Annotated in this window: 95 protein-coding genes and 1 tRNA gene (2 of these 96 only partly in view); 51 read left to right on the forward strand and 45 right to left on the reverse strand. The window is 68.1% G+C overall.

Features of this window, described 5'->3' with window-relative positions; translation table 11 throughout:
- From RF701_RS13185 to RF701_RS13205, 5 genes are all read left to right on the forward strand, one after another.
- Window positions 1-621: the end of a tryptophan halogenase family protein gene (locus tag RF701_RS13185; RefSeq protein ID WP_288936380.1), read on the forward strand. 852 nt of this gene lie to the left of the window's left edge; 621 of the gene's 1,473 nt are visible here — the last part of the coding sequence; its start codon lies off the left edge, out of view; it ends in the stop codon at window positions 619-621.
- The gene (locus RF701_RS13190; protein WP_308815217.1) at window positions 618-2,126 is read left to right on the forward strand and encodes an MFS transporter; all 1,509 of its coding nucleotides are present in this window, start codon (window positions 618-620) and stop codon (window positions 2,124-2,126) included. The genes RF701_RS13185 and RF701_RS13190 overlap by 4 nt, the downstream gene beginning before the upstream one ends.
- 109 nt (window positions 2,127-2,235) lie before the next feature.
- Window positions 2,236-3,669, forward strand: a complete 1,434-nt coding sequence (locus tag RF701_RS13195) for a DUF4173 domain-containing protein (RefSeq protein ID WP_308815218.1) — start codon at window positions 2,236-2,238, stop codon at window positions 3,667-3,669.
- Window positions 3,670-3,701: 32 nt separating this feature from the next.
- Window positions 3,702-4,424, forward strand: coding sequence for a response regulator transcription factor (locus tag RF701_RS13200; protein WP_308815219.1), 723 nt, complete (start codon window positions 3,702-3,704; stop codon window positions 4,422-4,424).
- Complete coding sequence (locus tag RF701_RS13205; protein ID WP_308815220.1) at window positions 4,421-6,010, forward strand: HAMP domain-containing sensor histidine kinase; 1,590 nt, start codon at window positions 4,421-4,423, stop codon at window positions 6,008-6,010. Before RF701_RS13200 ends, RF701_RS13205 begins: the two co-directional genes overlap by 4 nt.
- A 36-nt stretch (window positions 6,011-6,046) precedes the next feature.
- On the opposite strand, the gene RF701_RS13210 is transcribed toward RF701_RS13205, so the two are convergent.
- From RF701_RS13210 to RF701_RS13220, 3 genes are all read right to left on the reverse strand, one after another.
- Window positions 6,047-6,643 carry a DUF308 domain-containing protein gene (locus tag RF701_RS13210; RefSeq protein ID WP_210357122.1) on the reverse strand — a complete coding sequence of 199 codons (597 nt, stop codon included), beginning with the start codon at window positions 6,641-6,643 and terminating at the stop codon, window positions 6,047-6,049.
- A gap of 100 nt (window positions 6,644-6,743) precedes the next feature.
- Window positions 6,744-7,313, reverse strand: coding sequence for a TetR/AcrR family transcriptional regulator (locus RF701_RS13215; RefSeq protein WP_210357121.1), 570 nt, complete (start codon window positions 7,311-7,313; stop codon window positions 6,744-6,746).
- A gap of 213 nt (window positions 7,314-7,526) precedes the next feature.
- Window positions 7,527-8,771, reverse strand: coding sequence for an MFS transporter (locus RF701_RS13220; protein WP_308815221.1), 1,245 nt, complete (start codon window positions 8,769-8,771; stop codon window positions 7,527-7,529).
- 328 nt (window positions 8,772-9,099) lie between these two features.
- Here RF701_RS13220 and RF701_RS13225 point away from each other — a divergent pair, with 328 nt between their 5' ends.
- Window positions 9,100-11,649, forward strand: coding sequence for a TonB-dependent receptor (locus tag RF701_RS13225; RefSeq protein ID WP_308815674.1), 2,550 nt, complete (start codon window positions 9,100-9,102; stop codon window positions 11,647-11,649).
- A 233-nt stretch (window positions 11,650-11,882) separates the two neighbouring features.
- On the opposite strand, the gene RF701_RS13230 is transcribed toward RF701_RS13225, so the two are convergent.
- The 4 genes from RF701_RS13230 to RF701_RS13245 form a co-directional block, all read right to left on the reverse strand.
- A complete protein-coding gene (locus tag RF701_RS13230; protein WP_308815222.1) occupies window positions 11,883-13,238 on the reverse strand; it encodes a HAMP domain-containing sensor histidine kinase in 1,356 nt (451 codons plus the stop codon).
- Window positions 13,239-13,266: 28 nt separating this feature from the next.
- Window positions 13,267-13,941 carry a response regulator transcription factor gene (locus RF701_RS13235; RefSeq protein ID WP_210357119.1) on the reverse strand — a complete coding sequence of 225 codons (675 nt, stop codon included), beginning with the start codon at window positions 13,939-13,941 and terminating at the stop codon, window positions 13,267-13,269.
- Between the two features lie 110 nt (window positions 13,942-14,051).
- Window positions 14,052-16,787, reverse strand: coding sequence for a DUF5695 domain-containing protein (locus tag RF701_RS13240; RefSeq protein ID WP_308815223.1), 2,736 nt, complete (start codon window positions 16,785-16,787; stop codon window positions 14,052-14,054).
- 101 nt (window positions 16,788-16,888) lie between these two features.
- Window positions 16,889-19,861: a TonB-dependent receptor domain-containing protein gene (locus RF701_RS13245; protein WP_308815224.1), complete on the reverse strand. Its 2,973-nt coding sequence runs from the start codon at window positions 19,859-19,861 to the stop codon at window positions 16,889-16,891.
- A 144-nt stretch (window positions 19,862-20,005) separates the two neighbouring features.
- Between RF701_RS13245 and RF701_RS13250 the strand changes: the two genes are divergently transcribed.
- The 7 genes from RF701_RS13250 to RF701_RS13280 all read left to right on the forward strand — a co-directional run bounded on the left by RF701_RS13250 (window position 20,006) and on the right by RF701_RS13280 (window position 29,235).
- Window positions 20,006-22,381 (forward strand): beta-L-arabinofuranosidase domain-containing protein, encoded by a 2,376-nt coding sequence (locus RF701_RS13250; protein WP_374758626.1) that lies wholly within the window; start codon window positions 20,006-20,008, stop codon window positions 22,379-22,381.
- Window positions 22,378-23,406: an Ldh family oxidoreductase gene (locus RF701_RS13255; protein ID WP_308815226.1), complete on the forward strand. Its 1,029-nt coding sequence runs from the start codon at window positions 22,378-22,380 to the stop codon at window positions 23,404-23,406. The genes RF701_RS13250 and RF701_RS13255 overlap by 4 nt, the downstream gene beginning before the upstream one ends.
- Window positions 23,403-25,136: a DUF885 family protein gene (locus tag RF701_RS13260; protein WP_308815227.1), complete on the forward strand. Its 1,734-nt coding sequence runs from the start codon at window positions 23,403-23,405 to the stop codon at window positions 25,134-25,136. The genes RF701_RS13255 and RF701_RS13260 overlap by 4 nt, the downstream gene beginning before the upstream one ends.
- A 146-nt stretch (window positions 25,137-25,282) precedes the next feature.
- Entirely contained in the window at window positions 25,283-26,206 is a 924-nt protein-coding gene (locus RF701_RS13265; RefSeq protein ID WP_210357114.1) for a dihydrodipicolinate synthase family protein, read from the forward strand.
- Window positions 26,206-27,204, forward strand: a complete 999-nt coding sequence (locus tag RF701_RS13270; RefSeq protein ID WP_308815228.1) for a 4-hydroxyproline epimerase — start codon at window positions 26,206-26,208, stop codon at window positions 27,202-27,204. Before RF701_RS13265 ends, RF701_RS13270 begins: the two co-directional genes overlap by 1 nt.
- 172 nt (window positions 27,205-27,376) lie before the next feature.
- A complete protein-coding gene (locus tag RF701_RS13275; RefSeq protein ID WP_308815229.1) occupies window positions 27,377-28,777 on the forward strand; it encodes an amino acid permease in 1,401 nt (466 codons plus the stop codon).
- Window positions 28,778-28,815: 38 nt separating this feature from the next.
- Window positions 28,816-29,235, forward strand: a complete 420-nt coding sequence (locus tag RF701_RS13280; protein WP_308815230.1) for a hypothetical protein — start codon at window positions 28,816-28,818, stop codon at window positions 29,233-29,235.
- 76 nt (window positions 29,236-29,311) lie between these two features.
- On the opposite strand, the gene RF701_RS13285 is transcribed toward RF701_RS13280, so the two are convergent.
- A complete protein-coding gene (locus RF701_RS13285; protein WP_308815231.1) occupies window positions 29,312-29,905 on the reverse strand; it encodes a L,D-transpeptidase family protein in 594 nt (197 codons plus the stop codon).
- Between the two features lie 205 nt (window positions 29,906-30,110).
- Between RF701_RS13285 and RF701_RS13290 the strand changes: the two genes are divergently transcribed.
- A complete protein-coding gene (locus RF701_RS13290) occupies window positions 30,111-30,824 on the forward strand; it encodes a murein L,D-transpeptidase catalytic domain family protein (RefSeq protein WP_210357110.1) in 714 nt (237 codons plus the stop codon).
- Between the two features lie 7 nt (window positions 30,825-30,831).
- Here the strand turns inward: RF701_RS13290 and RF701_RS13295 are convergent, their stop codons facing one another.
- The 3 genes from RF701_RS13295 to RF701_RS13305 form a co-directional block, all read right to left on the reverse strand.
- Window positions 30,832-31,881, reverse strand: coding sequence for a glycosyltransferase family 2 protein (locus tag RF701_RS13295; RefSeq protein ID WP_308815232.1), 1,050 nt, complete (start codon window positions 31,879-31,881; stop codon window positions 30,832-30,834).
- Window positions 31,878-34,367, reverse strand: a complete 2,490-nt coding sequence (locus tag RF701_RS13300) for a DegT/DnrJ/EryC1/StrS family aminotransferase (RefSeq protein WP_308815233.1) — start codon at window positions 34,365-34,367, stop codon at window positions 31,878-31,880. Before RF701_RS13300 ends, RF701_RS13295 begins: the two co-directional genes overlap by 4 nt.
- Before the next feature lie 677 nt (window positions 34,368-35,044).
- Window positions 35,045-35,443, reverse strand: coding sequence for a VOC family protein (locus RF701_RS13305; protein WP_210357107.1), 399 nt, complete (start codon window positions 35,441-35,443; stop codon window positions 35,045-35,047).
- Window positions 35,444-35,730: 287 nt separating this feature from the next.
- On the opposite strand from RF701_RS13305, the gene RF701_RS13310 reads away from it, so the two are divergent.
- The gene (locus RF701_RS13310) at window positions 35,731-36,141 is read left to right on the forward strand and encodes a hypothetical protein (protein WP_308815234.1); all 411 of its coding nucleotides are present in this window, start codon (window positions 35,731-35,733) and stop codon (window positions 36,139-36,141) included.
- Between the two features lie 62 nt (window positions 36,142-36,203).
- Here RF701_RS13310 and RF701_RS13315 read toward each other — a convergent pair whose 3' ends face one another.
- Entirely contained in the window at window positions 36,204-36,569 is a 366-nt protein-coding gene (locus RF701_RS13315; protein WP_308815235.1) for a hypothetical protein, read from the reverse strand.
- 217 nt (window positions 36,570-36,786) lie between these two features.
- Window positions 36,787-37,182, reverse strand: coding sequence for a hypothetical protein (locus tag RF701_RS13320; RefSeq protein WP_308815236.1), 396 nt, complete (start codon window positions 37,180-37,182; stop codon window positions 36,787-36,789).
- A 1,121-nt stretch (window positions 37,183-38,303) separates the two neighbouring features.
- Between RF701_RS13320 and RF701_RS13325 the strand changes: the two genes are divergently transcribed.
- The 4 genes from RF701_RS13325 (at window position 38,304) to RF701_RS13340 (ending at window position 42,952) form a co-directional block, all read left to right on the forward strand.
- Window positions 38,304-38,774, forward strand: coding sequence for a MarR family winged helix-turn-helix transcriptional regulator (locus tag RF701_RS13325; RefSeq protein ID WP_210357104.1), 471 nt, complete (start codon window positions 38,304-38,306; stop codon window positions 38,772-38,774).
- On the forward strand, window positions 38,771-40,189 hold the full coding sequence (locus RF701_RS13330) for an efflux transporter outer membrane subunit (RefSeq protein WP_210357103.1): 1,419 nt from the start codon (window positions 38,771-38,773) through the stop codon (window positions 40,187-40,189). Before RF701_RS13325 ends, RF701_RS13330 begins: the two co-directional genes overlap by 4 nt.
- Window positions 40,190-40,254: 65 nt before the next feature.
- On the forward strand, window positions 40,255-41,397 hold the full coding sequence (locus RF701_RS13335) for an efflux RND transporter periplasmic adaptor subunit (RefSeq protein WP_308815675.1): 1,143 nt from the start codon (window positions 40,255-40,257) through the stop codon (window positions 41,395-41,397).
- A gap of 13 nt (window positions 41,398-41,410) precedes the next feature.
- Window positions 41,411-42,952, forward strand: a complete 1,542-nt coding sequence (locus RF701_RS13340) for a DHA2 family efflux MFS transporter permease subunit (protein ID WP_203308695.1) — start codon at window positions 41,411-41,413, stop codon at window positions 42,950-42,952.
- Between the two features lie 175 nt (window positions 42,953-43,127).
- Here the strand turns inward: RF701_RS13340 and RF701_RS13345 are convergent, their stop codons facing one another.
- On the reverse strand, window positions 43,128-43,361 hold the full coding sequence (locus RF701_RS13345) for a hypothetical protein (protein WP_210357101.1): 234 nt from the start codon (window positions 43,359-43,361) through the stop codon (window positions 43,128-43,130).
- A gap of 135 nt (window positions 43,362-43,496) precedes the next feature.
- On the opposite strand from RF701_RS13345, the gene RF701_RS13350 reads away from it, so the two are divergent.
- From RF701_RS13350 to RF701_RS13405, 12 genes are all read left to right on the forward strand, one after another.
- A complete protein-coding gene (locus tag RF701_RS13350) occupies window positions 43,497-44,207 on the forward strand; it encodes a response regulator (protein ID WP_203308693.1) in 711 nt (236 codons plus the stop codon).
- Window positions 44,204-45,514, forward strand: a complete 1,311-nt coding sequence (locus RF701_RS13355; protein WP_308815237.1) for an ATP-binding protein — start codon at window positions 44,204-44,206, stop codon at window positions 45,512-45,514. The genes RF701_RS13350 and RF701_RS13355 overlap by 4 nt, the downstream gene beginning before the upstream one ends.
- A 199-nt stretch (window positions 45,515-45,713) precedes the next feature.
- The gene (locus RF701_RS13360; RefSeq protein ID WP_203308691.1) at window positions 45,714-46,415 is read left to right on the forward strand and encodes a carbonic anhydrase; all 702 of its coding nucleotides are present in this window, start codon (window positions 45,714-45,716) and stop codon (window positions 46,413-46,415) included.
- On the forward strand, window positions 46,415-47,923 hold the full coding sequence (locus RF701_RS13365; protein ID WP_210357099.1) for a SulP family inorganic anion transporter: 1,509 nt from the start codon (window positions 46,415-46,417) through the stop codon (window positions 47,921-47,923). Before RF701_RS13360 ends, RF701_RS13365 begins: the two co-directional genes overlap by 1 nt.
- A 289-nt stretch (window positions 47,924-48,212) precedes the next feature.
- Window positions 48,213-49,073, forward strand: coding sequence for a TorF family putative porin (locus tag RF701_RS13370; protein WP_210357098.1), 861 nt, complete (start codon window positions 48,213-48,215; stop codon window positions 49,071-49,073).
- A gap of 76 nt (window positions 49,074-49,149) precedes the next feature.
- On the forward strand, window positions 49,150-50,268 hold the full coding sequence (locus RF701_RS13375) for a glycosidase (RefSeq protein WP_374758627.1): 1,119 nt from the start codon (window positions 49,150-49,152) through the stop codon (window positions 50,266-50,268).
- Window positions 50,269-50,388: 120 nt separating this feature from the next.
- Window positions 50,389-51,957 (forward strand): alpha-amylase family glycosyl hydrolase, encoded by a 1,569-nt coding sequence (locus tag RF701_RS13380; protein WP_308815238.1) that lies wholly within the window; start codon window positions 50,389-50,391, stop codon window positions 51,955-51,957.
- A 167-nt stretch (window positions 51,958-52,124) separates the two neighbouring features.
- On the forward strand, window positions 52,125-53,135 hold the full coding sequence (locus tag RF701_RS13385; RefSeq protein ID WP_308815239.1) for a glycosyltransferase family 4 protein: 1,011 nt from the start codon (window positions 52,125-52,127) through the stop codon (window positions 53,133-53,135).
- 180 nt (window positions 53,136-53,315) lie between these two features.
- A complete protein-coding gene (locus RF701_RS13390) occupies window positions 53,316-54,974 on the forward strand; it encodes an MFS transporter (protein ID WP_203308686.1) in 1,659 nt (552 codons plus the stop codon).
- Window positions 54,971-56,137, forward strand: coding sequence for an HlyD family secretion protein (locus RF701_RS13395; RefSeq protein ID WP_308815240.1), 1,167 nt, complete (start codon window positions 54,971-54,973; stop codon window positions 56,135-56,137). Before RF701_RS13390 ends, RF701_RS13395 begins: the two co-directional genes overlap by 4 nt.
- Window positions 56,137-57,633 carry an efflux transporter outer membrane subunit gene (locus RF701_RS13400; protein WP_308815241.1) on the forward strand — a complete coding sequence of 499 codons (1,497 nt, stop codon included), beginning with the start codon at window positions 56,137-56,139 and terminating at the stop codon, window positions 57,631-57,633. Before RF701_RS13395 ends, RF701_RS13400 begins: the two co-directional genes overlap by 1 nt.
- 58 nt (window positions 57,634-57,691) lie before the next feature.
- Complete coding sequence (locus tag RF701_RS13405; protein ID WP_308815242.1) at window positions 57,692-59,800, forward strand: ATP-binding protein; 2,109 nt, start codon at window positions 57,692-57,694, stop codon at window positions 59,798-59,800.
- 97 nt (window positions 59,801-59,897) lie between these two features.
- Here the strand turns inward: RF701_RS13405 and RF701_RS13410 are convergent, their stop codons facing one another.
- Genes RF701_RS13410 through RF701_RS13425 form a run of 4 tightly spaced genes read right to left on the reverse strand, consistent with a single transcriptional unit; the run spans window position 59,898 to window position 64,462 of the window.
- Window positions 59,898-60,725 carry a CoA ester lyase gene (locus RF701_RS13410; RefSeq protein WP_308815243.1) on the reverse strand — a complete coding sequence of 276 codons (828 nt, stop codon included), beginning with the start codon at window positions 60,723-60,725 and terminating at the stop codon, window positions 59,898-59,900.
- A 13-nt stretch (window positions 60,726-60,738) separates the two neighbouring features.
- A complete protein-coding gene (gene mprF / locus RF701_RS13415; protein ID WP_308815244.1) occupies window positions 60,739-63,300 on the reverse strand; it encodes a bifunctional lysylphosphatidylglycerol flippase/synthetase MprF in 2,562 nt (853 codons plus the stop codon).
- The gene (locus RF701_RS13420) at window positions 63,300-63,698 is read right to left on the reverse strand and encodes a DUF2147 domain-containing protein (protein WP_210357090.1); all 399 of its coding nucleotides are present in this window, start codon (window positions 63,696-63,698) and stop codon (window positions 63,300-63,302) included. Before RF701_RS13420 ends, mprF begins: the two co-directional genes overlap by 1 nt.
- 2 nt (window positions 63,699-63,700) lie before the next feature.
- Window positions 63,701-64,462: an AcvB/VirJ family lysyl-phosphatidylglycerol hydrolase gene (locus RF701_RS13425; RefSeq protein ID WP_210357089.1), complete on the reverse strand. Its 762-nt coding sequence runs from the start codon at window positions 64,460-64,462 to the stop codon at window positions 63,701-63,703.
- Window positions 64,463-64,748: 286 nt separating this feature from the next.
- On the opposite strand from RF701_RS13425, the gene RF701_RS13430 reads away from it, so the two are divergent.
- Window positions 64,749-67,829: a TonB-dependent receptor domain-containing protein gene (locus RF701_RS13430; protein ID WP_308815245.1), complete on the forward strand. Its 3,081-nt coding sequence runs from the start codon at window positions 64,749-64,751 to the stop codon at window positions 67,827-67,829.
- A 54-nt stretch (window positions 67,830-67,883) separates the two neighbouring features.
- On the opposite strand, the gene RF701_RS13435 is transcribed toward RF701_RS13430, so the two are convergent.
- The 4 genes from RF701_RS13435 to RF701_RS13450 form a co-directional block, all read right to left on the reverse strand.
- Window positions 67,884-71,255 carry a DNA methyltransferase gene (locus RF701_RS13435; protein ID WP_308815246.1) on the reverse strand — a complete coding sequence of 1,124 codons (3,372 nt, stop codon included), beginning with the start codon at window positions 71,253-71,255 and terminating at the stop codon, window positions 67,884-67,886.
- Window positions 71,256-71,743: 488 nt separating this feature from the next.
- Window positions 71,744-72,280, reverse strand: a complete 537-nt coding sequence (locus RF701_RS13440) for a hypothetical protein (RefSeq protein WP_308815247.1) — start codon at window positions 72,278-72,280, stop codon at window positions 71,744-71,746.
- Between the two features lie 70 nt (window positions 72,281-72,350).
- A complete protein-coding gene (locus RF701_RS13445) occupies window positions 72,351-73,328 on the reverse strand; it encodes a hypothetical protein (protein WP_308815248.1) in 978 nt (325 codons plus the stop codon).
- Window positions 73,329-73,561: 233 nt separating this feature from the next.
- Window positions 73,562-74,053: a hypothetical protein gene (locus tag RF701_RS13450; protein WP_246847981.1), complete on the reverse strand. Its 492-nt coding sequence runs from the start codon at window positions 74,051-74,053 to the stop codon at window positions 73,562-73,564.
- A gap of 91 nt (window positions 74,054-74,144) precedes the next feature.
- On the opposite strand from RF701_RS13450, the gene uvrA reads away from it, so the two are divergent.
- The 5 genes from uvrA to RF701_RS13475 all read left to right on the forward strand — a co-directional run bounded on the left by uvrA (window position 74,145) and on the right by RF701_RS13475 (window position 79,549).
- Window positions 74,145-77,048 carry an excinuclease ABC subunit UvrA gene (gene uvrA, locus RF701_RS13455; RefSeq protein WP_308815249.1) on the forward strand — a complete coding sequence of 968 codons (2,904 nt, stop codon included), beginning with the start codon at window positions 74,145-74,147 and terminating at the stop codon, window positions 77,046-77,048.
- Window positions 77,049-77,146: 98 nt separating this feature from the next.
- Window positions 77,147-77,887 (forward strand): SDR family oxidoreductase, encoded by a 741-nt coding sequence (locus RF701_RS13460; protein ID WP_308815250.1) that lies wholly within the window; start codon window positions 77,147-77,149, stop codon window positions 77,885-77,887.
- Between the two features lie 196 nt (window positions 77,888-78,083).
- A complete protein-coding gene (locus RF701_RS13465) occupies window positions 78,084-78,566 on the forward strand; it encodes a hypothetical protein (protein ID WP_210357082.1) in 483 nt (160 codons plus the stop codon).
- Between the two features lie 38 nt (window positions 78,567-78,604).
- Window positions 78,605-79,084 (forward strand): DUF3597 domain-containing protein, encoded by a 480-nt coding sequence (locus RF701_RS13470; RefSeq protein WP_308815251.1) that lies wholly within the window; start codon window positions 78,605-78,607, stop codon window positions 79,082-79,084.
- 75 nt (window positions 79,085-79,159) lie between these two features.
- On the forward strand, window positions 79,160-79,549 hold the full coding sequence (locus RF701_RS13475; RefSeq protein WP_308815252.1) for a hypothetical protein: 390 nt from the start codon (window positions 79,160-79,162) through the stop codon (window positions 79,547-79,549).
- 233 nt (window positions 79,550-79,782) lie between these two features.
- Here the strand turns inward: RF701_RS13475 and RF701_RS13480 are convergent, their stop codons facing one another.
- A complete protein-coding gene (locus RF701_RS13480; RefSeq protein ID WP_210357079.1) occupies window positions 79,783-79,944 on the reverse strand; it encodes a hypothetical protein in 162 nt (53 codons plus the stop codon).
- A 114-nt stretch (window positions 79,945-80,058) separates the two neighbouring features.
- Here RF701_RS13480 and RF701_RS13485 point away from each other — a divergent pair, with 114 nt between their 5' ends.
- On the forward strand, window positions 80,059-81,996 hold the full coding sequence (locus RF701_RS13485) for a S9 family peptidase (RefSeq protein WP_308815253.1): 1,938 nt from the start codon (window positions 80,059-80,061) through the stop codon (window positions 81,994-81,996).
- A 57-nt stretch (window positions 81,997-82,053) separates the two neighbouring features.
- On the opposite strand, the gene RF701_RS13490 is transcribed toward RF701_RS13485, so the two are convergent.
- From RF701_RS13490 to RF701_RS13535, 10 genes are all read right to left on the reverse strand, one after another.
- Window positions 82,054-83,118 (reverse strand): cell wall hydrolase, encoded by a 1,065-nt coding sequence (locus tag RF701_RS13490; protein WP_374758628.1) that lies wholly within the window; start codon window positions 83,116-83,118, stop codon window positions 82,054-82,056.
- 143 nt (window positions 83,119-83,261) lie between these two features.
- A complete protein-coding gene (locus RF701_RS13495) occupies window positions 83,262-86,093 on the reverse strand; it encodes a pitrilysin family protein (RefSeq protein WP_308815254.1) in 2,832 nt (943 codons plus the stop codon).
- A 774-nt stretch (window positions 86,094-86,867) separates the two neighbouring features.
- On the reverse strand, window positions 86,868-87,083 hold the full coding sequence (locus tag RF701_RS13500; protein WP_203308663.1) for a hypothetical protein: 216 nt from the start codon (window positions 87,081-87,083) through the stop codon (window positions 86,868-86,870).
- Window position 87,084: 1 nt separating this feature from the next.
- A complete protein-coding gene (gene tgt / locus RF701_RS13505) occupies window positions 87,085-88,221 on the reverse strand; it encodes a tRNA guanosine(34) transglycosylase Tgt (RefSeq protein ID WP_308815255.1) in 1,137 nt (378 codons plus the stop codon).
- Window positions 88,222-88,407: 186 nt separating this feature from the next.
- Window positions 88,408-88,881: an EF-hand domain-containing protein gene (locus RF701_RS13510; protein WP_308815256.1), complete on the reverse strand. Its 474-nt coding sequence runs from the start codon at window positions 88,879-88,881 to the stop codon at window positions 88,408-88,410.
- A 5-nt stretch (window positions 88,882-88,886) separates the two neighbouring features.
- Window positions 88,887-89,918 carry a tRNA preQ1(34) S-adenosylmethionine ribosyltransferase-isomerase QueA gene (gene queA, locus RF701_RS13515; RefSeq protein ID WP_308815257.1) on the reverse strand — a complete coding sequence of 344 codons (1,032 nt, stop codon included), beginning with the start codon at window positions 89,916-89,918 and terminating at the stop codon, window positions 88,887-88,889.
- Window positions 89,915-90,616, reverse strand: coding sequence for a peptidylprolyl isomerase (locus RF701_RS13520; protein WP_210357072.1), 702 nt, complete (start codon window positions 90,614-90,616; stop codon window positions 89,915-89,917). Before RF701_RS13520 ends, queA begins: the two co-directional genes overlap by 4 nt.
- A 101-nt stretch (window positions 90,617-90,717) precedes the next feature.
- Window positions 90,718-91,224 carry a pantetheine-phosphate adenylyltransferase gene (coaD, locus tag RF701_RS13525; protein ID WP_203308659.1) on the reverse strand — a complete coding sequence of 169 codons (507 nt, stop codon included), beginning with the start codon at window positions 91,222-91,224 and terminating at the stop codon, window positions 90,718-90,720.
- 11 nt (window positions 91,225-91,235) lie between these two features.
- A complete protein-coding gene (locus RF701_RS13530) occupies window positions 91,236-92,141 on the reverse strand; it encodes a farnesyl diphosphate synthase (protein WP_308815258.1) in 906 nt (301 codons plus the stop codon).
- Window positions 92,142-92,145: 4 nt separating this feature from the next.
- Complete coding sequence (locus RF701_RS13535) at window positions 92,146-92,385, reverse strand: exodeoxyribonuclease VII small subunit (RefSeq protein ID WP_203308657.1); 240 nt, start codon at window positions 92,383-92,385, stop codon at window positions 92,146-92,148.
- A gap of 60 nt (window positions 92,386-92,445) precedes the next feature.
- Between RF701_RS13535 and RF701_RS13540 the strand changes: the two genes are divergently transcribed.
- Entirely contained in the window at window positions 92,446-93,804 is a 1,359-nt protein-coding gene (locus tag RF701_RS13540; RefSeq protein WP_308815259.1) for an NAD-dependent succinate-semialdehyde dehydrogenase, read from the forward strand.
- 4 nt (window positions 93,805-93,808) lie between these two features.
- Here the strand turns inward: RF701_RS13540 and RF701_RS13545 are convergent, their stop codons facing one another.
- From RF701_RS13545 to RF701_RS13570, 6 genes are all read right to left on the reverse strand, one after another.
- On the reverse strand, window positions 93,809-93,973 hold the full coding sequence (locus tag RF701_RS13545; protein WP_246847980.1) for a hypothetical protein: 165 nt from the start codon (window positions 93,971-93,973) through the stop codon (window positions 93,809-93,811).
- Between the two features lie 157 nt (window positions 93,974-94,130).
- Entirely contained in the window at window positions 94,131-95,801 is a 1,671-nt protein-coding gene (locus RF701_RS13550) for a diguanylate cyclase (protein ID WP_308815260.1), read from the reverse strand.
- Between the two features lie 167 nt (window positions 95,802-95,968).
- Window positions 95,969-96,226 carry a hypothetical protein gene (locus RF701_RS13555; protein WP_210357067.1) on the reverse strand — a complete coding sequence of 86 codons (258 nt, stop codon included), beginning with the start codon at window positions 96,224-96,226 and terminating at the stop codon, window positions 95,969-95,971.
- The gene (locus RF701_RS13560; RefSeq protein ID WP_210357066.1) at window positions 96,217-96,447 is read right to left on the reverse strand and encodes a hypothetical protein; all 231 of its coding nucleotides are present in this window, start codon (window positions 96,445-96,447) and stop codon (window positions 96,217-96,219) included. Before RF701_RS13560 ends, RF701_RS13555 begins: the two co-directional genes overlap by 10 nt.
- Before the next feature lie 74 nt (window positions 96,448-96,521).
- Window positions 96,522-98,837 (reverse strand): ATP-dependent Clp protease ATP-binding subunit ClpA, encoded by a 2,316-nt coding sequence (gene clpA / locus RF701_RS13565; protein ID WP_210357065.1) that lies wholly within the window; start codon window positions 98,835-98,837, stop codon window positions 96,522-96,524.
- A 135-nt stretch (window positions 98,838-98,972) separates the two neighbouring features.
- A complete protein-coding gene (locus RF701_RS13570; RefSeq protein ID WP_203308650.1) occupies window positions 98,973-99,167 on the reverse strand; it encodes a DUF1192 domain-containing protein in 195 nt (64 codons plus the stop codon).
- 77 nt (window positions 99,168-99,244) lie between these two features.
- Between RF701_RS13570 and RF701_RS13575 the strand changes: the two genes are divergently transcribed.
- Together RF701_RS13575 and RF701_RS13580 are read left to right on the forward strand one after the other, a co-directional pair.
- Window positions 99,245-100,246 carry an NAD(P)H-quinone oxidoreductase gene (locus RF701_RS13575; RefSeq protein ID WP_308815261.1) on the forward strand — a complete coding sequence of 334 codons (1,002 nt, stop codon included), beginning with the start codon at window positions 99,245-99,247 and terminating at the stop codon, window positions 100,244-100,246.
- 77 nt (window positions 100,247-100,323) lie between these two features.
- Window positions 100,324-101,007, forward strand: coding sequence for a hypothetical protein (locus RF701_RS13580; protein ID WP_308815262.1), 684 nt, complete (start codon window positions 100,324-100,326; stop codon window positions 101,005-101,007).
- 124 nt (window positions 101,008-101,131) lie between these two features.
- Here RF701_RS13580 and RF701_RS13585 read toward each other — a convergent pair whose 3' ends face one another.
- Entirely contained in the window at window positions 101,132-101,383 is a 252-nt protein-coding gene (locus tag RF701_RS13585; RefSeq protein WP_308815263.1) for a hypothetical protein, read from the reverse strand.
- 192 nt (window positions 101,384-101,575) lie between these two features.
- Here RF701_RS13585 and RF701_RS13590 point away from each other — a divergent pair, with 192 nt between their 5' ends.
- The 3 genes from RF701_RS13590 to RF701_RS13600 all read left to right on the forward strand — a co-directional run bounded on the left by RF701_RS13590 (window position 101,576) and on the right by RF701_RS13600 (window position 103,879).
- Window positions 101,576-102,247: a DUF1013 domain-containing protein gene (locus tag RF701_RS13590; protein WP_203308646.1), complete on the forward strand. Its 672-nt coding sequence runs from the start codon at window positions 101,576-101,578 to the stop codon at window positions 102,245-102,247.
- A gap of 134 nt (window positions 102,248-102,381) precedes the next feature.
- Window positions 102,382-103,239, forward strand: coding sequence for a dienelactone hydrolase family protein (locus tag RF701_RS13595; protein ID WP_308815264.1), 858 nt, complete (start codon window positions 102,382-102,384; stop codon window positions 103,237-103,239).
- Window positions 103,240-103,258: 19 nt separating this feature from the next.
- A complete protein-coding gene (locus RF701_RS13600) occupies window positions 103,259-103,879 on the forward strand; it encodes a glutathione S-transferase family protein (protein ID WP_308815265.1) in 621 nt (206 codons plus the stop codon).
- 253 nt (window positions 103,880-104,132) lie between these two features.
- Here the strand turns inward: RF701_RS13600 and RF701_RS13605 are convergent.
- Both RF701_RS13605 and cpdR read right to left on the reverse strand, forming a co-directional pair.
- Window positions 104,133-104,207, reverse strand: a tRNA-Val gene (locus RF701_RS13605).
- Between the two features lie 45 nt (window positions 104,208-104,252).
- Window positions 104,253-104,630 carry a cell cycle two-component system response regulator CpdR gene (cpdR, locus tag RF701_RS13610; protein ID WP_203308643.1) on the reverse strand — a complete coding sequence of 126 codons (378 nt, stop codon included), beginning with the start codon at window positions 104,628-104,630 and terminating at the stop codon, window positions 104,253-104,255.
- 97 nt (window positions 104,631-104,727) lie between these two features.
- Here cpdR and RF701_RS13615 point away from each other — a divergent pair, with 97 nt between their 5' ends.
- Window positions 104,728-105,567 carry an N-formylglutamate amidohydrolase gene (locus tag RF701_RS13615; protein WP_308815266.1) on the forward strand — a complete coding sequence of 280 codons (840 nt, stop codon included), beginning with the start codon at window positions 104,728-104,730 and terminating at the stop codon, window positions 105,565-105,567.
- Between the two features lie 178 nt (window positions 105,568-105,745).
- Here RF701_RS13615 and RF701_RS13620 read toward each other — a convergent pair whose 3' ends face one another.
- The 3 genes from RF701_RS13620 to RF701_RS13630 form a co-directional block, all read right to left on the reverse strand.
- Complete coding sequence (locus RF701_RS13620) at window positions 105,746-106,294, reverse strand: cytochrome b (protein WP_203308641.1); 549 nt, start codon at window positions 106,292-106,294, stop codon at window positions 105,746-105,748.
- A 135-nt stretch (window positions 106,295-106,429) separates the two neighbouring features.
- On the reverse strand, window positions 106,430-107,191 hold the full coding sequence (locus tag RF701_RS13625) for a SapC family protein (protein ID WP_210357058.1): 762 nt from the start codon (window positions 107,189-107,191) through the stop codon (window positions 106,430-106,432).
- A 62-nt stretch (window positions 107,192-107,253) separates the two neighbouring features.
- A complete protein-coding gene (locus tag RF701_RS13630) occupies window positions 107,254-108,687 on the reverse strand; it encodes an FAD-binding oxidoreductase (protein ID WP_308815267.1) in 1,434 nt (477 codons plus the stop codon).
- 79 nt (window positions 108,688-108,766) lie between these two features.
- Between RF701_RS13630 and RF701_RS13635 the strand changes: the two genes are divergently transcribed.
- From RF701_RS13635 to RF701_RS13660, 6 genes are all read left to right on the forward strand, one after another.
- Window positions 108,767-109,219 carry a hypothetical protein gene (locus RF701_RS13635; protein ID WP_308815268.1) on the forward strand — a complete coding sequence of 151 codons (453 nt, stop codon included), beginning with the start codon at window positions 108,767-108,769 and terminating at the stop codon, window positions 109,217-109,219.
- 99 nt (window positions 109,220-109,318) lie between these two features.
- Window positions 109,319-110,764: a DEAD/DEAH box helicase gene (locus RF701_RS13640; RefSeq protein ID WP_308815678.1), complete on the forward strand. Its 1,446-nt coding sequence runs from the start codon at window positions 109,319-109,321 to the stop codon at window positions 110,762-110,764.
- A gap of 13 nt (window positions 110,765-110,777) precedes the next feature.
- Window positions 110,778-110,984: a DUF1289 domain-containing protein gene (locus RF701_RS13645; protein WP_308815269.1), complete on the forward strand. Its 207-nt coding sequence runs from the start codon at window positions 110,778-110,780 to the stop codon at window positions 110,982-110,984.
- 63 nt (window positions 110,985-111,047) lie between these two features.
- Window positions 111,048-111,470 (forward strand): hypothetical protein, encoded by a 423-nt coding sequence (locus RF701_RS13650; RefSeq protein WP_308815270.1) that lies wholly within the window; start codon window positions 111,048-111,050, stop codon window positions 111,468-111,470.
- Window positions 111,471-111,725: 255 nt separating this feature from the next.
- On the forward strand, window positions 111,726-114,053 hold the full coding sequence (locus tag RF701_RS13655) for a TonB-dependent receptor (protein ID WP_308815271.1): 2,328 nt from the start codon (window positions 111,726-111,728) through the stop codon (window positions 114,051-114,053).
- 2 nt (window positions 114,054-114,055) lie between these two features.
- Window positions 114,056-115,343 carry the 5' portion of a PepSY domain-containing protein gene (locus RF701_RS13660; RefSeq protein WP_308815272.1) on the forward strand. It continues 47 nt past the right edge of the window, so only the first 1,288 of its 1,335 coding nucleotides appear in the window; its start codon is at window positions 114,056-114,058; its stop codon lies beyond the right edge, outside the window.

The raw sequence follows: 115,343 nt of genomic DNA on the forward strand, positions 1-115,343 counted from the left end.
CCGGACGACGCCGAGACGGAACTGCGCCGTCACCTCGGCCTGCTGGACAGCCCGGTCCCTGCACGCCACCTGACGATGAAGGTCGGTCGGGTTGACCAAAGCTGGGCCGCCAACTGCCTGGCGATCGGCCTTGCGCAGGGGTTCATCGAGCCGCTGGAGGCGACCGCGCTCCACATCGTCCAGGCGACGGTCGAGGGCTTCGTCCATGCGCTTGGCGAAGGCGGCTTCACGCCGCGTCATCGCGATGCGTTCAACGCGCGCATCGCACGGCGATACGAGGGCATCCGCGACTATATCGTCGCGCATTATCGCCTGAACCGCCGTGTCGATACGCCGTACTGGCGCGACGCCGCGGCGATCGAGCAGCTTTCCGACGATCTCAAGGCGATCATGACCGCCTGGTTCACCGGCCGCGACGTCGCGGCGGTGATCGAGGCGCGCGATCTGGGTGGCTATTACGCCCCGATGTCGTGGGAAGTCCTGCTGGCCGGCTACGGCACCTTTCCCGACCGGCTTCGCCCGGTGCCGCCGGTCGTCGACCTCGCCGGCATCGACCGCCTGCTCGACGGCTGCCTGCTCAATTTCCCGCCGCATGCCGCGGCGATTGAGGACCTCGCATGACCGAAATGCCCGCCCGCCGCCCGCGCCAGAGCTGGGTGGGCCTTTGGAACATCTCCTTCGGCTTCTTCGGTATCCAGGTCGGCTTCGCGCTCCAGAACGCGAACATGAGCCGTATCTTCCAGTCGCTCGGCACCAGCCTCGACGATCTGCCGGCACTGTGGATCGCCGCGCCGCTGACCGGCCTGCTCGTCCAGCCGGTGATCGGCCATCTGAGCGACCGCACGTGGCTGGGGCGGCTTGGGCGGCGGCGGCCGTATTTCCTAGCCGGCGCGCTGCTCGCGGGGCTGGCGCTGTTCGTGATGCCGGAAAGCCCGTCGCTGCTCGTCGCGGCGATGATGCTGTGGCTGCTCGACGCCTCGCTCAACATCTCGATGGAGCCGTTTCGCGCCTTCGTCGGCGACATGCTCGACAGGGACCAGCATGCCGCCGGCTATGCGGTGCAGACCGCCTTCATCGGCGCGGGCGCGGTGTTCGGATCCATCTTCCCCTGGCTGCTCGAACGTCTCGGCATCAGTAACCAGGCAGCGGCGGGTGGCATTCCCGATACGGTGCGGCTCGCCTTCTGGTTCGGCGGTGCGGCCCTGGTGCTCGCGGTCGTGTGGACCGTGCTGACGACGCGCGAATATTCGCCGGACGAGATGGCGCGCTTTCACGGCAGCGCCGATCCGGAGGAGGGCGCGCACGTGTTGCGTGCGCTCGCCGCGCGCAGCTATGGCGCCAGCGTCGCCTGGATCGCCGCGGGTGCGGTCGTCGTCGCGGCTGTCGCCGCGTTGCGGCTCGAAAAGGAGATGTATCTGCTCGGCGGCCTGCTCGCCGCCTATGGCCTCGCCAGCATCGCGGCGGTCGCGCGCGCGAAGCGCGGACAGACGCCGGGGCTGCTCGGCCATATCGTCGGCGACTTCGCCGGCATGCCCGTGCTGATGAAGCGGCTGGCGGTGGCGCAATTCTTCAGCTGGTCGGCGCTGTTCATCATGTGGATCAACACCACGCCGATCGTCGCGGGTCGCTTCTACGGCGCGCCCGACGCTGCCAGCCCGCTGTATCAGGAAGGCGCCAACTGGGTCGACGTGCTGTTCGCCGCCTATAACGGCATCGCCGCCGTGGCGGCGCTGACGCTGTTGCCGCTGCTGTCGCGGCGAATCGGCCAGGCGCGGACGCATATCGTCGGCCTGCTGTGCGGTGCGGCCGGCTTCGCGAGCTTCTTCTTCATCCGCGACCCGCGCTGGCTGCTGGCGAGCGAGATCGGCGTCGGCATCGCCTGGGCGTCGATCCTCGCCATGCCCTATGCGATCCTCGCGTCCAGCCTGCCGCAGCGCAAGCTCGGCATCTATATGGGCCTGTTCAACGTCTTCGTCGTCGTGCCGCAGTTGCTGGTGGCGACGGTGATGGGCTCGATCACCAAGCATTTCTTCCCGACGCAGCCGATCTGGACCCTGGTGTTCGCCGCGGGCGCCCTGCTGTTCGCGGCGGCGGCGATGACGCGGGTGGAGGCGGCGCGCCAGTAGAAGCCTGCACGGGATCTGCACGCATCGCGCGCGCGATCCCCATGGTGACTGCCGCTCGTTCTGCGCGGCCGGCTGCGATGACATGGGCATTCCGTCGTCAGGAGTGCGCATGCCCTATCCATCCCCGCCGAAACCCCTTTGGGCGAAGGCGCTCGCCGTGCTGGTCGTCGCGCTCGCCGCCGATCTGCTGCTGTTCGACACGGCTCCGGGATCGGCGTTCGGCCTGCTCCTGATCCTGTGGTGCGCGGTCGTCGCGATCCTGATGCCGCCGACGCGGCGCGGTTTATCAATAATGCTAATCGGCATAGCGGCGCTTTTTGCGCTGGTCATGGCGATCGATCCGGGCTTCCTGGCCTGGTGTCTCTATTGGGCGGCCCTGGGCAGCGCGGTGCTGCTGCCGCGCCACCGGTTCGACGACGCCGCGCGCTGGGGGTGCCGCCTGGTCGTGCAGGCGCTGGCCGCCGTGCCGGCCCCGCTTCGCGACTTTCGGTCGGCGATGGGCAGGGGCGGGTGGCGGCTTAGCTGGTCGGTGATGATCCTGCCGATCGTCGGCGGGACGCTCTTCCTGTTGCTGTTCGGCCTCGCAAACCCCGTCATCGGCACCATGCTCGACCGGATACAGCCGCCGGACGTCGACCGCCTCGTCGGCCATGGCGTGATGATATCGGTCGCGCTGATCGTCGCCTGGGCGTCGCTGCGACCGCGCAGCCTGCGCCGGGCGCCGTTTCCGCAATGGCGGGCGCCGCGCATCGCCCTGTCGTCGGCGACTCTGGCGTCGTCGCTCGCCGTGTTCAACCTCGTCTTCGCGCTGCAGAACGGCCTCGATCTCGCCTTCCTCTGGAGCGGGGCACCGCTGCCTGCGGGCGTCACGCTGGCCGATTATGCGCATCAGGGCGCCTATACGCTGATCGTCGTCGCGCTCCTCGCCGCTGCCTTCGTGCTCCTCCTCCTGCGGCCCGGCGGTGCGCCGATCCTGCGCCCGCTCGTCCTCGTCTGGCTCGCGCAGACCCTGCTGCTCGTCGCGTCGAGCCTCTTGCGGCTCGCCGATTACGTCGCGGCCTATATGCTCACCGGCTGGCGGATCGCGGCCTTTGCGTGGATGGTGCTGGTTGCGGTCGGTATCGTGCTGATCGCCTGGCGCTGGATCGCGGGCCGGTCCGCGCTTTGGCTGGTCAACGCCAATGCGATGGCGGCGCTCGCGGTGCTGGCGCTGGCCAGCACTGTCGACTCGGGCGCGATCGCCGCGACCTGGAATGTGCGCCACGCCCGGACCGCCGACCAGATCGACCTTGCCTATCTGCGCCGGCTGGGCCCGTCCGCCCTGTTGTCGCTGGCGGCGCTCGAACGTCGCGCCGGCGGACCGGTGTTGCGCGGCCGCGCTCGCGCCCTGCGCACCGCCGCGCAGATCCGGCTTGAGAGCGATCAGCGCGACTGGCGATCCTGGACGATACTTGGCGCGTACCGATCGGCCGCCATCGGTGCCGCAACCGCTGCGGACCGGCGCTGGTACGCCCGCCAGGCCAAGAATGCGGAGATGCGTTGACGCAGAGCGAGCCAGCGATGATCCCTAATGCCATGCCACGCACCATCCTGGTCGTCGACGACGACCCGCACATCCGCCAATTGCTCGTCTTCGCCCTCGGCAAGGCGGGGTTGGACGCCGTCGAGGCGGCGGATGGCGAGGCGGCGCTCGCTTCGGTGATGGCCCGCGCGCCCGACCTCATCGTGCTCGACATCAACATGCCGCGCCTCGACGGGCTCGAGGTGTGTCGCCGGCTGCGCGCCGCACCCCCACCGCAAGGGGAGGTGCCGGTGCTGTTCCTGTCGAGCCGCGACGACGAGATCGACCGTATCCTTGGCATCGAGCTCGGTGCGGACGATTATGTCGTCAAGCCGTTTTCCCCGCGCGAAGTCGTGGCACGGGTGATGGCGATCCTGCGCCGTACCGAGTCACGCGCGTCGGGCGCCGGCGCTGCGGCCGGCGCGATCCGCCAGGGGCACCTCTCGCTCGACCTCGAGGGCTGGCGCGCGGAATGGGAGGGGCGCGAGGTGCCGCTCACCGTCAGTGAATACTCGATCCTGCGCACGCTCGCGGCGGCGCCGGCGAAAGTGTTCGGACGCGATGCGATCATCGATCGGCTGCATGGCCCGGGCTTCGCGATCACCGATCGCACGATCGACAGCCATATCCGCAATCTGCGCGCGAAGTTCGCCCGGGTTGGCGGTGGGGACGTGATCGAGACCCGACCGGGGATCGGCTATCGCCTCGGCGCCTGTTCGGGTGGCGCCGGCGGATGATCGCGGCCGCGAAGGACTGGCTGAAGCAGCGCTGGCCCCGGCTCCGCCTGCGCACGATCCTTTTCGCGACGCTGTTCTTCGTCGCCGCGCTGCCGGGGTTCGGCGCCATCTTCCTGCGCGTCTACGAGAACAGCCTGGTGCGGCAGACCGAGGCGGAGCTCGTCGCGCAGGGCGCCGCGCTCGCGGCTGCCGCCGCGGTCGACTGGCGGGCCGCCGCCGGTGGCGCCGGGGCGGGAGGGGCGCGGCCCGCCGTTCCGCGCGCGACCCCGCAGACTCCTCGCCTGGCAGAACCGGCGGAGGTCGATCTGAGCACCGCCGCGATCCTGCCGGAGCGTCCGGCACCCGCCGTTGCGCCGCTACCGTCCGCCGATGCGCGCGCGGCGGCAGCGCGCATCGCGCCCATGATCGACAAGACCGGATCGACGACCATGGCCAATATCATCCTGCTCGACCGAGATGGCCGTCTCGTCGCGGGGCGGGGGCCTGGCGGCAGCTACGCGGCGCTGCCCGAGGTCGCCGCCGCCCTCGCGGGAACGCCGCGCACCATCTTGCGCCGTAATGGCGCCTATCGCGCCGTCTATCGGTTCGAGTGGCTGTCCCGGGCCGCCGCGATCCGCGTGCATCATGCGCGGCCGGTGATCGTCAACGGCCGCGTGGTCGGCGTCCTGCTGCTGTCGCGGTCGGCACGCGCGCTGTTCAAGGGGATCTACGACGATCGCGGCAAGATCGTTCTGGGCATCCTCGTCATCCTGGGCCTGCTCGTCGTGCTCAGCGGCATCATCTCGCGCGGCATCACGCGACCGATCGAGCGGCTCGGCGCGGCGACGCGTGCGGTCGCCAGCGGCAGGGGCGCGATACCCGACGTGCCACCCACGGCCGCCATAGAGATCCAGGGTCTCTATGCCGATTTTGCGACGATGGCCGCGGCGATCGACCGCCGATCGCGCTACCTTCGCGACATGGCCTATGCGATGAGCCACGAATTCAAGACGCCGCTGGCGGGCATCCGGGGCGCGATCGAACTGCTGCACGACCATCGCGCGACCATGACCGAGTCGGACCGCGGTCGCTTCCTCGGCAATATCGACGCGGATGCGGGGCGGCTGGCACAGCTCGTCACCCGGCTGCTCGACCTCGCGCGCGCCGACATGGCGCAGGCTGCCCCGTCGGCCAGTACGTCGCTGGAGCCGGTTGTCGCGCGGGTCGCCGACGCGCAACCGAGGCTCGAGACGCGTGTGCACGTGCCCGCCAGCCTGCCGCTCGTCGCGGTACCGCCGGCGGCGCTGGAGACCGTATTCTCCACGCTGCTGGAGAACAGTCGCCTTGCCGGGGCGCGAAGGGCCACGATGATCGCGAGCGACGACGGCGGATACGTCCAGGTGCTGGTGGGAGACGATGGGCCCGGCATCGCACAGGCGGATCGCGTCCGCTTGTTCGAACCGTTTTTCACGACGCGTCGCGCTGCCGGGGGGACGGGCCTTGGCCTAACCATCGCCCGCTCGCTGCTCGATGCGCATGGCGCGACCATTGCCCTCGCCGAAGGCGACGCGACGGTCTTCAAGGTGCGCCTGCCCGTCGCCCGTTGACGGTGGATGATCCCAACGCCGGGCCGGGAGGCGGGATCACGCCGCCTCCGACCGGGACCGCCGCAGCGCTGGAACGGCAAGCCACAAGCCGGACAGCAGGAAGTAAAAGGCACCGAAGCCGACATAGGGCACCAGGGTCAGCAGCGTCACCGGATCGGGACCGCCCGCCGCCTTGATCGAGATGACCCCTGCGATCATCGATTGCGCGCCGCTGAGGATCATCGGCCACTGACCGCCGATCGTCGACCAGCGACGGAGCGCCGCCACCAACTGGAAGAGGCCCGAAAGCGCGGCCCAGACCCCGAACACGATCAGCGCCTGGTTCAACCCTCGACGCAGGGCGATCGCGAGGCCGACCGCCGCGGCGGCGCTGACCAGGGTGTTGAACCGCTGCGACGGATTTTGCGCCAGCCCGCCGTGGCGGCGCGCATCGACGACATTCGCTGCGGCATCCCATAGCTGATAGCCGACCAGCAGCGCCGCGGCCGCGCCGGACGCGCCGGCAGCGGTGACGGCGCAGGCGGCGCCGACCCATGCAGCGGAGAAGCTGAACCGGGCAAAGTAATAGCGCATCAGCCAGGGCGATTGCGGGCGCGCTTCCACCAACTGCTGATCGAGGACGAGACTGGACATCGAAACCTCCTTCACCGAAAAATGACGCTAAACCTACTAGTAGGTAGACAACTTATTTGTCAAGATCTTTTGTCCGAAACCGACACTCCTTAGGTGTTCGTCAGTCGAGCAGGCGTTCGACAGCCGACCGTGCGATCGCAGGGAAGCGCGTGGGATCGTCGAAGGCACGCGCCACCAGCATGGCGCCATAGATCGTCGACAGCAGCGCCTCCGCCTCCGCTTCCGGCGGCGCGTCGAGTCGCATCGTCCCCTGCCGCTCACCCTGTGCGAGCACCTCGGCCAGCCACGCGGTCAGATCGTGGAAATGTCCGCGCACGGCGCCTGCGACCGCGTCGGGCAGGCTGGGCAGTTCCGCGGCAAGTACCGCCGCGAGGCAGAAGGGCGCCGACCGATCGGCGATGCAGGTCGCCCAGCGGCCGACATACGCCGACAGCCGGTCGACCGCGTCTCCGGGGGCCTGGTCCGGCGCATTGGTCTGCGCACGGATCGCCGCGCGGGCCGCCTCGACCACGGCGACCACCAGGTCGGCCTTGGCGGGAAAGTGATGATGAATGCTCGCCTTGCGGATCCCGATCTCCGCGGCAAGATCGGCATAGCTGAAGCCGTTGTAACCGACCCGCATGATCTGGCCGGCGGCGCTTTCGATCAATCGGTCCGCGGTGTCGCTCATCGTTCCTGCCTAGCCTGTGCTAGGCAGCTAGGGGTGCGCAGACGGCGGGGCAAGGCCGTCGCGGAGTCTGGATTTCGATCCACGTGCGTGGAAGCGGCCCCGACCTCCACCCGGCCGCCCATCCAGGATACGCTGAGTGGGCGGCCGGGTGGGGGTGAGGGCTGCTACCGAGCCGATCCAGTCTTGCTGGATCGCACACTTGCGACGCGCTGTTCAGTCACGACGCGGCCAGAGGCGGAGGCACCCCACGGCGAAGGCGGCGATCACCACGTAGCAGAACAGCGACAGCGAGAAGGCGAAGCGGAGGCCGATCGCATCCGCTATCCGGCCCGTCAGCACGGGCACCACTGCGCCGCCCACCACCGCCATGCATAGGGCCATCGACGCGTAGGGCGCCGCCGTCGCCTCGTCGGGCAGGGAGAGCGCGAAGATCGTCGGGTACATGATCGCGTTGCACAGGCCGACCGCCAGCAGGGCCGCGGCTCCGGTCACGCCTTGCGCGCCCATTGCGATCGCGACCAGTATCACCGCGCCGCACGCGGTGCCGGCCAGCGCCCGTGGCGGCGCGATCCGCGCGAAGGCGGCGGCGCCGACGAAACGGCCGATCATCGCCCCCGCCCAATAGAGGCTGACCAGTCGCCCGGCCGTGACCAGCGGCACGCCCAGCACGTCGCTGCGGACCAGATAATTGGCGAGCAGCGATCCGATCGTCACCTCCGCGCCGACATAGGCGAACATCGCCAGGCTGCCCGCGAGCAGGCGTGGTGCGCGCAACAGCGACAGCATCCGCGACACCGGTACGCGGCGGGGCGGCGTGACGCCGTCGAGCAGCGTCCGCGCGCGAAAGAAGGCGATCGCCAGTATCGCCAGCCCGGCCGCGGATGCGAGAAAAGGCAGTGCCAGGGCCAGCCAGCCCGACGGCACCGCCGTTGCGTCGCCGAGCAGGAAGGACGCGCCGAGCAGGGGCGCCAATACCGTCCCGAGCGAGTTGAATCCCTGCACCAGGGTCAGACGCGACATGGCGCGCGGCCCGTCCTCGACGACGACGAAGACGATGCCCCCCGCCAGTTGCAAGAACGTCACGCCCGCGGACAGCGTCAGCAGCGCGACGAGCACGAGCGGATAGCTGCCCGCGGCCGCGGCGCCCGCCAGCCCCGCACAGCCGCATGCCATGACCGAGAGCCCCAGCGACAGGCCGCGCATGTAACCGATCGCGACGATCCAGGCTGTGATCGGCAGCGCAAACAGGAGGTAGCTGGAATGGAACGCCAGCTGGACCAGCGAAGCCTGAAAATAGTCGAGCCCCATCAGCAGCTTCAGCCGGGGTACCAGCAGGCTGATCAGTGATATGATGAAGCCGCCCATGAAATAATTGCCCAGCGACAGGCGGAACATGCGGCGCGCGCGCAATTCGGGGGAGAGGCGGGAACCGGGAGAGGCGGGGGTTTCGGGAAACACCGTGGCCACCTTATCGGCGTCGGGACCGGGGGCAACTGCGGCTGCGCATATCTCCACCACTGTGACCTGGGTGCACCACCAGCCTTTTAAATCGTTCCGGGGCGGACCGAGCGCGACCCCGCCCGCGCCGAAAGCCGGCCTTTCCGTAGGAGCGGCATGTTTCATGAAATGAACGTGAAATCCGCAAGAAAGCGTCGTCATCGATATGTCATTGGACCGACCCGACTCAGTCATAAGGCGCCTCGGGACAGCCGAATTGGCCTGCTAAGGGGACTCTGACGTGAACACTATCCAATCGCGCCTGCTCGCGGGTGCCGCGCTGCTCGCCATGTCCGGCGTGGCGCAGGCGGAGACGAAGCCGGCGGCGGCGCCTGCCGCTGTCGCCCAGGATACGACCGCATCGACCGCCACGGCGACGGACGCGCAGGACACCGGCGGATCGCAGCTGGGCGATATCGTCGTCACCGCGACCCGGCGCGAGACCAACCTGCAGAAGACCCCGATCTCGATCAGCGTGCTCAACACGCAGGGTCTGCAGGATCGTCACGTCCTCAGCCTGTTCAACCTTGCCGACGGCACGATCCCTTCGCTGCGCGTCGCGACGTTCGAGGCGCGCCAGTCGGCGCTGACGATCGGCATCCGCGGCATCGTTCCCTATGACCAGAACCAGACCGCGCGCGACGGCGGCGTCGGCGTGTATCTCGACGGCGTCGCACTGGGTAAGACCCAGGGCCTCAACGCCGCGCTGTTCGACATCGAGCGGATCGAGGTCCTCAAGGGTCCGCAGGGCACGCTGTTCGGTCGCAACACCGAAGGCGGCGCGCTGTCGCTCGTGTCGCGCGCCCCGTCCGGCGAATTCGGTGGCCGCATGACCGCGGGCGTCGGCAACTACGGCAGCCGCAACGCGGACGTGCACGTCGACCTGCCCGCCTTCTACGGCGTCGCGCTCAAGCTGGACGGCGTGTATCAGCATCAGGATCCGACCGTGAAGGATCCGCTCACCGGATCGACCGGCTGGAACTACTACGATCGCAAGGGCGGCCGTGTCGCCGCGCGCTGGAAGCCCGTCGACGGTCTGACCGCGGACTTCGCCTATGACTATGCGAAGGACGACAATACGCCGCAGTTCAGCCAGCTGGTCAATTACAACCCCAATGGCTACACCGTGGGCGCGTTCAACGGCACGACGCTGGTCCTGCCGGGTACGACCACCGCGTGCGGCGGCACCATCGCTGCCGGCAGCACGAAGCCGCTCTGTATCGCGCCAAAGGCGCCGCTGGTCGGCATCCACCCCGATCGTCAGAAGGTCGCCGACGTCGGCGTGCCGCAGCAGCCCAGCGTCGACATCACGCACGGCTTCACCTCGAACCTGAAGTACACGCTCGCGCCTGAAATCGAGCTGCGCTCGATCACCGCGTGGCGCGGCGTCAGCACCGACCAGTGGGACAATTCGGGCGGCCCGGAGCGCAGCAGCTTCGCGCCCAGCTCGAACTTCAGCCGCTACAGCCTGTCGTTCCTCCGCCAGCACCAGTTCAGCCAGGAATTCCAGGCGGTCGGCAGCCTGTCACAGCTGGATTACGTCGTCGGCGCCTATTATTTCACCGAGCACGCGACGGAATATGCCGCGACGCCGCTCAGCAACCTGTGGAACGCCGACGGCACTGCCTACACGATCCGCAGCCCGATTCCCGGCAATGCGAACCCGATCACCAGCGCCAATTCGGGCTATCAGCAGTTCGACCCGTCGTGCAACAATACGCTCGCGACGACGGTGCCGCAGTTCGCCAACAGCTGTCAGTTCATCACCCGGGCCAGCCAGGCGACCGACCACAACTACTCGCTGTTCGGTAACCTGACCTTCACGCCGGACGCGCTCAATGACGTCGTGCATATCACGGTCGGCGGCCGCTGGACGAAGGACAAGCGCCACGGCACGCTCTATGTCGTGAACAACCGTGCCGACCTGGTCACCGCGGGAACGGTGTCGCCCTTCTCGTTCCGGAACAGTATCAGCCGCTTTGACCCGATGGTCAACGTCGCGTTCGACGCGACGCCCGACATCCATCTGTACGCCAAATATGCGACCGGTTTCCGGGCCGGCGGCGCGAACGACCGCTCGCTCCAGTTCAACGCCTTCGGCCCCGAAGCGGTGAAGTCGTATGAAATCGGCTCCAAGATGGATTTCTGGAACCACAAGGCGCGTCTGAACCTGGCCGGCTACATCATGGACCGGACCAATACGCAGTTCGACTTCGACTATTTCGACACGAACGGGTCGAGCCCGACCAACGGCAGCCATATCGAACAGACGATCAACGCCGGCAACAGCAAGATCCGTGGCGTCGAGGCGGACCTGACCGTCGCGCCGGTGCAGGGGCTGACGCTGACCGGCTCCTACGCCTACACCTACTGGCGCGCTCCGTCGGCCGTGAACCCGCTCACCCCGGGCGCGCCGCCGCAGCAGCTGTACATCGTCTACACGCCGCGCAACGCCGCATCGGGGGCGATCGATTATAACGTGCCGATCGGCAATGGCGACGCGACCGTGCGGTTCCACCTCGACGGCAATTACGCGAGCAGCCAGTACAGCTTCCAGCTCGAGCCGACGAAGACCGATGCCAGCTTCATCATGAACGGCCGCGTCGCGCTGGCCGACATCGCGGTTTCGGATCACAACAAGGTGACGTTCGCCTTCTGGGTGCGCAACCTGCTCGACACGACGTACATCTACCGTCGCTCGGCCGCTAATTCGTCGCCGGTGTACAATTACGGCGCCAACGGCCAGCTGATCTCGACCAGCTACGGCGGCATTCTGGGCGATTACGCCAACTTCAACCCGCCGCGGACCTGGGGCGTGGAAGCGACCGTCCGCTTCTGATCTTCTTCCGTCCGATCCGATTGCGCGCGCCCGGTCCTCCGCCATGGAGGGCCGGGCGCTTCGCTTGGGGACTGACACGCGTGTTTGGATCGGACGCTAGTTTGCGATCCAGCGAAGCTGGATAGGCGCGGTACCGGCCCTCACCCCCACCCGGCCGCCCACTCAGCGTATCCTGGATGGGCGGCCGGGTGGGGGTGAGGGCCGGTACCGCATCCACGTACGCGGATCGGAAGCTAACGGGCCTTGGGGAGGGGCAGGACGAGTGCCGCGGCCAGGCCGGGACCCGCATCGTCCAGCGTCAGCGTTCCCCGGTGCAGGCGCGCGATCGCATCGACCAGCGGCAGGCCGAGGCCATGGCCCTCGGTGGTGCGACTGGCTTCGAGCCGGCCGAACCGGCGCAGGGCCAGCGGCACGTCCGTCGCGGCAATCCCCGGTCCGCGATCGACGACTTCCAGTATCGCCGCGCCGTGGCGGCACGTCGCCACGATCGAGACGGGCGTTCCGGTCGGCGTGTGGCGGAGCGCATTCTCGACGAGATTGACCAGGGCCTGCGTCAGCAGTCGACCGTCGCCTTCGACGAACAGGGGGGTGTCGGCGCGTACCGTCAGGGGATGGCCACCTTCGTCCGCGACCGCCGCCATACCCTCGCCGACCTTGTGGGCCAGCTGCGCCAGGTCGACGCGGGCGAAGCCGGCGCGCCGGTCGCTGCCCTCGATCTCCGTGATCCGCAACGTCGCCGCGAACATGGCGAGCAGGTCGTCGCATTGCGCCAGCGCGCCATGTAGGTCCTCTCGCATCGCCTCGGTCGGCGCACGCGCGGCGATCAGCGTCAGGCGCGAGTGCAGGCGGGCCAGTGGCAGGCGCAGATCATGGGCGATGTCGTGACTGACCCCCACAATCCCTTCCATCAGCATCGCGATGCGATCGAGCATGCGGTTGAAGCTCATCGCCTGCGCGGCGAAAGCGCCGTCGGCAGGATCGACGGGGACGCGCGCGCGCAGATCGCCATCGATGATCGCCTCCGCCGTTTCCCGGACGCGCGCGATGCGCCGTTCGATCAGGAAGGCGAACAGGATGGTGCCGCCCAGCACGACCAGCACGATCGCGCCGAATCCGACGATGGCGTTGCGCAGGCGCAAGCGCGCAAAATCGTCGACGGGTTCGGTCTCCGCGACGACCGTGAGCACCAGGCCGCCGCCGAGGTCGCGGACCAGGGCCCGTCCCTCGGACAGGCCGGCGATCCCGTCGCGATGGCGCAGGGTCGAGAACCCCGGCGGCAGGTTCCGGCCGAGCGCCACGTTCCCGCCAAGCCGCCGACCGGTGGCATCCCTCAGCTCCAGGCCGATATCGCCGGTGTCGCGGGTGCGGCTGAGCCGGTCGATCCGCGCCAGCAGCTCGCGCGCGTCGCCGGGGCGAAGACCGTCGTCGAGTTCGTCGCTGACGGTGACGATCCGCCGATCGATCAACCGCACGATCGCCGCGCGCGACGCCGAATAGGTCGCGACGCCCGTCGCCAGCACCGTCGCGAGGAAGAGGGCGAGAAAGGCCGCGGTCAGCGTCCGCAGCGATCCCCGGCCCACTATCCGCATGCGCCGGCCGCCCTGTTTCGCGTCGCAATCACCCGCGAAGCATATAGCCCAATCCGCGCTTCGTCACGATCGGGTCGTCGCCGCCGTCCGCGGTCAGCTTGCGGCGCAGCATGCGCACCTGCGCATCGACGATGTTGGTCGCCGGCTCGAAATCATAGCCCCAGACGCGTTCGAGCAGCATCGCCCGGGTGAGGATCATGTTGGGCTGACGCGCAAGTTCGGTCAGCAGACCGAGTTCCAGCTTCGTCAGGTCGAGCGGAACGTCGGCCCGCCACGCGCGCAACTGCGTCGGACTGACGGTGATGTCGCCCGCACGGAGCGTGTCGCCGTTCCTCTCCGTCCATCCGCGCGCGCGCGCCAGCGCCTTGAGCCGGGCGTCCAGCTCCGGGGCCGGAGTCGGCTTGACGACATAATCGTCCGCACCCGCTTCGAGACCCTCTACCTTTTCCACCGATCGTCCCAATGCGCTCAGCATCAGGACGGGCAGCGTCGCACCGCTTTCGCGCAGCCGCTGCAGCACCGCGGTGCCTTCCATCTGCGGCAGCATGCGGTCCAGGATCACCGCATCGAAGCTTTCGCGCGCCACCGCTTCCAGGGCGGCGACGCCGTTCGTGGCGATCGTCACGCGATGGTCGAGCGCGCGCAATTCCTGCGCGAGCGTATCGGCATAGGCGGCATCGTCTTCGACCAGTAAGAGGTCCATCGCATCGGTCCGTCGCTTCGTCAGCCCCGCGTCTAGAACGTGCCCGGTTCGGGAGAAAGTCCGCGCCGCCGACATGACGCTTTTGACACGATGGCGACAGGATATCGGCGTCAGCGCGCCGTCAGGACGACGCGGCTTTCTTCCGGTCCGAGCGGGATGGTGTAGCCGCCACGCTCGACGACGCCCCTGTCCGGCGCAAAGCTTCGCGTACCCGCGGTGGTCGCTGAGACGAACATGCGGGCGCTCGGCGTTCCAGCGTCCGCGCGGTCGAGCGTCAGCACGATGCTTCGCGTGGCGGGCATGTACTCCGCCCGGGCGATCTTGCCCGCCTCGAGCGTGATCCACTGGCCGGCGGGGGCCACGAACAGCCGGGATCGCGCGCCGTCCCTGGGCGCGATGGAGATCACCCCCCGCGTCGTACGGACCTCACCGCCGAAGCCGAGCCAGCCGAACGTCGGGTCGTCGACGAGATAGGTCGCCGCCGCATAGGCGTGGCCGAAGAACCCCATGCCGTAATCGCCGCTATAGGGGTCCCAGCGCATCATGTCCGGCCAGCTGTGAAATCCGGCTGACGAGGCGCCATCCCGGCCGATGTTCGTGACCGCGCCCATCATGCCGCCATAGGCGACCCGCAGCATGTAGAGGTCGTCCGGCGCGGCCCGATAGGCGTCGAACAGCGGCACTGCGTTCAATGCCGATCCGTAATGATGGATCTGGCGCTCGATCCGCGGATATTTGCCCCCGTACAGGAAGTCCCAATAGCGGCGCGCATTGCCGTTATAGCCCCAGTGCGGGACGGTGGGGTCGTAGCCGAGGATCACCTCACGCGTTGCGTCCGCCTGCGGCTGGAAGCCGAAATAGCGCATCCAGGCATAGACTTCGGGCTGGCCGGTCGAATCCCAGGCCATCTCGGATCCGAACGGATATTTCAGGCTGTGCCAATGGTCGGCGCGCTTGCGCATCAGCGCTTCCATGTCCGCTGCCTGGCGGGTCCAGCCCTCCCGCTGCAGGTCCTTGAGGATGTCGACGAAGACGTCGCCCTCCATCAGGCCGAACTCGGTATAATAGGGCGCATCGCGCATCATGGCGACGACGGTCTGGTACGCATGGTCGAGATACCATGGCCAGGCGTGACGCGTCACCAGCCCGGGATGGTTGCGCGCCGTGCGATACAGGACCCAATGGCCGATCGCGACGTGCGGGTAATTATAGGCCCGGCCGAGATCCGCGGCATCCTTTGGCTTCCACGAGGTCCAGCTCTGCCAGAGCTTCGGATCGCCCGCATACAGCGCGGGAAACGTGGAGGGATCGTAATAGAACAGGCTCTTCTTCACGGCGCCGGCGTGGGGACCGTCCGCGATCTGGAGGTTGCCGACGACGGTGCCGTCGATCAGGCGTTCCAGCTTCGCGAGCTCGGCCGCGTCGGGGTTGTCGAGCTGCTTCATCGCCGCGGCGACCCAGCTGCCGCCGCCACCCTCGTCGCTCATCCCCGCGATCCATACGCGCGGCTCGACGTCGACGATCCGCTTGGCTTCGTCGTCCCACGTCAGGATCGCGGGCGAGCGGCCAAAGGGATCATTCTTGCCCTCATACCATTGCCGCGTCGTCGCGAAGCGACCGAGGTCCGCCATCGTCTGGGCCAAAGGCTTGGTGACGTAATAGCTGATCGTCTGCGCCTGACCGTCGACATAGGTCAGCGTCAGGCGTGCCCGGCCCCATTGCCGGCCATGAACGGCAAGGCGGGTCCATCCCCTGACGCCCCCGGCACGCGCGACGGTGAGGGCACCCGCCGGCCAGCTGTCGATGCGCGCTACCGGCGATGGCGCCTTGACGAACAGGCTCGCGGGGCTGTCCATCGGCACCACATAGCCTGGAATACCGATCGCGACCGGCCGCCCCGCGGTCGCCAGCGTCGCCTCGATACCCCGGATCGAAGGCGAGGGCATTAGGCGCAACCCCACGGTCATCGCCTCGCCGGGTGCAAGCGTGCGTGCGGTGGGCGTGTTCCATTGTTCGCCCGCGGTCTTCCACTCGCGCTCGGCATAGGCAGCGGAATGGACGGTCCAATCGTAGAAGCCTTCGGCGGTCTGCGCGCGCGCGCTCTTGTCGGTGAACGAGGTTGCGCCGTCCTTGTCATGGGGCGTGCGCAGCGGGACATAGGCTTCCAGCGGGGTGCCGCGCTCGGGCAGGACCAGCAGCGCAGGCCCCCTGCCGTTGAGCCGGGTGACCTGCAGATAGCCGGCGTCGCGGCCGATATAGGGGTCGACGAAGCTCGCCTGTGCGTGCGCCTGGTCGAGCGTGCGGTCCGAGATGATGTTGTCGAAGACCATCGGCAGGCCGAGCACGCCGATGTCCAGCGGCGCTGCGCTGGTGTTGCGGATCGTGAAGCTCAATGCGAGCTGTTCCCCCGCGTCGCGCCACCGCCGCTCGACCGCCACCGGTGAATCGTCGCCGAGGCTCGCGCTGATATCCGCCGCCGCGATCGTCCGGCCGCTGGCCGGCAGTATGCGGATCGGTTGCCGGTGCGCGGCGGAGTCCAGGTCGCGCCACGCGCTGCCCGGATTGCGCACGCGCAGGTGGATGTCGCCGAGGTGATTATAGCCGTCGCCCGCGCGTTCCGCCTCGCGGCCGGTCGGCACGAAGCTGAACGCGGGCTCGTTGGCAGGGGAGAGGCGGGCGAGGGTCTGCGTGTCGCGGCGCAACGCGACGCGGAAAGACCCCACCCTGTACTCGCGTGTCGCGACGGGCGACGGCGCGAGGGGGCGTTTCGCCTCTTCCGCGCCCGCACCGATCGCAATCGTGCCCGGCATCAGCAGCAGCAGCGAGAACAGGCGGGTCGGGTGCATCGGAAAGCGACCTCTCGATCAGAAGAGGCCGGGGTTCCCTCCACGATCCTGTCGTGACGGGAAGAAACCCCGGCCTGGGTTTGCGACGACGTGTATCCGGATCAGAACTTCACGGTAGCCCCGGCGAAGAGGCGCCGGCCGATCACGTCGTAGACGCCGGGATAGGTGTTGCCGTTGCCGAACACCGTCAGCAGATTGGTGTCGATCGCGGGCGGGTTCCTGTCGAACAGGTTGGTGGCGCCGATGCGTAGCGACAGGTTCTCGTTGACGGTGAACGCCGCGGTCAGATCGAAATAATGATAGGGCCTGATCCGCGCATCGATCGGATCGGGGCTGCCATTCAGGAATTCGTTGCTCGACGTGCTCGAGAGCGCCGTCGGTCCGATATAGCGCCATGCCAGCGACAAGCTGGTGTTGCGATCGGGGCTCCAGGTCAGGCGCGCGTTGTGACGCCATTCGGGCTGCGGCTGGCCGCAACTGAAGCCGTACAGACCCGTGCAGTCGAACGTACCGCCCCCGGGCAGCGGTTGCTGCACCGTCTGGAACAGCCAGGTTCCGACCAGTTCGGCATTGAGCTTGCCGAAGCGTCCCAGCCCGAGGTTGAGATTGGCGCCGAAATCGAGACCCGATGTGAGGAGATAGCCGGTGTTCAGCGTCGTCGACACGACATAGCCGTTCGTGCCGAAGATCGTGCCCGTGATCGGGTCGCGGTGGAACAGGCTGCAATAATAAGGGCTACCGGTCTTGATGCACTGGTTGATGATCGTGTTCGTATCGATGCTGCCGATGTAATCCTTCACCTTGATGCGATAATAATCGACCGACAGCGAAAGCGTTCGGCCGCCATTGGGCGCCAGGACGATGCCGCCGGTCAGCGTATCGGCCGTTTCCGGCTTGACCGCGACGTTGCCACCGAACTGGCCGCTGCACTGACCAGCCGGACAGTCGATGATCAGCTTGTTGTTGTATTGTGCCGCAGTGACGCCGGAAAGTTGGCATGCCGCGAGTGATGCCCGTGGGTCCGCCGTGCCTGCACAGGGATCGGCGGCGTTGACGTTGCCGACGCTCAGCGGGGCGAACAGCTCGGTGACGTTGGGCGCGCGCAAGGCATGGTTGAGGCTGGCGCGCAGGCGCAGCGGTTCGACAAGCTGCCAGTTGAGCTCGCCCTTGTACGTGAACGCATTGTAGGAAGAGCCGCGACCCGTCGAATCCTGATGGTTCTTGTAGGCCGAATAGCGGAAGCCGCCGTTCACGGTCAGTGCCCGGAACGCCGGCTTGTCCTGGATCAGCGGCAGCTCGATCTCGCCGAAGGCTTCGTTGACGGAGATGATGCCGTCCGAATCCTGCGTGCCGTTCGCCTTCGCCTGGGCGTCGCCCTGGAAGAGCAGGGTCTCGCGGCGGTGCTCGCCACCGATGACGATGCCCACGCCGTCGCGCGCCCAGGGGCTGATGATGCCGAGCTTGCCGAGGTCGCCCGTCACCGATCCGTTGATGACGTTCAGCGCGGTGCGGGCCATGGTGCGCGTCGGCGCATAGAGATAGGAGGCTTGCTGCGCGGTCAGGCCGCCAGCCTGGAAGACATTGATCGGAATGCAGTTCGGGTCGGAACCGTTGAGCACCGACTGGCAGGTGACCCCGCCCTTGCCGTCGGAGACGGCGTAAAGCGCCTTGTTGGCCTTATCCACGTTAACGTCGTTAAGATATTGTTCGTCGAGGTCGGCCTTGGTCCGCAGAACGCTGACGTCGTAGCTGAATCCGCTGCCCAGGTCGCCGCGGACGCCGACCATATAGCGATAATATTCGTGCTGCAGATTGTCGCGGCGCGGCAGCGTGCCGTTGCCGCCGAGGCGGTAGCCGATGAACGCATTCTGCGTCGCGCCGGTGCCGGCCGCGGTGCCGCACAGCATCTGCTGCTGGCTCGCGCTCATCAGCGGGTTGTTGCACGGGATGGTGAAGACGCTGCCCTGGAACAGGGCCGAGGGCGCGACCTGCGAGAAGGTGCGGTCCCGCATGTACATGAAGCTGCCATACACTTCGGCGGCATCCACGACCTTGGCGTGCAGGAACGCGCCGCCGGTGACGCGATCGTCGATGCGCTGGAAGTAGTTCAGCGGCGCATAGTTATAGGCATAGACCGACCCGACATAGGGCACCCATGTCTTGGTGCCGTCGATGTTGTTGGTCAGTCGCTGCGCCTGATAGGGGCCGCCGAGCGGCACGAAGGTGCCATAGGGCGTGTTGCTCGATCCGCCGCAGGCGAAGCTCGCGCCCGTCGTGTTGAGAGCGCAGGCGGAGACATCCCGCGTCGCCTGCAATACGGGATCGGTATGGCGATAGCCGCCGTAGACGGTGATGTTCAGCCGGCCATCGAAGAAATCCTTGCCGAACGCGCCGTTGATATCCTGCTTCGCCGCATCGAACGTGTGGCGGGGCGGCGTCTGGTAGCCGCGGGTCGAGACGATAGAGCGGACGAAGTCGTTGTCGTTGGTGTGATCCGCGACGCTCGACTGCGCGTCGAGCCGGATGCCGTTCATCCGGTCGCGAAGGATGAAATTGACGACGCCGGACAAGGCGTCCGACCCGTAGACGGCGGAGGCGCCGCCGGTCGATACGTCGACGCGCTCGATCAGCGCGGACGGCACGAAGTTGATGTCCGTCGCCTGGGTGGGCAGCATGCGCTGGCCGTTGATCAGCGTTAGCACGCGGTTCGACCCGAGGTTGCGCAGGTTGATCTGCGCCGTGCCGCTCGCGCCGTTGGAGATATTCTCGTTATCGTCGGCGGTGAACTGCGGCAGCCGGTTGAGCGCGGTCTCGATGTTCGTCGTGCCCTGGAGCGCCAGTTCCTGAGACGACACCGTTGTCAGGGGGCTGTTGCTGAGCAGTTCGGGACGGCGGATGCGCGTGCCGGTGACGATGATCTCGTCGGGCGCCTTCTCCGCCTGCTGCGCGTCGGCAGCATCGGCGGAGTCGGGCGGTGGAGCGGCGGTCTGTGCCGATGCCGCGTGCGTCGTCATCAGCCCCGTTGCCAGCGCAATCAACGCCGCCGATCGCCGCAGATAAATGCCGTAAGTCATGTCGTTTATGCCCCTTCGAGAAATTTTGTTGCTTTTCTCCCGTTGGCGCATATCAAGTACATTATACGGTATCTGGTCAATAGGTTTGTGGTTGACGGCGCGACCAGAGCCTTCACAGTATACAAAATTCCTGGGGGAAGGATGATGGCGACACGTCGGTCGGTGCTGGGGGGGATCGCGGGATCGATCGCGGTGACGCCCGGCCACGCGGCAGGAGCGGCCGGCCATTCGTCCGCCGCGTCCGGGGGGGCACGGCCGCTGCCGCTCGCGGCGGTTCGCCTGCGTCCCTCCGACTATGACTCCGCGATAACGGTCAACCGCGCCTATCTGCTCCGGCTGCAGCCCGATCGCCTGTTGCACAATTTCCGACTCTACGCCGGCCTGACGCCGAAGGGCGCGATCTATGGCGGGTGGGAGAGCGATACGATCGCGGGCCACACGCTGGGCCACTATCTCTCCGCGCTCGTGCTGATGTGGCAGCAAACGGGCGACGCGGAGATGCGGCGCCGCGCCGATTACATCGTCGGCGAGCTTGCGCTGTGTCAGGCGAAGCGGGGGACTGGCTACGTCGGCGGCCTCGGCCGCAAGCGCAAGGACGGCACCATCGTCGACGGGGAGGAGATCTTCCCCGAACTGATGAAGGGGGACATCCGCTCGGGCGGCTTTGACCTGAACGGCTCCTGGTCGCCGCTCTATACGGTGCACAAGCTGTTCGCCGGTCTGCTCGACGTCCATGGCGGCTGGGGCAATGCCCAGGCGCTGCACGTCGCAGAGGGGCTGGCGGGGTATTTCGCGCGTGTCTTCGAAGTGCTGTCGCCGGATCAGGTGCAGACGGTGCTGGGCTGCGAATATGGCGGCCTCAACGAAAGCTATGCGGAGCTCTACGCCCGCACGCGCGATCCCCGCTGGCTGCGGATGGCGAACACGCTGTACGACACGCGCGTGCTCGACCCGCTGGCACAGGGTGAGGACAGGCTCGCGAATCTGCATGCCAACACGCAGGTCCCCAAATTGATCGGCCTCGCGCGGATCCACGAGGTGTCGGGCGGCGCGCCGGACAAGGCGCGCGCCGCGCGCGTCTTCTGGGAAGCCGTGACGCGGCACCACAGCTACGTGATCGGCGGCAACGCCGACCGCGAGTATTTCAGCGAACCGGATTCGATCGCGCAGCACGTCACCGAGCAGACGTGCGAGCATTGCAACAGCTACAATATGCTCAAGCTGACGCGCCACCTCTGGTCGTGGCAACCCGACGGCGCGCTGTTCGACTATTACGAGCGCGCGCACCTCAACCATGTAATGAGCGCGCAGGACCCGGCGACGGGCGGCTTCACCTACATGACCCCGCTGATGAGCGCGGCGCCGCGCGACTATTCGACGACGGCGGACGATGCGTTCTGGTGCTGCGTCGGCACGGGGATGGAGGCGCATGCCAAGCACGGCGACAGCATCTTCGCGGAAGGGGATGACGGCACCTTCTACGTCAATCTCTATATCCCGGCCGACGCGCACTGGTCGGCGCGCGGGGCAACGGTCGGCCTGGCCACGCGATATCCCTTCGAGGGGATGGCGACGCTCAGCTTCGCGAAGCTTCGTCGCGGTCGCTTCCCGGTCGCGCTGCGGGTGCCCGGCTGGGCGGCGGGCAGGGCGGTCGTGACCGTCAACGGGGCGGCGGCGAAGCCGGTGATGGCGCGCGGCTATGCCGTGGTGACGCGCAACTGGCAGGCGGGCGACCGGATCGCGATCACGCTGCCGCTCGACCTAAGGCTGGAAGCGACGCCGGGCGACGACAGCATGGTGGCGGTGGTCCGGGGCCCGATGGTGCTTGCCGCCGATCTGGGGCCGGTGACGTCCGAATGGACCAAGCCGGATCCCGCGCTCGTGGGGACGGACCTGCTCGGCGGCTTCAGCGCCACGGATGCCGCGGCCGGATCCTATGCCACCTACGGCGTCATGCGGCCGGGCGATCTGCCGTTTGTTCCCTTCTACCGCCAGTATCGCCGTCGCAGCGCGGTCTATTTCAAGCGGTTCTCCGACAGTGCCTGGGCGAAGGAAGAAGCCGCGTACATCGCGGATCAGGCGCGACTGAAGGACATCGCCGCACGCTCCGTCGACGTGATGCATCTGGGCGAGATGCAGCCGGAGCGCGACCACAAGCTGACCAGCGAAATCTCCTATCCCGTCACCTATCGCGGGCGGCAGGGACGCGACGCGCGGTCCGGCGGCTTCATCGACTTCGAAATGGCGACGCGGTCCGGGCCGCTGATCCTGCAGGCGACCTATTGGGGCGGCGAGCGCGCGCGCGACTTCGACATCCTGGTCGACAACGTCAAGGTCGCCACGCAGCATCTCGACAATGACGCGCCCGGCAAGTTCTTCGACGTCGACTATCCGCTGCCCGAGGCGCTGACGCGCGGCAAGGCAAAGATCGCCGTCCGCATCGTGCCGCACGACCGCAGCAGCGCAGGGCCGATCTTCGGCATGCGCCTCTACACCGCGAAGTCCGGCACGGCGGCATGAGCGAGGCGACCGGACAGGACGACGTCCATCTCGACCTCGATACGTTGCGGGTCCTGGCGCAGGACAGGTTGCGCGCGGTCGGGCTCGCGCCCGATCATGCGGTGGCGGTAGCGGAGACGATGGTGGCGGGTGAGCGCGACGGCTGCGCCAGCCACGGCATCTACCGCCTGCTCGTCGCGGCGAACAGCGTCGCCCGGGGCGTCGTCGTCCCCGACGCGGTGCCCGTGGTGACCGAGCCCGCCCGCGCGCTAGCGCGGGTCGACGGCGGTGGCGGATTCGCGCAGCTTGCCTTTGCGCGCGGGCTGCCCCTGCTGGTCGAAAAGGCGCGCGCCAACGGCATCGCAGCGCTGGCGCTCAACAATGTCGTCCACTTTGCCGCGCTGTGGCCGGAGGTCGAAGCGCTCGCGGAGCAGGGCCTGGTTGCGCTCGCCTTCACGCCAAGTCACGCCTGGGTCGCGCCTGAGGGTGGTACGAAGCCGGTGTTCGGCACCAATCCCGTGGCGTTCGGCTGGCCGCGGCCCGGCGGCATGCCCTTCGTCTTCGATTTCGCGACGAGCGTCGTGGCGCGCGGCGAGATCGAGTTGCACCGGCGCGCGGGGCGCCCGGTTCCCGACGACTGGGGCTATGACGCGCAGGGGCGTCCGACGACGGACGCCGAACAGGTGCTGGCGGGCGCGATGCGGACGTTCGGCGGGCACAAGGGCTCTGCGCTGGCGGCGATGGTCGAACTGATCGCCGGACCGCTGATCGGCGACCTGACGAGCGCCGAATCGCTTGCCGCCGATGCGGCGCGCGGCGGGTCGCCGATCGGCGGCGAACTGATCGTCGCGATCGACCCGGCCGGTTTCCTCGGCGACGCGGTCGCCACGCACCTCGCGCGGGCGGAGGCCATGTTCGCGGCAATCGAGGTGCAGGGCGCGCGCCTGCCCAGCAGCCGTCGCCATGCCGCGCGCCGGCACAGCCTGGCGCATGGCGTGACGCTATCGCGGGCGCTCTATGACGATATCCTGAGGATCGCTGCATGAGCCTGTTGCTTGCCGCTTTGACGCTTGCGACGCCCGCCGGGGCATCGGCCGCGGACGCACGGCTGAAGGCGCTCTACACCGACGAATATGCCTGGCGTAAGCATATGCTGGCGGCGGGCGACGCCAATCCGGGCGGCAATGCGCGGCGCCTGCCCGATGTCGGGCCGGCCGCGCAGGCGCAAAAGCTGGCGCGCTGGACGCGCACCGCCGCCGCGCTGGCCGCCATCAGGCCCGCGACCCTGTCCGAGGCGGGGCGTGCCGACTACCTGGTCTACAAGGGGCAGATCGATGCCCTGCTCGCCGAGCAGCGTTTCCGCGACTATGAAAAGCCGCTCAATGCGGACACCAGCTTCTGGGGCGACGTTGCCGACGCATCGCGCGGCGATTTCGTGCGCGAGCAGGACTATCGCGATTACGTCGCAATGCTGCGGGAGATACCCCGCTATTTCGATCAGCAGATCGTCAACATGCGGGCGGGCCTCGCCCGTAGGTTCACCGCGCCGCAGGTGACGCTGAAGGGGCGCGATATCGGCGTCGCCCAGGTGGCCGAGGCGCGCACCCCCGAAGACTCGCTGTTCTATGCGCCTTTCGTCAGGATGCCCGCGACGATTCCGGCCGCCACGCAAAGCGCGCTGCGCGCGCAAGCTGCGGCAGCGATCCGCGAGGCGGTGGTGCCGGCGCATGCGCGCCTGCTCGCCTTCCTGCGCGCGGAATACATCCCGGGCGCGCGGCGCACCATCGCCGCCTACGATCTCCCGGACGGCAAGGCCTATTATCAATCCAAGGTCGCGGAATACACGACGCAGGGGCAGACACCGGAGGCGATCCACCGGATCGGCCTTGCCGAAGTCGCCAAGCTGCGCGGACGGATGCAGGACGTCATGAACCGCGTCGGCTTCAAGGGCGATCTTCCCGCGTTCCTCGCCTTTCTCCGCACCGATCCGCGTTTCTATGCCAAGACGCCGCAGGATCTGCTCGACCGCGCGGCATGGATCGCCAAGACGTTCGACGGCAAGGCGAGCCAGTATTTCGGGCATCTGCCGCGCGCGCGCTTCGCGATCCGGCCGGTGCCGGCGGATCTCGCGCCCTTCTACACCAGCGGCCGCGGCGGACCGGGGGTCTATCTCGTCAATACCTACAATCTGCCGGCCCGCCCGCTCTATTCGCTGGCCGCGCTGACGCTGCACGAGAGCGCGCCGGGCCATGCCTTCCAGATGCCGCTCGCCGCGGAGAACACCGCCCTGCCGGCATTCCGTCGCGACGGCTATCTGTCGGTCTATGGCGAGGGCTGGGCGCTCTATTGCGAGGCGCTGGGCGAGGAGATGGGGATGTACGACACGCCCTACGATCTGTTCGGCATGCTGAGCTATCAGGCATGGCGTGCGGCCCGGCTGGTCGTCGACACCGGTATCCATGCGAAGGGCTGGACGCGCGAGCAGGCGCAGCGATACCTTCACGACAATACGGCGCTTGCCGACCACGAGATCGAGACCGAGGTGGATCGATATATCGCGTGGCCGGGCCAGGCGTTGAGCTATTACACCGGAGAACTCGCGATCCAGCGGGATCGCGCGCGGGCGCAGGCGGCGCTCGGGCCGAAGTTCGACCTGCGCGCCTTTCACGATGCGATCCTGGCGCTCGGTTCGGTTCCCGTGTCCGTGATCGACGCGCGGACCGATCGGCTTATCCGCGACGGCGGCCGGGGGCCGTACCCGGAGGAAGAGAAATAGGCATTTCACCGATCGGCGCTGAAGTGTCGGGTGCCGCCGGCCGCATACGGGCAAGTGTCGGCGAAACGTTTAAACACATGTCGAGACCCTTGAACCCTATCATCGAAGACGGTATACGATTATCAAATGTTTCCGAAAGGTTGGGTATGACAGTGGCTTGGAAGGGGGTTTTCCCCGCGGTGACGACGCAGGTTCGCGCGGACATGACCATCGATCTTGCCGACACGCAGCGCGTCGTCGACGATCTGATCCGCGACGGCGTCACCGGTGTTATCGCGCTCGGCACGGTGGGTGAGAACAATTCGCTCGATTACGACGAGAAGGTCACCGTGCTGTCCGCGATCGTCGAGGTGGTCGCAGGCCGGGTGCCGGTCATCACCGGCGTGTCCGAATATGACACCCGGCGTGCCGTCCGCTATGCGCAGGCGGCCGAAAACGCCGGGGCCGACGGCCTGATGCTGCTGCCGCCGATGGTCTATGTGCCGAAGCCCCATGAACTGGTGAACCATTTCAAGGGTGTGGCCGAGCAAACCGGCCTGCCGATCATGCTCTACAACAATCCGCCGGCCTATCGGACCGTGATCGATCGCGAGGTCCTCGCGGCGCTGGTCGACGTCCGGAATATCGTCGCGGTGAAGGAGAGCGCGCCGGACACGCGCCGTTTCACCGACTTCCGCAATGACTTCGGCGATCGTTATGTCCTGTTCGCCGGGCTGGACGACGTCGCGCTCGAGGGCCTGTACCTGGGGGCGCAGGGTTGGGTGTCGGGCCTCACCAACGCCTTCCCGAAGGAATCGGTCGAACTCGTCCGTGCGTTCGAACGCGGCGATCATGGCAAGGCAATGGAAATCTATCGCTGGTTCATGCCGCTGCTCCATCTCGACGCGGAGCACGACCTCGTCCAGTCGATCAAGCTCGCCGAGCAGGTGATGGGCCGCGGTTCTGAACGCGTGCTGCCGCCGCGCTACGTGCTGGAAGGCGCGCGGCGGGCCGAGGTGATCGCGATGGTCGAGAAGGCGGCGGCGACGCGGCCGACGCTCGACACGGCGGCCGAGCGCATCGCGGCCTGATGCGCCACACCTTCTTCTGCATCGACGGCCATACCGCGGGTAATCCTGTCCGCCTTGTCGCGGGCGGCGCCCCGCTGCTGAAGGGCGGATCGATGTCGGAACGGCGGCAGGATTTCCTGTCCCGCTTCGACTGGATCCGGACGGGACTTTGCTTCGAGCCGCGCGGCCATGACATGATGTCGGGCGGCTTCCTCTATCCGCCGACCACGGCGGACGCCGATATCGGCATCCTGTTCATCGAGACCAGCGGCTGCCTCCCGATGTGCGGGCACGGCACGATCGGCATGGTGACCTTCGGATTGGAGCACGGCCTCATCCAGCCGGCGACGCCGGGACGGCTCAAGGTAGAGGTGCCGGCGGGCGTTATCGACATTGCCTATGAGGCGTCGGCCGGCAAGGTGACCGCGGTCCGCATCACCAACGTCCCCGCCTATGTCGCGGCGAAGGGCGTTGCCGTCGACGTCGAGGGCATCGGCCCGCTGCTCGTCGACGTCGCCTATGGCGGCAATTATTATGCGATCGTCGAGCCCCAGGGTCGATATACCGGCCTCGACGCGATGGGCGCCGGGCGCCTGATCGACGTGTCGGGGCGGATCCGTGAGGCGGTGCGCGCGAAGGTCGAGCCGGTGCATCCGCTCGATCCCACGATCCGTGGCGTCAGCCATGTCCTGTGGGCGGACACGCCGGGATCGCCTGATGCGGACGGCCGCAACGCCGTTTTCTACGGCGACAAGGCGATCGATCGCAGCCCCTGCGGCACCGGCACGTCGGCGCGTCTGGCGCATCTTGCCGACCGCGGCGCGCTGAAGGTCGGCGACCGCTTCGTCCATGAAAGCTACATCGGCAGCCGGTTCGTCGGGCGGGTCGAGGCGACGACGACGTTGGGCGGCACGCCAGCCATCGTGCCTTCGATCGAGGGATCGGCGATCGCGACGGGGTTCAATACGATCTGGATCGACCGCGCGGATCCCTTCTGGGAGGGCTTCCAGGTGAAGTGACCCGTAATTCCTCCCCGCTTTGCGGGGAGGGGGGCCGCCCGGCGCAGCCGGGTGGTGGAGGGGCAGCCAAGCAGCGTGCGCGGTCGGGGCTGCCCCTTCACCATCGCCTCCGGCGACGGTCACCCTCCCCTGCGAAGCCGGGTAGGATTGATGACAAGAGGGGGGAGCGCGCATGTTCGGACCGAAGAAGAGCCTATCCGCCGTCACGCAGCATGAAGCGGGCAGGGCGCTCGCCAAGACGCTGTCCTGGCCACACCTCATCGCGCTCGGCGTCGGCGCGATCGTCGGCACCGGCATCTATACGCTGACCGGCGTCGGGGCGGAGCGGGCGGGTCCTGCGGTGATCCTCGCCTTCGCCATCGCGGGCGCGGTCTGTGCCTGCGCCGCCCTCGCCTATGCCGAACTCGCAACGATGATCCCCGCGGCAGGCAGCGCCTACACCTTCAGTTATGCCGCGCTCGGCGAAGGCATCGCCTGGATCGTCGGGTGGAGCCTCATTCTGGAATATTCGCTTGCCTGCTCGACCGTCGCGGTCGGCTGGTCAGGCTATCTCGTCGGCTGGATTCAATCGGCGGGTGTCCACCTGCCGCACGCGTTGCTGAACGGCCCGCACGGCGGTGGCATCCTGAACCTGCCGGCCGTGCTCGTCGCGCTCGCCGTGATGGGCATGTTGGTCGGGGGTACGCGGGAAAGCGCAACGCTCAACATCGTTCTGGTCATCGTCAAGCTGGTGGCTCTGGGGGTGTTCATCGTCTTCGCGCTGCCGGCCTTCAACGGCGACAACCTCCATCCGTTCATGCCCTATGGTTTCGCATCGGTCGAAAGCGGCGGCGAGAAGCGGGGTGTCATGGCCGCCGCCGCGATCGTATTCTTCGCCTTCTACGGCTTCGACGCGGTCGCCACGTCGGCGGAAGAGGCAAAGCGGCCGGGACGCGACCTGACGATCGGCATCGTCGGGTCGATGCTGGTGTGCACCATCATCTACATGGCGGTCGCGATCGCCGCTGTCGGGGCGCTGCCCTTCCGGCAACTGGCCAATTCGCCCGAGCCGCTCGCGCTGGTGCTGCGCAGCCTCGGACAGCCGCTTGCCGGACATCTGATCGCCCTTGCCGCGATCGTTGCGTTGCCGTCCGTCATTCTCGTGATGATGTACGGGCAGAGCCGGATCTTCTTCGTCATGGCGCGAGACGGCCTGTTGCCGCGAACGCTGGCTGTCGTATCGCCCCGCACCGGCGCGCCGGCGCGAATCACGATCCTGACCGGGGTGTCGATCGCGATCGTCGCGGGGCTGTTCCGCCTCGACGAGATCGCGGAGCTCGCCAATGCCGGGACGCTCCTCGCCTTCATCGCGGTCGGCGCCTGCCTGATGGTGCTGCGTCGGACCGCGCCGGACCAGCCGCGACTGTTCCGGTGTCCGGCGCCCTATCTCGTCGGCACGCTGGCGATCCTCGGTTGCCTGTACCTGCTCACCAGCCTGCCGTCGGCGACGCTCGTGCGGTTCGTCGTCTGGAACGTCATCGGGCTCGTGCTGTATCTCGCCTATGGGCGGCGGCGGAGCCTCGTCGCCGCCTGACACGTTGGGTTCAGCTGGATCGGCCTAGAGGTGAGCTTATGGTCTTGTTGTTCGCACTTTCGCTTGCTGCCGGCGCGGCAATCGACCGCACCCCGGCGCAGGCCCGCGACGTCGTGGCGCGTTATTATGCCGCGCTCGATCGTGGCGCCTATCGCACGGCTTACGCTTTATGGGATCGTGGCGGGCAGGCGAGCGGCCAGCGCTACGCCGATTTTGTCCGGGGGTTCGCCCGCACCGCCCGCACCCGCGTGGTCGCCGGCATGCCGCAGGGTCCTGAGGGCGCGGCGGGTTCGTCATACATCACCGTCCCGGTCCGGGTTTACGCCACGCTGAAGAACGGCGCGGACCAGCGCTTCGTCGGCACCTACACGCTGCGCCGAGTCAACGACGTGCCGGGGGCGACGGCGTCACAGCGCAGCTGGCACCTCGCGTCCGCGAAGCTCCACCAGATCGGCTGAGGCGCCCCAGACCGTAAGGGCGGACCTGAATCGGGGCGTGAGGGCCCGCGTCGCATTGAAGCAAGCGGATCGGACTCTAACGCCGCGCCAGGTCCGCGATCTGACTGGTGTTTGCATCGGCCGTTTCGGTCGTCGTCGCATCGGCGTCATGCGATGGCGGCGGAAGCAGGCCGTCGTCTAGGCTCATATCGGTCACCGATACGCGCGTGCCGACGCTTGTCACCGCAAAGAGTCGCTTGGCGAAGTCCATCGGCACCCTGATGCAGCCATGCGATGCGGGGAAGCCGGGGTTGTTGCCGGCATGGATGGCTACGCCATCCCACGTCAGCCGCTGCATGAACGGCATCGGCGCAGCGTCGTAAAGACTGGATTTGTGCTTCTCCGACTTCTGCAGGATCGTGAACTCTCCGACCGGAGTTTCCTTACCGTCCTTGCCGGTCGAAACGGTCGAGGCTGCGATCAGGGTATCGCCCCGATAGACATAGGCCTTCTGGTCGGGAATCGACACGACGATGGTCAGGGGTTCGGTCGACGCCGAGTCGGACCAGACATAGCGATTGGGTGATAGGGACGCGGCTTCGGCGGCGACTCCGCCGTCGTTTGCGGCAAAGGCTTGAGCGGGAGCGATGGCAAGAAAAACGGCGCCCGCAACTGCAAGCATGTTCCTCATAACAGGTCCCTTTCGTCTCACCCCCTCCGTATTTTGAACGCACGTTTTGCACTTTCGTGCCATGTCAAGTCTTCGATCAACCGGTTATCGACCGCGTCGAGTCGTGCAACCGAAGCGCCAAGCCGCTCAATGTGCAGCAGAAAATTAAGTCCAAAAACGCTATATGGGGTCCACGCGGGGATTGAGACCGGGGCTTATTTTTTCGATGATTGATGAGCATGACGACGCGCTGCGCAGCCGGCGCGCCCTTCTGAAAAATGGACTGGTGCTGGGCGCTACGCTCGCTGTGCCGGGTGCGGTTTCCGCTGCGACCCGTCGCCTGACGCAGCAGGACCTTCGCGCCGTAGCGACACCGCCTTTGCCGGCGGCCGCGCCTCGCGTCGCGGCTCAGCCGATCACGTCACCCCGCGTGGTTCGCCCCGAACTATTGCGCCGGGCGATGGCCGCGCTCGACCGTCATGGCCGGCAGCTCGCCAACCGCGACCGTATCGCGATTGCCGACATGGCGGCGCCTTCGTCGCAGCCGCGCTTCCACATCGTTGATCTCGTCGGTGGGCGCAGCCAGTCGTTCCTCGTCGCGCATGGCAGCGGTTCGGACCCTTCGCACACTGGGTTCCTCAAGCGTTTCTCGAACGATCCGGGTTCCAATGCGAGCAGCGAGGGTGCCTTCCTGACCGCCGATTATTATGTCGGCAAGCATGGGCGTTCGCAGCGGCTGATCGGCCTCGATGCGACGAACAACAATGCGCTGGCGCGCGCCATCGTCGTTCACTCCGCCTGGTATGCCAACCCGGACATGATCCGCAGCCACGGCATGCTCGGGCGCAGCCAAGGTTGCTTTGCGGTCGGAGAGGACGATCTGTCGCGCGTGTTCGCAGCGCTCGGGCCGGGGCGGATGATCTACTCGGACAAGATCTGACGATAGGTCATTCGCCGCGACGGAGGCGCCGCGCCGCGCCGATCGCGCCGGAAACAAGCAGGTTCTCGATCCCCGCATAGCCCAGGCCGAGGTGCGGCGGCCTCGCGGCGATCACGTCTCCGAGACCGACCGCGCCCGAGCGCAGCGCGGTGCGCCCGATCCGCGCCCAGCGCCGCGCCGTTTCCCAGCGGATGAGCTTGCGACTTTCGCGGTCCGGCTGGTGCCGCGTGATAAACGCCTCCTGCAGTCGCGAAATGCCCTCGCCAAGCGTCCGAAGCGTCGCAACGTCGGCGACGGGTGCGCCGCCCATGTTGTGAAGCACGAGCAATGCGGCAAGGATGTGCGCATCCTCACCCAGAATATCGTCATGCGCCTCCGCCATCGCGCGCGTCGCGCTCGTCCGCATCGTGTCGACGAACCGCTTCGAAACGCCTCCGGCATGCTGGCGGTACAGCAGCAGCGGTTCGTCGAGTCGCGCGAGGCGGCCGTGGGGGGAGAGGCGGTGATATAGGTCGAAATCCTCGGCGTAGACGAGCTCGGGACGCGTGAAAGGATCGAGTTTGCGCGCGATTTCGGCGCGGATCATCACCGAGGACCAGACCAGCGGATTCTCGATCCAGGTAAGCCAGCCGATCAGGTCGGGCGTGCTGTACGCCGGATAGGACAGCGGCGACACCTTGCCGTCGCGCAGCTGTTCGGCCTGGGTACCGAGCAGCACGACGTCGCGATGGCGCTCGAGATAGGCGACCTGGCGCATCAGCCGCTCCGGCCGGCACAGATCGTCCTGGTCGAGCCCCGCGATATACCGGCCGCGCGCCTCCGCGACGCCGGCGTTGCGCGCCACCACCGGACCGCCGTTCTGCGCGCGTTCGACCAGCCGGACGCGCGGATCCGGCCAGCCGCGCACCATCGCGCGCGTATTGTCGGACGACCCGTCGTCGACGACGATCGCTTCCCAGTCGGTCAGCGTCTGCGCCTCGATCGAGCGCAACGTCTCCCCCAGGAAATGCTCGCCGTTGTAGCTGGGGATGACGAAGGAAACGAGGGGCGCGGTCATGCCGCGGCCTGGACCGTTGCCGCATCGCGGCCGAGGACCTGGTCGACGATCATCTGGCCGACGTCGTTCTGCCACAGCCACAATCCGTTCGCCTGGCCGCGGAAACTCTTCTCGCCCCCCAGGTTGCCCCAGGGCACGAAGCCCGCCGAAAGGCCGATGCCGAACGCGCCGGGCACGGGCCGGTCGGCGGCGTCGAGGATGCGGCAATGGCGGTCGACCATCGGGCGTCCGGCGCTATGCGCCAGCGCGATCGGCGCGCCCGTAACATCGAACAGCGGCAGCGAGCGCGGACGATAGCCGAGGGCGCCGACGACCAGATCCGCATCCGCGAGCAGCGCGCGCGCCGCGCTGTCCCCCTCGCCGGCGATGCGGTGGATCGCCACGCGGGGCTCCGGCGTACGACCGCCAAGCGCCAGCATGCGCAGCACCAGCTCGCGCGATTCGAGCCGCAGGCCGGCGAGGCGGAGCACGAAGCCGCTGACCGGACAGATGTCGTCCGCGTCGAAATCCGTGAAGCCGTCCGCCGCCGCCGCCTCGACGGTGGGATAGAAGGGCTTGGGATGATCGCGCACCAGCAGGGTGATGCCGCCCGCGCCGAACGGCAGGTCGGGACGCTTCAGCAGCAGGACCGCGGCGGCGAGCGCGCTCGTCGAGGCGCCGACGATCGCCACCCTGGGCGCCCGGATTCCCGCGAGGCGCGCCGCCGCCTGCTCGACGCCGCCGAGGCGCAGCAACGCATCCGATCGCATCAGCCGCTCATCCGCCACGTCGCCCAGCCGCACGCCGGCCACGACCTTCTCCGCGACATGCGCGTCGGTCTGGTAGCCGCCGGTCGCCACGACGATATGCCGCGACGTCACGGTACGCGGCCCGGCCGCCGTCGACAGCGACGTGCACCACAAGCCATCCTGCGTCTGCTGGGCGTGCAGCGCCTCCGCGCCGGTCAACACCGTCCCGCCATGACCGGCGACGATGTCGCGCAGCCGGTCCGCGGTGACGCCGAGCAGCGGCGCCGTCTCGACCAGCGGGGCGCCGAGCTGCCCGCAATAGCTCGCCATGCGCTGGCCCGCGGGATGATCGGCGAGGGCGGCGAGTTCGGGATGGGGATTGTCCCTGACCGCGGACAGGAAGGTCTCCGCGGTCGTGTCGGACCGGATCGCATAATCGCCGAGCGCGCCGGGGCCGATCCGCGCGCCGCGTTCGACGAGCGTCAGGCCCTCCGCCGCGAGCGGAACCAGCTTGCCCTGCTTGCTGGCGGCGGTGAGCATCGCGGTACCGGCGGGGCCGCCGCCGATGACGACGCAGCCGCGGATCGTCCTGTCCATGTCGCCCCCGGACGAAAGCGTCGCGGTGGCCGCGATCCGGTCGACCGCGGCGCGCAGGCGATGCGCGACGATTGTGGCGTCCGCCGGCGTCATCGCATCGGTGATCGGCAGGCTGAGTATCCGTGCCGCGACATCGTCGGCGATCGGCGTCGCTTCGACCATCGCGGTCGCCCGGAACAGCGGCTGCTCGCCGAGGTGCGGGCTGAAATACCGGCCGACGCCGACCCCCTGCGCCTCGAGCGCCGCGGCGATCGCGTCGCGTTGCGGCGCCAGCGCGGGCGGCAGCAGCAGCGGCATGAACTGCGTCGCCTGCCGCGATCCGAGGGCGTGCTGGAATCCGAAATCGGGCAAGGCCGCGCGATAGGCGGCGTCGATCGCGGCGCGCGCGTCGCAGATCGCGTCGATCTCGGCCAGCTTGGCGCGCGCCATCAGCGCCAGCACCTCGGGCATTTTGGCGTTGATGCCGGGCAGGGTGGCGCTTCGGCCCGTTTCGAAGCCGAAATTGACCATGCTGCGCAGCTGCCCGATCAGCGCGGGATCGCCGCTGTAGATCATGCCGCCTTCGCCGACGGAGAAGGTCTTGGTCGCGTGCATCGAATAGACGAGCGTGAACGGCGCGCCCGTGCCGAACCCGTGCCCCGCCGCGTCACGCGTGCCGAGCGACGCGGCCGCGTCGATCACCACGCCGACCTCATATCGTCGGGCGAGCCACGCATAGCGATCCAGATCGATCGCATTGCCGAAGGTCGCATAGGGCACGATGACGCCGATCCGCCGGCCGTAGCGGGCGAGCGCGCGCTCCTCCGTCGCCGGATCGATGCTCCATCCGTCCGGTTCGATGTCGACGATGAGCGGCGTGAGCCCCGCCCAGATGGCGGCCTGCGCCGTGGCGGCGAAGGTCATCGCGGGCATCAGCGCGAGCGTGCCCGGCGCGGGATGCAGCCCCGCGGCCTGGCGGATCGCGACCATCAGCCCGAGCGTCGCGTTGCCGACCGCGAGCGCCGCGCCGGTGCCGCCGAACAGCGCGTCGACCACCTCGGCTTCGAAGGCGCGCACTTCCGGCCCGTTGTTGCTGAACACGCCGGACGCCTCGATGCGGCGCAGATCGTCGACGAGGGCCGACAGGCGCGGCGGGCGCGGGGCGATCAGCGGATAGTCCATGGCGCGGGAATCCTTTGGCACGGTACCGCGCTTATCGCCGCCCTCCCTAAAAACCGGTTAGCAGTGCCGATCCGGACCGGCTCGCGGTCATCGGGCCCCTACGGCGGCGCCGGTATCGGCAGCCGGGGCATCGCCCAGCCGGGGAATCGCCAAGCCGGCCTCTCGCCCGGCAGGCGATCCGATCCTGCCTGTCGGCGCTTGCAATCATAGCGGCGCGTGCTCGCAAACAGCCCGATTTCGTGCTCACGCTTTTCTGCCACTGGCGGGCGGCATCGTGCTCGAAGTATCTGCCGGTGTGCTCGCCATCATTCGGCGCCGCTTGCAAACGGGGCGTCGTGCTCGCGCTCCCTGCCCATGGGTTCTCCAAACCCGTCGCCGGCAGACGGTTTTGCGAAGCGGTTTTCCAGAACAGTTCTGACAAGCGGCGGGCCCCAGAAATGCGTTGCGGTCATGGCCCGCCGCGAGCTCGTCAGAAAGGAAGGTTTTCGCGAACAGCGGGCGGCGCAAGGAACGGGCGCAACCATACGCTTACGACCGAACCAGCCGTACCGCGCTGGCCGCAATCGTCCTGATTGGGATGATGAAACGGGAATGTCCGATCTTGGGAGGAAGCGGACATTCGCGCGATCGCAAAATCCAGGTCCGCTAGGGTCAAAAGCGGACCCGTGCCGGACAGATCAGGCAGGAAAATGAATTCCACATAGTTTGTTGCCGTCTGGGTCGCGAAAATAGGCTAGTTCGACTGTCCCCAGCGATGCCGTATTACGCGGGCCGGGCGGGGCTTCGATCGAGGTGCCACCGTTGGCGACCGCGGTATCATGAAGCTGCTTCACTTGTTCAGGCGAGTTGCACGAAAAGGCGACGGTGCTGCCGTTGGCGACGCTTGCCGGTTCGTCGTTAATCGGCTGGCTGACGATGAAGTTGGTTCCGTTGCCATTATTATAGATCAGCCGTGTATGGCCGCTGTCGGCAATGTTCCGCGCCCCTTCGCCTGCCCCCAAAACGGCGAGCACCGTGTCGTAGAAGCGCTTCGACCGTTCAATGTCGTTCGATCCGACCATGGTGTGAAAAAGCATGCGGGCTCTCCTTGAGGCTGATCGACTTCCGATCGCCACTAGCCTTCTCACCTAATCGGCCGTTAGGACGCGGTCACCCCCGGGTCGTCGAATGTCCGCGATTGGGCGAGAGCGGAATGTCCGCTTTTGAGCGAAAGCGGAAGGTCCGCTTTTGGGAGGAGAGCGGAATGGCGGCTTTCGGGCGAGGGCAGCGAAGAAGCGGACGCTGGTTCAGCGGGCAGGGCCGGGGGCCTTATGCCCGCCAGTGGTAGATTGCGGACATTGGCTCAAAATGCCAGCATCCCATCATGCCTCTATACGAGCCGATCGAAACAGGCGTTCGCCTGAACGCTCTTGCCAGCGACCTCCTTTCAATTCGCTGGGAGACAAACGCGATCTCTGCGGACTTCATCTTACCGGATGACGATGAGCACGTTCTTCGTATCTCCCTCGACGGTCCGTGCATCGTGCGCCTGCTAGATGAAATGGCACTATCTACCGAGAAGGACGACACACCGGATAAAGGGCTGGTCGCCAATAACTTCGCCTACCGTCTAGAAGGTGCGCGCTTTGCCTGCTCTCAATCCGAGACATGGAGGGAAGTCAGTGCCCCTGTGGGCCAGTCAACCACCCATTATCGGTTTGTCACAGGCTGGGCCTGCATGGATGTTTTGAGCGGCGCAATCCCATCCTTTTCGATTGCTGCCAAGGGTAGTTGAACGTCCGCAACTGGGAGATAGCGGAATGTTCGCTTAAGACAGAAAGCTTTGAAGTCCGACCTTTACCCGAGCGTCGCCAAGGCCTTGATCGTTTCATCGTGCATGGGCGGTCTGCTGTCATCTGCCACAAAATTCACCGCCTCGCGAACGGCTTCGTCTGCCAAGTCAAAGTCGTCACTCATGATGATGCAGTCTGCGACGTAGTTCGCCAGTTGGAACGGCAATCGCCCATCGGCAATAGCCGCGAGCAGTCGCCGTGCGCCTTCTCTTGTCACTTCGACGGGCGGACCATCAGTGATGATAATGTAGCCGGTCTCAACCGCTCGGAAGGACGCTTCGCAGGCATTCACTTCGGTGGTGATCTCGTCAACCAGCACCTCCGGCGAAAGCTTTCCGGTCAAAAATCCTACGAGGGTCGCATGCTCCATAGGAGCAGAGTGCATAGGTGAACGAATGTCCGCAATGGGGAGCCGTGAGACTGCTCTGAAAGGCTAGCAATGGGCGTTAGCGGCTCGTCCGTTTTTGGGGGTTTGCAGACCGGCAGCTTTTGGGCGGCGAGCGCCGGGTAGCTGCCGTTGCGGGCCGATCTCCTCAAATGGCACGCATCGCCCCGAAACTGAGGTTCGGCTGTCGGCCCTATGCCGCTTAAGATTTGGGGTTCGCTCCGGAATTAGCGGGGGCAAACCAACCTAAAATTACCGGTACGCAGCCGATGATATATCCACCGAAAGCAATCGTCAGAGATTCTGAGGGGTGCCATGTCGGACCGATGTCGAATTGCAAGATCATCAAGACGACCCACGCGCCTGAACATTCGGCATTGCGGAGGCGGTGGTAGGTGATGACAGTGAGGGCGATGGACAAGGCCGCAGCAACCAGTAAGCAAAGCCAACCGGGAAAGCCCACGAGAACGCTCGCAAGCGCGAGACAGGACGCGAGCATCAGCGCAAGCGACGCGGGTCGATAGCAGGAGCGTTCAGCAAATGCTGTCCAATCGAATTTCATAATCGGCAAATAAATGCTTCGATGCCCGAATTCCACGCGTTTCCTTCTATCCGCGCTCAAGCTGAGTGTAAGTCCGATTTGAGCCAGAGTAGCAGCTGCGCTGAATAATTGACTTTGGGCGTTAGCGGACATACCTTCGCAACCACTGCGGCACCATCTGTCGTGGGTCACTCACATGCTCTAGCCGTACCTTGGGCCTGCCGAACGCGGTTCCTGACACTTCTCCGTCTACGTGAGCCTCATAGAACAGGCGCTCGGTAGGGACGCTGAAGTCTGCACCTCTATAGCCGGGTAGAACCACATCTTCCGGCAGCTCTGCCGTGACGCCACCGTCGCATGCGGCCGGAAAAATCATAGGCCGTTGATGGTAACCAGCAAAGATCAGGACCGTCCCACGGAAGCGTTCGCCGTGCTGAAGATCGGCCGCGCGCCAGCACGGAGACAAGGTCGTAGGAGTCGACCTGCAGGCAGCAAGCGCCGCGAGAGCGGAAACGGCCTGCAGTGGACGAATGAACCGCATGAGCGGACTATACGTGGGGCCTGAATGTCCGCAATTGGGCGAGAGCGGACATTCCCGAAAACGAACGGCAGCGAGACGGCTGACGGCAGCGCGGCCCGCTGGATGGCAAAGACGGTGTCGTTTTCGCGGAATATGTTCCCGATTGCTGATTCCCGAAATGGCCGGTTGGAGACGGAGAAACGGGACGATGCCGCTCGTGCGAGGAACTCGCCTTTGGCATCTGCTCGTAACAGATAATATGAGCAGGCATCTCCGATTGCGAGCGGCGCCGGATGATGGCGAGTACGCTGGCAGCACATTCGAGCACGATGCCGCCCGCCAGTGCCAGAAAACGTGAGCAGGACATTGCTCCGATGGCGAGCACACGCCGCTTTGGTTGCGAGCAGCTACACCTACACGGCTGCCGAAAATACGCGATCGCAGAACGTTATGCAGCGTCTCCGCCTGCGTCGCGACCCCGCCCGCGACTTCACGGCGCGCTATCAGAGAGGCGCGTGGGCCGGTCTGACGGGGGCCGCAGGCGGAGGCCGAGCCGAGCGTCAGATTCGCGAGTGATGAAGGCCTGACGCCCGAAAGGGCAGCCCATATGACACGAATGTCATTTGACTGCTCCGGCAATGGTTGCCATGGCAACCATATGGCCTTCTACAGCGACTCGACCTTCACGCCCGACTCGTCGATCGGCTATCTGGCGCGGCGCGTGCACCAGCTCGGCACGCTCGCGCTCGAGCCGATCTTCGCCGCGGCGGGGATGACCGCGACGCAATGGTCGGCGCTCGCCTCCATCTATGTGCAGCGTGCCAACACCTGCGCCGCGATCGCGCGCGACATGGCGTACGACAAGGGCGCGACGACGCGGCTGGTGGACACGCTGGAGGAACGCGGCTGGATCACCCGTCACCGTGCGGGCGACGATCGTCGTGTGGTCCATCTGGCGCTGACGCCGGCGGGCGAGGCGGCGGCGATGGCGGTGCGCGATGCCGTGGTGGAGAAGTGGAACGGCTGGCTTCGCGATTGGAACGACAAGGATATCATGGACCTGATCCGTCTTCTGCAACGGGTGCGCGACACGCTCGCGCGCGCCGCCGACGAAAGCGCCTCGGCATGACGCGCGCCCGCCCCGCCCCACTGATCGCCACCCTCGTCGCCACGCTGCTGGCCGGCTGCGCCGTGCCGCACAGCCCGCCCGCCGTGGCGCCGGTCGCACCCGCATCGCTGGGGCTGGACGCCGCCGCCGCGCCGGCCATCGCCGACGACTGGTGGAAGAGCTTCGGCGACCCGCAGCTCGACCGCATCGTCGCGGATGCGACGGGCGGCAATCCGACGCTGGATGCCGCGCTCGCCCGCGTTCGCCAGGCGGAGGCGGTGCTCGCCAGCCGTCGCGCCGACGATGGTCCCAATGCGACGCTCGACGGCTCCATCCAGCCGCAGCGCCTGTCGGGCCGCTACATCATCCCGCCGCCCTATGGCGGCACGGTCCGGACGATCGGCCAGGTCCAGGGCAATTTGTCCTGGAACCTCGACCTGTTCGGCCGGCAGCGCGCCGCGATCGAAGGCGCCCGGGCCTCCGCCCGCGCCGCCGCGCTCGATGTCGCCGCCGCCCGGCTCGCGATCGCCGGGTCGGTGGTGCAGACCTATGTCGATCTTGCCCGCGCGGAAGCGCAGGCGCGGCTGGCCCGCGACACGGTCGCGACGCGCGAACGCACCGTGCAGCTCGTCCAGGTCCGCATCCGCAACCGGCTCGCCAGCAACCTGCAGGCCGAAGCGGCGGGAACGCTGCTGGCGCAGGCGCGCGAGGCGGCGGTGCAGGCCGACGGTGCGCGCGCGGTGGCGGCGAATGCGCTCGCCGCGCTGGCGGGGCGCGGGCACGATTATGCGCTCGCCATCCAGCCCGCCCGGCTGAACCTGGACAGCGCGCTGCCGTTGCCCAAGACGCTGCCCGCCGACCTGCTCGCCCGCCGGCCGGACATCGCCGCCGCGCAGGCGCGCATCGCCGCGGCCGCGGCGGGACGACAGGTGGCGCGGCGCGCCTTCTATCCCAACATCAATCTCGCCGCCTTTGCGGGATTGCAGGCGATCGGTCTCGGCAATCTGATCAACCTGGACGCGGCCGCGGTCGGCGCTGGCCCTGCCGTGCACCTGCCGCTGTTCGACAACGGCCGGCTGAAGGCGGACCTGGCCGGCGCGACCGCGGCGCTCGATCTCGCCACCGCCGATTACAACGAGCGCGTCGTCGGTGCGGTGCGCGACACCGCGGACGCGCTGGCGCTCGTCGACAATATCGCGCAGCAGCGCGCGCGCGCGGCGGAGGTCGTGCGCGGCCTGTCCGAGACCAACCGCCTGAACGCGGTCCGCGTCTCGAGCGGCCTCGATAGCAAGCTCGACCTCGTCGACAACGACATCCGCCTGCTCGACGCGCGGCTCGCCACCACCAACCTCGCCGCGGATGCGGCCCGCCAGCGCGTCGCGCTGGTGCTGGCGCTCGGCGGCGGCTTCACGCCTTCGCAGGACAATGCCCGATGACCGACGCACGCTCTTCCTATGACGATTCCGCCGCCGCTCCGGGCGCGGAAGTGCAGGCCCCCGAGATGATGGCCGTCAAGGAACCCGGCCGTCCGCGCGCCCGGCGGCTGGGCTTCGCCATCCTGGCGATCGTCGTCGTCCTTGCGCTCATCGTCTGGGCGGTGATGCATTTCCTGCTCGCCAAGCCGCAGGAGGAGACCGACGACGCCTATGTCGCGGGTGACGTGGTCGCGGTGACGGCGCGCGACGCGGGGCAGGTGATCGGCATCCATGCCGACAATACGCAGACGGTGAAGGCCGGCCAGCCGCTGCTCGACCTCGATCCCGCGACGGCGGACGTCAACCTCGCCAGCGCGGCGGCCGAGCTCGCCCGCGCGGTGCGCGCGACGCGGGCCGATTTCTCGAAGGTCTCGGAAAGCGGCGCCTCGGTGGTCCAGGCGCGCGCGCAACTGTCCGCCGCGCAATCCGACTATGCGCGCCGCCAGGGCGCGGCGGCGCAGGGCGCGGTATCGGGCGAGGAACTGGCGCATGCGGCCGATGCGGTGAAGGTGGCCCGCGCCAACCTCAACCTCGCGCTCAGCCAGCAGGCGCAGTCGCGTTCAACGGTGCAGGGCACCGACGTCGACACCAATCCGGCGGTGCTCGCCGCGATCGCCGCCTATCGCCGTGCCGCGATCACGCGCAGCCACATGCACATCGTCGCGCCGATCGACGGCGTCGTCGCGCAGCGCACGGTGCAGATCGGCCAGCAGGTGGCGGCAGGTACGCCGCTGATGGCGGTGGTGCCGCTCAGCCGCGTCTGGATCGACGCCAATTTCCGCGAGACGCAGCTCAAGGACCTGCGCATCGGCCAGCCGGCGACGGTGACCGCCGACATGTACGGCGATGGCATCGTCTATCACGGCAAGGTGATCGGCCTGGGCGCCGGTTCGGGCAATGCCTTCGCGCTGCTGCCGCCGCAGAACGCCAGCGGCAACTGGATCAAGATCGTCCAGCGCGTGCCCGTGCGCATCGCGCTCGACCCGCGGGAATTGCAACGCAATCCGCTGCGCGTCGGGCTGTCGGTGAATGCGACGGTGGACACCGCCAGCCTGACCGGTGCGCGGCTGGGCCAGGCGGCGAGCGCGGCCTATAGCGGCACCCCGACCGACGCGCGCGATCCGGCGGTGGAGGCGCGCATCCGCCAGATCATCGCGGCGAACCGGTAAGCGGCGCGTCGCGATGAGCGCTCCTCAATCCACCCTGCCGCCGCTGGAGGGCGGGGGTCGCGCCCTGCTCGCCTTCGCGCTGGCGCTCGGCACGTTCATGACGGTGCTGGACAGCACGATCGCCAACGTGTCGCTGCCGACGATCGCGGGCAACCTCGGCGTGTCGAGCGACAATTCGACCTGGATCATCACCGCCTTCGCGGTGGCGAACGGCGTCGCGGTGCCGCTGACCGGCTGGCTGATGGGCCGGTTCGGCGTGGTGCGCACCTTCTGCGTCGCGGTGGCGGCGTTCACGCTCGCCTCGTTCCTGTGCGGCATCGCCTGGAACCTGCAGTCGCTGATCGTCTTCCGCATCCTGCAGGGTGCCTGCTCCGGGCCGATGATGCCGGGCAGCCAGGCGCTGCTCATCGCGATCTTCCCGCCCGAACGGCGATCGACCGCGCTGGGCGTCTGGTCGATGACGACGCTGGTCGGACCCGTGATGGGGCCGATCCTGGGCGGCTGGATCAGCGACAATTACCACTGGAGCTGGATCTTCCTGATCAACGTGCCGGTCGGCATCTTCTGCGCGCTGACCTGCTGGAACGGCCTCAAGACGCGCGAGACGCCGACCCGCAAGCTGCCGATCGACACGATCGGCATGGGCCTGCTGGTGGTGTGGGTCGGGGCGCTGCAGGTCGTGCTCGACCTGGGCAAGAACGCGGACTGGTTCAACGACACGACGATCTGCGTGATGACGGTCGTCGCGGCGGTCGGCTTCGTCGCCTGGCTGATCTGGGAGCTGACCGACGCCAATCCGGCGGTCGACCTGTCGCTGTTCGCCAACCGCAACTTCGCGATCGGCACCGCCGTGTTCTGCATGGGCTATGCGATCTTCTTCGCCAACACGCTGATCCTGCCGCTGTGGCTGCAGACGCAGATCGGCTATACCGCGACCTGGGCGGGGTTGACCGCCGCGCCGAGCGGACTCGTCGCGGTGGTGATGTCGCCGCTCGCCGCGCGCCTGTCGGGCAAGATCGACGCGCGCATCCTGGGGTCCTTCTCCTTCCTCGCCTTCGCCCTGTCCTACTGGATGCGCTCGCATTTCGTGACCGATGCGTCGGTGGTGGACTTCATGCTGCCGATGCTGGTGCAGGGGGTCGGCATGAGCATCTTCTTCCTGTCGATGATCACCATCCTGCTCGACGGCATCCCGCCGCACCGCATCCCGTCGGCGACCGGCATCTCCAACTTCGCGCGCATCGTGGCGGGATCCTTCTCCGCCTCGATCATCACCACCGCCTGGGATCGGCGCGAGACGCTGCACCAGACGCGGCTGGCGGATGCGGTGGGGCAGGGGACGGCGTATCGGATGGCGAGCGACACGCTGCAGCATCTCGGCGCCTCGTCGACGCAGGCGGCGGCGGCGATCACGCGGCAGATGGTGGGGCAGGCCTATCTGCTCGCCTCGACCGACCTGTTCCGCCTGTCCGCCTATCTGTGCCTGGCGGGAACGTTGGTGGTGTGGTTCACGCGGCGCCCGGCGGCGGTGAGCGGCCCGATCGCGGCGGACTGAGGCGCGGGCGGCGGACCCCGGCACGGGTCAAGGGAGCGGGGGCCCGCCTGCGTTCCGGCTAGCGGGGTGTCGATGAACCTCGCCGGAACGAGATTTCCGGGCATCACGCCGCGCCGTTCGCCCGCCCCGATCGGCGCCGTAGCGGCAGGGTGAGGGCGGACGGCGGCGGACGCGATCAGTCGCGCGCGACGACGGGAGCGATCGGGCTGGGCCGCAGCTTGTCGTTGGCGGCCACGGTCTGCGCCTTGGTCTTGCAGAAATAGACGGGCGCGTGGCTGACGATCTTGCCGGCGGGGGCGTGGACCTGATGCTTGGTGCAGCCGGCGGCGACCTTCGGGTCGGACGGCTGGCCGGCGACGGCGGGCGTGGCGAGTGCGATCAGGGCGAGCGTGGCGAACGTACGGATCATGCGGAAACCTCCTCCAAGTGCATGTGGCGCAGGATCTAGGCGTCCGCCGTTGCCGGCGATCGGCCGGCGCGTAAGATATTGTGTCCAAGTCGGCCTCTGTTGACCCGAACGGGTGCGCGGCCTACCTCTCCGGCCATGACCGCCCCCACCATCCTCCTGGTCGAGGACGATCCCGCGCTGCGCACGCTGACCACCCGCGCGTTGCAGGAGAACGGCTATCTCGTCCGCCCCGCCTCCGCCGCGCCGGAGATGTGGCTGGCGCTGGAGGCCGGACCCGTCGACCTCGTGCTGCTCGACATCATGCTGCCGGGCACCAGCGGCATCGACCTGTGCCGTGCGCTCCGCCAGAAGAGCGAGGTGCCGATCATCTTCATCAGCGCCAAGGGCAGCGAGACCGACCGCGTCGTCGGTCTGGAGCTCGGCGCGGACGACTATCTGCCCAAGCCGTTCGGGACGCGCGAGCTGATCGCCCGCGTCCGCGCGGTGCTGCGTCGCGGCCAGCTGGAGCGGCGGAGCGGCGAGCGCGAGGATGGCGTGCTGAGCTTCGACGGCTGGACGGTGACGCTGCCGCGCCGCGAGCTGACGTCGCCGACCGGGGCGGTCGTCGACCTGACGGGCGCGGAGTTCGACCTGCTCGTCGCGCTCGCCGAACATGCCGGCCGCGTCATTGCGCGCGAGCGGCTGATCGAACTGTCGCGCACTCGGCTGGGCGACAGTTCCGACCGCAGCATCGACGTGCTGATCAGCCGCCTGCGCCGCAAACTGTCGAATGCGGGACAGGACGCACCGATCATCACCGTGCGCGGCGTCGGCTATATGTTCAACACCGAGGTGACGCGCCGTTGAGGCGATTGCTGCGGCCCTCGATCGGCCTGATCGGGCAGATCGTCGCGATCCTGCTGCTGACGATGGTGATCGAATTCGGCGTGTCGACGCTGCTCTACGAGCGCGCGAGCCAGTTCTCCGTCCGCGACGACGAGGCGCGGCGGCTCGCCGAGCATCTCGTCATCGCCCGCCGCCTCGTCGCCGAACAGCCGGCGGTGCGCCGCGCGGAGATGGCGGAGGACCTGACCACCGAACGCTATGCGCTGCATTGGCAGCAGTCGCTGCCCGCGCCGCCGCCGATCGCGCCCGCGCTCGACAGCATGCGGCACCAGGTCATCGAATGGGAGCCGTCGCTCGCGCGGTCCGACCTCCGACTGCGGCTGAGCTCGCCCGGACGCAGTTCGGTGGTGACCGGCGGCCTGCAACTGCCCGATGGCAGCTGGCTCTACTTCCGCACGCTGGAGCCGCTGCAGAACCTCAACCTCGCCGCGGAGCGCATCCTGCTCGCGCTGATCCCGGCGCTCGCGCTGATGCTGCTCGGCGGGTTGCTGATCCAGCAGATGCTGCGGCCGATGCGCAACCTTGCCGCCGCGGCGGACCGGTTCGGCGACGGCGTCCATGCGCCGGTGCCGGAAGACGGGCCGGGCGAGGTGCGTCGCGTCGTCGCGGCCTTCAACCGCATGGCGGGGCGCATCCAGCGGCTGATCGCCGACCGGACGCAGGCGCTGGCCGCGGTCGGCCACGACCTGCGCACGCCGCTCGCCAGGCTGCGGCTTCGCGCGGACGGCGTGGAGGATCCCGCGGTGCGCGCCGCGATCGGCCGGGACCTCGGCGAGATGGAGGCGATGATCGCCTCGCTGCTCGCCTTCCTGGGCGGCGACAGCGATCCGGAAAAACCGGTGCTGACGGACATCGCCGTCGTCTGCGCGACGTTGATCGACGATGTCGAGGACCGCGACCTGCCGGGATCCTACGAAGGGCCGAACCATTGCGAGGTGCGGGTGCGGCCGGTCGCGTTCAAGCGCGCGCTCGGCAACCTCGTCGAGAACGCCGTCCATTATGCCGGCAACGTCGTCATCCGGCTCGACAGCAAGAGCGAGGGCGTGGCGATCGCGGTCGAGGACGACGGCCCCGGCATTCCCGAGGAGCAGCTCAAGCGCGTGCTCGAACCCTTCGTCCGCCTCGACACGGCGCGACCGCGCGACACGGTGGGGTTCGGCCTGGGGCTGCCGATCGTCGCCAAGATCGTCGCGGGGGAGGGCGGGACGCTCAGCCTCGCCAACCGAGCCGAGGGCGGATTGCGCGCGACGATCTTCCTGCCGCGTTAGATCGCAATCCAGCGATGCTGGATCGGGCCGGTGCCGGCCCCCGCCCCCCCCCCCCGCACAAGGACCGGACGCCGGGACGGTTTGTCCGCCGCTTCTTCCCGGCAACACTTTCTCACATCGGCGCGGCGTGTCAGCAAAACGGGCCACGTACATACTCTCTGCAATACCCGCTGGCGGGTTTCGAGGAGGAGTATCAACCATGAACAACGAAGTGATCGGCCGCGTCCTCGCCTTCGAAAAGAAGGTGTTCCAGGATCAGCAGGCGCTCTATTCCAACCTCGCGCTCAATGGGCAGAGCCCGAAGGCGCTGATCATCTCCTGCTCCGATTCGCGCATCGTGCCCGAGCATATCATGCAGGCGCAGCCGGGCGACCTGTTCGTCTGCCGCAACGCGGGCAATATCGTCCCCCCCTTCGCGCAGCCCAGCGGCGGCACCACCGCGACGGTCGAATATGCGATCTCCGTGCTCGGCGTGCGCGACATCATCGTCTGCGGCCATTCCGACTGCGGCGCGATGAAGGGCCTGTCGGGCGACCCCGCCGCGCTGTCGTCGGTGCCCAACGTCGCGCAGTGGCTGCGCCACGGTGCCGCGGCGCGCCAGGTCGTCGATCGCAGCTATCCGGAGCTGACCGACGGCGAGCGCGTGCGCGCGCTGAGCCTCGAGAATGTGGTCGCACAGATCGCCAACCTGCGCACCCATCCGTCGGTCGCGGCCGGCATCGCGCGCGGCGACATCTCCCTGCACGGCTGGTTCGTCGACATCCACGAGGGCAACGTCCTGGGTCTGGACGGGAACACGGGCAAGTTCGTGGTGATCCGCGAGGGCGAGCCCTTCCCGGTCGCGCTACCCGCCGCCGAACGGCGCGCGAGCGACGTCGAATTCGCCCAGGCCGCGGAGTGATGCGCGGATTGAAACTGCCCTCGACGGCGATGCTGACGCGGGACTTCACCGCGTCCATCGTCGTCTTCCTCGTCGCGATGCCGCTGTGCATGGGCATTGCGGTCGCGTCCGGCGTGCCGCCGGAAAAGGGGCTGATCACCGGCATCATCGGCGGCATCGTCGTGGGTGCGCTGGCGGGCTCGCCGCTGCAGGTCAGCGGTCCCGCCGCCGGCCTGGCGGTGGTCGTGTTCGAGCTGGTGCGCGACCACGGCATGTCCGCGCTGGGTCCGATCCTGATCATTGCCGGCGTGATCCAGTTCGTCGCCGGCGTGCTGCGGCTGGGCGGCTGGTTCCGCGCGATCAGCCCGGCGGTCGTCCATGGCATGCTCGCCGGCATCGGCCTGTTGATCGTGGTCGGCCAGTTCCACGTCCTGTTCGACGCCAAGCCGCTGCCCTCGGGCACCCAGAACCTGTTCGCCATGCCCGGCCGCCTGCTGGGCCTGTCCCCCGACAACATCCAGGCCGCCGAACTCGCCTTCGGCATCGGCGTGCTGACGATCGTCTGCATGATCGGCTGGGAAAAGATCCGGCCTGCGTCGCTTAAGCTCGTCCCCGGCGCGCTCGTCGGCGTGCTCGCGGGTACCTTCACCGCCATGGCCTTCGGGATCGAGGTCGCGCGCGTCAGCGTGCCGGAGTCGATCACCGCGGCGATCAGCCTGCCGGGCAACGACATCGTCGCGCGGTTCATGGATCCGTCGATCCTCGCCGCAGCGCTCGCCATCGCCTTCATCGCCAGCGCGGAGACGTTGCTGTCGGCGGCGGCGGTGGACCGGATGCATGACGGGCCGCGCACCAACTACAACAAGGAACTGCGTGCGCAAGGCGTCGGCAACCTGCTGTGCGGCATCGCCGGCGCCCTGCCGATGACCGGCGTCATCGTGCGATCGTCGGCCAACGTCCAGGCGGGGGCGAAGAGCCGCGCGTCGACGATGCTGCACGGGACGTGGATCCTGGGCTTCGTCGCGCTGCTGCCCTGGGTATTGCGCGAGATCCCGATGGCGGCGTTGGGCGCGATCCTTGTCGTCACCGGCTGGCGGCTCGTCAGCCTCCACCATGCAAGGCATCTGTTCACGCATTATGGTGTGCTGCCCGCCTTCATCTGGCTGGCGACGCTCGTCACCGTGGTCGCGGCGGACCTGCTCACCGGCGTGCTGGTCGGCATCGGCCTGTCGCTGCTCGAACTGGTGCCAAACCTGACGCGGCTCAGGCTGAAGGTGTCGGAAGGCGAGACCGCTGGCGGCCATGCCATCGGCCTCGCCGGCGCGGCGACGTTCGTCTCGCTGCCGAAGCTGTCCGACACGCTCGATCGGGCGCCGACCGGCCCGGTCCGGCTCGACGTCAGCGATCTGAAGACCGTCGACCATACGTGCGCGGAGTTCATCAAGGACTGGTTCCAGCGCCGCCGCGCCGCCGGCGACGCGGTGGAGGTGTTCGGCGCCAGCGGCAAGGTCGCCGCGCTGGCGCACTGACGCGACTAGGCCGCAAGCCCCCCTCGCACGGGCTCCCCTGCCGTCCGTGCCGGTCCATCCCCCAGAGGCCGGCACGGACGGATTTTTTCCCGGAGAGCGCCGAAGCATTCGACCATGTGACGTGACGCGCGGCAACATTTCGTCACGTCCAAGCAACCCGCGGGCAGCTTTGCTGCACTAGCGAGGACCGTGCCCGGGAACGACCGGCGATCCGTCTCATCCTCCTCCGAGACGAGCGCGCTGGCGGGCCCGGGCGCAGGAGGGACCTCACGCATGTGAAAGGGGTCCCATGAAGTCCTATACCTTCGCCGCGGCCATGGCGGCCGCATTGTCTCTCTTCCTGACCGCCGCGCCCGTCGCCGCGCAGGATACCGCGCCTCCCAGGCCCGTCACCGTCACGGGCAGCGTCGCGCTCGTCTCCGACTATCGCTTCCGCGGCGTGTCGCAGTCCGACGAGGAGATGGCGATCCAGGGCGGCCTCACGATCGCGCATGAAAGCGGTCTGTACGTCGGCACCTGGGCGTCGAACCTCGCGGGCTGGGGGACGTTCGGCGGTGCAAACATGGAGCTCGACCTGATCGGGGGGTTCAAGACGCCGGTCGGCAACGGCGGAACGCTCGACATCGGCCTGACCTGGTACATGTATCCCGGCGGCGCATCGAAGACCGATTTCGCCGAACCCTATGTGAAGCTGTCGGGAACGCTCGGCCCGGCGACGCTGCTCGCCGGCGTCGCCTATGCGCCGAAGCAGCAGGCGCTCGGCAACTGGTATGCGACCGGCGCGGCGGCGCAATCCGGGGTCTACACGCGGCCCGGCGACAAGCAGGACAATCTGTACCTGTGGGGCGACGCCGCCGCCGGCATTCCGTCGACGCCGCTGACCGCCAAGGCGCATATCGGCTATTCGAAGGGCAATCCCGGCCTCGGCCCCAACGGCACGTCGGTGGCGCCGACAGGCAAATACTGGGACTGGATGCTCGGCGCCGACCTGGCGGTGAAGGGCACGCCGCTGACTTTGGGCGTCGCCTATGTCGATACCGATATCGGCAGGCGCGAGTCGGCCTATCTGCTGCCCAACTTCTCGTCGACCAAGGACGGCGGACCGATCGCGGGGCCGCAGGTGGTATTCTCGGTGACGGCCGCGTTCTGAACCATCGCCCCTCCCCGTGGGGCGGGGAGGGGCAGCATCGCGGGAACCCATCGTCGGCCGCCGCGCTTCACGCGGCATGATCCACGCCGATACGCTGATCTTCACCCCCGACGACGTCGACCTCGCCCGCTCGCCGCTGCGCCGCGGCATCACGGAGCCGACCTATGTGCTCGGAGCGTTCAACCCGGGCTTCACGCGGCTGCCGAGCGGCAACCTGCTGCTGATGGTCCGCATTGCGGAGGCCCTGTCGGAGCCGGTGCGCGACGGCCATGTCCGGGCGATCCGCTGGACGCCCGAAGGCTATCGGCTCGACGCATGGCCGCTCGCCGACGTGGACATGACGGATCCGCGCCAGTTCGAGATCAAGGGCCGCCGCCATCGCGTGCTCGGCCTCACTTCGCTGTCCTGGCTGCTGCCGGTGGAGCTCGATCCCGCCGGCGAACGCATCGTGCGCGTCCATTACGACACGGCGATCGAACCCGCCGCCTCCTACCAATGTTATGGCGTCGAGGACGCGCGGATCACGCGGATCGGCGACACCTGGTACATGACGACGTGCTCGGTCGGCGCGGAGCGGCATTGCACGAGCCTGCACACGTCGCGCGACGGGCTGACCTATCGGCTCGACGGCATCGTCCTCGACCATCAGAACAAGGACATGATCCTGTTCGAGGGGCTGGTCCGCGACCGGTTCATGGCGCTGACCCGTCCACTCGGCGAAGTCTATTTCGCCTATCCGCCGGACAGCGAATGGGTCGGCGGGCCGTCGATCAACTTCGCGCAGAGTCCCGACGCGCTGCACTGGAAGCCGCTCGACGCGCCGGGTCTGCGCGCGCGCAAGGGCTCGACCTCCGCGATGAAGATCGGTGGCGGCACGCAGCCGGTGCTGACGGACCACGGCTGGATGATGATCTATCACGGCGTCGAGGCGCGCGAGACGGTGGGCATCTATCGCAGCTTCTGGGCGCTGCTCGATCGCGACGACCCGTCGCGCATCCTGCGGATCGAGGACGACGTCCCCCTGCTGGAGGCCGATCCGCCGCTGACCGCGCCGATCGCGCACCAGATGTATCTGCCGACGCCGGTCGTCTTTTCGACGGGCCTGGTCGACGATGGCGACGCCTATCTGGTCGCGAGCGGGGAGGCGGACCTTGCCTGCCGGATGACGCGCATCGCCAAGACGCGCTTCGCCTGAACGGAACCGTTACGCCCGCGCACCGTTCCGCCTGCGCCTGTCGGAGCGGCCGGTCCCTCCCCTTCGAAGCGAGGATCACCGCTCCGGCAGGCTTGGGCGCGGACGGGGGTGCGAAGGCCAATGGCGACGTGGTGGCAATCGGGCGCGATCTATCAGGTCTATCCGCGTTCGTTCCAGGACAGCGACGGCGACGGCATAGGCGACCTCAAGGGGATCGAGGCTCGGCTCGACCATCTCGTCGCGCTGGGCGTGGATGCGCTGTGGATCTCGCCGATCTTCCCGTCGCCGATGGCCGACTTCGGCTATGACGTCGCCGACTATTGCGACGTCGATCCGCGCTTCGGCACGCTCGGGGATTTCGACGAGCTGCTCGCGGCGGCGCATGCGCGCGGGCTGAAGGTGCTGCTCGACTTCGTGCCCAACCATTCGTCGAGCGCGCATCCGTGGTTCCGCGAGAGCCGCGCGTCGCGCGACAATCCGAAGCGCGACTGGTACATCTGGCGCGATCCCGCGCCGGACGGCGGCCCGCCCAACAACTGGATCAGCGATTTCGGCGGCTCCGCCTGGGAATGGGACGCGGATACCGGCCAATATTACTACCACGCCTTCCTCAAGGAACAGCCCGACCTCAACTGGCGCAACCCCGCGTTGCGCGCGGCGATGATGGACGTGCTGCGTTTCTGGTTCGACCGCGGCGTCGACGGCTTCCGCATCGACGTGCTGTGGCACATGGTGAAGCACGCGCAGTTTCCGGACAATCCGCGCAACCCCGCATACCGGCCGGAGATGGGCGGGATGCATGCGGTGCTGCAGCTGCATTCCACCGACCAGCCGGAGGTGCATGCCATCGCCGCCGAGATGCGGCGGATCGCCGACGGCTATGACGGCGACCGCGTGCTGATCGGCGAGATCTACCTGCCGGTCGAACGCTTGATGCACTATTACGGGCAGGAGACGCCGGAGGTGCACCTGCCCTTCAACTTCCAGCTGATCGAGGCGACCTGGGACGCGCGGCCTCTCGCCGCCCTGATCGACGAATATGAGCGCGCGCTGCCGCCCGGCGGCTGGCCCAACTGGGTGCTCGGCAATCACGACCGGCCGCGGATCGCAAGCCGCGTCGGGGAACGCCAGGCGCGCGTCGCGGCCATGCTGCTGCTGACGCTGCGCGGCACGCCGACGATCTATTACGGCGACGAGATCGGCCTCGCCGACGTCGCCATCCCGCGCGACCGGGTGCAGGACCCGCGCGAACTGCGCGAGCCCGGCCTCGGCCTCGGTCGCGACCCCGTCCGCACTCCGATGCCGTGGAACGACAGCGAGCATGCCGGCTTCACCAGCGGCGAGCCCTGGCTGCCGCTCGGCCCCGACTGGCCGACGCGCAACGTCGCCGCGCAGGGCGGCGACGAGGCGTCGATGCTCGCGCTCTACGGGCGCCTGCTGCACCTGCGGCGCAAGCACGCCGCGCTCGCGGTCGGCGACTTCCGCCTGATCGAGGCGGAGGGCGACGTCCTCGCGTTCGAACGGCGGCATGGCGACGAGCGGATCGTCGTCGCGCTCAATCTGGGCGCCGAGCCGCAACCGTTCGCGCTGCCGGAAGGGGACGTCCTGGCGAGCACGCTTGGCGGGACGCCCGAGTCAGGTGTGCTGCGCGGCGACGAGGGCGTCGTGTTCCTCGCTCGGCCCGCATGACCGCCCATTTTCGCCGTCCCCGCGCAGGCGGGAATCCAGAGACGCCGCCGTCCCGCTTCCATGCCAGACCTGCGCGTCTGGACCCCCGCCTGCGCGGGGATGACGGCATAAGATCATGATCGAGGACATCCCCCGCCCGATGAAGACCGCCCCATGAAGATCGCCCCATGAAGATCGCAATGCTCGCCCCCATCTCCTGGCGCACGCCGCCGCGGCACTATGGGCCGTGGGAGCTCGTCACCAGCCTTCTCACCGAGGCGCTCGTCGCGCGCGGCGTCGATGTCACATTGTTCGCGACACAGGACAGCCAGACCGCGGGCCGTCTCGCCGGGGTCGTTCCCGCGCCTTATTCCGAAGACCCGTCGATCGATGCGAAGGTGTGGGAATACCGCCACCTGGCGCATGTCTTCGAGCAGGCGGACGCGTTCGACCTGATCCACAACCAGGCGGATTTTCCCGCCCATGCCTTCGCCAATCTGGTCGACACGCCGATGGTGACGACGATCCACGGCTTCTCGTCGGACCGTATCCTGCCGATGTACAAGCCGTATGAGGATCGCGTCCATTACGTCGCGATCAGCGACGCGGACCGATCGCCGCACCTGCGCTATGCCGCGACGATCCACCACGGCATCGTGTTGGACGATTTCCCCTTCGACGCGCAGGGCAGCGAAGACCTGCTTTTTTTCGGCCGCATGCATCCCGACAAGGGCGCGGGAGAAGCGATCCGGGTGGCGCAGGCGACCGGCCGCGCGCTCGCCATGTATGGCATCGTGCAGGACCAGGGCTATTACGAGCGCGCGGTCGCGCCGCATCTGGACGGCGCGCACATCCGCCACCCCGGCGCGGTCGGCGGTGCCGAGCGGACGCGCGCGCTGGGCCAGGCGGCGGCGCTGCTGCACCTGATCAACTTCGACGAACCCTTCGGCCTGTCGGTGATCGAGGCGATGGCCTGCGGCACGCCGGTGATCGCGATCAACCGCGGCTCGATGCCGGAACTGATCGAGGATGGCGTCACCGGGTTTCTGGTCGACAGCATCGACGAGGCGATCGCCGCCGTCGGCCGCCTGGGCGAGATCGACCGTGCCGCCTGCCGCGCGGCGGTGGCGGCGCGCTTCACCGTCGAGCGGATGGCGGACCGGTACATCCAGCTCTACCGCGACATCCTGGGCGCTTGATCTTTGATGAAATCGGCGTGAGGATTTACCTGATACCATGGCCCCGATCCGTCCTGCCGGACGCGCGCCGGCAACGGTCAGTCCGCAGCCCCCGAGGTCGGCGCGTCCGCCGCGCGGCGGATGCCGGAACGGAACCGGCGTGACGGCACCGGCCCGCAAAGGGAGGAACCGCACGCCGCGATGCTGACCAGGTTGCGCCGTTTCCTGACCGAGGAACATTGGGAGTTCCTGCCGCACGAGCGACCGGCATTGCCTGGTTCGCCCGGCTCGGTCGAACATGCGACGCGCATCCGCGTCGCCTATGGCGTGATCGCCATCCTCGTCGGCCTGACCGGCGGGTTCGGCAACGCGCTGATCAGCGCCAACACGACGACGCTGCAGGGTGCACTCGGCCTCGATCCGTCGGAGATCGCCTGGCTGCCGACGGTCTATGTGATGACCAACGTCAGCATCAACCTGCTGCTGATCAAGTTCCGCGCGCAATTCGGCCTGAGACCCTTCGCCCTGATCTTCCTCGGCCTCTATGTCGCGGTGACGCTGGGCCACCTGTTCGTCCGCGAATTCCAGACCGCGATCCTCGTACGCGCGATCAGCGGCATGGCGGGTGCGCCGCTGTCCAGCCTGTGCCTTTATTACATGATGCAGGCGCTGCCGCTGAAATGGCGGCTGAAGGCGATCGTCCTCGGCATCGGCGTGCCGCAATGCGCGACGCCGCTCGCCCGCCTGTTCTCGCCCGAACTGCTCGCCATGTCGCAATGGCGCGAGCTTTACCTGTTCGAACTTGGCCTCTCCCTGATGAGCTTCGCCGCGGTGGCGCTGCTGCGCCTGCCGCCGACGACGCGGTCGAAGGCGTTCGAGCGGCTCGACTTCGTCACCTTTGCGCTGTTCGCCGTCGCGATGGCGCTGATCGCGGCGGTGCTCGGCCTGGGTCGTTACGTCTGGTGGACGAATGCCGCCTGGATCGGCTGGGCATTGCTTGCCGCGATCCCGATGCTCGCCGCCGCGCTGGTCATCGAACACAATCGCGCCAATCCGCTGCTCAACACGCGCTGGCTCGGCAGCGCCGACATCCTGCGCTTCGCGATCGTCACGATCATGGCGCGCATCGTCCTGTCCGAACAGACCTATGCCGCAGTCGGCCTGCTGACCGTGCTCGGCCAGAACAACGATCAGCTCGGCACGTTCTTCACCGTCATCTTCCTTTGCTCGGCGGCGGGCGTCGCGCTCAGCGCGATCACGCTGGACACGGACCGCACCGCGCATCCGATCATGCTCGCGGTCGGTCTGGTCGCGATCGCCGCCTGGGCGGACAGCTATTCGACCAGCCTGACGCGCGCGCCGCAGATGTACTGGACGCAGGGGCTGATCGCCTTTGCCGGCACCTATTTCCTGGGGCCGGCTTTGCTCTTCGGCATGCTGCGCGCGCTGCAGCAGGGCGCGGGCCACGTAATCAGCTTCATCGCAGTGTTCGGTATCGTCAACGGCATCGGCGGCCTGGCCGGATCGGCGCTCCTCGGCACGTACCAGATCGTCCGCGAGAAGGCGAACAGCGCCGGGCTCGTCCAGGCGATCGACCCGACCGACCCGATCGTTACGCAACGGCTCGCCGCGGGCGGGCAGGCGGTGGCGCGTGTCGTCGGCGATCCCGCGCTGCGCAGCGCGGAGGGCGGCGCGCTGCTGTCGCAGACCGCGACGCGCGAGGCGAACGTGCTCGCCTATGACGACACGTTCCGCCTCGTCGCCGTGCTGGCGGCCGCGACGTTCGTCTACCTTCTTTTCCTCCTGATCCGCCGCGCCTACCGTGCCAGACGCGCAACGCCGGCAGGGGCCTCAGCATGACCGACACCCGTAGTTCCGCAAGCCAGAACCCTGTCGATTCGGCACCCGCCACCGACGAAGCGCGCGCCGAAGCGGCGGCAGCCGCCGCGGCGCCGGCCAGTTCCGGCTGGCGCCCGACCCCCCCGAGCCGAACGGCCACGATCGTCATCGTGATCATCGCCGTGGCGGGCCTTCTTGCGGTGCTCGCCGCCTGGCGCCTGCCGCCCTTCGCCACCGCCTACCAGTCCACGGACAATGCCTATGTGCGCGGACGCACGACGGTGATCGCGCCGCAGGTGTCGGGCTATGTCACGCAGGTCCTCGTCCGCGACTTCGAGCAGGTCACCGCCGGCCAGCCGCTGGTCCGGATCGACGACCGCATCTACCGCCAGCGGGTCGACCAGGCGGCGGCGCAGGTGTCGGCGCAGGCGGCGACGCTCGCCAACGCGCAGCAGTCCGAGCGCAGCCGCGAGGCGAGCCTCGCCGCGCAGAATGCCGCCGTCGCCAACGCCGAGGCGCAGCTGATGCGCGCGCAGGCGGACATGGCGCGCGTCAACGACCTGGTGAAGGACGGCTCCGTTTCCCTGCGCGAGCGCGACCAGACGCTCGCCGCGTTGCGCCAGGCGCAAGCCGGCGTGCAGCAGGCGAATGCCGCGCGCGAGATCGCCCGGCAGGATATCCGCACCGTCCAGGTTGGTCGCGGCGGCCAGCGCGCCGGCGTGTCGGGGGCGGAGGCGGCGCAGCGCCTGGCGCAGATCGATCTCGCCAATACGGTGATCCGCGCGCCGGAGAACGGGCGCCTGTCCGAGGTGGGCGTGCGCGTCGGCCAATATGTGACCGCCGGCTCGCAGCTGATGTTCCTCGTGCCCCCGGAAACCTGGGTGATCGCCAATTTCAAGGAGGCGCAGACCGCCCGGATGATCGTCGGCCAGCCGGCCAGCTTCACCGTCGACGGCCTCGCCAATGCGCGGCTGACCGGCCGGGTCGAGCGTATCTCGCCCGCGGCGGGCTCGGAATTCGCGGTGCTGAAGGCGGACAATGCGACGGGCAATTTCACCAAGGTGCCGCAACGCATCGCGGTGCGCATCCGCATCGATCCCGGCCAGCCGCTGATGCAGCGCCTGCGCCCGGGCATGTCGGTCCAGGCGCGCGTCGACACCTCCTCCGGCCCGACGGTGCGATGATGGGGGACGGACGCGAGGCGCGACGCGATCTCCTGTTCTCCGGTGGGGGCCGGGGAACGGGAAGAGGCGCGGCCAAGGCGGACACCGGATCGCGTCGCCGCGTCTTCGCGCGCACGTTCGCCGCATTGGCGGCGAGCGCGATCCTGGCGGGCTGCATCGGTCCGCGCCCCGCGCCGCCCGCCGCCAGCGCGGTCGCGCCGCCGCCGGGATGGCGCACCGCGCTCGGGCCCGGCGCGCCGATCCGCGCCGACTGGTGGAACGCCTTCGGCGACCCCGTGCTCGCCGATCTCGTCGCCCGGGCGCTGGCCAACAACGTCGATATCGCCACCGCCGCGGCGCGCGTCGAGGAGGCACGCGCGTCGCTGCGCCTCGCCCGCGCGCAGCAGACACCGCTCATCGGAGGACAGGTGCCATCGACCAGCGGTCAGACGGTGAGTCCGTTCGGCACGCCCAGCGACGCGATCGGGGCCGCCCCCGCGATCACCGCCAGCTACGACCTCGACCTGTTCGGCCGGCTGCGCCAGGCGAGCCGCGCGGCGCGGGCACAGGCGCTCGCCAGCGAGGGCGCGCGCGACACGGTGCGCCTTGCCGTCGCGAGCGGCGTCGCCACCGGCTATGTCACGCTGCGCGCGCTCGACCAGCGGCTGGCGGTGGCGCGCGAGACGCTCGCCGCCCGTGCGGAGGGTCTGCGCATCGCGCGGCGGCGCGCGGAGACGGGCTATACCTCCAACCTGGAACTGCATCAGGCGGAGGCGGAATATCAGGCGACGCTGCAGCTCGTGCCCGCCGCCGAACTCGCCGTCAGCCGCCAGGAGAATGCGCTGAGCCTGCTGCTCGGCGAGGCGCCGGCCGCCATTCCGCGCGGCCTGCCGCTCGACCGGCTGCTGACGCCGCCGATCCCCGACGGGCTGCCGGCCGATCTGCTGCGCCGCCGGCCCGACCTGTTCCAGGCCGAACAGACGCTGGTCGCCGCCGATCGCACGCTCGACAGCGCGCGCGCGGCGATGCTGCCCAATATCGCGCTCACCGGCACGGCGGGCGTGACGCTGTCGACCGTGCTTGCAAAGCCGATCGGCGTGTTCACTTTGGGCGCGAGCATCCTGTCGCCGATCCTCGACGGCGGGCGCCTGCGGGCGCAGGCGGACGTCGCGACCGCGCGACGCGACCAGGCGGCCTTCACCTACCGCCGCACCGCGCTCACCGCCTTTCGCGAGGTGGACGATGCGCTGGCGGGCGTGCGCCGGTCGGGCGAACAGGCGACCGCGCTCGGCGGCCAGGTCGACGCGCTCGCGGCCGCGCTGCGCAACGCCAGCAACCGCTATCGCGCGGGCTACAGCAGCTATATCGACCAGCTCGACGCGCAGCGCGGGCTGCTCGCGGCGCAGCTGTCGCTGGTGCAGGCGCGCGCCGATCGCCTCAGCGCCTATGTCGCGCTGTACCAGGCGATGGGCGGTGGCTGGAGCGCCGACGACGTCGCGGCGACGCGGCGGCCATGACGATGAACCGCTGCGGGCCTAAGGGATCGTCCCTGCATCACGGTCGTTGCCGCGCTCGATGACACAGGACACACGTCATGCGGAGGACGCCGTCGCCAACGGACCGTCCAGCGTCGGCAGCTGGGACTGGGACGTCGGAGCCAACCGGATCACGGCGGATCCCGGGTTCGCCCTGCTCTACGGCGTGCCGGTCGACGTGGCGCAGGCGGGCGCACCCATCGAGCGGTTCTTCGCCGGCATCCATCCGGACGACCGCGCGCGGGTCGAAGCCGAGGTCGCGCGGACCCTCGTCGAACGGGGCGAGTTCGTCAGCGAATATCGTCTCGTCCAGCCGGACGGCCGCAGCCGCTGGGTGATGGCGCAAGGCCGCTGCGTGACCGATGCGGGCGGCGACGGGCTGCGCTTCCCGGGCATCAGCTTCGACATCGATGCGCGCAAGCGGTCGGAACTGCGCCTCGCCGCGCTGCTCGAACTCAACGACCGTCTGCGCGAGCCGGGCGATGCCGCGGATCTCGCCTATGCGGCGGCGGAGATCCTCGGCCGCCTGTTCGAGGTCAGCCGCGCCGGCTATGGCACGATCGACCGCGCGGCGGAGACGATCGTGACCGAGCGCGCCTGGTGCGCGCCCGGCATCAGTCCGCTGCCCGGGATCCTCCATTTCCGCGACTATGGCTCGTATATCGAGGATCTGAAGCGCGGCGACACGGTCGCGATCGGCAACGCCTATGAGGACCCGCGCACGCGCGACACCGCGGAGGGGCTAAAGGGGCTGTCCGCGCTGTCGTTCATCAACATGCCGGTGACCGAGCAGGGCGGCTTCGTGGCGCTCCTCTACCTCAACAACGCGGTGCCGCGCGCCTGGCTGGCGGAGGAGGTCATCTTCGTTCGCGACGTCGCGGAACGGACGCGCGATGCGGTGGAGCGGCGCCGCGCCGAGAGCGAGCTGGCCGCGCTGACCGCCTCGCTGGAGGCACAGGTCGAGGCGCGCACTGCCGAGCTGATGGCGGCCGAAGAGCATCTGCGCCAGGCGCAGAAGATGGAGGCGGTGGGACAGCTGACCGGCGGTCTCGCCCACGATTTCAACAATATGCTGACCGGCATCTCGGGCGCGCTGGAGATGATGCAGGTGCGCATCCGCCAGGGGCGGATCGGCGAGCTCGACCGCTATGTCACCGCGGCGCAGGGCGCCTCGAAGCGCGCCGCCGCGCTGACGCACCGGCTGCTCGCCTTCTCGCGGCGCCAGACGCTCGACCCCAAGCCGACCGACGTCAATCGCCTGGTCGCCGACCTGCACGACCTCGTGCAGCGCACGGTCGGGCCGGCGATCGAGGTGGAGCTGGTCGGGCAGGCGGGCCTGTGGCCCGCGATGGTCGATCCCAACCAGCTCGAGAACGCGCTGCTCAACCTGTGCATCAATGCCCGCGACGCGATGCCGGACGGCGGGCGGATCACGATCGAGACCGCCAACCGCTGGCTCGACCAGCGCGCCGCCCGCGAACGGGACCTGGCGCCGGGGCAGTATCTGTCGCTGTGCGTCACCGACACCGGCACCGGCATGACGCCGGAGGTGCAGGCGCGCGCCTTCGACCCCTTCTACACCACCAAGCCGATGGGCGAGGGGACGGGCCTGGGCCTTTCGATGATCTACGGCTTCGCGCGCCAGTCGGGCGGGCAGGTGCGCATCTATTCGGAGCTGGGGCAGGGCACGACGATGTGCATCTACCTGCCGCGCCACTATGGCGACGCGGACGGGGACGCCGATCCCGGCACCGGGCGGGCGCTGCCCCGCGCCGGCGAGGGCAAGGCGACGGTGATGGTCGTCGACGACGAACCGACGATCCGCATGCTCGTCGCGGAGGTGCTCGACGACATGGGCCATACGGTACTGGAGGCGGGCGACGCGGCGGCGGCGATGCGGCTGTTCGCGACCGGCGCGCACGTCGACCTGCTCGTTACCGACGTCGGCCTGCCGGGCCAGATGAACGGCCGCCAGCTCGCCGATGCGATCCGTCTCGAGCGGCCGGGGATGAAGGTGCTGTTCATCACCGGCTATGCGGAAAATGCCGTGATCGGCAACGGTCCGCTCGCCCCGAACATGGCGCTCGTGACCAAGCCGTTCGCGATGGATCATATCGCGGACCGAATTGCGGGCCTGCTGGAGAAATAGAGCCTGATCCACGTGCGTGGCGGCGGTGCCGGCCCGACTGCGCCCGCCGATCAGGCAATCGTTTCTTCCCGTCCCGCATGCGCGCCAGGGGGACGGATCATAGCGTCGCCAGCACCCGCTCCGCCTCGGCGAGATGCAGCCGTTCGACCATCGCGCCGTCCAGTCGGATCGCACCCTTGCCCACGGCCTCGGGGGCGGCGAATGCGTCGACCACGCGTCGCGCCCAGGCGATTGCCGTCGCGTCCGGCGCGAAGGCGGTGTTGGCCGCGTCGATCTGGCTGGGGTGGATCAGCGTCTTGCCGTCGAACCCCAGCATCGCGCCCTGCGCGCACTCCGCCGCCAGCCGCGCCTCGTCGCCGATCGCGTTGCACACGCCGTCGAGCACGACGAGGCCCGCCGCGCGCGCCGCCAACACCATCTGCGTCAGCGCGGGCACCAGCGGCATCCGGTCCGCGCCCGGCCGGCACCGCATCTCCTTGGCCAGATCGTTGGTCCCGGCGATCAGCATCGTGCAGCGCACTGCCGCCGCCACGTCGACGATCTCGGCGAGGCGCAGCATGGCGTCGCACGTTTCGATCATCGCCCAGATCGGGGGGCCGTCGTCGCCGATGGCGTCCCGTGCCGCCGCGAGGTCGGCGGCGCCCCCCACCTTGGGCAGTACCACAGCCAGCGCGCCGCCCGCCGCCGCGGCATCGTCCAGTCCCCAGGGGGTGTCGAGCGCATTGATCCGGATCGCGGCGTGCGCTCCAGCCAGCACCGCGGCCGTGGCCGCGGCGCGCGCATCCGCCTTCGCGTCCGGCGCGACGGCGTCCTCCAGGTCGAGGATCGCCGCGTCGCAGGCGAGCGTCGTCAGTTTCGCGATCGCGCGCGGGTTCGACGCGGGCAGGAACAGCACGCTGCGCCAGCGTCCCGGGTTTGTCGACATCGTCGCGTTCCTCCTATCCGCTTACCAGCCGCGCGAGATCGAGCAACGCGCGCGGCATCGCCACGCCGGGCGGCGTCGCGATGTAGCGCGCCTCCCACACGGGGCCGAACTTCGCCTTGAACGCGCGAAGCCCCGCAAAGCCGTAAAGCCGCTCGCCATTGGCGAACAGGGCATGGCCCAGCCGCGCCCATATCGGGGCGAGCCGCCCCGTCGGCAGGCCGGCGAGCGGTGCCATGCCGAGGTTGAACCGTGCATAACCCTGCGCCCGACCCCATTCGATCAGCCGCACCATCATCGCCTCCATCGTGCCATAGGGCGCGTCGGGCAAGTGGCGCATCAGGTCGACGGATATCTCGGCGCCGTCGCCGGAGGACCAGATGTTGGCGAAGGCGACGATCCGCCCCTGGCACCGCACCAGCGCGACGGGAAACCGGGCGAGGTAATCGGGATCGAAGGCGCCGAGGCTGAAGCGCTTTTCGCGGCCCTTCTTGTGCGCCAGCCAAGCGTCCGACACCGCGCGCATTTCCTCGACCAGCAGGGGGACCGCAGACGCCGGCTCGACCGAGAAGGTCGCGCCGGCCTGCTCGCTGCGCCGGATCGCATGGCGCAGCGGCTTCGCGCGCGGTCCCGCCAACGCGAAGGTGTCGAGGGGGAGCAGCGCTTCCTCGCCATATTTGATCGGTTGCAGGCCAAGCTCGACGAAGAGGGGCAACATCCGCTCGCTCGCCTGATAGACGCACAATCGCCCGGCCCCCGCGTCGCATGCGCGGCGGATGCTCCACGCCAGTTCGCCCCAGGCGGCGGTCGGTCCGATCGGATCGCCCATCACCGTCCATGTCCGGCCTTGCACGCGATACATCAGGAACGCGTCGCCCGCCGCCGACACGATGAAGCTCTTGTCCCCCGTGAAGGCGAGGTTGGCGTCGGCACGCGGCGCGCGGGCCAGCGCGTCCAGGACTGCCGGCGGTGGGGGCGCATCGGTGACCCGGGTGGTACGGCTGCCGGTCAGCAACTGCCACGCGCTCGCCGCGGTGAGCAGCACACCCGCCGCGAAGCTCGCGCGCAGGAAGCGCGGCGCGTTGCCGTCGAGCGCGAACCGCCACCACAGATCGTCGGCATAGGGCGTCCGCTTGTAGGCGAAGAATCCGGCCCAGATGCTCAGGCCCAGCGCCGCGACCGCCGCCGCCAGCCACGGCCAGCGCGGCCGGTCGGTCAGGATGCCGCCAGAGCGATAGAAACTGGGCCGGCAATATTGCAGCACGCCCGCGACGACGAGCTGCAGCAGCGCCTCCTCCCAATCCAGGCCCTTCATGAGCGAGAAGATCGCGCCACCGACCAGCAGCGCGCGCGCCGCAGCCCAGCCGGAGCGGAGGCGCGCGTTGAGCGCGGGGGCGACGAGCAGCAGTGTGGTGCCGATCAGGCTGCCCGCCATGTGCGACCCCTCGATGAACGGCAGCGGCACCAGATCGTCGAGGTCGGCGAGCCGCCCCTTCACCCCCGGTAGCGCGCCCGACACGAGCAGTACGAAGCCGGCGACGAAGACGAGGGCGGTGACCGCGCCCGGGCCAAGCGCCTGAGCCGCCCTGTCGGCGATGCCCAGCGACCGGCGCAGCGGATGCCGCAGCCGCCATCCTTCGGTCGCCGCAATGCCGATCGCCGCGATCAGCAGCGGCAGAAGGTAATAGATCAGCCGATACAGGAGCAAGGCGGCGAAGATCGTCGGCCGGTCGCCGGGCACCGTCGCCAGCACCACGGTCTCGAACACGCCCAGGCCGCCGGGGACGTGCAGGACCAAAGCGACGATGACCGCAACGGCATAGGCGACGAGGAAATCGGGATAGGCGCCGACCGCAGTACCGGGCACCAGCACGAACAGCGCGGCGGATGCGCCCGCCAGGTCGATCAACGACAGGCCGGTCAGGGTGGCCATGTCGCGCACCGCAGGCACCGGCATCCGCCAGCGCGAGACGCCGATACTGGACAGCCCGCGTGCCCGCGCGATCGGCGGGATGGCGAGCATCGCGATCAGCCCGGCGCCGATCAGCCGCGCGGCGAGGGCGGGCACCGTCACCGGTCCGAGCGCGACGGCACCCGGCGTCAGCAGCAGTCCGATCCCGGCCGCACCGAAGATGCCGCCCCAGAAGGAGACGCCGGCGATCCCCGCGACCTGCGCGACCTCGCCCAGGGACAGACCCGCGGCGCCATAGATGCGCAGTCGGGCCGATCCGCCGGTCAGCACGGCCATCCCGAAATTGTGGCTGAGCGTGTAGCTGGTGAACGAGCCTGCCGCCGCGATCCGCCACGGTTGCGGCCGGCCGATCGTGCGCAGCGCGACCCAGTCGAGCCCGGTCAGCACGAGATAGCTCAGGACCGTCAGCCCCAGTGCCGCCGCGATCCTGCCGTCCGGGATGGCATGGAGCGCGGCGCGCACGTCGCGCAGATGCACCTGCTTCAGGACGATGTGCAGCGCCTCGAACCCGATCAGCGCGATCAGCGCGACCGCCGCCACCGTCAGGATGCGACGGTAGCGCGCGGCCAGCGCCAGCGCGGCATCGATCCGGGCGTTCACATCCATCAGCCGATCCGGTGCCAGACCTGCGATTTGCACAGGAAACGGCCGAGCAAGCATTGCGATATGGTCAGCCGCGCCGGGGAGTGTTGCTGGATGTGCGAGGCATAGCTGCGACCCATGTCGGGTATGAAGACGCGGCCCTCCCAATGACCCGCGCCGACCCGGCGGTAATCATGGAGCAGGCGCGTGCCGACCAGCGGCGGCAGCTTCGCCTGCCGCGCCGCGGCCTGCGCATGGGCGCTCGCCCAGACGATCGTGCCGCACAGCGTGCCGTCGGGGCAGGGATGGGTCTCCACGGCCAATGTGCCCTTGGGATTACTCCAGCGCCCCATCACCGGGTCGCGGGCCGCGGGCGGCGTCTGCGCGGCAAGCGCGAACAGCATGGCGACGAACGCCGGCATGGTCAGCGGACCGCCCCCGCCGGGGCGGGCAACGCACGGCGGACCGCGTCCATTTCGTGCGCAACGAGCGCGCTGTGATCGTTTTTCAGGAAATGCCCCCCCGGCATCGCAATGACGCGCGCTTCGCGTCTATGCACCAGCGGACAGGCGCTGTCGCCTTCCTCAATGCCGTAGATGCAGGTCAGCGGCGCCCAGTCGCTTTCGTTCACCGTGTCGGCGGCGCGCGATGCGGGCTTTCCCAGATAGGCGATGCCCGACGGGTCCGCGCGGAAGAATATCGTTTCGCCCGGCACGACCAGGACCACGCCCGCCACACGCGCGCGCAGGTCCGCGGGCAATGCGATCAGGCCGGTCTGCAGGATGTCCGCGCCAAAGGACTGGCCGATCAGGACCAGCCGCTCCGCGCCCGTCCGCGCCAGGCCGGCGCGCACGCCGTCGGCGACGATGCGGTCGACCGTCGCGGCGCTGCGCCATCGGCCGAACAGCGTCGGCGTATTGATGCCGAGGACGGTGACACCCTGCGCCGCGAGCCCTTCCGTCGTCTCTGCCGCCATGCCGAAGCGCAGGCCCAGATCGCCGGAGAATACCACCGCCGCGATCGGCAGCGCCGGTGCGTGCGCCGGGTAGAGGCGCGTCGCCTCGCCAGCGAAGAAGCCAGCCGCCGTCCACAGTCCGGCCATGCCGCACGCGATCGTCGCCGCGATCCCGCCGACCGCGACGACGCGTCGGCGCAGGCGGCGAGGGGGGGCGGACGGTGACGACATGGGGTCAGGCTCTGCGCTTTTGTTGCAGCCGCCGCAATGTCCGGAGGCCGTGAAATCATACGTCGCGCGTCGCGCCTAGATCACTGCCACCGCGGCATGCGAATGGTCCGTGACACGGACGTTTCAGCATGTTGCCGACTGTGTCTTCCGCGCAACATATCGGAAAAATGATGAAGTCCACGTCACTAGGTCAGTGGTCCATCTGTTTGAAACACTCTAGGGGCGCCGATCCGGTCAGCTATGCTGCCCGAATTGGTCGATAACAAGACATTTAGGATCAGGGACCATGACCATCGCGTACCGTCGCCAGTTGCTCGCGACCTCTCTTCTCGTCGGCGCGGCCATGCTCGCGACGCCCGCCGCCGCGCAACAGGCCGGCACCCCGGCACCCGCGGCGCAGGACCAGACGGTCCCGAACACCGGCACGCCCGCCGACACGACCAACGATCAGGCCGCCAGCCCGGCCGCGACCGGCGTCACCCCCGCTGGCGACGACGCGACGTCGACGCAAGCCGCGACGCCGGGCGGCGACATCGTCGTGACCGGTTCGCGCATCGCCTCGCCCGCCGCCGCCAGCGCGTCGCCGCTGCAGGTGATCGGCGCCGAGCAGATCCAGCAGCAGGGCGCGATCAACGTCCAGGAAGTGCTGCAGCTCAACCCCGCCTTTGGTTCGCCGGGCATCAGCCGCACCAACTCGTCCTTCGCGACCCAGGGCGCGGGTGCCGCGACCGTCAACCTGCGCAACCTCGGTGAGGACCGCACGCTCGTGCTGGTCAACGGCCGCCGCTTCGTCTCGGGCCAGCCGGGCAGCCAGGCGGTCGACCTCAACGTCATCCCCACCCAGTTCATCGACCGGATCGACGTGCTGACCGGCGGCGCCTCCGCCGTCTACGGCTCGGACGCGGTCGCCGGCGTCGTCAACATCATCTACAAGAAGAATTACGAGGGCCTGCAGCTCGACGGCCAGATGGGCATTTCCGAGCATGGCGACGGCGCCGACCGCCAGGTCAGCCTGCTCGGCGGCAAGAACTTCGCGGACGGCCGCGGCAACATCATGCTGTTCGGCAGCTATTCGAAGCAGGGTACCGTCCTGAAGCGCAACCGCTCGACCGAAGCCGGCTCGAGCGCGGTCGATTCGACCAGCAACGACATCTATCCGAACGATCCCGTGCGTCCGTTCCTGTCGAGCTATGCGCCGCAGGGCCGCATCATCGCCGGCGGGCAGAGCTTCACCTACGGCCAGGACGGCGCGCTGCGCAACTGCTTCAGCGCAAACGGTACGGGCGGCTGCGTCAACGCCAACGGCACGGTCGCCGGGCCTGACGGCTTCAACCGCTCCGACTATCGCTACCTCGCGGTGCCGGTCGAGCGCTACGTCGCGGCGGGCCGCGCCAATTTCGAAGTCTCGCCGGCTGCCAACCTGTGGCTCGAGGGCAATTACGCCAAGACCAAGGTGCAGACGGTGATCGAGGCATTCCCGCTCGATTCGACCTTCGGCGACCCGCGCCGCAGCGCGCAGATCCCGATCGAGACGATCGTCGGCGGCGTGCGCTATCGCAACCCGTTCGTGCCGGACGCGATCTTCAATGCGGCAACCGACACCAATGGCGACGGGCTGCGCGACGTATCCTTCACCCGCCGTCTGAACGACTTCGGCCCCCGTACCAGCAGCGCGGATCGAGATCTGTTCCGCATCGCCGGTGGCCTTGACGGCAGTTTCGCCGACGGCCGCTGGCAGTACGAGCTCTACGGCATCTACGGCCAGTCGAAGGAGCATCAGGACGGCACGGGCCAGTTCAACACGCTGAACTTCATCCAGGCGCTCAACGCCTATCGTGACCCCGCGACCGGCCAGATCGTCTGCGCCGATCCGACGGCGCGCGCGGCGGGCTGCGTCCCGGCCAACGTCTATGGCGGCGCGGGCCTGCTCGCCCCGGCGGCCGGCTATCTCGCCGTGCCGACCACGCTGGACGCGAAGGTGACGCAGACGGTGTTCGGCGGGAACGTCACGGGCAAGCTGTTCTCGCTCTTCGGCGCCGACCCGATCGGCATCAACATCGGCACCGAATATCGCCGCGAGACCAGCAGCAACACGTTCGACCTGCTGACGCAGCAGGGGCTGAACGGCAACAACGCGCTGCCGGCGACCTCGGGCCGCTTCCACGTCTGGGAAGGCTTCGGCGAGGCGATTGTCCCGATCATCCAGGACAAGCCGTTCTTCCATTCGCTGTCGGTGCGCGGCGCGGTGCGCGTGTCGGACTATTCGACGGTCGGCACCACGGTCAGCTACAACTACGGCGGCGAATGGGCGCCGGTGGAGGACATCCGCTTCCGCGTGATCAAGGCGCGCTCGGTGCGTGCGCCGAACATCAACGAGCTGTTCTCCGCCCCGCAGCAGAACTTCCCGTCGGGTCTGGTCGATCCGTGCACCGGCGTCACCGCGACGTCGACCGGCATTGTGTCGACCAACTGCCGTGCGGCGCCGGGCGTACTCGCCAATATCGCGGCGAACGGCGGCGTGTTCACGCTCAACCAGTCGGATCGTCAGGGCATCACCAGCTTCGAGGGCGGCAACCCCAACCTGCAGGAAGAAAAGGGCGACAGCTTCACCGCCGGCGTCGTGATCAACCCGCGTTCGGTCAACGCGCTGCGTAACTTCGTCCTGACGGTGGACTATTTCAACGTCCGCATCCGTGACGCGATCGTGCAGACGCCGCTGCAGTACATCCTCAACCAATGCTACCAGGGCGGCGCGACCGATTATTGCAATCGCATCACCCGCCGTGCGGCAGTGAGCGGCCCGAACAGCGCCGGTTCGATCCAGCAGCTGACCACCTCCTATCTCAACAGCGGCGGCGTCAAGACGTCGGGCATCGACACCACGGTGACCTGGCGCCAGAACCTCGCCGACTGGGGTCTGGACGGTACGCTCGGCCTGCGCGGTTCGTACACGCACCTGATCTCCGGCTATACCGTGCCGCTACCGGGTGCGGATCGCGACTATTTCGCCGGCGAGATCGGCGCTTCGCGCGACAAGTTCACCGTCAACGGGTCGTGGGATATCGAGGGCGTCGGCCTGACGCTGACCGGCACGTGGCTCAGTCAGGCAAGCGTCGACGATCAGATCACCGGCGAGCGTCCGGGCTCCGATCCGCTCGTCCGCGTCCGTCCGCAGTTCTACCTCGACTCGCAGATCCGCTTCCGCACCAAGGACAATTTCGAGTTCTTCGTCGGCGGCGACAATCTGCTCAACAACAAGCCGCCGTATCTCGCCGACATCGGCGCCTCGGCGGGTCAGGATACCGATGCCGGTACCTACGACCCGCTCGGCCGCCGCTATTACGCGGGCGTGCGCATCGGCTTCTGATCGACCAGTTCGTCAGCGAACCTTTGGGGGTGGCCGCAGGGCCGCCCCCTTTTCTTATGCGGCACGGCGCAGGCGATAGCCTTCACGGTCGCGCGCGACATGGCCGAGCCGCGCCAGCGCCTCCAGCGTCGCCGCGACACGGCGTTCGATCTTGCGGCCTTGCGCAAATCCCCGCGCGATCATCGCCGCATCCAGCACCGCGCCCGCTCGCAGCGCGGCAAACACCGCCGCCGTCTGGCCGACCGCATCGCGCGGGAACCGGGGCTTGGCGTCGGGCGCGTCGAAGCGCGCCTCGAACTGCTCGGACGGCGCGCCGATGCCGGGCAGCGCGCTGAGCCCGGCGCGCGCGATCTGATACGATGGGCGCAGCCAGCGCACCTTGCCCCGCCGCTCCTCCGTCCGGCGCTCGGCGTTGAGCGCGACGAGGCGGGCGACGATCTCCTCCGCCGGCAGGTCGACCGGCCAGCCATAGGCGTCCGCCACGGCGACATCGATCCGGTCGTGCAGTTCCGCGATGATGTCGACATGGCCGCGACGACGCTGGTCCTGTTCCCTCCTGGCCAAGGCGGCGCCGTCCTTCACCTTCTGGAGGATGTTGTACATCACGGTCAGCGTAATATCCGGGTGATCAGCGGCGACGGAATCACGGAGGGCTTGAAGCTCCTCCGCAAGGTCGGCGATGCGCGATTGGGTCGGAGGCGTGAGCGGGGGCAGGGGAAAAGGATCGAAGCTCGCAGTCTTTGCGTAAACGGCGGGCTTATTGAAGATGCCGATCATACCTGCATTCGCGAGGTACCATTTTCGATGAACCCTTGAGTGGAGGATGCCCATCACGGCGGCGTCGTCTGCGGCGATGCACACTATCTTGTTGTCGGGCAGCACGCTCGCGTCGACGAAGGTGAAGATCCGATGCTTGGCTGTCTCGACGGTCGCGATGTAGCGGCTCAGGTGCGCCAAAGCCGGGCGCAGTTCGCGACGGGGTTCGCCGAAAAGCCACCATTCCTCACGGTAGCTTGCCCTGTTGTTGCGAAGGCGATCCGCCTTCACCGTGGTCAGTAGATGCTGGTAGACCTCCGGATACCGTCGCCGCACCTCTGATTCGTTTAAACCGAGCAGATCGATCACGAGTACGCCGCGCGGGCGTCCGACGAGGTCGCGACCGTTCAGATAGGGCCGGATGTGGCCGGACAGGCCATCGCGGCGGGACCTGCCCATCGCCTCGGCCTGCGCCGGCGTGACGATGAAGCCGGCACCGTGGAGCTTGACGCCCGGCGAACACAGCCATCGATTGGCGACGAGCGCCTGCGCCGATTGCAGGTCCACACCCATGCTGAAGTCCGCATGGATGCGCCCCTCACGCGCAGCAAAGCCGATCTCCGGTGCGTCGCTGTCCAGCCCGCGCTCCTCCGTCACCGTCAGCGCGACGCCGTCGTGCACGCCCGCCTCCGCCACGCTCATCGCGATGCGCACCGCGGCGGCGTCGCGGGTGGCCTTGGTCCACGGATGATCCGCGATCGCCATCACCAGCGAGACGGGCCGGGCGGCCGCCATCCGCCGGGCGATGACGCGGCGGCTGAAGGTCTGGGTGATCGAGTTGGTCGTGACGAAGCCGAACCGCTTCAGCCGTGTCCCCGGCTCCGTCAGCCGCTCGGCCGCGCGATCCCACCAGTACATGACGTAATCGGCCGACCGGTTGACCTTGGGATGCGCCTTCCACAGTGCGGTCGCATAGGCATCGCCCAGCCGCGCACGGATGTCCTTGCCACCGATGAAGGGCGGGTTGCCGACGATATAATCCGCCTCCGGCCAGGCGGGTCGCGTCGGCCGGCCCGCGGCGGGGCCCTCGTGGCGCAGGATTGCGTCGCCGACCTCGATCGTGCGCAGCGTCTCGAGGACAGGGTCCGACACCGTGCCGCCATTGCGGATCTGCCACTGCAGATAGCCCAGCCACAGCACCAGCTCGGCGATCGCCGCGGCGCGCGGATTGACCTCGATCCCCAGGAAATGGCGCGGGTGGACGGTCGCGGTTTCGAGCGCCAGCGCCTCCTGGCCGCCGAGGTCGGCGAGCACCTCCAGCACGTCGCCCTCCAGGCGCTTCATCAGTTCGAGCGCGACATAGAGGAAGTTGCCGGTTCCGCATGCCGGGTCGAGCACGACGATGCCCGCCAGCTTCTCGTGAAAATCATGCACCGCGCGGATCGCGGCGGCGGGATCGGCGCTGCGCTCGTGCTCGACGGTGCCGAGCACGATCTCCTCCCATTCGCGCTGGAGCGGCGCGATCACGGTGGCGACCACCAGCCGCTCGACATAGGCACGCGGCGTGTAATGCGCGCCCAGTCGGCGACGCTCGCGCGCGTCGAGCGCCTGTTCCAGCAGCGTGCCGAAGATCGCCGGCTCAACCTCCGTCCAGACGTGTCGCGCGGCCTCATGCAGTTCGCCGATCTCCGCGGGTTCCAGCGCGATCGCGCGCGCATCGGCGAAGAGGCCGCCGTTGAACCGGCGGATCGGCCGGTGCAGCACGTGCGAGAAGCCGCCGCGGTTCATCTCCGCCCACAGGCCCTCCAGCAGGGGCGCGAAGGCCTCCGGCGCCGTCCGCGTTTCCGCCAGCAGCCGCGTGAAACAGCCCCTCTCCAACAGGCCGGTGTCCTCCGCGAACATCGTGAACAGGCAGCGCATCAGGAAATGGGCGACGGCCTCGGCATCGTGGCCGCGATCCTCCAGCCGCTTGCTGACGCGCGCCAGTCGCCCGGCGATGTCGCGGGTCACGGTCGCGGCACGACGCGCGGGATCGAGCGCCTGCGGATCGGTCCAGATGGCGACCAGCCGCGCGCGCACCTCGGCACGGCGCAGGTCGTCCAGGTAGATGCGGTAGCCGCCGCGATCCGGGAACTGCCGGTAATTCTTTCCCTGACCGGAAAAGTCCGCGAACACCTCGATCGCATGGCCGACGTCTGCGACCAGGATGAACGGCGGCCAGCCGTGGCTTTCCGGCAGCGCGCGGGCATATTGCTCCGCCTGCTCGCGCGCGTTGCGCATCAGCACGTCCCAGCCGCGATGCGCGCTGCGTCGTCCCCGCATCGCAGCCTCGAAGCCAGGTAGCGTCGCCTGCGTGCCGCCGAGCGACACCTCCTTCGCCCCGCCGGGCTCGCGGCTCTGCTTGGCCTCGAGGACGAAGCAGCCTTTCTTGTAGAGGTCGATGCGTCCATGCCCGGTTCGGTCGCCACCGTCGTGGAAGGTCACGGCGCGCTCGAAGACGTAATCGTTGCGCGCATGGTCCGCCTCGGCAGGGTCGGGACGATCGAGGCCGAGAAGATCGCACAGCTCGGTCAGGAACAGCACGTAATTCGCGCGCTCGGCGCCGCCCTCGTTGCGGCGCCAGCGCTCGATGAACCGGTCGATCCGTATTGTTTCCACATCGTCCGCCATGGCGTTCCCCCTGTCGGCAGGGTGGCGCGGCGGTACGACCAAGCTCCAGCACAGATGGCTCCGATTTGCTGTTCAAAACCGATCATTCTTCTTTTGTTTTCGACCATGTCGACGGTGCTCGGGCCGGACGGCACACGCGTCCGGCAAGGTTGCCACCGCGCGATCGGCAGCCTCCGGCTCGCGAAACCTCCGTCGGGACAAGGGTGAGGCGACGCGCCATGGCCTGCCCGACCTGGGGCGTGACGAGAGGCTCGGCATGCGGGCGGCGGGCTTGCGATCGCACGGCGGCGATGTCCTGCCATCAAAGAAACGGCCGGCGCCCCCCGGCGGGTCGCGGCAACCGGTGCCGGTATTTCGGATCGATCGGGCGCCGTCATGAGGCGGGCGCGCCCACGGTTTCTTCGCACGATCTCACCGTCGAGACCGCGTCGTGCGAAATCGGGAGGCGGCAGCCCGGCCGCCGCCTCCGACCGGCATGGCGAAAGGCTTTAAGCGAACGCCTTGTCCGTCAGTTTCTTGATGGTCGCCAGTATCGTGTCGTAAAGGTATTTGACGGTTCGCGCATCGACACCGTCGAAGTTATCGATGGCGGTGATGTCCTCCGCCTCCGGTACGCTCGCTCCGACGCCATACGCGATATTCGCCAGGATGGCGGCATTCGGAGGCAGTCGATTGCATTTCCGGAACGAATAGCCGTCACCGCGGGCGAGGGGGCTGTTGAAGTGATAGCGCTCCGCTGTGGGCGACGCCTTGGTGACGAGCATCACGTTGCCCGCCGGGCTGAGCCCGACGATCATGCCGCAGGTGTTCCACAGTCGATTGTGCCAGCGCGGTTCGAACTGCGGCTGGCTCGGATCCGTCAGCCAAGCGCGAAGCGTCGGCAGCGGCACGATCCTGTCGCCGCCGTCCGCCCCTGCGCCGACGATGTCCATGAATCCGTATGCGGCGCCGTCTATCGTCGTGCCGTAGCGACAGCCCAACGTGTGGTTGAAGATGAAGAGCGCTTCTTGTGGTGTCAAAGGCACGGTTGATCCTCCTTGCAGGATTCGTTCGCTGTCTCACCCGACGGCGCCCGGGCGGGCGCCCGGGTGCGGTTTAGGCGGCAAGCCTTTCCCGGATGTGGCGCCGCGCCAGCGCGGCTTCCCAGGGGTTGAAGAGGTGGTCGATCTGGAGTGCTTCGCTCGCGGCAGCGGCGACGCCGAACTCTGTCAGATCCAGCTCGTCGAACAGCCGGTCGACCGTATCCGTGACGGTCTTGTACTTGTTGTATTGCTCGATCACCTTGTCGCGATCCGCCTTGGTGTCATCGAGCGCCAGGTCGTAGGCGGCCTTTGTCGACTGGTAATCCTTGATATCGTTCTTCACGATTTCTTTCAGGCTGGTGGCCTGTTGCTGCCGAATCGTGATGATAAGATCGTTGAGGATGGCCAGTTCCTGCTCGGTCGTCGCCAGGATCTGCTGGATTCCCACGTATTTCGCTTCGTCGGCACTCACATAGGCCTCGAACACGATCTGGAACGCACCGATGAACTGATTGCTGAAGAAGCGGTTTTCCTTGTAGACCTTGCCGGAAGACGCAAAGAATAGATGAAGGCCGCCCGACAACGGCAGGTCGCGCAGTTCCGACTTGCGAGTGACCTCAGACCTGATCGAAAACTGGCTGAGCGCGCCGGAAATCAGGGCCTGCACGCGTGCGACGATCAGCGAATAATCGCCGGCGAAAATGCCCTTGAACTTCTTCGCTTCTTCGATCGTGCTCTTGCTGGCTTCGTCAGACCCGGGCACCTTGGAGGACGGGTAATCACCGGCGGCCAGCGCGTCGCCGATCGACTTGATGATCGCATTGACGCGATCCAGTCCCCAGTCGCCGTAGTTCTGATAGTCGCTGCGTCGTTCGCCGAACAGTCGCGCGTGATCCCATCCGTTAGCTTTGTAATGTTCGTCGACCAATGTGCGAATTTCGGCAAGAAGCTTGTCTTCGTCGGCCTTCGACTCGGTGCCGAGCTTTTCCATGAAGCTGCGAAATTCGGCGTCTTGTTTTTCCTTGTCCTTGATTGTTGCAGTCTTTCCCACGACATTGCTCCCTGCGAAATGCAAGCGATCGTGTAAATCGCAGGGGAGTCGGAGAGTAGGCCAGACGTATCCGTAATGGCATCTTATCGCGTCATGCAGATGCGCATTCGGGGCCGCGATGCACTGCCGGTCAGGAAGGCGCCTGATTCATAAGGAATTGGGTAGACCCGTTTCGGATGTGCTCGGCGATGTCACGGCCAATTCGGATCCATGAAATCGTGGAAAGTGAAAGGTCATGCCTTCTTCGCGAACAGCTTGCCCAGCACCGTTTCGGCCACCGTGCCCACCATCGCCAGCATCGCGGCGGGATCGGGGTCGCGGTCGGTACCCCGAGGCGGGGCGGGGGGCGGCGGTGGGGAGGGTGGCACCGCGCCTTTCGCGGCCGGCTCCGGTGGGACGGGTTGGGGCTGGGCCGGCTGGAGCGGGGCCGGCTGCGTCGGCGCGGCGTCGCGCTTCGCCCGGCCCTTCGCCACCGCCGCGCTCGCCGCCGCGGCCGCCATCGTCAGGCCCGCCGCCAGCATCTCCCGGCCCTGCGGCGTGTTGGCCTTTTCCAGCACGGCGCCGCCGATCTCGCGCACTTCCTTCGGCAGGCGGATGCCCATCACCTCCTTGGGCAGCTTGGTCTTCTTCGCTTTCCCGACCTTCTCGGCCTTCTCGGCCTTCTTCGCCTTCTTGTCCTTCGCCATCGTCGCCTCGTCGCTGTGCCTGACCAAGGTAATACACATGCGGGAGGGATCAATGGTGCTGGCAGCAGCTTTCGCGCGTTCCTATCTGCAAACCTAGCATATTTCCCGGAACAGAAGTAGAACCGCGAGCATGAGCCTCACCACCATTTCCGTCCGCGGCGCGCGCGAGCACAACCTCAAGGACGTCGACGTCGACATCCCGCGCGACACGCTGACGGTGATCACCGGCCTGTCCGGCTCGGGCAAGTCGAGCCTGGCGTTCGACACCATCTATGCCGAGGGGCAGCGGCGCTACGTCGAATCTTTGTCGGCCTATGCGCGCCAGTTCCTCGAGCTGATGCAGAAGCCCGACGTCGACCATATCGAGGGCCTGAGTCCCGCGATCTCGATCGAGCAGAAGACGACCAGCCGCAATCCGCGCTCGACGGTGGCGACGGTCACCGAGATCTACGATTACATGCGCCTGCTCTGGGCGCGCGTCGGCATTCCCTATAGCCCCGCGACGGGCGAGCCGATCGCCGCGCAGACGGTCAGCCAGATGGTCGATCGCGTGATGACCCTGCCGGAGGGGACTCGCCTTTACCTGCTCGCCCCCGTCGTGCGCGGCCGCAAGGGCGAATATCGCAAGGAGTTGGCCGAGTGGCAGAAGGCGGGCTTCACCCGCGTCCGCATCGACGGCGAGATTTACGAGATCGACGAGGCGCCCGCGCTCGACAAGAAGTTCAAGCACGACATCGAGGTCGTCGTCGATCGCCTCGTCATCCGCGAGGATATCGCCACGCGGCTTGCCGAAAGCTTCGAGACCGCGCTCGGCCTCGCCGACGGGCTCGCCTATGTCGACCCGGCGGATCCAGTCGAACCGCACACACCCAAGTCCGCGGTGCTCGGCGATCACGCGCCGCCGGGACGGATCGTGTTCAGCGAGAAGTTCGCCTGCCCGATTTCCGGTTTCACCATCCCGGAGATCGAGCCGCGCCTGTTCTCGTTCAACGCGCCGCAGGGCGCCTGCCCGGCGTGCGACGGTCTGGGGGAGAAATTGCTGTTCGACGAGGACCTCGTCGTCCCCAACCACGACCTCAGCATCAAGAAGGGCGCCGTCGTCCCCTGGGCCAAGTCCAATCCGCCCAGCCCCTATTACATGCAGGTGCTCGGCAGCCTCGCGCGCGAGCTCAAGTTCGACCTCGACACGCCGTGGAAGGACCTGCACCCCGAAATCCAGGACAAGATCCTGTTCGGCACCGGCAAGACCGCGGTGACGCTGACCTTCATCGACGGCAAGAAGAGCTACGACGTCAAGAAGCCGTTCGAGGGGGTCATCGGCAACCTCAACCGCCGCATGCTCCAGACGGAGAGCGCCTGGATGCGCGAGGAGCTGTCGCGCTACCAGTCGAGCCGGCCGTGCGAGGTGTGCCACGGCGCGCGGCTGAAGCCCGAGGCGCTGGCGGTGAAGATCGCCGGCCAGGACATCGCGCATGCGACGCATTTGTCGGTGGTCGACGCGCTCGCCTTCTTCACCGACATGCCGCAGACGCTCTCCGACCAGCAGCGCGCGATCGCCGAGCGTATCCTGAAGGAGATCGTGGAGCGGCTCGGCTTCCTCAACAACGTCGGGCTCGACTATCTCAACCTCGACCGGACCAGCGGCACGCTGTCGGGCGGCGAGAGCCAGCGCATCCGCCTCGCCAGCCAGATCGGCAGCGGCCTGTCGGGCGTGCTCTACGTGCTCGACGAGCCGTCGATCGGGCTGCACCAGCGCGACAACGACATGCTGCTCGCGACGCTCCGGCGGCTGCGCGATCTCGGCAACACCGTGCTCGTCGTCGAGCATGACGAGGATGCGATCCGCACCGCCGATTACGTGATCGACATGGGGCCGGGCGCGGGCGTCCACGGCGGCCAGGTCGTCGCGAAGGGAACGCTGCCCGAACTGCTCGCCAGCGACGGGTCCGTCACCGCCGATTACCTGAACGGCGTGCGCGAGGTTCCAGTGCCGGAAGCCCGCCGCAAGGGCAACGGCAAGAAGCTGACCGTACACAATGCCCGCGCGAACAATTTGACCGGCGTCACCGCCAGCATCCCGCTCGGCACCTTCACCTGCATCACCGGCGTCAGCGGCTCGGGCAAGTCGAGCTTCACGATCGACACGCTCTTCGCCGCCGCCGCGCGCCAGCTCAACGGTGCGCGCATCCTCGCCGGCAAGCACGACAAGGTCACCGGGCTCCAGCACCTCGACAAGGTGATCGACATCGACCAGTCGCCGATCGGCCGGACCCCGCGTTCGAACCCGGCGACCTATACCGGCAGCTTCACGCAGATCCGCGACTGGTTCGCCGGCCTGCCGGAGGCGCAGGCGCGCGGCTACAAGCCGGGCCGCTTCAGCTTCAACGTCAAGGGCGGCCGCTGCGAGGCGTGCCAGGGCGACGGCGTGCTCAAGATCGAGATGCATTTCCTTCCCGACGTCTACGTCACCTGCGACGTCTGCCACGGCGCGCGCTACAACCGCGAGACGCTGGAGGTGAAGTTCAAGGGCAAGAGCATCGCCGACGTGCTCGACATGACGGTCGAGGATGCCGCGGAGTTCTTCAAGGCGGTGCCGCCGATCCGCGACAAGATGGAGATGCTGGTCGAGGTCGGCCTGGGCTATGTCAAGGTCGGCCAGCAGGCGACGACTCTTTCCGGAGGCGAGGCGCAGCGCGTCAAGCTCGCCAAGGAACTGTCGCGACGCGCCACCGGCAACACGCTCTACATCCTCGACGAACCTACCACTGGCCTGCATTTCGAGGACGTGCGCAAGTTGCTCGAGGTGCTCCACCAATTGGTCGAGCAGGGCAACACCGTGGTGGTGATCGAGCACAACCTCGACGTCATCAAGACCGCCGACTGGATCATCGACCTGGGGCCGGAAGGCGGCGTCAAAGGCGGCGAGATCGTCGCGACGGGCACGCCGGAAGAGGTGGTGAAGGAGAAGCGGAGTTATACGGGGAAGTATCTGGCGCCGTTGTTGAAAGGCATGCGGGCGGAGGCGGCGGAGTAGGAGCCTATGTCGGCACCTTGCTTGGGTGCCTGATTGTCATTCCGGTCATCGCTATCCCCGCCTATGCTCCGGCACGCCGGCCGACATAGGGGGGCAGGATGACTTCGCTCGAACGAAAAGTTGCGCTCATCATCGGTGGAACGCGGGGCATAGGCGCTGCGATCAGCCGTCGCTTGCATGCTGAAGGCATAGCGATGGCGATCATTCATCGGGCACGGACCGATGAGGCGCGGGCATTTGCGAAAAAACTGGAGGAAGATGGCGCCCCTGTCCTGCGCCTGCAGGCCGATGTGGCCGACGAGGATGCGTTGCTAGCGGCGGTAGATGAAGCGGTCGCGCATTTCGGCGCCATCGACATTCTTGTGAACGTAGCCGGCACCGCAGAGACCGGGGACCTCGCAGAGTATGCTGAGGGCGCGTTCGATCGCGTATTCGCGGTGAACGTGCGTGCGCCGTTCCTCGCCGCACAGCGCGTGGCAGCTTCCATGCCCGAGGGAGGCCGGATCATCACGATCGGCAGCATCGTCGCAGACCGAGCGCCTGGCGCCGGTGTAACACTGTACGCCGCCAGCAAGGCTGCATTGGCGGGACTCACAAGAGGGCTCGCCCGTGATCTCGGTATCCGCGGCATCACGGCAAACCTTGTCCAGCCGGGACCGATCGATACCGAGCGGAACCCTGCAGATGGTCCACAGGCGTCGGAAAACAGGACGCCGCTTGCCATTCGTCGCCATGGTACTGCTGATGAAGTCGCGGCGCTCGTGGCCTATCTCGCCTCGCCAGAGGCCGGCTTCATCACGGGGTCGATTTACAACATCGACGGGGGATGGAGCGCCTGACCCCAAGGCCAGATTGTCTCAGGGCGCGATCATCCGAGATTGTTGATTCCTCGTCCTCAGCCGCGCCATCTCCAACCCCGCGGCGTCCCCCCTCTTCGGGAAAACTATCAACGTCGGCGACCGCCATCCCCACGGAACGCCGCCGCACCTTGACCCGTTGGGCCATCGATCCCCGACCGGCGAAAGGACATTCCCCATGGTTTACAAGAAGATCGCCTTCGGCCTCGGCGCGTTCGCCGCCGGTGCGGCGGCGTGGACCGCGGGCGCTGCCGCTTTCGGTCCGCAGCCCGGCAGGAAGCCCGGCCGCCGCGACGACGCCGCCAACGACGGCGCGTCCGATCCGCTGAACGCAGGCGTCGGCGCAGTGCCTGGCGATAGCACCACCTCGCCGATCCATCCGCGACCCGCGACCATGGCCGCCGCGCCGGTCGGCCGCGCCGAGGAAGAGAAGCATTTCGAGGAGCGACCCGGCAATCCCGCCGCCGAGCATGTGCCAACCGACCTGATGGGCGATGCGCATCCCGGCGCCGACAGCCGCGCGCCGGACGCCTTCCGCCCCGATCCCACCGCCGTGCCGACCGACGCCGAGAAGGAAGCGCTGCGCCCCGCGACGGGCCCCGCGCCAACGCTGGTCGCCGATCGCGGCAGCGGCTTCAGCGAAGGCGCCGGCGCGGCCTGAACGCCTCTCATTCGTCTATCTGTAGCAGGAGTATATCGATGAGCATCTTCGGCGCGATCCGCCATGCGATCTTCGGCGACAAGGGGCCGCTAGGTGGTCAATTCTCCGGCCATGCCGCCAACACGCAGAGCGGGCATCCGCAGACGACCGACGCCGAACCGGAGCGGCCCGCCGCGCCGGCACCCCAGGGGCCCGCCGCCGCGCCCGCCCCGGCCCCGACCCCAGCCGCGCCTGCACCGGCGGCTCCCGCCGCGCAGTCGGTCGACGCCGAGGCGGCCATCGCCCGCATCGCGCAGGAAAAGGGCAACCCGAACCTCGACTGGCGCCATTCGATCGTCGACCTGATGAAGCTGCTCGACCTCGATTCCAGCCTCGACAACCGCAAGCAGCTGGCGACCGAGCTCGGCTATACGGGTGCCAAGGATGGATCGGCCGAGATGAACATCTGGCTGCACCAGGCGGTGATGCGCGAACTGTCGCAGAACGGCGGCGCGGTACCAGCCGGATTGAAGGACTGATCCGCCTTATCCGGCAGGAACGCGGGCCGGTCCGATCCGTTGGGCCGGCCCGTTCCGCGTTCCGGAGACAATATCGTGGATTATAAAAAACTTAGCATCGGTCTCGGCATCTTCAGCATCGCGCTTGGCGCAGCCGAGCTGCTCGCGCCCCGGCGTATCGCCAAGGCGCTTTCGGCACCGGATCACCCGGGCCTCGTAAGGGGCTTCGGCGCGCGGGAGGTGGCGGCAGGCGCGGCGATCTTCCAGGCGCCGGGCCATTCGACGACGATCTGGAACCGCGTGCTCGGCGACGTCATGGACCTGACCGCGCTCGGCGCCGCCGCCCGTCGCGCTCCCGGCAACCGCGCCGTCCAGGCGGCGCTCGCGTTCGTCGCGGCCGTCACCGCCCTCGACGTGGTGACCGCGCTCGGGCTCGATCGCCAGACCGGCAGGGCGCTGCCGCTGCGCGAACCCGCGACCACCTGACCTGCGGCCCCGCCGGCCCGTGGGGAGGGCATGCGGCCGATGGTCCCCGTTATTGCTCGCACGGAGGTTCGCCGAGCGGCGTAATCGCCGCCCGGCATCGCGCTGCCGTGCGCTGGTTGTCGATACGCCGTTCCGGCGCGGAGGGGCAGCGGCGGCGACACCGGGGCAGGGGCGCGGACAGGGAATAGCCGCCGCGTAAGGTGCGCGACCGGGGTCGTCCCGGCCCGACGGCGCTAGGCGTTCTTGGTGAGCGACGACTTGCGCGGGATCGTCTCCCCTTCGGGCTGCCCCTTGTCGAGCGTCTCGCTCGGGCGGCGCGCATCGCCCGGGCGCTGATGTTCGGTCGACAGATTGGGGTCGCGCGTTTCGGTCGTCGGCTTGAGATCGTCCTTCATCGTCCGGCTCCTGTGCTCATTCGCGGCCAACGGTCAGCGCCGCTGACCCGTTCCCCTTGCGGGCGCGTCGAGGCACGCTAAGCTGCGCGCATCCACCGCCCGTCCGGAGCCGTCATGCGCTTGAAATCCGCCGCCTTTGCCTCTGCCGCCATCCTCGTCTCCGCGATCCCCGCCGCGTCGCAGACCGTGCCCGTCATCCATCAATATGGGGCGCTCGCGCTCAGTCCCGCCGGCGACCGGATCGCGACGATCGAGGCACAGGCGGGGCGTGGCGTGGTGACGTTGCGCAGCGCGGCTGACGGCAAAGTCATCGGCACGCTCGATCCCTGCGCCAGCTGCGGCTATTCGGGCCTGACCTTCGCCCCCAACGGCGACCTCGTCTTCCTCGCGCGCGATTACAAGGCCGGCACGGTCGCGCTCGACTATGTCGGGGAGGCGGGGGCCGATGCGAAGGGCAAGGTGCGAACGCTCGCGACCGTGCGCGGCATCGCGCAGACGCCGCGCGTCTCGCCCGATGGCAGGCGCGTCGCGCTGCTCGTCACGCTCGGGGCGGCTAAGGAATCGGGCGCGACGCAGGCCGGCGTGCGCATGATCGGCGAGATCGGCGAGCATAACGACGAGCAGCGGCTCGCCGTGTTCGACGTCGCCGCCAGCAACGTCGCGGACGTGCAGCCGGTCTCGCCGCAAGGCCGCTACGTCTATGAATATGACTGGACGCCCGACGGCCGCGGCTTCGTCGCGACCACCGCGCTCGGCAACGGCGACAACAATTGGTGGGTCGCGACGCTGGACGCGATCGACGCGCAGAGCGGTGCCGTGCGCCAGATCGCCAAGCCCGCGACGCAGCTCAACCAGCCACGCGTTTCGCCCGACGGCCGCACGATCGCCTATATCGGCGGGTTGATGAGCGACTTCGGCTCGATCGGCGGCGATGTCTTCACCGTGCCCTTCGCCGGGGGCACGCCGCGCAACGTCACGGCGGGCGCGAAGGAGACGGTGACGACGATCGACTGGACGCGGGGCGGGCTGCGCACCGTCAGCCTCGTCGGAGACCGCGTCCGGCTGGGCATGCTGGAGCCTGGCCGCGCGGTCGCTCCCGGCTTCGCGCAGGCGGCGAGCGCGAGCGCGGGCGACGGCCGCGCCGTCTTTTCCGCCGATGGCCGCATCGCCGCGGCGGTGATGCAGGATTACGAGCATGCGCCCGCCATCTATGCCGGCCCCGTCGCCGCGCTGCGCCAGCTCACGCACGACAACGACTCGGTCCAGCCCTCCGTCGCCGCGCGCAGCGTCAGCTGGAAGAACGAGGGCTTCGACGTGCAGGGCTGGCTGCTCGGCCCGCGCACCGCGCCCAGCGCCAAGGCGCCGATGATCACCATGGTGCATGGCGGTCCGTCGGCGGCGTCGACGCCGGGCTTTGTGATGCCGACGACGATGGTCGGGCAGCTGGTGAACGCGGGCTATTACATCTTCCTGCCCAATCCGCGCGGCAGCTATGGCCAGGGCGAGGCGTTCACCGCCGCGAACAAGCGCGACTTCGGCGGCGGCGACCTGCGCGACATCCTGGCCGGCATCGACGCGGTGGAGAAGGTCGCGCCGATCGACGATGGCCGGCTCGGTCTCGGCGGGTGTAGCTATGGCGGCTTCATGGCGATGTGGGCGAACACGCAGACCAACCGGTTCAAGGGGATCGTCGCGGGCGCCGGCCTGTCCGACTGGGTCAGCTATTACGGCACCAACGGCATCGACCAGTGGATGCTGCCCTTTTTCGGCAAGACGATGTACGAGGACATGAAGGCGTATCAGGACGTCTCGGCCGTCTATTTCGCCAAGAAGGCGAAGACGCCGACCTTCATCTACGTCGGCGAGCGTGACATCGAGGTCCCGCCGACCCAGTCGATCGAATGGTGGCACGCGCTGAAGGACATGAACGTGCCCGTCAGCCTGGTGATCTATCCGGACGCCGGCCATTGCGTCCCCGCGCCGGAACAGTCGCGCGACGTGACGCAGCGCGCGATCGCGTGGTACGACAAATATGTGAAGGCAGCGCGCTGACCCCGGTCGCGGCGGACGGATGCCGTCCACCCCGGCATGGGGCAAGGGCGGGACGCGTCACTTGAGCGGCTTGCCGGAATCCTTCCACTTGTCGAGCACGGTGGACGCGGGCGGCAGGTGATCGTCGCTCGCGGAGGCGGGCGGGGCGGTCGCCTGCGCGGCTCCCGCCATCGGAGCGTTTGTGGCGACGGCGGGTGCGACCGGCACTGCGGCGGTAGTTGCGATCAACGTGGACGGTGGTGGCGGCTCCAGCGGCGGCGCATGCGGCCCCGGCAGCGGTTCGCCGCCGCGATAGGGACGGGTGAAGGCCCCGGCGGTGCCCCAATAGCCCTTCCAGCGGTGGAACAGGTGCGCGCCGACCACGTCGGTCAGCACCAGCGTCCGGTTCCACGCCGGCGTCACGGCATAGGTATGGTAATGCGTCGCCAGCCCTACCGGCGCGAAGACATAGCCGCCGAGCGCCCGGGCCGCCGCCCGCGCCGCGCGCGCCCAGCCCCCGCGCGACGGCACGCGCGCCATCGCGCCGTCGCAGGCGAAGCTGAACTGGCAGCCCGATCGCTCCGACCCCTGATAGACGACGCCGCAGACGGTGGCGGGGAAGGCGGGGTGACGGACGCGGTTGAGCACGACCTGTGCCACCGCCGCCTGACCCGCGTCCGGCTCAGACGCCGCCTCGTAATAGATCGCGGCGGTCAGGCATTCGACCGCGCGACCGCGATCGGTCGCGCTCGCCAGCCGCATCGAGAAAGGCGCGGCGCCAGCGGCCGCCTGGAGCCCCGCCGAGAGCTGGGCCGCGGCGGCGGGCGGCGGCGGCAGCGCGATCGTACCGGTCACGCCGGCTGCCGGCGCGGCCTGTTCGGCGGCGGAGGGCATGTCCTCCGCGGCGGCATAGAGCAGCGCCGCGCCGGGGAAATGCGCCTCCGCCTCATAACCGACGGTTGCGGGCATCGGCGGCACACCACCCGCCGGGTGCGCTGCGATGGCGAGCCACGCCGCCCGCATCGCCAGCGCGACGAGCACCGCAAGCGCAAGGCCGATCGCGACCAGCCAGCCGCGCATCACCCTCCGCATCGTCTCTGCACGCACCCGCATGCCCCGCCCATAGCCGATCGTGCTGTGCAAAGCGCCCCTTTGCGGAGACCCGTCGATGCCCAAAGCGGCACAGGTCAAGGGGCGGCTTGGCCACCCGGCTCCCGATCAGCAGCCTTCGCGCCGGTGATGCACGGCGTTGCCGCCGATACGCATCACCGACACCCTCTGGACGCTTATTTCAAGGTCGCGCTGTCCAGGTTGAGCTGTCCCTCGCTCAGCGTCTCCACCGTCGGATAGGCCTGGCGGAGCGGCGCGATGAACTGCTTGGCGTCGCCGACCACGGCGATGCTCGCCGCCTTGGGATCGAGCAACGTCGCCGACACGCTCTGCACCTCCGTCGGCGTCACCGCCTCGACCTTCGTCGTATAGCGCTGCAGCTCGTCGAGCGGCACGCCGTCGAGCACATAGGTGCCGAGGATGCCCGCCACGCCCTCGGTGGTCTCGATGCCGCGGCCGAAATTGCCGACCAACACCGCCTTGCGCGACGCGAGTTCGCTGTCCGGTACGGGCGCGGCGCCCATCTTGGCCATCTCCGCCGTCATCAGCGTCACGACTTCTGCCGCGGTCGGGTTCTTGGTCTGCGTCCGCGCCGCGAAGCTGCCCGTCGCCCGCGCCGCGTCGACGCCGCTCGACGCGCCGTAGGCGAGGCCACGCTTGATCCGCACCTCCTGGTTGATCCGCGACGAGAAGCCGCCGCCGAGCACGGTGTTGGCGACGGCGAGCGGGTAAAAGCGCGGATCGTTGCGCGCGATCGCCGGACGCTCGACGACGACGCCAGCCTGGCCGGCGCCGGGCATGTCGACCGCGACGACGCGCGGCGCGGGCAGGGCCGGCGCGGCCGGCAGGGGCGTCGCACGACCCGCGACCCGCCAATTGCCCAGTTGCGCCTCGGCCAGCGCCTTCGCCCGCGCCGGCGTGACGTCGCCGACCAGGATCAGCGCCGCCTGATCGGGCCGCCAGGTACGCGCATAGGCGGCGGTTACATCGGCGCGGGTCATCGCCTTGAGCGACGCGGGCGTACCGTTGCCTGGCGCGCCATAGGGCGACGCGCCGAAGGTCGCGCGATCGGCGACCAGCGCGGCGAGCTGGGCCGGATTCTTGAACGCGACGGTGACGCCATCGACCGCCTGCGACCGCGCGCGCTCCAGCTCCTGCGGCGCGAAGGCGGGATGCTGCGCCACATCCGCCAGGATCGTCATCGCCGGCGCGAGCTGGTCGGACTTGACCGTGACTGCGACGGAGCCGCCCTCTTCGGCCGCGTCGGCGCCGATCGATCCGCCCAGGCTTTCCATCTGCCGTGCGATCTCGGTCGCGGAGCGCGTCGCCGTGCCCTTGGTCATCAGCGTCGCGGCAAGCTGGCTGACGCCGGGGCGATTGGCGGGGTCGAGCGCCTCGCCGCCGGTCGCGACCAGATAGGCGGTGGTGATCGGCAGGTCGTGCTTCTCCACCGTGATGACGCGCAGTCCGTTGGAAAGGCGCGTTTCGACCGGCTGCGGCAGATTGGCCTTGACCGGCGCACCCGGCGCGGGCGGCATCACGCGCTGCCCCTCGGGTGCGGGCGTCACGACGGCGATGTTCGCGGGCGGCGTCAGCGGCTCGGTCTGCACCGTGGCGGCGACCTGGATCGTATCGCCGGTGGCAGTGGCCGGCTTTGCGCTGTCCGGCAGGTAGCGGATCGTGGCCGACTGGTCGTCGTTCAGATATTTGCGCGCGACCCTTTGCACGTCGGCGGCGGTGACCCGCGCGATCTCGGCCAGCTGGCGGTCGGCGGCGCGCGGATCGCCATCGATGATCACCGAGGAAGCGAGAATGCGCGCCTTGCCCTCCGCGGTCTCGCGGCTCTTGATCGCGGCGGTCAGGATCTCGTTCTTCGCCTCCGCCAGTTCGGCGGCGCTGACCGGCGCGTCACGGAAGCGCGCGATCTCCGCCTTCAGCGCGGCGGCGCCCTGGTCCGCCGTCTTGCCGCCCGCCAGGATCGCATAAGCGACGAGATTGCCCGTCCCCTGCTTGGTGTCGAGGAACGACGCGGCATCCTGCGCGAGCTGGTCGCGATAGACCAGATTCTCGTACATCCGGCTGCTCTCGCCGGTCGACAGGATCGTGTTGAGCACGGTTAGCGCGGGGACATCGGCGCTGCGGTCGGCCGGGACGTGCCACGTCATCAGCACCGCGGGCAGCGGCGTATTGGGCTCGTAGACGGTGTAGCTGACTGCCTTCGTCCGGTCGGGTTCGGTCGCCGTCACGCGCGGGATCGCGCCGGCGGGTTTGGCGATGCCCGCGAAATACTGGTCGATCCAGCGGTTCAGCGTCGCGGGATCGAAGTTGCCGGCGACGACCAGGATCGCATTGTCGGGCCGGTAGTAGGTCGCGTGGAAGGCGCGCACGTCGTCGATGCCGGCCGAATCGAGATTCTCGATGCTGCCGATCGTCGAGCGGGCATAGGGATGGCGCGTATAGGAGGCCGCGGAAAGATAGGTGGAGAATAGTTTGCCGTAGGGTCGTGCGAGCGTCGACTGGCGCAGCTCCTCCTTCACCACGTCGCGCTCGGACGCGAAACTCTTGGGCTCCACGACCAGGCTCGCCATCCGGTCGGCTTCCGCGAACAGCAGCCGCTGGAGGTGGTTGGCCGGCACCACCTCATAGTAATTGGTATAGTCGTCGTTGGTCGAAGCGTTGTTGTAGCCGCCGACGTCCTCGGTCAGCCGATCCATCTGTTCGGAGACGAGATTGCGCGTCGCCTTGAACATCAGGTGCTCGAACATGTGCGCGAAGCCGGAGCGACCCTTGGGATCGTCCTTCGATCCGACGTCATACCAGACCTGTACTGCGACGTTCGGCGTCGACGTGTCGCGGATGGCGTAGACGCGCAGGCCATTGGCCAAAGTCCGCTCAGTGAAGGCGATCGGCTTGACGGCCGCCTCGTCGGTCAGGGCCGCCGTCTGGGCGGTGGCGGCGAGCGGCAGCAGGGCAGCGCCCAGAAGAAGGGCGGCACGGACGAGACGCATGTGTATAGGCTCCGGCAAGCGGCGGTTCGAGAGCCCCGGAGGGTGGCCCGTCCGGCCGGGCGGTGTCAATCGGCGGTTCGCATCTCCCGGCGGCGGGGAAGGAACGCCATCCTCGCCCGGTTGCCGTATCGCGTCGGCGCATGTCTCCTGGGTGGTTTCTTCCCCGGTCGGGCCCACCCCCAGCCCCTCCCGCAAGCGGGAGGGGAGCGGGATGTCGGTGCGGCGCTGTGTTCGTCTTGGGTTCGGAGCCTGCGAAGGCATTTGCATCGCGTGCGCGCCCTTTCGATGCCGATCAGGTCTGTCCCCGGCCTGCGCATCGGACACCCGATCACTCCCCTCCCGCTTGCGGGAGGGGGCGGGGGTGGGCGCGTCGTGACGGCTGGTGTCCCAGCGCCGTCCGGTCGCCGTATTGCGTCGGCGCCCGTCTCCAGGGTGGTTTCTTCCCGGTCAGGCCCACCCTCAGCCCCTCCCGTAAGCGGGAGGGGAGCGGGATGCCGGTGCTGCGCCGTGTTCGTCTTGGGTTCGGAGCCTGCGAAAGGCATCCGCATCGGGTGCGCGCCCTTTCGATGCCGATCAGGTCTGTCCCCGGCCTGCGCATCGGACACCCGATCACTCCCCTCCCGCTTGCGGGAGGGGGCGGGGGTGGGCGCGTCGTGACGGCCGGTGTCCCAGCGCCGTCCGGTCGCCGTATTGCGTCGGCGCATGTCTCCGGGGTGGTTTCTTCCCGGTCAGGCGCCCCCCCAGCCCCTCCCGCAAGCGGGAGGGGAGCGGCGGTCAGCCCCGCGTCTTGCCCTTCTTCCGCCCGGAATTGGCGAACAGAACCGCCGCGGCCACCGCGGCCGACCCGATACCCACGCCGATGATCCGCATCGGCCAGTGTCCGGTCTTCGCAGGATCGGCGGTGCGCGTTTCCGCGGCGGCGCCGCGCGCCTTGGCGGCAGCGGCGGCTTCCAAGATCTCGTTGGGTTGTTCGTCCGGCTGGTCGGCCATCTTACTCTCCCTTTTCGCGCCGATACGTTGCGCGAAACGTCATGGCGAATGCGGTCAACGCGCCATCTGCAATGGCGCTTCGCAGGTCCGCCATCAACCCTTCATAAAAAGCGATGTTATGCTCGGTCATCAGCATCGCGCCCAAGATCTCGCCGGCGCGGACCAGATGGTGGATGTAGGCCCGGCTCCACGTCGCGCACACGGGGCAGCCGCATGCGGGATCGAGCGGGCCCGTATCCTCTGCGAATTTTGCGTTGCGCAGGTTGATCGGGCCGGTGCGCGTGAACGCCTGTCCGGTGCGCCCCGATCGCGTCGGCATGACGCAATCGAACATATCGATACCGCGCTCGACCGCCCCGACGATGTCATCGGGTTTGCCGACCCCCATCAGGTAGCGCGGCTTATCGGCGGGTAGCTGTTGCGGCGCGAAGTCGAGGCAGCCGAACATCGCCTCCTGTCCCTCCCCCACGGCGAGCCCGCCGACGGCATAGCCGTCGAACCCGATATCGATCAGCGCGTCCGCGCTCGCCTTGCGCAGCGACTCGTCCAGCGCGCCCTGCTGGATGCCGAAGATGGCGTTGTTCGCGGCATGGTCGCCGCCACCGTCGAAGGCATCGCGGCTGCGCTTCGCCCAGCGCATCGATCGCTCCATCGCCGCCGCCTGCACCTCGCGCGTCGAGGTGGTCGGCACGAGCTCGTCGAACGCCATGACGATGTTGCTGCCGAGCAGCCGCTGGATCTCGATCGATCGTTCGGGGCTCAGCATATGGCGCGTGCCGTCGAGGTGCGACTTGAACGCCACGCCCTCCTCCGACCTTTTGGTCAGGTCTGACAGGCTCATCACCTGGTACCCGCCCGAGTCGGTCAGGATAGGGCGTTGCCAGCCCATGAAATCGTGCAGCCCGCCGAGCTTCGCGACCCGCTCCGCACCGGGGCGCAGCATCAGGTGGTAGGTGTTGCCCAGGATGATGTCCGCACCCGCTTTCTCGACATCGGCGGGCTTTATCGCCTTGACGGTGGCGGCGGTGCCAACGGGCATGAAGGCGGGGGTGCGGATCGTGCCGCGCTGCATCCGGATGGTGCCGGTACGCGCGCGACCGTCGGTGGCCGCGATGGTGAAGGCGAAACGCTCGGTCATGGGGCAGGGCTCTTGGCGAAAGCGGCGCCGGCTGTCGAGGACATGCCGCGCCCGCCAAGGCTCTCGACGTCATGGCGTGACCCGTGCGGCGTGACGGCGCGGTAAGCGGTGCGGCGTGCGCGTGGCGGCATGGAGGCCGGATCGCGTCGGCATCGCGACGGCGGACGCACGACGATCCGCGGTGCCCTAGGGTCGCTTGCGTCGTCCCGCCGGCGGCCCGTTGGCCATGCCGGCATTGGCGCGGATCGTCAGCGCCTCCTTGCGCGTCACTGCGCCGTCGCGATCCTTGTCGAGCCGATCCAAGATGCGCGCGAAGGCCGCCTCCAGCTCCGGCAGCGTGATCCGGTTGTTGCCGTCCGCATCAACCTCGAAAGGGCTCGGCAGAGCATTGGGATCGCCCAGCCACCGCGTCGCCCAGTCGGCGAAGCCGATGTAGCCGATGGAGCCGGTCGCGCTGCCGTCGACGCCGGCGAAGCTGCGACGGACCCCCGCCTGCATTTCCGCGCGTGTCGTGCGTCCGTCGCCGTCCGCGTCCCAGGCGACGATCGCCATCGCCGCGGGCTCTACGACGAAGGTCGCGGGCGGCTGTGGCTGCGTCGGCGGCTGCGTCGGGAGGGGCGCGGCCGAAACCTGGGCCTGGAGCAGCAGCGCGAGCAGCATGGGTGTCACCGTGGCGGCAGGAGGAGCGACGAATCGCCGTAGCTGTAGAATCGGTAGCCGCTTGCGATCGCATGCGCATAGGCCGCCTGCATCCGCTCCAGTCCCATCAGCGCCGACACGAGCATGAACAGCGTGCTCTTCGGCAGATGGAAATTGGTCATCAGCCCGTCGATCGCGCGGAACCGGTAGCCCGGCGTGATGAAGATCGCGGTGTCGCCCTCGAACGGTGCAATCGTGTCGTCGTCGCGGGCGGCGCTTTCGAGCAGGCGCAGCGACGTGGTGCCGACGGCAATCACGCGGCCGCCGCGCGCGCGCACTGCATTCAGCCGATCGGCGGTCGCCGCATCGATGCGCCCCCATTCGGCATGCATCCGGTGCGCGTCCGTATCCTCCGCCTTCACCGGAAGGAAGGTGCCCGCCCCGACGTGCAGCGTCAGCGTCTTGTGCCCAATTCCCGCGGCGTCGAGGCGCGCGAGCAGGTCCGGCGTGAAGTGCAGCGCGGCCGTAGGCGCCGCCACCGCACCCGGCTCGGCGGCGAACATCGTCTGATAGTCGTCCGCGTCGCGCGCGTCGGTCGGCCGCTTGGCCGCGATATAGGGGGGCAATGGCATGCGCCCCGCACGCTCCAGCAGCTGTTCGACCGGCTCGTCGCCGGCGAAATCGAGTGCGAAGCTGCCGTCCTCCGCCCGGTCGCTGGCGGTGGCGGAGACGCCGGCGCCAAAGTCGATCGCGTCGCCCTCGCGTAGCCGCTTGGCGTTGCGGATGAACGCGCGCCAGCGTCGCAGCCCCTCGCGCTTGTGCAGCGTCGCGCCGATGCTCGCGTCACCGCGCCGACCCTCCAGCTGCGCCGGGATCACCCGCGTATCGTTGAACACGAGGCAGTCGCCCGCGCGCAGCTGCGCCGGCAGGTCGCGGACATGGGCATCGCGCGTCGCGTCGCCGTCGAGAACCAGCATCCGCGCCGCGTCGCGCGGCGAGGCGGGGCGCAGCGCGATATTCTCCGGCGGCAGCGCGAAATCGAAGAGTTCGACCTTCACTTCGCCTTCGGTGCCACCTTCTTGGGCGCCGCCTTCCCGGCGGGGGTACCCGAACCGGGCAGCGTCACCGGTGCCCCGAGGCTGACCGGCGCGGGGGCGGGTACATTGACGTAGGGCGGGGGATCGTCCGCGGCGATATAGGCATGGACGATCTTGGTCGGGTCCGAGGGCGGCTCGCCGCGCTCGATCCCGTCGACATATTGCATGCCGTCGATGACGCGGCCGAAGACCGTATATTTCTTGTCGAGGTTCAGCTTGGGCTGGAAGACGATGAAGAACTGGCTGTTGGCGCTGTTCGGGTCGTCCGCCCGCGCCGCCGACACGGCGCCGCGGACGTGCGGCAGGTAATTGAATTCGGACGGGACGTTGGGCAGCGTCGAGCCGCCGGTGCCGTCACCCTTCGGGTCGCCACCCTGCGCCATGAAGCCGTCGATCACTCGGTGAAAGACGAGACCGTCATAGAAATGCTGCCGGGTCAGCGTCTTGATCCGCTCGACCATCTTGGGCGCGACGTCGGGGCGCAGCCAGATCGTGACCCGACCGCCGTCGGACAGGTCGAGCAGCCAGAGGTTCTGCTTGTCGGTGATCGGCGGCGGAGTCGCCCGGCCGGCGACATTGGCTTCGATGACCTGTGCCGCGACCGGCGTGGTCGCGAGGCACAGGGTGGTCAACGCAAGGAAACGGGCGAACGCGCGCATGGAAATCCTATCCAGGTGATGGCGGCGACTTAGACCAGAATGCGGGTTGCACCAAACTGAACGTTGCGGGGGGCGGCAGGCTCTCGCTGGACGAGGGGCGGTCAGCTACCCTTTTGACCCATGGTCTTGACGCGCGCGACGACCTCCTCGCAGACCTGCGGTGTGACGAAGCGCGCGATCGGGCCCCCGAACAGCGCGATCTCCTTGACCAGGCGGCTCGCGATCGGCTGCAGCGCGACATCCGCCATCAGGAACACTGTCTCGACCCGCGGATTGATCTGCTGGTTCATGCCGGCCATCTGATATTCGTATTCGAAATCGGCCACCGCGCGGAGCCCGCGCACGATCACCTTGGCGCCTTCGCGCTCTGCGAAATCCATCAGCAGCGAATCGAATGCGACGACCTCGATCGCCCCCGCGATATCCTCGACCTCGCGCCGCACCATCGCCATCCGCTCGTCCAGCGTGAACATCGGTGACTTGGACGGGTTGGTGGTCACGCCGATCACCAGCTTGTCGACCAGCTTCGCGCCGCGCCGGATGATGTCCATATGGCCCAGCGTGATGGGATCGAAGGTTCCGGGATAGACGCCGATGCGGCTGGTCATGGGGCTTGTCCTTACCGATCGCGCGCGACGACGTAGCGGGCCAATTCGCGCAGCACGTCGGCCTCGGCGCCATGGCCCTTGAGATGCGCGATCGCCTGGTCGACCAGCATCGCGCATTGCTCGCGCGCGCGCTCGATTCCGAGCAGCGTCAGGAAGGTTTCCTTGCCCGCGTCCGCATCCTTGCGCAGCCTTTTGCCAGCCGCCTCCTCATCGCCTTCCGCGTCGAGCAGGTCGTCGGCGATCTGGAAAGCGAGGCCGAGGTCGTGGGCATATCCGCGCAGTGCGCGACGACCGTCGACGGGCACGCGGCCCAGGATCATCCCCGCCTCGACCGAGACGGAGATCAGCGCACCTGTCTTCATCTGCTGCAGCCGGGTGACCGTCGCCAGGTCGAAGCGCGAGCGTTCTGCGACCAGGTCCATCATCTGGCCGCCGGCCATGCCCGATGGGCCCGAGGCGTGCGCCACGGCCATCACCAGTTCCGCGCGGACGAAGGGGTCGGGATGCGTCGCCGGCTCCGCCAGCACCTCGAACGCCAGCGCGTGCAGGCAATCGCCGGCGAGGATGGCGGTGGCCTCGTCGAACGCCTTGTGCACCGTCGGCTTGCCACGGCGCAAGTCGTCGTCGTCCATCGCGGGCAGATCGTCATGGATCAGCGAATAGACGTGGATCGCCTCAATCGCTGCCGCGACCTCTCCCGAACATGCCCGCGACACGCCGAACAGATCGGCCGTGGCGCAGACGAGCAACGGGCGCAGCCGCTTGCCGCCGCCGATCGCGGCATGGCGCATCGCGCGGTACAGGTCGGCGCGCGCGTCGTCGGGCACCGCCAGCAGCCGGTCGAAACGCCCGTCGATATCCGTCGCCACCTCGGCCAGGGCGGTCGCGAGCGTCGGGTGGAGCGGGGCGGCGGCCATCGGCTCAGCCCGCGGCAAAGGGACGCGTACCGGCGGCCTTGCCCTCCGCGTCGAGGCGTATCGCCTCGATCCGGGCCTGGGCGGCGTCGAGCCGCTCCGCGCAGCGCTGGCGAAGGCGATCACCGCGCTCATACAGCGCGATCGATTCGTCCAGGCTGGCTTCCCCGCTCTCAAGTCTGGAAACGATGCGTTCCAGCTCCTTGAGGGCTTCCTCGAACGACAGGCTCTCGATCGGCGTATCCATGGGGACGCGCTATGCGGCAGGGCGCGGGATCGGGCAAGCATCCCAAGCGTTCGCCGACCCATGTTCACCAGCATCAATCCCGCGACCGGCGAGGCCGGAACTCCGATTCCCGAGATGACCGCCGACGCGGTCGAGGCGCGGATCGCGCGCGCCGCGGCGACGTTCGCGACGTGGCGCGTATCCTCCTATGACGCGCGTACCGATCTGCTTGAACGGATCGCGGAAGCGTTCGAGGCGGACAAGCGGCGACTCGCGGAGATTGCGACGCGCGAAATGGGCAAGACCCTCTCCTCCGCGATCGCAGAAGTCGAGAAATGTGCCGCCGCCTTCCGCCATTATGCGCAGGAAGGGCCGTCGATGCTCGCGCCCAGGTCGTTCGAGACGGCATCCGGCCCGGCGGCGGCCCGCTGGCTGCCAATGGGGCCGGTGCTGGCGGTCATGCCGTGGAACTTCCCCTATTGGCAGGTCATCCGCTTCGTCGCGCCGACGATCATGGCGGGGAATGTCGGGCTGCTCAAACACGCCTCGATCACGCAGGGGTGTGCCGCCGCCATCGAGGAAACGATCATCGCGGCCGGCGCACCCGCCGGACTGTTCCAGAATCTCGCGATCCGTTCGGACAAGGTGCAGGCGCTGATTGACGACCCGCGGATCGTCGCCGTCACGCTGACCGGCAGCGAGGGCGCGGGCATGAAGGTTGCGGAGGCCGCGGGACGCAACCTCAAGAAGGTGGTGCTCGAGCTCGGCGGCTCCGACCCCTTCATCGTCATGCCGTCCGCCGATCTCGACAAGGCTGTCGCTCAGGCCGTCAAGGCGCGCGTGCAGAACACCGGCCAGTCGTGCATCTGCGCCAAGCGCATGATCGTCCATGCCGATGTCTACGACGCGTTCCTCGAGCGCTTTTCCGCTGCGATGCGCGCGGTGAAGGCGGGCGATCCGATGGCGAGCGACACGGACATGGGCCCCTTGTCCAGCGAGGAGCAGCGGCAGACGACGCTGGACCAGCTCGCCGCCATCCAGCAGGCGGGCGGCCGGCTGCTGTTCGGCGGAGAGGCGCTACCGGGGAAGGGGGCCTATATGTCGGCGGGCGTGCTGGTCGATGTTCCGATCGATCATCCGGCCGCGCAGGAGGAGCTGTTCGGCCCTGTCGCCATGGTGTTCAGGGCGGACGATATCGATGCCGCCATCGCCCTTGCCAACGACGTGCCCTTTGGCCTCGGATCCTCGGTCTGGACGAACGACGCCGCAGAGCGGGAACGGTTCGAGCGCGACATCGCGGCGGGCATGACCGCGGTCAACGCCATGCTCGCCTCGTCACCCGAGGCGCCCTTCGGCGGGATCAAGCGCTCCGGTCACGGTCGGGAACTCGGGCCCTACGGCCTGCACGAGTTCATGAACCTGAAGACGGTCTTCGGCTGATTCGTCAGCGCAGGCGCTGGGTCCAGGTGTAGAGAATTGAAACGCCGACGAGGCCGAAGTCGATGGCAGCCTGCATCCGGTGGGGCGTTGGATCGGCGATGTCGTGCGTGATGACGCGAATGTCCGCGGTCGGGTGGCGCACGGCGAGGATCGCGATGGCGACGCCCATCCCAATTGCAATCTTCCGCCGGTCGCTCATCCGCGTGTCTCCCGGCTGCGAAGCCTAGCATCGACACGAACTGAAGGCCAGTAGTTTAGAGTGTGATCCACGTGCGTGGAAGCGGTACCTGCCCTCACCGCGCCATCCAGCTTTGCTGGATCGCACACTAGGCGACGGAGTACAGGGGCGCGGCGTCGCGAACCCGGTCGCGGCCTGCCGCCTTCGCTTCGAAGAGCGCGCGATCGGCACAGCGGTAAAGGGCTTTCCAGTCCGTTTCGCGCACCAGGGGGCCGTTGCAGGTGCCGATGCTTGCGGTGACGGCGAGGTCGAAAGGCATCCGTTCCGCCCGCATCGCGTCGAGCGCCCGGTCGGCGTCGAAGCCGGACGCGGCGGGCACGAGCAGCGCGAATTCCTCACCGCCGAATCGCGCCACCAGGGCGCCCGGCGGTGCCACCCTGACCAACGCCCGCGCGACGCGTCGCAACACCTCGTCGCCCCCGTCATGGCCGATCGTCTCGTTGACCACCTTGAAATGATCGATGTCCGCGATGACGAGCTGCTGGTCGCCCTCTCTGCCGATGGCCTGTTCGAGAAACGCGCGGCGGTTGAGCAGTCCCGTCAGGGGATCGGTCGCGGCCAGCAGGCGAGCGGCGATCTCCTGCTCCCGCGCGACATCGCGCTCAACGCTGAGAAGACGGATGCGGTAGGCGACGCCAAAAGACGACAAGGACGCTTCCAGTGCCATCGCCAGCAACGTCGACTGATCGATCCACCAATGCCAGCCGATGACGTTCATCGCAGCGAGCACGCGCACCGAACAGAGAGCGACGGGCGCGCCCCATGCGATGGCGAAGATCCAGAGATGGTTGCTGCGCACCCGCCACGCGCGCCAGAGCACGGCCCCGACAAGTCCGATGAGCAGGAGATAGGACAGGTTCACCGCGAGGTTGATCGCGACGGCAAAACGCGGGGAGAGCAGCGCGAATGCCGAGGCGGTCGCCAGCACGCCGAGCGCGACCGCGGTGCTAGCCGGGCGCAACCAGCCATCGAAGACGCGCCGCTCGAAGAAGGTACGTGCAAAGGTGACGGCCGCGGTCGCCGCGGCGGCCAGCAGCAGATAGTTCAACCGCATGCGATCGTTGTTGTCGATCGCGGTGATCTGTCCCAGCAGGCCGGACGAACTGAACGCATAGCCGAGCAGGCACAGGACCATCAGGCAATAGGCCGGCTGGAAAGCCTGGCGCAGCGCTGCCCATAGCGCGAGATTGTAGATCAAGAGCGCGATGCACATGCCCGCGAACGCGGCATAGAGCGCCGCCATTGCGAGTTCGTAACGAACACTGTCGGCATAGTTGCCCACGATCGGGCCATTGACGATGCCGCGCAGGTTCAACGATCCGCGGACATGCCACAGCAAGCGGGTGGGGGGCGCTTGCCGCGGCGGAACGATCAGCTGGAATGTCGCGCCCAGCATCAGCGCGCGGCCAGCGGTGCGGCTGTCGAAGCCGGTGCGGCGGATATGGCCGTCGGCATACAGGATATAGAGCGCGACGCCGTGCTGCCACGTGCTTGCGAACCGAACCGTCGCCGCGCCTTTGGGCAGCGGGCCGAGCTTCTGCGACAATATCCAGAAATCGCCCGAGCCGTATGCGTTCTGCGGCCCCTTGCAGTCGAACCGGGCGGTATGGGCGAAGATGCGTGCCGGCGTATCACCGGGACGCGCGCGCGTCACACAGGTCGCAACCGGCTCGCCCGGCATCGCCATGGCGGGCATCGGGCATGCGAACAGGGTCAGCGCCCCCAGCAGCGCGATCAGTCGTGACAAGGCAATGTTCACCGACATCGCATTGGCGATACGGCGGGTTCACCAAGCAATGGTTAACGCGGCAACAGGACAAGCTGGCGCGTCGAGTGCAGCGGAGGGGCACACGACACGTGTCGACCTTTTCGGGAGGCGTTCAGTAGATTGCGCCGCCGTCCTTCACAGGAGTGTGCCGCGGCGCGTCAGCCGAGCGGGCTACCGCACTGCCTGACGGCCAGGACGAACCCCGTCGGCCCTTCGCCGTGGACTCGCAGCACGAACGGGGCAAGTAGCGGGACGTCATGGCATCCGTCGGCATGGACAGGCGCTGCGTCGAGCCGCCGGCTCGTATCCACGATCGCCCATGCCAGCCGCAGTTCGCCGCCGCCCCCGATGGCACGCAGATAGCGGCGGACGTGTTCCAGATCGGTGACGGCCCCTTCCGTCCAGATCAGCGACATCGTGGCGCCTCGCCGCCTGTCTGGCTCCACATGCCAAGCCATACGGTCACCGCCTCGTTTCCGAGCAGTCGCCCCGCGGTGATGTCGCGATAACCGCGCATGTCGAGGCGACGGATCGCGCTGGGATCGTCGAACAAGGCGTGATCGTCGAACAGGGCGTGATCGTCGAGCGATGCGTCATCGCTGTCCGGGCGGCCCGGATCATGTCCGTTGGTATTCATGCAAATGAAGATAAGACGAAAACGGAGCGAATCTCATGGAGACCGCTCCGTTTCGGATCAAAAAGTGCGAAGACTCAATCCGCGTCGATCGGCTCCGCCTTTCCCTTCTTCTTGGGCTTCTTCGGGGCCGCCGGCTCGATGCCGAACGACAGCTGGCCGTCCTTCAGCCGCACGGTCACCTCGCCGCCATGCACGAGCTTGCCGAACAGCAGCTCTTCGGCGAGCGGCTGCTTGATCTTCTCCTGGATGAGGCGACCCATGGGACGCGCGCCATACAGGCGGTCATAGCCCTTTTCCGTGAGCCACGTCTTCGCGGCTTCGTCCAGGTTGATATGGACCTGCCGATCCGCCAACTGCAGTTCGAGCTGAAGGATGAACTTGTCCACCACACGTGCCACGACCTCCGTCGGCAGGTAGCCGAACGGCACGATCGCATCCAGGCGATTGCGGAACTCGGGAGAGAACATCCGCTGGACTGCCTGCTCGTCCTCACCCTCGCGGGTCAGATTGCCGAAGCCAACCGTCTCGCGCGCCATGTCGGCGGCGCCGGCATTGGTCGTCATGATGAGGATGACGTTGCGGAAGTCGACGGTCTTGCCGTGCTGGTCGGTCAGGCGGCCGTTGTCCATCACCTGCAACAGGATGTTGTACAGGTCCGGGTGCGCCTTCTCGATCTCGTCGAGCAGCAATACGCAATGCGGATTCTGATCCACCGCATCGGTCAGCAGCCCGCCCTGGTCGAAGCCGACATAGCCCGGAGGCGCGCCGATCAGCCGACTGACCGAATGGCGTTCCATATATTCGGACATGTCGAAGCGCTGCAGCGGAATGCCCAGGATCGCGGCGAGCTGCTTGGCGACCTCCGTCTTGCCGACACCCGTGGGGCCGGTGAACAGATAGTTGCCGATCGGCTTTTCGGGATCGCGCAGACCGGCGCGGCTGAGCTTGATCGCCGCACTGAGCTTCTCGATCGCGCCGTTCTGACCGAACACCACGCGCTTGAGGTCTGTCTCCAGCGTCTCCAGCACCTTCTTGTCGTCGGAACTGACCGACTTCGGCGGGATGCGCGCCATCGTCGCGATCACCGCCTCGATCTCGCGCGCGGTGATCGTCTTCTTGCGCTTGTTGGCAGGCACCAGCATCTGCATCGCCCCGACCTCGTCGATCACGTCGATCGCCTTGTCGGGAAGCTTGCGGTCGTTGATGTAGCGTGCCGACAGCTCGACCGCCGACTTGATCGCGTCGGGCGTGTACCGAACCGAATGATGTTCCTCGAACGCCGACCGCAGACCGGCGAGGATCTTGATCGTGTCCTCCACCGTCGGTTCGTTGACGTCGATCTTCTGGAACCGGCGCAGCAACGCGCGGTCCTTCTCGAAGTGGTTGCGAAATTCCTTGTAGGTGGTCGAGCCGATGCAGCGGATCGTACCGCCCGACAAGGCCGGCTTGAGGAGGTTCGAGGCGTCCATCGCGCCGCCGCTGGTCGCGCCGGCGCCGATCACGGTATGGATCTCGTCGATGAACAGCACCGCGTGCGGCATCTTCTCGAGCTCGGAGACGACCGCCTTCAGCCGCTCCTCGAAATCGCCGCGGTAGCGCGTGCCGGCCAGCAAGGCGCCCATGTCGAGGCTGTAGATCACCGCCTCCTTGAGGACGTCCGGTACCTCGCCCTCGACGATCTTGCGCGCCAGGCCTTCGGCGATCGCCGTCTTGCCGACGCCGGGATCACCGACATAGAGCGGGTTGTTCTTGCTGCGGCGGCACAGGATCTGGATCGTGCGGTCCACCTCCGGCCCGCGGCCGATCAGCGGATCGACCTTGCCGTTCTTGGCCTTTTCGTTGAGATCGACGGTGAACTGCTTGAGCGCGCTCTCGCCCTTGCCCTTGTCGGCGGAGGCTTTTGGCTTTTCCTCCTCCGCGCCCTTGGGCGGTGCGGCCTCCGCCGCCTGGCCGCCCTTGCCGACGCCATGGCTGATGAAGCTGACCGCGTCGAGACGGCTCATGTCCTGCTGCTGCAGGAAGTAGACGGCATAGCTCTCGCGCTCGCTGAACAGCGCGACAAGGACGTTGGCGCCGGTCACCTCGTCGCGGCCGGACGATTGGACGTGCAGGATCGCGCGCTGCACGACGCGTTGGAACCCGCTGGTCGGCGACGGATCGGTGACGGCATCGACCTTCAGCGCGTCGAGTTCGGTATCCAGATAATGGGCGACGGTGGTCTTCAGATCGCCGAGATCGACGTTGCAGGCCTCCATCACCTTCGACGCATGCTCGTCGCCGATCAGCGCGAGGAGCAGGTGCTCCAGCGTCGCATATTCGTGGCGGCGGGACGACGCGGCCTCGAGCGCCTTGTGCAGCGTGGTCTCGAGCGCGGGGGCGAAGGATGGCATGAGAAACTTACTCCACTCGGGCCGCGGACAATGACGCGACCCTTTCCACCAATGTCGGTATCGCGGGGCCGTCCATCAACCGGTCGGGCATCGTACCGGCGCGTATCGAACGCGCGGGGACGGTGCCCGGTCCGGTCATCGGCGAAATAGCGCGTCGGCGCTTGCCCGATGGTTAACGGCGCGTTCGCGATGGGCGCGAATGCGGGCGATCTCCGCTTCCAGCGCCGCGACGCGCGCGTCCAGTTCGGCCACGGAAAGCGGGTCGAGGTCCTGCCGGCGCAGCGCGGCGAGCGCATCGTCGGGACGAGAGGGAAAATCGTCCGGGTCCATAACGTGGCTCAACGTTGACCCGTGGCGAAGCGATGTCAATAAGCGACGGACCGCGCCATGAACGAGGATGCGACCGGATGAGCGAGATCCCCGAAACGATGCAGGCGATCGACCCGGAAGGGGCAGGCGGGCCGGAGGTGTTGCGGCTCGTATCTCGGCCTGTCCCCCAGCCCGGCGAGGGCGAGGTGCTGATCCGCGTGGCGGCGGCGGGGGTCAATCGACCCGATGTGCTCCAGCGCAAGGGAGGTTATCCGCCACCGCCGGGGGCGCCGTCGATCCCCGGGCTCGAGATAGCGGGCAGTGTCGTCGCCCTCGGCGCCGGCGTCGACCAGGCGCTGCTTGGCCAGCGGGTTTGCGCGTTGCTCGGCGGCGGCGGCTATGCCGAATATGCAACGGTCGCGGCGGGGCAGTGCCTGCCCGTGCCGGACGGACTCGAGATGTTCGAGGCTGCGGCGCTGCCCGAGACGGTCTTCACGGTGTGGACCAACCTGTTCGAGCGGGCCTTCGCCGCGCAGGGCGACACGGTGCTGGTCCATGGCGGCACCAGCGGGATCGGTACCACCGCGATCGCGCTGGGGACGTTGTTCGGCCTGACCGTGATCGTCACCTGCGGCAGCGCCGCCAAGTGCCAGCGCGCCCTCGAACTCGGCGCCGCGCACGCCATCAACTATCGCGAGGAGGATTTCGTCGAGAGGGTCCGCGCGATCACCAGCGGCACGGGCGTTGCGGCGGTGCTCGACATGGTGGGCGGCGATTATGTCCCCCGCAACCTGCAATGCCTTGCCGAGGACGGGCGGCACGTCTCCATCGCCGTCCAGCGCGGCATGGAGGCGACCGTGCCGCTGTTCGATATCATGCGACGCCGCCTGACCCTGACCGGTTCGACGCTCCGGCCGCGCGACGCCGTGTTCAAGTCGCTCGTGGCCGACGAGATCGCGCGCCACGTCTGGCCGCACGTCGAGGCGGGACGATTGCGCCCGGTCATCGACCAGATCTATCCGCTCGGCGAGGCGGCCGCCGCGCATGCGCGGATGGAGGCGGGCGATCATGTCGGCAAGATCGTCCTGACCGTCGGCTGATGCGGGCGCGATCTGACGCGGCCGGATCGAACCTGCCGGGCCAACGTTGAACGGGCATAACGGGCGAGGATCGGCGGATGCGGTTTTGGTTGGGCGGTGCCATGATGGCCGCGACGGTGATCAGCTGTCCCTGCGCCGCAGAAACCGCCCGCGACGTCCTGACCCAGGCTTCGTTCAACGATCGTGATCCGAACGACGCATTGAAGCGCATCGGCATCGCTCAAGCACTCGCCGCCGCCGCGCTCAAGCGCAATTCGGACGATCGCGAGGCGCAGCTGATGCAGGCGACCGCCCTGGGGTACCGGGCCCGGCTCGACGGGAGTCGCACGGAGGCGATCGCGGCCCGCAAGCTGTTCGAGGCACTCGTCGCGCGCGATCCGCGCAACCCGGAAGCGCAGCTTGCGCTCGGTGCCTGGCATGTCGGCGCGGTGTTCCGGCTCGGCCGGTTGGGTGGCCGCGCGATCCTCGGTGCGCAGAAGCCGCTAGCCTATGCGGCCCTCGACAAGGCAGTCGCGCTCGGTGGGGATCGGGCGCTTTTCCCCGGCCTCAGTGCGCTGTTGCGGCTGGAGCTCGATCCCGGCGATGCACGCGCGCGCCAGTTGGCCGAAGTGGCGGTAAAGGCGGGTACGCAGACCGCGATCGACCGGATCATCCAGCGCGCGGTGTCGGCGGTATTGATACCCTTGCGCGCCGGGCGCAGCGACGAGGTCAAGCAGCTCGCCGCGGAGCTGCTGCCCTTTGGCCGCCTGCGCAAGGACTGACCGGCTCAGCGACTGATCGCGTCAGGGATCGGCCGCCATGTCCGGCGGACCGGGCATGCAAAAGGCCCCACAGCGCCAGCCATGGGGCCTCGAAGCGCACGGCCGAAGCCGGTGCGCGTTGCGATCAGTTGCTGTCCGACTTGTCCGTCGCGACGAGGACGATGGCGGTCAGCGCACCGAGGATGCCGATGCTGATCAGCGTCGCGGTCGAGACCGACGCGCCGATCTTGCTCTTGCCAGCTGCCGGGGCGGCGGCGCGCGCGACGGAAAGGCTGGCCGCCGGATTGGCGGTCGCCGGCGCGGCCGAGGCCGCGACGGGCGCGGCGGCCAGCGCGGTGCCCGAGACGATGAGCGACAGGCTCTTGAAAATGGTCATGTTTCCCGAACTCCCTGAAGATCTTCTGTTTGACGATGCGGCGCCATAGTCGGGAAATGTGACAGTTCGGTCAACGCGAGTGCCACAAAATGCCTGACGGGTTGCCCTTCGGCCACACGCGCAGTACATCGTCGTGGTACGACGGCCGCTCCGTGATGGGGCGGCCCTATTTATTTCTACGGAGTCAGACCCGTGTCCCAGCCGCTCATGCCCCATGCGACCGCTTCCTGGCTGGTCGACAACACCTCGCTGTCCTTCGACCAGATCGCCGACTTTTGCGGGCTGCACATCCTCGAGGTGCAGGCGATCGCCGACGATACCGCCGGCACCAAGCTGACCGGCCGCGATCCCGTGCGTGCGCACGAGGTGACGCAGGAGGAAATCGAGAAGGGCCAGGCCGATCCCGCCTATCGGCTCAAGATGACCAAGGGCCCCGAGCAGGTCCGTCGCACCAAGGGGCCGCGATATACGCCCGTGTCGAAGCGTCAGGACAAGCCGGACGGCATCGCCTGGATCATCCGCAACCACCCGGAGATCAGCGACGGCGCGATCAGCAACCTGATCGGCACGACGCGCACGACGATCGCGGCGATCCGCGACCGCAGCCATTGGAACATCGCCAACATCACGCCCAAGGATCCCGTAACCCTCGGCCTGACGACGCAGCGCGAGCTGGACGCCGCCGTGTCGAAGGCCGCGAAGGCGACGGGTGCCGAGCCGGCGCCGCAGGATACGCGTCTCGAGGGCGACCGCGAGGCGCTCATCGCGTCGCTGCGGGCGGAGCGCGAAGCCGCCGCGCGCGGCGTCGAGGAGGGCGAAACCGATGCCCAGGCCGAAGCGCGCGCGCTGTTCGGCGACCGCTGATCCGACGGGACGGATCCATCGCCCCCGGCCGGTTCCCGGGCGGTGGATGCGTGACGCGCCTTCCGTCAACATACTGGCGGTTCGCCTATTCGTAAGCTAGCGTCGCGCCCGGATGTCGGAACGGGAGAGGCGCGATGTGCGACGAATGGACCGCCGAGGATAACGAACACCACCTGTCCCGCCGCGCCTTCGGGGCGGCGGCAGGGGCAGCGGGCATCGCGATGATGCTGCCGGTCGCCGCGGACGCGATGCCCGTCAAGGGTCGCGACGTGACGATCACGACGCCGGACGGACACTGCGACGCCTATTTCGTCGCACCCGCGAGCGGGCGGCACCCGGGCGTGCTGATGTGGCCGGACATCATGGGCCTGCGCCCGGCGTTTCGCCAGATGGCGGACCGGCTGGCTCAGAGCGGGTATGCCGTGCTGGTCGTCAACCAATTCTACCGCTCGACCAAGGCGCCGTTCCTCAAGCCCGGCGAATCCTTTGACCAGCCCGCGGTGCGGGACCGGATCATGCCCTGGCGCGAGAAGCTGACGCCGGCCGCGACGGACAGCGACGCACGAACCTTCATCGCCTTCCTCGACAAGCAGCCGCAGGTGGATACCCGCCGCCCGCTCGGAACGGCCGGCTATTGCATGGGTGGCCCCTTCGTCCTGCGTACGGCGGCCGTCGATCCCGCCCGCGTCCATGCCGGGGCATCGTTCCACGGTGCGGCGCTCGTCACTAAGGATGCCGACAGTCCGCATCTGCTCGTGTCGAAGCTGCGGGGTGCCTATCTGATCGCGATCGCCGAGAATGACGATGCGCGTAGCCCCGGCGACAAGGACGCGCTGCGCACCGCGTTCGCGGCGGCGAAGCTGCCCGCGGCAATCGCGGTCTATCCTGGTGCGATGCACGGCTGGTGCGTCATCGACAGTCGGGTCTACAACGCCCAGCAGGCGGAGCGCGCATGGGGCGGGATGCTTGACCTGTTCAAACGGACTCTGTGAACTTTTTGGGGAGCGACACGTGGCCGACCTGACGCTGTATACCAATCCGATGTCGCGTGGCCGGATCGCGCGCTGGATGATCGAGGAAACCGGCCAGCCCTATCAGACCGTGGTGCTCGATTATGCGACCGACATGAAGGGCGAGGCCTATCGTGCGATCAATCCGATGATGAAGGTCCCCGCGATCCGCCATGGCGACCAGGTTGTCACGGAAGGGGCTGCCATCTGCGCCTATCTCGCCGACGCCTTTCCGGAAGCCGAACTGGCGCCGACGGCCGCCGAGAAGGCAGACTATTATCGCTGGCTGTTCTTCGCGGCCGGACCGCTGGAGGCAGCGATCACCAACCGCTCGATGGGTGTGGAGCCGAACGTCGACCAGCAGCGCATGGCAGGCTATGGCAATTTCGACCTCGTCGCCGGTGTGTTCGAGCAGGCGGTCACGCGTCACCCGTACATCGCCGGCGATCGCTTCACCGCGGCCGATGTCTTCGTCGGCTCGGCGGCGATGTGGTATACGCAGTTCGGCCTGCTGCCCAAGACGGAGGGGCTCATGGCCTATGTCGCGCGCCTGGCGGAACGGGCAGCCTATCGGCGGGCGGGCGAGATCGACGACGCGCTGATCGCCAAGCAGCCCGGCTGAGGCTCGTACATCGGTAGCGGGGGTGCCGCGCCGGCGGTGCATGGCCACCGGGGCCCATCGTCGGCGCGTGCCCCACTCGCACGTCCCGCTGACCCCAGTTGCGATCCAGCGAGGCTGGATCGGGGCGGCACCGCTCCCACGTAAACGGACCAGATTCCAAGGGGGACGGTCCATTGCCGCGATCGTGGCGGCACCGATGAGGATCGCAATACTAAAAACCCCGCTAAGCCGGTGGCCTAGCGGGGTTTTTAAGTGGTGGGCGTGGCAAGGATTGAACTTGCGACCCCTGCGATGTCAACACAGTGCTCTACCACTGAGCTACACGCCCGCCGGGAGTGGCGCTGTTAGCCGCGCCGTTCGGGGGATGCAAGCGTCAATTGATGCCGCTCGCATTTCCCGTCTCGAAGACGCGATCGACCTCCGCGACCAGGTCGCGCAGGTGGAACGGCTTGGACAGGACGCGAGCGTTCGGCATCTCGCGCCCCGCCTTCAGCGTCACGGCGGCAAAGCCCGTGATGAACATGACCCGCAGACCCTGGACCATCTCGCTCGCGCGACGGGCCAGTTCGATGCCATCCATCTCCGGCATCACGATATCGGTCAGCAGAAGGTCGAACCGTTCCGCCTGCAGCAGCGGGATCGCGGCGGTGCCGCGATCGACCGCCGTCACCGCATATCCCGCCCGTTCGAGCGCGCGGGTGAGATATTCGCGCATCACCTGGTCGTCTTCCGCCAGCAGAATCCGGATCATGACTCGTATCTTCATCCCTGTTCGGCGGCGATTATGATCGCGGCACCTTAATATTTCCAGCGCACGCAACGCGCGGGCAGGCTATGGCGTGCCATTGATGGACGGTTCGTTCGACCTGATCGGCGCAACGCCCCCTGCCAGCCCGGTCATCCTGTCGGTGCCGCACGCCGGCCGTGACTATCCGGCGGCGCTCGATGCCGCCCGGCGCGTCCCGGCCTCCGCGCTGGTGATCCTGGAGGACCGCTATGTCGATGCGGTGGCGCAGGGTGCGCGCGGCGTCGAGACGATGATCGTGCAACGCCGGGCGCGCGCATGGATCGACCTCAACCGCGGCGAGGACGAGCGCGATGCCCGGATCGACGAAGGCGTGCGACCGACTGCGCAGGCGCAGGCCTCCGTCAAATTGCGCAGTGGCCTAGGGCTGATCCCGCGTCGCGGCGGACCGGCCGGGGACCTTTGGCATAGGCGTTTTACCGCGTTTGAGGTGGAGGCGCGCATCATCGCGGATCATCGCCCCTATCATGCGGCCCTGGCGGACGCGCTGATCGCGGCGCGCGCACGGTTCGGGGTCGCCGTCCTGCTCGACGTCCATTCGATGCCGCCGTTGGACGGAAGGACGCGCGTGGTCCTGGGCGACCGGTTCGGCAAGAGCGCCAGCCCACGGTTCGTCGCGCGGCTGGTGTCGGCCACGGCAGAGATGGGCATGGGCTGCGCGTTGAACGCACCCTATGCGGGCGGCCATATCCTGACGCGCCATGCGGCGCCCGCCGCGGGTATCCACGCGGTCCAGATCGAACTCGATCGGTCGCTGTATCTCGACAGCGCACTCGACCGGCCGGGGCAGGGGATGGACGACTGTGTCGCGCTGCTCCGTCACATGATCGCCGCGGTCGAGGACGAGGCGCTGGCGGGCGGCCGCACGCTCGCGGCGGAATGAGCGCATAAAAAAACCACCTCGTGCAGCGCACGAGGTGGCCAAGGTTCAGGGAGGAGACACACCCGAAGGCGTGCCATACGGTGTCGCGAAAGGGGGGACACGGCACCGTACGATTGATAAAATAGGCAGGCGTCGATTTGGTTCAACCCCCCGGCGTCGAACGCGGTGATTTTGTCGGTCAGCCGCGATCGAGCACGGGCGCCATGCGGACCAGGATCCGGTCGCGGCGGATGAAATGGTGCCGCAATGCCGCGGCGACATGCAGCACCACCAGCGCGAGCATGGCCCAGCCGAGGACGCCGTGCGCTTCATGGCCAAAACCCGCCGCGCCCTTGCTCGCCGGCAGAAACGGCATGTTGAACAGGCCGAACCAGGTCATCGGCCGGTGCGGGCCGGGCCCCGACATCATCAGCCAGCCGGTCAGCGGCAAGGCCAGCATCAGGACGTAGAGCAGCCACTGATTGGCGTGGGCCATCCCTTTTTCCCAGCCCGCCATCGAATTGGGGTAGGACGGCGCACGATGGCCAAGCCGCCAGCCGAGCCTGAGCACGGTCAGCGCCAGCACGGTCAGGCCGATCGCGAAATGCGCGCCCATCAGCGCCCGCAACGCGGGGACGCCGTCATGGCCGATACCGATGATCAGGTTCGCGATGATGAGCAGCGCGATGATCCAGTGAAACCAGATCGCGACGGTCGAATAGCGCTCGTCGCGCGGCAGGCGGCTCATCGGCAGCATCCTATGTTGGTATAGAGAGACCGCGAGCTTCGCGCGCGCTGGCAGAACGGTCAAGCGCGCATGCGGAAAGGGGCGGCGCCGGAGTGCCGGCACCGCCCCTCTTCATCGTCAGTCAGAGGCGCGCTGTCAGCCGATCTGCGGCTGCGGCTGCTTGCCCTGGTCCATCTGGCGGGCGAACACCTCGCGCATCAGCGACAGGGAGAAGAGATGTGCATAGAGCAGCGGCAGCATGCCCGACTGGCTCATCTTGCGCAGCTGGTCGCCACGCAGATTCGCCAGCTTCTCTTCGTTGATCATCTGGAAGCCGCGATAGACGAACGGCTGCTGGTTCTGGTCGACCTGGATGGTGACCTCGCCCTCCATCAGCAATTCCATCTCGCGCAGCTCGTTCATGAAATTCTGCGTGCGGGCACCGGCCTGCTCGAACTGCTCCGCGAAGCCCAGCACGCCCTTCGTGAACTCGGTGGGCTGGCCGCCCTCGAACAGCGCCTCTCCGTCCTCGAAATCGCCGATCGTTTCCGACGTCGGATCGAAGCAGAGCGACAGCTCCTCGCTGTCAGGGCGGAGGCGCGCCAGCATGTAGGGGTAACGGCGGATATAGGCGGGAACGTAGAAATTCGTCTCGGTCAGCTTGCCGTCGTCGCCGACAAAGACGTTGACGCCCTCGTTGAGGCCCATCAGCGCGAGCGGGATCGCATCGTCGCCGCTGGAGAAGACGATCGGCATGAAACGCTGCACCAGCGGGAATTCGTCCGTGGTGATAGGGATGGCGTGCTGGCCGGCGAGGAAGGGCGCGCTGTCCTGCGGCCGGACGCGCCAAGTCGCATGCGTCTCGCTCGAGAGCGGCTCCAGGCCATTGTAGAACAGGGGAAGCGGCGCACTGGCCATGGGAACTCTCTCCGTATCCGTGAGTTTTGGCGCGTCCGCGCGCCGACAAACCGGCCGACGCTCTATTGTGCGGCGGCAGGGCGCGCAAGCGGGACGAGCTTTCCGGGGTTGAGAATCCCCAGCGGGTCCATCGCCGCCTTGACCGCCCGAAGCATGGTCAGCCGGGCCGGCGTCGAGAGGCGGGCGAGCTCGTCGATCTTCATCTGGCCGATGCCGTGCTCCGCCGCGATCGATCCGCCCGCCGCAACGACGAGGTCGTCGACGAAGCGCGTAACCACCGGAACATCCTCCGCATACCAGCGCGCCGGGTCGGTGCCGGGGGCAGCGCGGACATGGAAATGGATATTGCCGTCGCCCAGATGGCCGAAGCCGCTGGCGTGCGTGCCCGGGAAGCGCGCCTCGCATGCCTCCGCGGCCTCTATCATGAAGCGCGGCATCGCTGCGACGGGTACCGAGATATCGTGCTGCGAAGCCGGGCCGAGCGCACGCTCGGAGTCGGAGATCGACTCGCGAATCAGCCAGAAGCCGGCGGCCTGCGCCTCGCTCTGTGCGATCACGGCGTCCGTCACCAGCCTGTCGGCCAGGGCCTCGCCAAGCAGGCGCTCCAGCAGGGGCGCGCCGCGCGGGTCGGTGATCTCGATCAGCAGGTGCCAGCCATGCTCGCCCGCCAGCGGGGCCCGGGCGGACGGCACGTGCGCCAGCACCGCCGCCAGCGATTCCCCGGGCAAAATCTCGAAACTCTCGACCGCGTCGCTCGCCTGCTGGAAACGGCGCAGCAGCGTCAGCGCCGACTCGGGATCGGGCGTCGCCGCCCACGCGGTTGCCCGCGCCATCGGCAACGGCACGATCCGCAGCGAGGCGGCGGTGACGATCGCGAGCGTTCCCTCGCCGCCGACGAGCAGCTGTGTCAGGTCGTAGCCGCGATTGTCCTTCTTGAGCACGGCGAGACCGTCATGCACCGAGCCGTCGGCCAGCACCGCCTCCACCCCCGCGACCAGACCGCGCATCGAGCCGAAGCGCAGCACCTGCGTGCCGCCGGCATTGGTCGAGACGAGCCCGCCGACCGTCGCATTGCCCTTTGCCCCGAGGGTCAGCGGAAAGCGGCGGTCGACGGCGAGCGCGGCCTCGTGGAGGTCGGACAGGATCACGCCCGCCTCCGCGATCGCGAGGCCCGCGTCCGCGTCGACATGGCGGATGCGGTTCATCCTGCGCAGCGAGAGGATCAGCGCCGATCCGTCGGCCGGGGGGGTGGCGCCGCCGACCATCGAGCTGTTGCCGCCCTGTGGCACCAGCGGCACGCGGTGCGCCGCCGCGGCGGCGACGATCGTCGCCACCTGGGCGGTGTCCGCCGGGGCCAGGATGGCCGGCGCATGCCCGTGGAAGCGGCGACGCCAATCCGTTTCCCAAGGGGTGATCGCGTCGCGGTCCGTGACGATCGCCTTGGCGTCGAGATGGGGGGCGAGAGCCGCCAGCAGCGCGGATTGGCTCGGGGTCATGGCCGCGCGGCTACGCCAAGTTCATGCAGCGTTCAACGATCGTCGCTAAGGGCGCTGCATCGACCATGACCCATCGTTCATGATCCATCCGGGTTTGCCCCTGTCGCTGTTCGCGCTGCTCGCGCCCGTCACCGCGGGCGCGTGGGACGATTTCGCCGACATGCAGTTCGCGCAAGTCACGATCCACCAGCGCGTGGTGATCCGCGTCACGTCCGCACCCGCCAGCGCGGCGCGGGTCATGGCGCCGCAGCCGATCCGCTGGAAGGAGAAGAAGGGGCCGAAATGCATTGCCGTCGCCGATCTCGGCGGTGCCTTGGTCAGCGGCGATGGCGCGATCGACCTCGCGCTTACGGGCAATCGCCGCATCCGCGCCAAGCTGGGGGGCGAATGCCGGCCGATGGACTTCTACTCCCGCTTCTACCTGAAGCCCGCCGCCGACGGGCGCGTCTGCGCGAACCGCGACGTGTTGAGCATGCGTTCCGGTCTCTCTTGTGAAATCAAGGGTTTCAAGACGCTGGTCGCGCAGAAATAGGCCGCTATTGCGCGTAAATCTTGACTTTCGCGCGCAAATCCGCAAGCGCGCGATGCGGTGTCGCAGGCCATCGCCGCGATCGATTTCCCGGACCTCTGCATGAGCTTTGCCGATCTCGGCCTTTCCGACGAACTCCTGAAGGCGGTGACCGACGCCGGCTATTCCGAGCCGACGCCGATCCAGGCGAGCGCCATCCCCTCGGTCCTGATGATGCGCGACCTGATCGGCATCGCGCAGACGGGGACGGGCAAGACCGCGGCCTTCGTGCTGCCGATGATCGACATCCTGGCGCACGGCCGCAGCCGCGCCCGCATGCCGCGCAGCCTGATCCTGGAGCCGACGCGCGAACTCGCCGCGCAGGTCGCGGAGAATTTCGAGAAATACGGTGCGGGCCACAAACTTTCGATGGCGTTGCTAATCGGCGGCGTGTCGATGGGCGATCAGATCAAGGCGCTGGAAAAGGGCGTCGACGTGCTGATCGCGACGCCGGGCCGGCTGATGGACCTGTTCGGCCGCGGCAACATCCTGCTGACCGGCTGCTCGATGCTGGTCATCGACGAGGCGGACCGCATGCTCGACATGGGGTTCATCCCGGATATCGAGGAAATCTGCACCAAGCTGCCCAAGCAGCGTCAGACGCTGCTGTTCTCGGCGACGATGCCGCCGCCGATCAAGAAGCTCGCGGACAAGTTCCTCGACAATCCGAAGACGATCGAGGTGGCGCGGCCCGCGTCGACCAACGTCAACATCAAGCAGTGGCTGGTGCCCGTCTCGGGAACCGCGTTCAAGAAGCGCAGCGCGCTCCGCCAGCTGCTCCGGCAGGACGACGTCACCACCGCGATCATCTTCTGCAATCGCAAGACTACGGTCCGCGAGCTCAACAAAAGCCTGAAGAAGCACGGTTTCCGCTCCGGCGAGATCCATGGCGACATGGAACAGCCGCAGCGGCTGGCCGAACTCGACCTGTTCAAGAAGGGCGACATCAACATCCTGGTCGCGTCCGACGTCGCCGCACGCGGGCTGGACATCAAGGGTGTCAGTCACGTCTTCAACTTCGACGCGCCCTGGCATCCCGACGATTACGTCCACCGTATCGGTCGTACCGGCCGGGGCGGGGCGCCGGGTGTGGCCTATACGCTGATGACCGCGGACGATGCGGAGAACATCGACAATATCGAGAAGCTGACGGGTCAGAAGATCGATCGGCTCACGATCGAAGACGCTCCCGAGCCCGCTGAGGAAGCACGTCCAGCTCGCCGCGAGCGGCATGGCCGTGGTGGCGAGCGCAGCGCGCCGCGGCGTGAGGAGCGCACCGACGGCCGTGGCGAGGAACGCGGTGATCGGGGCGGACGCCGCGACCGCCGCGACGCCGGGAACCTGCCGGAAGCGGCTCGCGCGGAGCGCACGCATCAGGATCGTGCAGGCAGCAGTGATCGCCGTCCGCGGCGCGACAGCTACGACGACGGGCCCGATGTCGGCTGGAACGGACCGATTCCGGAATTTCTGTCGGTCTCGCTCAACGTCGACGATCCCGTCGACGCCTGAGACGGCGCGCGCGATGATCGAGATCGTGCCGGCCGAGCCGGCGAGCCTCGCGTCGCCGTGCGTCAATGTCTGCACGCTCGACCCGGCGACGGGCTGGTGTCGTGGCTGCGGCCGATCGATCGCGGAGATTTCCAACTGGAGCGCCAAGCCTGCCGCGGAGCGCCGTGCCATCCTCGCCGCCCTGCCGCCGCGCATGGCACAACTCGCCGGCCGGGGATGACCGGACGGGACTGGCCCGATCCAGGTGGATGACAGGCGACGCGCTTCGCGGTAACGCAAACCGGTGGATGCGCTGCGCCGCCTGATCCTGCGTCGACGCACCGTGGCGGGCATCATGCTCGCGGCGGCACTGGCGATGCGCCTGCTCGTTCCCGCCGGCTTCATGCCCGACAGCGCCGCCGGGAACCTGCGCCTGATCCTGTGTCCGGCGGCCTCGCCGCTCGATGCGCTGACGGCGGCCGGACCGGCCAAGCACGTCATGACGCGACAGGATCATCGCGAACACGGGCATCAGTCCGCGCCGCAGGACGCACCCTGCGCCTTCGGCGGCCTCGCGCTCGCCTCGCTCCTGCCGGTCGATCCGGTGCTGCTCGCGGCGGCGATCCTGTTCGCCATGGTGCTGGCCGCGTTCGGGCGGATCGCGCCCACGCCAGCCATCGCGCTGTTCCTGCGCCCGCCGCTCAGAGGTCCGCCCGCGCGAGTCTGATCCACGTGCGTGAAAGGCGGTGCCAGCCCTCACCCCCAATCGGTCGTCCACACAGCCTATCCGGGAGGGGCGGCCGGGCGGGGGGTGAGGGGCGGCACCGCCTCGATCCGGCGTTGCTGGATCGCACACGATGGTAAGCCGGTCGAACCGCTGATCCTCAACCCCGATTGCGTGCGGGGTGGGGACGGGTCGATCCGGCATCAGCCGCTCGCGCTTCGACGCGCGAGGTCGACCGATCCCGACCAGGAACAATCCATGTCCATTCTCCTCGTTCTTGCCGCCACGCTGGCGGCGGGGCAGGGCGATCCCGCCGCGGACCGCCGTGCCGAATTGCTGCGGCAGCGCGCCGCCATCGATGCCGAACTGCAGGCGCTCGACCGTCAGGGCGCCGGCCCGCCTGCCGCCCCGGAGCGCCGGGATGACTCGCGTGCCGGTGATATCGTCGTCACCGGCCACGCCTTGTCGCTGACCACCGACGTCCGGGGACAGACCGTCACGACCGTCGATGCCTCCGCCTTCCGCGACACGCCGGCGACGACGATCGCCGACATCGTACGCCTGTCGCCGGGTGTCGTCGTCATCCAGGGCAACGGCCCCCGCGACGTCGGCGTGTCGGTGCGCGGCTCGAACGCGCGCAACAGCTTCGGTGCGCGCAACCTCCAGGTGTTCGAGGACGATTTCCCGGTCACCCAACCCGACGGGCTCGCCCGCTTCGATCTCACCGACCCGCATGCTTATGGCGCGGTCGATGTGGTGCGCGGCCCTTCCTCCGCGCGCTACGGCAATTATGCCCTGGGCGGTGCGATCAATTTCCGCACCCGGCGCGGGCGCGACATCCGCGGTGCCGAAGTGGGCACGGATGTCGGCGGCGATGGCTATGCCAACGCCTATGCGACGATCGGCAATGCCGGATCGCACTACGACTATAGTCTCTTTGCCAGCCTCGTTGGCGGCGAAGGTGCGACGGGGCATAGCGGTTACCAGACCGGAACGCTCAACGGCCTCGTCACCATCGGGCTCGGCGATCGCGACCGCCTGACCGGCAAGCTCATCTACAACGAGGGCCTGTTCCGACTGTCGACCCGACTGTCCTACAACCAGTATCTGGCCAATCCCTACCAGCAGGGATGCGCGCGGGCGGCGACCGCCGCGCCGGGCTGCGGCACCATTTCCGTGCTGGTCAACGGCGTCAACGGCGCGCGGATCGCACAGACCGCGGCGGAGGGCGACCTTGCGCGCAATGATCGCCGCACGATCGCGGGCCTGCGGTGGGAGCATGATCTCGACGGCGACACGACGCTGCGCACGCAGGCGACGTTCGACAGCCGCGTCGTCAACCAGCCGACCGGTGCGACGCCGTTCCGCGGCACGCTAAACAGCTACAATCTTTCGAGCGACCTGACCGATCGTCATCGCCTGTTCGGCATGGATGCGACAAGTTTCGTCGGCGTCTTCTATAATTATCTCGATAACCAGAGCTACAGTTTCAACAAGACGCCGGCGGGACGAAACGGGCTGGGCGCGCCGACGCAGACGGTGCTCGGCGACGTGCGCAACCTGGGCGCGCGGGCGCGGGAGGAGCTGGCGCTGACCGATCGGCTGCGCTTCGTCGCCGGGATCGGGGGCGAACGCTCCGACATCCGCGTGCGGCAGATCGCCTATAGCTACCCGCTCGCCGCGTCGCCGGTACTGGCGACCATCCCCGCCGACCGGCGGTTCTGGAACGTCGCGCCCGAAGCCTCGCTGGTCTGGCAGGCGGTCGACGCGATACGGCTGCACGCGCGCCTCGGCACCGGCTATGGCATTCCGCAGGCGGGCAGCCTGTTCGTCACCAGCGCCGGCGTGCCGGGCAACAATGTCGCACTCAAGGCGCAGCGGAATACCGGGATCGATATCGGCGCGCAGATCGCGCTGGGGAACCGGCTGAGCGCGGAGCTGACCGGCTATTACGAATGGTTCCGCAACGAGTTGGTGACGCAGTCGGCGGGCGTGAACCTGCTCGCCTATACCGCCAACGCGCCGAGATCGGTGCACCGGGGTGTCGAGGTCGGCCTCGACTGGAAGCCGCTGGCCGGCGTCGCCCTGCTGGCGAGCTACAGCTACAACGATCAATATTATACCGACTTCGCGGAGCGGCTGACGGCGGGCTCGACATCGGTGGTGATCGATCGCGCGGGCGCTCCGATCCCCGGCGTGGTGCCCAACATGGCAAATGTGCGGTTGGGCTACGACCAGCCGCACGGCGCCTTGCGGGGATTGGGCGGCTTTGCCGAGCTGGGATGGCGTGACCGCTATCCGATCGACAACGGCACCCTGCTGAACGTGCCGGGATACACGCTGGTCAATCTGAACCTGCACTATGATCCGCCTGCGGGCGACGATTGGTGGCGGCGCGTCAGCCTGTTCGCGAGCGTCCAGAACCTGTTCGACACGACCTATGTCGGATCGGCCTCGGTCATCGCCGATGGCATCAACGCCACCGCCGGCGTGCAGAATCCGACGAGCGTCTTGCGCGGGGTGACGGGCTCCTTCTACGCTGGCCAGCCGCGCACGGTCTATGCCGGCATGAAGACGAGGTTCTGACGATGGCGACCCTGTCCACCCGTCGCTGGCCCGGATATGTCGCCGTATGGCGCTGGCACTTCTATGCGGGGCTGCTGTGCATCCCGTTCGTCCTGTGGCTGGCGCTGACCGGTGCGGCCTATCTGTTCCGTCCGCAGGTCGAGGCGCTGATCGACCGCCCCTATGCCCATGTCGCCGGCGCCGGGCCGCACGCGTCCGCCGCCGCGCAGGTCGACGCCGCGCTTCGCGCCGTACCGGGCGCGGTCCTGCACCGCTACCAGATGCCCGACACGCCGGAGCAGGCGGTGCAGGTGATCGTCGGCGTCCACGGCCGCGAGACGCGCGTCTACGTCCATCCGCAGACGCTCGCCGTGCTCAAGACCGTCGGCGAGCAGAACCGGCTGATGCGCGTCGTCTTCCGGTTGCACGGCGAGTTGCTGGCCGGAAACGTCGGATCCTATGTCGTCGAACTGGCAGCATCATGGACGATCGTCATGGTGTTGAGCGGTCTGTTCCTCTGGTGGCCGCGCAGTGGGGCGCTCGCCGGCGTGGTCTATCCGCGGCTGCACGCCGGCGGTCGGCGCTTCTGGCGCGACCTGCACGGCGTCAGCGGCTTCTGGGTCTCCGCGATGACGCTGCTGCTGCTCGTCTCCGGCCTGCCCTGGGCGAAGAGCTGGGGTACGTATCTCAAGACGGCGAGAACCATGGTCGAGGGCAGCCGGGTCCGGCAGGACTGGACGATCGGCGCCGGTGCGGGCGGCACGCGCGCGATGGAAGATGCCCATGCCGAGCACGGCGGCATGACGATGGATCACCCGCGCCAGTCCTATGGTCCGCTCGACCGGATGGTGGCGACCGTGAAACCGCTCGACCTCGCCCCACCCGTGCTGATCGCGCCGCCGGCGGGCAAGGGTCAGCCCTGGACCGCCAAATCGGATTCCGCTGACCGGCCGCTGCGCACCGATCTAGAGCTCGACGCCACCGGTCGCATCGTGTCGCGCAAGGATTTCGCGCAGCGCCGGCTGGTCGACCGCATCGTCGGCTATGGCGTCGCCTTGCACGAAGGCGCGCTTTACGGCTGGCTCAACCAGCTGGTGAACCTGCTGACCGCGCTCGGCCTGATGCTGCTGGCGATCAGCAGCGTGGTCTTGTGGTGGCGGCGCCGGCCGGACGGTGTGCTCGGTGCGCCGCATGGCCGCCCACGGCCGGCACTGGCGGTCGGCCTGGTCGCGGTGATCGTGCTGCTCGGGGTCTTGCTGCCGCTGTTCGGGGTGTCGCTGGTCGCGGTGCTGCTCTTCGAGCGGCTGGTGC

The organism is Sphingomonas sp. GV3, assembly GCF_031082075.1.
In the GTDB taxonomy this organism is placed as follows: domain Bacteria; phylum Pseudomonadota; class Alphaproteobacteria; order Sphingomonadales; family Sphingomonadaceae; genus Sphingomonas; species Sphingomonas beigongshangi.

Excerpts from the sequence above, each read along its gene's own strand:
- RF701_RS13190 (WP_308815217.1), top strand. The coding sequence starts at position 618 with ATGACCGAAATGCCCGCCCGCCGCCCGCGCCAGAGCTGGGTGGGCCTT.
- RF701_RS13195 (WP_308815218.1), top strand. The coding sequence starts at position 2,236 with ATGCCCTATCCATCCCCGCCGAAACCCCTTTGGGCGAAGGCGCTCGCC.
- RF701_RS13200 (WP_308815219.1), top strand. The coding sequence starts at position 3,702 with ATGCCACGCACCATCCTGGTCGTCGACGACGACCCGCACATCCGCCAA.
- RF701_RS13205 (WP_308815220.1), top strand. The coding sequence starts at position 4,421 with ATGATCGCGGCCGCGAAGGACTGGCTGAAGCAGCGCTGGCCCCGGCTC.
- RF701_RS13210 (WP_210357122.1), bottom strand. The coding sequence starts at position 6,643 with ATGTCCAGTCTCGTCCTCGATCAGCAGTTGGTGGAAGCGCGCCCGCAA.
- RF701_RS13215 (WP_210357121.1), bottom strand. The coding sequence starts at position 7,313 with ATGAGCGACACCGCGGACCGATTGATCGAAAGCGCCGCCGGCCAGATC.
- RF701_RS13225 (WP_308815674.1), top strand. The coding sequence starts at position 9,100 with ATGTCCGGCGTGGCGCAGGCGGAGACGAAGCCGGCGGCGGCGCCTGCC.
- RF701_RS13230 (WP_308815222.1), bottom strand. The coding sequence starts at position 13,238 with ATGCGGATAGTGGGCCGGGGATCGCTGCGGACGCTGACCGCGGCCTTT.
- RF701_RS13235 (WP_210357119.1), bottom strand. The coding sequence starts at position 13,941 with ATGGACCTCTTACTGGTCGAAGACGATGCCGCCTATGCCGATACGCTC.
- RF701_RS13240 (WP_308815223.1), bottom strand. The coding sequence starts at position 16,787 with ATGCACCCGACCCGCCTGTTCTCGCTGCTGCTGCTGATGCCGGGCACG.
- RF701_RS13245 (WP_308815224.1), bottom strand. The coding sequence starts at position 19,861 with ATGACTTACGGCATTTATCTGCGGCGATCGGCGGCGTTGATTGCGCTG.
- RF701_RS13250 (WP_374758626.1), top strand. The coding sequence starts at position 20,006 with ATGGCGACACGTCGGTCGGTGCTGGGGGGGATCGCGGGATCGATCGCG.
- RF701_RS13255 (WP_308815226.1), top strand. The coding sequence starts at position 22,378 with ATGAGCGAGGCGACCGGACAGGACGACGTCCATCTCGACCTCGATACG.
- RF701_RS13260 (WP_308815227.1), top strand. The coding sequence starts at position 23,403 with ATGAGCCTGTTGCTTGCCGCTTTGACGCTTGCGACGCCCGCCGGGGCA.
- RF701_RS13265 (WP_210357114.1), top strand. The coding sequence starts at position 25,283 with ATGACAGTGGCTTGGAAGGGGGTTTTCCCCGCGGTGACGACGCAGGTT.
- RF701_RS13270 (WP_308815228.1), top strand. The coding sequence starts at position 26,206 with ATGCGCCACACCTTCTTCTGCATCGACGGCCATACCGCGGGTAATCCT.
- RF701_RS13275 (WP_308815229.1), top strand. The coding sequence starts at position 27,377 with ATGTTCGGACCGAAGAAGAGCCTATCCGCCGTCACGCAGCATGAAGCG.
- RF701_RS13280 (WP_308815230.1), top strand. The coding sequence starts at position 28,816 with ATGGTCTTGTTGTTCGCACTTTCGCTTGCTGCCGGCGCGGCAATCGAC.
- RF701_RS13285 (WP_308815231.1), bottom strand. The coding sequence starts at position 29,905 with ATGAGGAACATGCTTGCAGTTGCGGGCGCCGTTTTTCTTGCCATCGCT.
- RF701_RS13290 (WP_210357110.1), top strand. The coding sequence starts at position 30,111 with ATGATTGATGAGCATGACGACGCGCTGCGCAGCCGGCGCGCCCTTCTG.
- RF701_RS13295 (WP_308815232.1), bottom strand. The coding sequence starts at position 31,881 with ATGACCGCGCCCCTCGTTTCCTTCGTCATCCCCAGCTACAACGGCGAG.
- RF701_RS13300 (WP_308815233.1), bottom strand. The coding sequence starts at position 34,367 with ATGGACTATCCGCTGATCGCCCCGCGCCCGCCGCGCCTGTCGGCCCTC.
- RF701_RS13305 (WP_210357107.1), bottom strand. The coding sequence starts at position 35,443 with ATGCTTTTTCACACCATGGTCGGATCGAACGACATTGAACGGTCGAAG.
- RF701_RS13310 (WP_308815234.1), top strand. The coding sequence starts at position 35,731 with ATGCCTCTATACGAGCCGATCGAAACAGGCGTTCGCCTGAACGCTCTT.
- RF701_RS13315 (WP_308815235.1), bottom strand. The coding sequence starts at position 36,569 with ATGGAGCATGCGACCCTCGTAGGATTTTTGACCGGAAAGCTTTCGCCG.
- RF701_RS13325 (WP_210357104.1), top strand. The coding sequence starts at position 38,304 with ATGGCCTTCTACAGCGACTCGACCTTCACGCCCGACTCGTCGATCGGC.
- RF701_RS13330 (WP_210357103.1), top strand. The coding sequence starts at position 38,771 with ATGACGCGCGCCCGCCCCGCCCCACTGATCGCCACCCTCGTCGCCACG.
- RF701_RS13335 (WP_308815675.1), top strand. The coding sequence starts at position 40,255 with ATGATGGCCGTCAAGGAACCCGGCCGTCCGCGCGCCCGGCGGCTGGGC.
- RF701_RS13340 (WP_203308695.1), top strand. The coding sequence starts at position 41,411 with ATGAGCGCTCCTCAATCCACCCTGCCGCCGCTGGAGGGCGGGGGTCGC.
- RF701_RS13345 (WP_210357101.1), bottom strand. The coding sequence starts at position 43,361 with ATGATCCGTACGTTCGCCACGCTCGCCCTGATCGCACTCGCCACGCCC.
- RF701_RS13350 (WP_203308693.1), top strand. The coding sequence starts at position 43,497 with ATGACCGCCCCCACCATCCTCCTGGTCGAGGACGATCCCGCGCTGCGC.
- RF701_RS13360 (WP_203308691.1), top strand. The coding sequence starts at position 45,714 with ATGAACAACGAAGTGATCGGCCGCGTCCTCGCCTTCGAAAAGAAGGTG.
- RF701_RS13365 (WP_210357099.1), top strand. The coding sequence starts at position 46,415 with ATGCGCGGATTGAAACTGCCCTCGACGGCGATGCTGACGCGGGACTTC.
- RF701_RS13370 (WP_210357098.1), top strand. The coding sequence starts at position 48,213 with ATGAAGTCCTATACCTTCGCCGCGGCCATGGCGGCCGCATTGTCTCTC.
- RF701_RS13375 (WP_374758627.1), top strand. The coding sequence starts at position 49,150 with ATGATCCACGCCGATACGCTGATCTTCACCCCCGACGACGTCGACCTC.
- RF701_RS13380 (WP_308815238.1), top strand. The coding sequence starts at position 50,389 with ATGGCGACGTGGTGGCAATCGGGCGCGATCTATCAGGTCTATCCGCGT.
- RF701_RS13385 (WP_308815239.1), top strand. The coding sequence starts at position 52,125 with ATGAAGATCGCAATGCTCGCCCCCATCTCCTGGCGCACGCCGCCGCGG.
- RF701_RS13390 (WP_203308686.1), top strand. The coding sequence starts at position 53,316 with ATGCTGACCAGGTTGCGCCGTTTCCTGACCGAGGAACATTGGGAGTTC.
- RF701_RS13395 (WP_308815240.1), top strand. The coding sequence starts at position 54,971 with ATGACCGACACCCGTAGTTCCGCAAGCCAGAACCCTGTCGATTCGGCA.
- RF701_RS13400 (WP_308815241.1), top strand. The coding sequence starts at position 56,137 with ATGGGGGACGGACGCGAGGCGCGACGCGATCTCCTGTTCTCCGGTGGG.
- RF701_RS13405 (WP_308815242.1), top strand. The coding sequence starts at position 57,692 with ATGACACAGGACACACGTCATGCGGAGGACGCCGTCGCCAACGGACCG.
- RF701_RS13410 (WP_308815243.1), bottom strand. The coding sequence starts at position 60,725 with ATGTCGACAAACCCGGGACGCTGGCGCAGCGTGCTGTTCCTGCCCGCG.
- mprF (WP_308815244.1), bottom strand. The coding sequence starts at position 63,300 with ATGGATGTGAACGCCCGGATCGATGCCGCGCTGGCGCTGGCCGCGCGC.
- RF701_RS13420 (WP_210357090.1), bottom strand. The coding sequence starts at position 63,698 with ATGCCGGCGTTCGTCGCCATGCTGTTCGCGCTTGCCGCGCAGACGCCG.
- RF701_RS13425 (WP_210357089.1), bottom strand. The coding sequence starts at position 64,462 with ATGTCGTCACCGTCCGCCCCCCCTCGCCGCCTGCGCCGACGCGTCGTC.
- RF701_RS13430 (WP_308815245.1), top strand. The coding sequence starts at position 64,749 with ATGACCATCGCGTACCGTCGCCAGTTGCTCGCGACCTCTCTTCTCGTC.
- RF701_RS13435 (WP_308815246.1), bottom strand. The coding sequence starts at position 71,255 with ATGGCGGACGATGTGGAAACAATACGGATCGACCGGTTCATCGAGCGC.
- RF701_RS13450 (WP_246847981.1), bottom strand. The coding sequence starts at position 74,053 with ATGTGTATTACCTTGGTCAGGCACAGCGACGAGGCGACGATGGCGAAG.
- uvrA (WP_308815249.1), top strand. The coding sequence starts at position 74,145 with ATGAGCCTCACCACCATTTCCGTCCGCGGCGCGCGCGAGCACAACCTC.
- RF701_RS13460 (WP_308815250.1), top strand. The coding sequence starts at position 77,147 with ATGACTTCGCTCGAACGAAAAGTTGCGCTCATCATCGGTGGAACGCGG.
- RF701_RS13465 (WP_210357082.1), top strand. The coding sequence starts at position 78,084 with ATGGTTTACAAGAAGATCGCCTTCGGCCTCGGCGCGTTCGCCGCCGGT.
- RF701_RS13470 (WP_308815251.1), top strand. The coding sequence starts at position 78,605 with ATGAGCATCTTCGGCGCGATCCGCCATGCGATCTTCGGCGACAAGGGG.
- RF701_RS13480 (WP_210357079.1), bottom strand. The coding sequence starts at position 79,944 with ATGAAGGACGATCTCAAGCCGACGACCGAAACGCGCGACCCCAATCTG.
- RF701_RS13485 (WP_308815253.1), top strand. The coding sequence starts at position 80,059 with ATGCGCTTGAAATCCGCCGCCTTTGCCTCTGCCGCCATCCTCGTCTCC.
- RF701_RS13495 (WP_308815254.1), bottom strand. The coding sequence starts at position 86,093 with ATGCGTCTCGTCCGTGCCGCCCTTCTTCTGGGCGCTGCCCTGCTGCCG.
- RF701_RS13500 (WP_203308663.1), bottom strand. The coding sequence starts at position 87,083 with ATGGCCGACCAGCCGGACGAACAACCCAACGAGATCTTGGAAGCCGCC.
- tgt (WP_308815255.1), bottom strand. The coding sequence starts at position 88,221 with ATGACCGAGCGTTTCGCCTTCACCATCGCGGCCACCGACGGTCGCGCG.
- RF701_RS13510 (WP_308815256.1), bottom strand. The coding sequence starts at position 88,881 with ATGCTGCTCGCGCTGCTGCTCCAGGCCCAGGTTTCGGCCGCGCCCCTC.
- RF701_RS13520 (WP_210357072.1), bottom strand. The coding sequence starts at position 90,616 with ATGCGCGCGTTCGCCCGTTTCCTTGCGTTGACCACCCTGTGCCTCGCG.
- coaD (WP_203308659.1), bottom strand. The coding sequence starts at position 91,224 with ATGACCAGCCGCATCGGCGTCTATCCCGGAACCTTCGATCCCATCACG.
- RF701_RS13530 (WP_308815258.1), bottom strand. The coding sequence starts at position 92,141 with ATGGCCGCCGCCCCGCTCCACCCGACGCTCGCGACCGCCCTGGCCGAG.
- RF701_RS13535 (WP_203308657.1), bottom strand. The coding sequence starts at position 92,385 with ATGGATACGCCGATCGAGAGCCTGTCGTTCGAGGAAGCCCTCAAGGAG.
- RF701_RS13540 (WP_308815259.1), top strand. The coding sequence starts at position 92,446 with ATGTTCACCAGCATCAATCCCGCGACCGGCGAGGCCGGAACTCCGATT.
- RF701_RS13545 (WP_246847980.1), bottom strand. The coding sequence starts at position 93,973 with ATGGGCGTCGCCATCGCGATCCTCGCCGTGCGCCACCCGACCGCGGAC.
- RF701_RS13555 (WP_210357067.1), bottom strand. The coding sequence starts at position 96,226 with ATGTCGCTGATCTGGACGGAAGGGGCCGTCACCGATCTGGAACACGTC.
- RF701_RS13560 (WP_210357066.1), bottom strand. The coding sequence starts at position 96,447 with ATGAATACCAACGGACATGATCCGGGCCGCCCGGACAGCGATGACGCA.
- clpA (WP_210357065.1), bottom strand. The coding sequence starts at position 98,837 with ATGCCATCCTTCGCCCCCGCGCTCGAGACCACGCTGCACAAGGCGCTC.
- RF701_RS13570 (WP_203308650.1), bottom strand. The coding sequence starts at position 99,167 with ATGGACCCGGACGATTTTCCCTCTCGTCCCGACGATGCGCTCGCCGCG.
- RF701_RS13575 (WP_308815261.1), top strand. The coding sequence starts at position 99,245 with ATGAGCGAGATCCCCGAAACGATGCAGGCGATCGACCCGGAAGGGGCA.
- RF701_RS13580 (WP_308815262.1), top strand. The coding sequence starts at position 100,324 with ATGCGGTTTTGGTTGGGCGGTGCCATGATGGCCGCGACGGTGATCAGC.
- RF701_RS13585 (WP_308815263.1), bottom strand. The coding sequence starts at position 101,383 with ATGACCATTTTCAAGAGCCTGTCGCTCATCGTCTCGGGCACCGCGCTG.
- RF701_RS13595 (WP_308815264.1), top strand. The coding sequence starts at position 102,382 with ATGTGCGACGAATGGACCGCCGAGGATAACGAACACCACCTGTCCCGC.
- cpdR (WP_203308643.1), bottom strand. The coding sequence starts at position 104,630 with ATGATCCGGATTCTGCTGGCGGAAGACGACCAGGTGATGCGCGAATAT.
- RF701_RS13615 (WP_308815266.1), top strand. The coding sequence starts at position 104,728 with ATGGACGGTTCGTTCGACCTGATCGGCGCAACGCCCCCTGCCAGCCCG.
- RF701_RS13620 (WP_203308641.1), bottom strand. The coding sequence starts at position 106,294 with ATGAGCCGCCTGCCGCGCGACGAGCGCTATTCGACCGTCGCGATCTGG.
- RF701_RS13625 (WP_210357058.1), bottom strand. The coding sequence starts at position 107,191 with ATGGCCAGTGCGCCGCTTCCCCTGTTCTACAATGGCCTGGAGCCGCTC.
- RF701_RS13630 (WP_308815267.1), bottom strand. The coding sequence starts at position 108,687 with ATGACCCCGAGCCAATCCGCGCTGCTGGCGGCTCTCGCCCCCCATCTC.
- RF701_RS13635 (WP_308815268.1), top strand. The coding sequence starts at position 108,767 with ATGATCCATCCGGGTTTGCCCCTGTCGCTGTTCGCGCTGCTCGCGCCC.
- RF701_RS13640 (WP_308815678.1), top strand. The coding sequence starts at position 109,319 with ATGAGCTTTGCCGATCTCGGCCTTTCCGACGAACTCCTGAAGGCGGTG.
- RF701_RS13645 (WP_308815269.1), top strand. The coding sequence starts at position 110,778 with ATGATCGAGATCGTGCCGGCCGAGCCGGCGAGCCTCGCGTCGCCGTGC.
- RF701_RS13655 (WP_308815271.1), top strand. The coding sequence starts at position 111,726 with ATGTCCATTCTCCTCGTTCTTGCCGCCACGCTGGCGGCGGGGCAGGGC.